78 protein-coding genes (1 of these 78 running past the window's edge) are annotated in these 103,474 nt (G+C 73.1%); 46 read left to right on the forward strand and 32 right to left on the reverse strand.

The window, feature by feature from the left end; genetic code table 11:
* Positions 1-2,446 carry the 3' portion of a helix-turn-helix transcriptional regulator gene (locus ABJI51_RS02980; RefSeq protein WP_348947350.1) on the forward strand. The gene continues 182 nt to the left of window position 1, outside the view, so only the last 2,446 of its 2,628 coding nucleotides appear in the window; its start codon lies beyond the left edge, outside the window; its stop codon occupies positions 2,444-2,446.
* 75 nt (positions 2,447-2,521) lie between these two features.
* Here ABJI51_RS02980 and ABJI51_RS02985 read toward each other — a convergent pair whose 3' ends face one another.
* Genes ABJI51_RS02985 through ABJI51_RS02995 form a run of 3 tightly spaced genes read right to left on the reverse strand, consistent with a single transcriptional unit; the run spans position 2,522 to position 4,460 of the window.
* Positions 2,522-2,725 carry a hypothetical protein gene (locus ABJI51_RS02985; RefSeq protein WP_348947351.1) on the reverse strand — a complete coding sequence of 68 codons (204 nt, stop codon included), beginning with the start codon at positions 2,723-2,725 and terminating at the stop codon, positions 2,522-2,524.
* Positions 2,726-2,736: 11 nt separating this feature from the next.
* Positions 2,737-3,528: an ABC transporter permease gene (locus tag ABJI51_RS02990; RefSeq protein WP_348947352.1), complete on the reverse strand. Its 792-nt coding sequence runs from the start codon at positions 3,526-3,528 to the stop codon at positions 2,737-2,739.
* The gene (locus tag ABJI51_RS02995) at positions 3,525-4,460 is read right to left on the reverse strand and encodes an ATP-binding cassette domain-containing protein (RefSeq protein ID WP_348947353.1); all 936 of its coding nucleotides are present in this window, start codon (positions 4,458-4,460) and stop codon (positions 3,525-3,527) included. Before ABJI51_RS02995 ends, ABJI51_RS02990 begins: the two co-directional genes overlap by 4 nt.
* Before the next feature lie 139 nt (positions 4,461-4,599).
* On the opposite strand from ABJI51_RS02995, the gene ABJI51_RS03000 reads away from it, so the two are divergent.
* The 9 genes from ABJI51_RS03000 to ABJI51_RS03040 all read left to right on the forward strand — a co-directional run bounded on the left by ABJI51_RS03000 (position 4,600) and on the right by ABJI51_RS03040 (position 21,884).
* Positions 4,600-7,086: a condensation domain-containing protein gene (locus ABJI51_RS03000; protein ID WP_348947354.1), complete on the forward strand. Its 2,487-nt coding sequence runs from the start codon at positions 4,600-4,602 to the stop codon at positions 7,084-7,086.
* On the forward strand, positions 7,083-17,057 hold the full coding sequence (locus ABJI51_RS03005; protein ID WP_348947355.1) for a non-ribosomal peptide synthetase: 9,975 nt from the start codon (positions 7,083-7,085) through the stop codon (positions 17,055-17,057). The genes ABJI51_RS03000 and ABJI51_RS03005 overlap by 4 nt, the downstream gene beginning before the upstream one ends.
* The gene (locus tag ABJI51_RS03010; protein WP_206794700.1) at positions 17,057-17,266 is read left to right on the forward strand and encodes an MbtH family protein; all 210 of its coding nucleotides are present in this window, start codon (positions 17,057-17,059) and stop codon (positions 17,264-17,266) included. Before ABJI51_RS03005 ends, ABJI51_RS03010 begins: the two co-directional genes overlap by 1 nt.
* Before the next feature lie 10 nt (positions 17,267-17,276).
* Positions 17,277-17,528 carry an acyl carrier protein gene (locus ABJI51_RS03015; RefSeq protein WP_348947356.1) on the forward strand — a complete coding sequence of 84 codons (252 nt, stop codon included), beginning with the start codon at positions 17,277-17,279 and terminating at the stop codon, positions 17,526-17,528.
* Positions 17,528-18,751: a beta-ketoacyl-[acyl-carrier-protein] synthase family protein gene (locus ABJI51_RS03020; protein ID WP_348947357.1), complete on the forward strand. Its 1,224-nt coding sequence runs from the start codon at positions 17,528-17,530 to the stop codon at positions 18,749-18,751. The genes ABJI51_RS03015 and ABJI51_RS03020 overlap by 1 nt, the downstream gene beginning before the upstream one ends.
* On the forward strand, positions 18,748-19,707 hold the full coding sequence (locus ABJI51_RS03025; protein WP_348947358.1) for a beta-ketoacyl synthase N-terminal-like domain-containing protein: 960 nt from the start codon (positions 18,748-18,750) through the stop codon (positions 19,705-19,707). Before ABJI51_RS03020 ends, ABJI51_RS03025 begins: the two co-directional genes overlap by 4 nt.
* A complete protein-coding gene (gene fabG / locus ABJI51_RS03030) occupies positions 19,704-20,438 on the forward strand; it encodes a 3-oxoacyl-[acyl-carrier-protein] reductase (RefSeq protein ID WP_348947359.1) in 735 nt (244 codons plus the stop codon). Before ABJI51_RS03025 ends, fabG begins: the two co-directional genes overlap by 4 nt.
* Before the next feature lie 155 nt (positions 20,439-20,593).
* A complete protein-coding gene (locus ABJI51_RS03035) occupies positions 20,594-21,181 on the forward strand; it encodes a PAS domain-containing protein (protein WP_348947360.1) in 588 nt (195 codons plus the stop codon).
* 109 nt (positions 21,182-21,290) lie between these two features.
* The gene (locus ABJI51_RS03040) at positions 21,291-21,884 is read left to right on the forward strand and encodes a PAS domain-containing protein (RefSeq protein WP_348947361.1); all 594 of its coding nucleotides are present in this window, start codon (positions 21,291-21,293) and stop codon (positions 21,882-21,884) included.
* 196 nt (positions 21,885-22,080) lie between these two features.
* Here the strand turns inward: ABJI51_RS03040 and ABJI51_RS03045 are convergent, their stop codons facing one another.
* Positions 22,081-23,724, reverse strand: a complete 1,644-nt coding sequence (locus ABJI51_RS03045; RefSeq protein ID WP_348947362.1) for a glycoside hydrolase family 13 protein — start codon at positions 23,722-23,724, stop codon at positions 22,081-22,083.
* 129 nt (positions 23,725-23,853) lie between these two features.
* Here ABJI51_RS03045 and ABJI51_RS03050 point away from each other — a divergent pair, with 129 nt between their 5' ends.
* The 4 genes from ABJI51_RS03050 (at position 23,854) to ABJI51_RS03065 (ending at position 26,339) form a co-directional block, all read left to right on the forward strand.
* Positions 23,854-25,146: an ABC transporter substrate-binding protein gene (locus ABJI51_RS03050; RefSeq protein ID WP_348947363.1), complete on the forward strand. Its 1,293-nt coding sequence runs from the start codon at positions 23,854-23,856 to the stop codon at positions 25,144-25,146.
* A 68-nt stretch (positions 25,147-25,214) separates the two neighbouring features.
* Positions 25,215-25,499, forward strand: coding sequence for a hypothetical protein (locus ABJI51_RS03055; protein ID WP_348947364.1), 285 nt, complete (start codon positions 25,215-25,217; stop codon positions 25,497-25,499).
* A 247-nt stretch (positions 25,500-25,746) separates the two neighbouring features.
* Positions 25,747-26,022 (forward strand): hypothetical protein, encoded by a 276-nt coding sequence (locus tag ABJI51_RS03060; RefSeq protein ID WP_348947365.1) that lies wholly within the window; start codon positions 25,747-25,749, stop codon positions 26,020-26,022.
* Between the two features lie 41 nt (positions 26,023-26,063).
* The gene (locus ABJI51_RS03065; protein WP_348947366.1) at positions 26,064-26,339 is read left to right on the forward strand and encodes a hypothetical protein; all 276 of its coding nucleotides are present in this window, start codon (positions 26,064-26,066) and stop codon (positions 26,337-26,339) included.
* Between the two features lie 139 nt (positions 26,340-26,478).
* On the opposite strand, the gene ABJI51_RS03070 is transcribed toward ABJI51_RS03065, so the two are convergent.
* On the reverse strand, positions 26,479-26,760 hold the full coding sequence (locus ABJI51_RS03070) for a hypothetical protein (protein ID WP_348947367.1): 282 nt from the start codon (positions 26,758-26,760) through the stop codon (positions 26,479-26,481).
* Positions 26,761-26,931: 171 nt separating this feature from the next.
* Here ABJI51_RS03070 and ABJI51_RS03075 point away from each other — a divergent pair, with 171 nt between their 5' ends.
* A complete protein-coding gene (locus ABJI51_RS03075) occupies positions 26,932-27,489 on the forward strand; it encodes a hypothetical protein (protein WP_348947368.1) in 558 nt (185 codons plus the stop codon).
* A gap of 67 nt (positions 27,490-27,556) precedes the next feature.
* Here the strand turns inward: ABJI51_RS03075 and ABJI51_RS03080 are convergent, their stop codons facing one another.
* Together ABJI51_RS03080 and ABJI51_RS03085 are read right to left on the reverse strand one after the other, a co-directional pair.
* A complete protein-coding gene (locus tag ABJI51_RS03080) occupies positions 27,557-27,910 on the reverse strand; it encodes a hypothetical protein (protein WP_348947369.1) in 354 nt (117 codons plus the stop codon).
* 157 nt (positions 27,911-28,067) lie between these two features.
* The gene (locus ABJI51_RS03085) at positions 28,068-28,409 is read right to left on the reverse strand and encodes a winged helix-turn-helix domain-containing protein (RefSeq protein ID WP_348947370.1); all 342 of its coding nucleotides are present in this window, start codon (positions 28,407-28,409) and stop codon (positions 28,068-28,070) included.
* A 394-nt stretch (positions 28,410-28,803) separates the two neighbouring features.
* Between ABJI51_RS03085 and ABJI51_RS03090 the strand changes: the two genes are divergently transcribed.
* The gene (locus tag ABJI51_RS03090) at positions 28,804-29,889 is read left to right on the forward strand and encodes a PucR family transcriptional regulator (RefSeq protein WP_348947371.1); all 1,086 of its coding nucleotides are present in this window, start codon (positions 28,804-28,806) and stop codon (positions 29,887-29,889) included.
* Between the two features lie 3 nt (positions 29,890-29,892).
* Here ABJI51_RS03090 and ABJI51_RS03095 read toward each other — a convergent pair whose 3' ends face one another.
* The 4 genes from ABJI51_RS03095 to ABJI51_RS03110 form a co-directional block, all read right to left on the reverse strand.
* The gene (locus tag ABJI51_RS03095) at positions 29,893-31,290 is read right to left on the reverse strand and encodes an amino acid permease (RefSeq protein WP_348947372.1); all 1,398 of its coding nucleotides are present in this window, start codon (positions 31,288-31,290) and stop codon (positions 29,893-29,895) included.
* 249 nt (positions 31,291-31,539) lie between these two features.
* Positions 31,540-33,705, reverse strand: coding sequence for a SulP family inorganic anion transporter (locus ABJI51_RS03100; RefSeq protein WP_348947373.1), 2,166 nt, complete (start codon positions 33,703-33,705; stop codon positions 31,540-31,542).
* Between the two features lie 93 nt (positions 33,706-33,798).
* Positions 33,799-34,833 (reverse strand): 2,3-diaminopropionate biosynthesis protein SbnB, encoded by a 1,035-nt coding sequence (gene sbnB / locus ABJI51_RS03105; protein WP_348947374.1) that lies wholly within the window; start codon positions 34,831-34,833, stop codon positions 33,799-33,801.
* 118 nt (positions 34,834-34,951) lie between these two features.
* Complete coding sequence (locus ABJI51_RS03110; protein ID WP_348947375.1) at positions 34,952-36,043, reverse strand: PucR family transcriptional regulator; 1,092 nt, start codon at positions 36,041-36,043, stop codon at positions 34,952-34,954.
* 189 nt (positions 36,044-36,232) lie between these two features.
* Between ABJI51_RS03110 and ABJI51_RS03115 the strand changes: the two genes are divergently transcribed.
* Positions 36,233-37,195 carry an aldo/keto reductase gene (locus tag ABJI51_RS03115; protein ID WP_348947376.1) on the forward strand — a complete coding sequence of 321 codons (963 nt, stop codon included), beginning with the start codon at positions 36,233-36,235 and terminating at the stop codon, positions 37,193-37,195.
* 17 nt (positions 37,196-37,212) lie between these two features.
* Complete coding sequence (locus ABJI51_RS03120) at positions 37,213-38,694, forward strand: gluconokinase (protein ID WP_348947377.1); 1,482 nt, start codon at positions 37,213-37,215, stop codon at positions 38,692-38,694.
* 109 nt (positions 38,695-38,803) lie between these two features.
* On the opposite strand, the gene ABJI51_RS03125 is transcribed toward ABJI51_RS03120, so the two are convergent.
* On the reverse strand, positions 38,804-40,243 hold the full coding sequence (locus tag ABJI51_RS03125; protein ID WP_348947378.1) for a sensor histidine kinase: 1,440 nt from the start codon (positions 40,241-40,243) through the stop codon (positions 38,804-38,806).
* A gap of 289 nt (positions 40,244-40,532) precedes the next feature.
* Between ABJI51_RS03125 and ABJI51_RS03130 the strand changes: the two genes are divergently transcribed.
* Both ABJI51_RS03130 and ABJI51_RS03135 read left to right on the forward strand, forming a co-directional pair.
* Entirely contained in the window at positions 40,533-40,802 is a 270-nt protein-coding gene (locus ABJI51_RS03130) for a hypothetical protein (protein ID WP_348947379.1), read from the forward strand.
* A 61-nt stretch (positions 40,803-40,863) separates the two neighbouring features.
* A complete protein-coding gene (locus ABJI51_RS03135; protein ID WP_348947380.1) occupies positions 40,864-41,130 on the forward strand; it encodes a hypothetical protein in 267 nt (88 codons plus the stop codon).
* 75 nt (positions 41,131-41,205) lie between these two features.
* On the opposite strand, the gene ABJI51_RS03140 is transcribed toward ABJI51_RS03135, so the two are convergent.
* Together ABJI51_RS03140 and ABJI51_RS03145 are read right to left on the reverse strand one after the other, a co-directional pair.
* A complete protein-coding gene (locus tag ABJI51_RS03140; RefSeq protein WP_348947381.1) occupies positions 41,206-41,889 on the reverse strand; it encodes a response regulator transcription factor in 684 nt (227 codons plus the stop codon).
* Between the two features lie 216 nt (positions 41,890-42,105).
* Positions 42,106-43,257: a PucR family transcriptional regulator gene (locus ABJI51_RS03145; protein ID WP_348947382.1), complete on the reverse strand. Its 1,152-nt coding sequence runs from the start codon at positions 43,255-43,257 to the stop codon at positions 42,106-42,108.
* Positions 43,258-43,776: 519 nt separating this feature from the next.
* On the opposite strand from ABJI51_RS03145, the gene ABJI51_RS03150 reads away from it, so the two are divergent.
* From ABJI51_RS03150 to ABJI51_RS03195, 10 genes are all read left to right on the forward strand, one after another.
* The gene (locus tag ABJI51_RS03150; RefSeq protein ID WP_348947383.1) at positions 43,777-44,907 is read left to right on the forward strand and encodes a helix-turn-helix domain-containing protein; all 1,131 of its coding nucleotides are present in this window, start codon (positions 43,777-43,779) and stop codon (positions 44,905-44,907) included.
* 10 nt (positions 44,908-44,917) lie between these two features.
* A complete protein-coding gene (locus ABJI51_RS03155) occupies positions 44,918-46,351 on the forward strand; it encodes a sensor histidine kinase (protein WP_348947384.1) in 1,434 nt (477 codons plus the stop codon).
* Positions 46,352-46,378: 27 nt separating this feature from the next.
* Entirely contained in the window at positions 46,379-47,482 is a 1,104-nt protein-coding gene (locus ABJI51_RS03160; protein ID WP_348947385.1) for a class I SAM-dependent methyltransferase, read from the forward strand.
* A 30-nt stretch (positions 47,483-47,512) separates the two neighbouring features.
* A complete protein-coding gene (locus ABJI51_RS03165) occupies positions 47,513-55,534 on the forward strand; it encodes an SDR family NAD(P)-dependent oxidoreductase (protein WP_348947386.1) in 8,022 nt (2,673 codons plus the stop codon).
* A 1-nt stretch (position 55,535) separates the two neighbouring features.
* A complete protein-coding gene (locus tag ABJI51_RS03170) occupies positions 55,536-56,207 on the forward strand; it encodes a hypothetical protein (RefSeq protein WP_348947387.1) in 672 nt (223 codons plus the stop codon).
* Positions 56,204-57,706 carry an ABC transporter substrate-binding protein gene (locus ABJI51_RS03175; protein WP_348947388.1) on the forward strand — a complete coding sequence of 501 codons (1,503 nt, stop codon included), beginning with the start codon at positions 56,204-56,206 and terminating at the stop codon, positions 57,704-57,706. Before ABJI51_RS03170 ends, ABJI51_RS03175 begins: the two co-directional genes overlap by 4 nt.
* Positions 57,691-58,590 (forward strand): ABC transporter permease, encoded by a 900-nt coding sequence (locus ABJI51_RS03180; protein ID WP_348947389.1) that lies wholly within the window; start codon positions 57,691-57,693, stop codon positions 58,588-58,590. The genes ABJI51_RS03175 and ABJI51_RS03180 overlap by 16 nt, the downstream gene beginning before the upstream one ends.
* 235 nt (positions 58,591-58,825) lie before the next feature.
* Complete coding sequence (locus tag ABJI51_RS03185) at positions 58,826-60,829, forward strand: ATP-binding cassette domain-containing protein (RefSeq protein WP_348947390.1); 2,004 nt, start codon at positions 58,826-58,828, stop codon at positions 60,827-60,829.
* Complete coding sequence (locus ABJI51_RS03190; RefSeq protein ID WP_348947391.1) at positions 60,826-61,803, forward strand: 3-oxoacyl-[acyl-carrier-protein] synthase III C-terminal domain-containing protein; 978 nt, start codon at positions 60,826-60,828, stop codon at positions 61,801-61,803. The genes ABJI51_RS03185 and ABJI51_RS03190 overlap by 4 nt, the downstream gene beginning before the upstream one ends.
* Before the next feature lie 120 nt (positions 61,804-61,923).
* Positions 61,924-62,235, forward strand: a complete 312-nt coding sequence (locus tag ABJI51_RS03195; RefSeq protein ID WP_348947392.1) for a hypothetical protein — start codon at positions 61,924-61,926, stop codon at positions 62,233-62,235.
* A gap of 320 nt (positions 62,236-62,555) precedes the next feature.
* Here ABJI51_RS03195 and ABJI51_RS03200 read toward each other — a convergent pair whose 3' ends face one another.
* The 4 genes from ABJI51_RS03200 to ABJI51_RS03215 all read right to left on the reverse strand — a co-directional run bounded on the left by ABJI51_RS03200 (position 62,556) and on the right by ABJI51_RS03215 (position 67,363).
* Complete coding sequence (locus ABJI51_RS03200) at positions 62,556-62,861, reverse strand: hypothetical protein (protein WP_348947393.1); 306 nt, start codon at positions 62,859-62,861, stop codon at positions 62,556-62,558.
* Positions 62,862-62,999: 138 nt separating this feature from the next.
* Positions 63,000-63,929: an NAD(P)/FAD-dependent oxidoreductase gene (locus ABJI51_RS03205; RefSeq protein WP_348947394.1), complete on the reverse strand. Its 930-nt coding sequence runs from the start codon at positions 63,927-63,929 to the stop codon at positions 63,000-63,002.
* Complete coding sequence (locus ABJI51_RS03210; protein WP_348947395.1) at positions 63,930-65,642, reverse strand: ABC transporter ATP-binding protein; 1,713 nt, start codon at positions 65,640-65,642, stop codon at positions 63,930-63,932.
* Complete coding sequence (locus ABJI51_RS03215) at positions 65,639-67,363, reverse strand: ABC transporter ATP-binding protein (protein WP_348947396.1); 1,725 nt, start codon at positions 67,361-67,363, stop codon at positions 65,639-65,641. The genes ABJI51_RS03210 and ABJI51_RS03215 overlap by 4 nt, the downstream gene beginning before the upstream one ends.
* A gap of 91 nt (positions 67,364-67,454) precedes the next feature.
* On the opposite strand from ABJI51_RS03215, the gene ABJI51_RS03220 reads away from it, so the two are divergent.
* Both ABJI51_RS03220 and sbnA read left to right on the forward strand, forming a co-directional pair.
* Positions 67,455-72,710, forward strand: a complete 5,256-nt coding sequence (locus tag ABJI51_RS03220) for an amino acid adenylation domain-containing protein (RefSeq protein ID WP_348947397.1) — start codon at positions 67,455-67,457, stop codon at positions 72,708-72,710.
* Between the two features lie 169 nt (positions 72,711-72,879).
* Positions 72,880-73,821: a 2,3-diaminopropionate biosynthesis protein SbnA gene (sbnA, locus tag ABJI51_RS03225; RefSeq protein ID WP_348947398.1), complete on the forward strand. Its 942-nt coding sequence runs from the start codon at positions 72,880-72,882 to the stop codon at positions 73,819-73,821.
* Between the two features lie 136 nt (positions 73,822-73,957).
* On the opposite strand, the gene ABJI51_RS03230 is transcribed toward sbnA, so the two are convergent.
* Positions 73,958-75,223, reverse strand: coding sequence for a M16 family metallopeptidase (locus ABJI51_RS03230; RefSeq protein WP_348947399.1), 1,266 nt, complete (start codon positions 75,221-75,223; stop codon positions 73,958-73,960).
* Between the two features lie 82 nt (positions 75,224-75,305).
* The gene (locus ABJI51_RS03235; RefSeq protein WP_348947400.1) at positions 75,306-76,613 is read right to left on the reverse strand and encodes a M16 family metallopeptidase; all 1,308 of its coding nucleotides are present in this window, start codon (positions 76,611-76,613) and stop codon (positions 75,306-75,308) included.
* 188 nt (positions 76,614-76,801) lie between these two features.
* On the opposite strand from ABJI51_RS03235, the gene ABJI51_RS03240 reads away from it, so the two are divergent.
* The 6 genes from ABJI51_RS03240 to ABJI51_RS03265 all read left to right on the forward strand — a co-directional run bounded on the left by ABJI51_RS03240 (position 76,802) and on the right by ABJI51_RS03265 (position 82,021).
* Positions 76,802-77,662, forward strand: coding sequence for an HTTM domain-containing protein (locus ABJI51_RS03240; RefSeq protein WP_348947401.1), 861 nt, complete (start codon positions 76,802-76,804; stop codon positions 77,660-77,662).
* A 9-nt stretch (positions 77,663-77,671) separates the two neighbouring features.
* Positions 77,672-79,432, forward strand: a complete 1,761-nt coding sequence (locus tag ABJI51_RS03245; protein WP_348947402.1) for an ABC transporter ATP-binding protein — start codon at positions 77,672-77,674, stop codon at positions 79,430-79,432.
* Positions 79,429-80,457, forward strand: a complete 1,029-nt coding sequence (locus ABJI51_RS03250; RefSeq protein WP_348947403.1) for an alpha/beta fold hydrolase — start codon at positions 79,429-79,431, stop codon at positions 80,455-80,457. Before ABJI51_RS03245 ends, ABJI51_RS03250 begins: the two co-directional genes overlap by 4 nt.
* On the forward strand, positions 80,454-81,005 hold the full coding sequence (locus ABJI51_RS03255) for a hypothetical protein (RefSeq protein WP_348947404.1): 552 nt from the start codon (positions 80,454-80,456) through the stop codon (positions 81,003-81,005). The genes ABJI51_RS03250 and ABJI51_RS03255 overlap by 4 nt, the downstream gene beginning before the upstream one ends.
* Before the next feature lie 2 nt (positions 81,006-81,007).
* A complete protein-coding gene (locus tag ABJI51_RS03260) occupies positions 81,008-81,661 on the forward strand; it encodes a response regulator transcription factor (protein WP_348947405.1) in 654 nt (217 codons plus the stop codon).
* A gap of 81 nt (positions 81,662-81,742) precedes the next feature.
* The gene (locus tag ABJI51_RS03265; protein WP_348947406.1) at positions 81,743-82,021 is read left to right on the forward strand and encodes a hypothetical protein; all 279 of its coding nucleotides are present in this window, start codon (positions 81,743-81,745) and stop codon (positions 82,019-82,021) included.
* A 363-nt stretch (positions 82,022-82,384) separates the two neighbouring features.
* Here the strand turns inward: ABJI51_RS03265 and ABJI51_RS03270 are convergent, their stop codons facing one another.
* Positions 82,385-83,815, reverse strand: coding sequence for a phytoene desaturase family protein (locus ABJI51_RS03270; protein ID WP_348947407.1), 1,431 nt, complete (start codon positions 83,813-83,815; stop codon positions 82,385-82,387).
* Between the two features lie 209 nt (positions 83,816-84,024).
* Between ABJI51_RS03270 and ABJI51_RS03275 the strand changes: the two genes are divergently transcribed.
* Complete coding sequence (locus ABJI51_RS03275; protein WP_348947408.1) at positions 84,025-84,186, forward strand: hypothetical protein; 162 nt, start codon at positions 84,025-84,027, stop codon at positions 84,184-84,186.
* 84 nt (positions 84,187-84,270) lie between these two features.
* Here the strand turns inward: ABJI51_RS03275 and ABJI51_RS03280 are convergent, their stop codons facing one another.
* From ABJI51_RS03280 to ABJI51_RS03300, 5 genes are all read right to left on the reverse strand, one after another.
* The gene (locus tag ABJI51_RS03280) at positions 84,271-84,546 is read right to left on the reverse strand and encodes a hypothetical protein (RefSeq protein ID WP_348947409.1); all 276 of its coding nucleotides are present in this window, start codon (positions 84,544-84,546) and stop codon (positions 84,271-84,273) included.
* 108 nt (positions 84,547-84,654) lie between these two features.
* Positions 84,655-86,241, reverse strand: coding sequence for a histidine phosphatase family protein (locus tag ABJI51_RS03285; protein ID WP_348947410.1), 1,587 nt, complete (start codon positions 86,239-86,241; stop codon positions 84,655-84,657).
* 118 nt (positions 86,242-86,359) lie between these two features.
* Complete coding sequence (locus ABJI51_RS03290; protein ID WP_348947411.1) at positions 86,360-87,439, reverse strand: PucR family transcriptional regulator; 1,080 nt, start codon at positions 87,437-87,439, stop codon at positions 86,360-86,362.
* Positions 87,440-87,655: 216 nt separating this feature from the next.
* Positions 87,656-88,663 carry a LacI family DNA-binding transcriptional regulator gene (locus ABJI51_RS03295; RefSeq protein WP_348947412.1) on the reverse strand — a complete coding sequence of 336 codons (1,008 nt, stop codon included), beginning with the start codon at positions 88,661-88,663 and terminating at the stop codon, positions 87,656-87,658.
* Between the two features lie 190 nt (positions 88,664-88,853).
* The gene (locus tag ABJI51_RS03300) at positions 88,854-89,102 is read right to left on the reverse strand and encodes a hypothetical protein (protein WP_348947413.1); all 249 of its coding nucleotides are present in this window, start codon (positions 89,100-89,102) and stop codon (positions 88,854-88,856) included.
* A gap of 353 nt (positions 89,103-89,455) precedes the next feature.
* On the opposite strand from ABJI51_RS03300, the gene ABJI51_RS03305 reads away from it, so the two are divergent.
* The 5 genes from ABJI51_RS03305 to ABJI51_RS03325 all read left to right on the forward strand — a co-directional run bounded on the left by ABJI51_RS03305 (position 89,456) and on the right by ABJI51_RS03325 (position 92,421).
* The gene (locus ABJI51_RS03305) at positions 89,456-89,764 is read left to right on the forward strand and encodes a hypothetical protein (protein WP_348947414.1); all 309 of its coding nucleotides are present in this window, start codon (positions 89,456-89,458) and stop codon (positions 89,762-89,764) included.
* Positions 89,765-89,804: 40 nt separating this feature from the next.
* Positions 89,805-90,104: a hypothetical protein gene (locus tag ABJI51_RS03310; RefSeq protein ID WP_348947415.1), complete on the forward strand. Its 300-nt coding sequence runs from the start codon at positions 89,805-89,807 to the stop codon at positions 90,102-90,104.
* A 193-nt stretch (positions 90,105-90,297) separates the two neighbouring features.
* Positions 90,298-91,701, forward strand: coding sequence for an amino acid permease (locus ABJI51_RS03315; RefSeq protein WP_348947416.1), 1,404 nt, complete (start codon positions 90,298-90,300; stop codon positions 91,699-91,701).
* A 130-nt stretch (positions 91,702-91,831) separates the two neighbouring features.
* Positions 91,832-92,089 (forward strand): hypothetical protein, encoded by a 258-nt coding sequence (locus tag ABJI51_RS03320; protein ID WP_348947417.1) that lies wholly within the window; start codon positions 91,832-91,834, stop codon positions 92,087-92,089.
* A 50-nt stretch (positions 92,090-92,139) separates the two neighbouring features.
* The gene (locus ABJI51_RS03325) at positions 92,140-92,421 is read left to right on the forward strand and encodes a hypothetical protein (RefSeq protein WP_348947418.1); all 282 of its coding nucleotides are present in this window, start codon (positions 92,140-92,142) and stop codon (positions 92,419-92,421) included.
* 62 nt (positions 92,422-92,483) lie between these two features.
* Here ABJI51_RS03325 and ABJI51_RS03330 read toward each other — a convergent pair whose 3' ends face one another.
* From ABJI51_RS03330 to ABJI51_RS03355, 6 genes are read right to left on the reverse strand one after another with little or no spacing between them, the layout of a single operon-like run.
* Entirely contained in the window at positions 92,484-93,683 is a 1,200-nt protein-coding gene (locus ABJI51_RS03330) for a glycoside hydrolase family 5 protein (RefSeq protein WP_348947419.1), read from the reverse strand.
* Between the two features lie 14 nt (positions 93,684-93,697).
* On the reverse strand, positions 93,698-95,608 hold the full coding sequence (locus ABJI51_RS03335; RefSeq protein WP_348947420.1) for a DUF2264 domain-containing protein: 1,911 nt from the start codon (positions 95,606-95,608) through the stop codon (positions 93,698-93,700).
* On the reverse strand, positions 95,605-96,618 hold the full coding sequence (locus ABJI51_RS03340; RefSeq protein ID WP_348947421.1) for a hydroxyacid dehydrogenase: 1,014 nt from the start codon (positions 96,616-96,618) through the stop codon (positions 95,605-95,607). The genes ABJI51_RS03335 and ABJI51_RS03340 overlap by 4 nt, the downstream gene beginning before the upstream one ends.
* Positions 96,615-97,424 carry a carbohydrate ABC transporter permease gene (locus ABJI51_RS03345; protein ID WP_348947667.1) on the reverse strand — a complete coding sequence of 270 codons (810 nt, stop codon included), beginning with the start codon at positions 97,422-97,424 and terminating at the stop codon, positions 96,615-96,617. The genes ABJI51_RS03340 and ABJI51_RS03345 overlap by 4 nt, the downstream gene beginning before the upstream one ends.
* Before the next feature lie 41 nt (positions 97,425-97,465).
* Positions 97,466-98,398, reverse strand: a complete 933-nt coding sequence (locus ABJI51_RS03350; RefSeq protein WP_348947422.1) for a carbohydrate ABC transporter permease — start codon at positions 98,396-98,398, stop codon at positions 97,466-97,468.
* On the reverse strand, positions 98,398-99,714 hold the full coding sequence (locus ABJI51_RS03355; protein ID WP_348947423.1) for an ABC transporter substrate-binding protein: 1,317 nt from the start codon (positions 99,712-99,714) through the stop codon (positions 98,398-98,400). The genes ABJI51_RS03350 and ABJI51_RS03355 overlap by 1 nt, the downstream gene beginning before the upstream one ends.
* Before the next feature lie 106 nt (positions 99,715-99,820).
* On the opposite strand from ABJI51_RS03355, the gene ABJI51_RS03360 reads away from it, so the two are divergent.
* Entirely contained in the window at positions 99,821-101,647 is a 1,827-nt protein-coding gene (locus ABJI51_RS03360; protein WP_348947424.1) for a heparinase II/III family protein, read from the forward strand.
* Positions 101,647-102,753, forward strand: coding sequence for a substrate-binding domain-containing protein (locus ABJI51_RS03365; protein ID WP_348947425.1), 1,107 nt, complete (start codon positions 101,647-101,649; stop codon positions 102,751-102,753). Before ABJI51_RS03360 ends, ABJI51_RS03365 begins: the two co-directional genes overlap by 1 nt.
* Positions 102,754-103,474 lie beyond the last annotated feature (721 nt).

Genomic DNA, 103,474 nt, shown 5'->3' on the forward strand with positions numbered 1-103,474 from the left:
TTCCGCCGCGCCCGCGGAAAGCGACGAATTCGGGATTCCGGCCGTGCTGGCCGCCTTCCGCGAGGAATTCGGGACGCGCTGCGACACCCGGCTGGCGGAGGTCGATCGGCTTTCCCGCGTCGAAGACATCGAATGTTCATCTTCCGGTTCCGCTTTGTTCACCGAATTGACGCGGTTGTTCGGCGCGCTCCGGCAGAGCGGGCCGTCGGCCGTGGTCTTCGACGACCTGCACGCCGTGCCGAACCCCGGGTTCACGATCGCGGCCGCGCGCTACGCGGGCTGCACCGTGCTCGCGGCCGGGCGCGAAGACGAGGTCGTCGAACCGACGCTGCTGAGCGCGCTCGCCGACCAGGTCGTCGACCTGCGGCCGCTGACCGACGGCGAGATCGACGAGCTGATCGCCGCCCGCGGCCCGGTCGACCCGGCCGTCGCGCCGGCCGTGCGGCAGGCACTCGGTTCCCTGAGCGGCAATCCGGGAGCCGTGCTGGCCGTCTGGGACGCGCTCGAACGGGACGGCAGGCTGGTCCCGGTGCGGGGCGTGCGGTGCCTGGCCGACCCGGGCGCGCCGATTGCGCTGCCGTCCGGGCACGGTCTCGTGCGCCGGGTGGCCGGGCTGCCGCAGCCTGCTCCGGAACTGGTCGCGCTCGCCGGTTCCGCCGGGACGGTCCGGGTCGACGACCTGCTCGCCCTCGCCGGAGCCGTCGGCTGGGAGTCCGCCGCCTGCGGCCGGGCCGCCGACCTGCTCGTCGCCGACGGCGTGCTGGGCTGCGACGAGCGTGGCGAGCTGTTCGTCCCCAGCCCCGCCCTGGCCGCCGCGGTGCTGGACGCCGTGGGGGACCAGCGGGTGCGCGTGCTCCACGCGCGGGTGGCGGCGCACCTGCTGCGCGAGCCGGGGCAGTCCGCGACGGCCGCCGACCACGCCGCGCTGGCCGGCCCCGAACTGCAGGGCGGCCCGGAGGTCGTCGCCCGGTTGTGCCGCGAAGCCGCCCGCGTCCTGCCGGCCGCGCCCGCGTCGGCGGCCCGCTGGTACCGCGCCGCGCTGGCGCACTGCGCGGCCCACGACCCCGGCCGCGTGCCGGAGCTGACGCGGTCGCTGCTGCGGCTGCTGGTCCGGATCGGCCGCTACGACTGGCTGCGCGAGGTCGTCGCCGAGGCGGTCGCCACCGGGGTGCCGGACGGGCACGAGTACGACGTCGCGGTGGCGGCGTCGCTGGCGGCGCTGCACACGGGTGTCCCGGTCCCCGCGGTGGTGACCGCGCGGCTGGCCGTCGACCCGGCGGCCCGCCCGCCGCTGGAGTTCACCGGCCGGTGGTTCGACGGCCGCGAGGCGATCACCCTCGACGGGTTCGTGGCCACCTTCGGCGCCTTCCGGCTCGGCGACGCACCGGACGCCGCGTCCGTGCGCGACCAGCTCGAAATCTGGGCGGGCCGGCACGACCTGGTCGCCCTGTTCGGTTTCCTGTACGGCGACGAGTACGGCGCGCCCGAGGACGGCCCGCTCGCGCTGTACCACCGGATCATCACCGGCTACCACCGCGGGGAGTGGGCCGAGGTGCTCTCGGCGAGCCGCGCGCTGGAACTGAGCGGGCGGCCGAGCACGCCCGTGCACTGCCACGCGCGCCTGCTGGCCGCGGAAATCCAGTCGTGCGAAGGGGATTCCCGGCGCGCGGCCGACTGGCTGGCCGACGTCGGCGAATGCCCGTTCCCGGCGATGGCGAGCTGGGCCGAAACCGGCCTGATGTGGCGCAGCGGCCGGCTGGACGAGGCGATCGAAGCGGGCTGGCGCGGTTACGAACGGGCGGCGGAGGCGGCCGAACGCGGCTACCCCGTCGGGATGCACTGGCTGCTCGTGCGGCTGGCGATGCTGGAGGCCGAGGCGGGCCACACGGACAAGCTCGCCGAGCTGCGGACGCTGGCCCGCAGGTGGTACCGCCGCTACGGCGGCCGCCGGCTGCAGATGGCCGAGCTGATGGTCACCGGGCTGGCCGAGCGCGACCTGGCCAGCGCCCGCACGGCGGTCGAAGTGGTGCGCAGCCACGACAACCAGAGCGAGCTGATGCGCGCCTGCCTGATCGCCTCGTTCATCGCCGACGAGCCGCGGCCCTGGCTGCACGAGGCCTACGACATCGCCCGCCGTCTCGGTGGCGACCTGCTGCGCATGAACATCAAGGCGAGGATGCGCGAACGCGGCGTGACCCCGCCCCGCCGTCACCTCGCCTCGGACGACCTGTCCCCGGCGGAGCTGCGGATCACCGCCCTGATCCGCCAGGGCCTGACCAACCGCCAGATCGCGGGCGCGCTGCGGATCAGCGAGAAGACGGTGGAGAGCCACCTGACCCGGCTGTTCGCGAAGACCGGCTGCCGCTCGCGGCTCGACCTGGCCACCGCGAGCATCGAGGGCAGGCTCACCGTGTCCGGTTTGGACCGGAGCGGAACCGCCGGATGACATGAACGACTCTTTCCTGTCATCGGATGACAGGAAAGAGTCGTTCATGACGTCGCTTGACCGGGATCCCGCGGCTCAGCCGGCCTGGATGCGGGTCCCGAGCAGCTCCCCGACCGACAGCGGCGCGGTGCCCGGAACCGGCTGCACCGCCCGGCTCGCGAGGGCGCCGCCGTGGGCGAAGAACTGGTCGCAGATCGCCGCGACCGGCTGTTCCGGGCGGCCCAGTGCCAGCGGCTCCGGCGTGGCGGCAGTGTTCACAGTGGACTCGACAGCGTTCATTTCTCTTCTCCTCAAGGGGTTTTTTCCGAAACCGACCGGAAGGCCCGCCACGACGCCGTGATCACGACGGCCAGCAGGACCGCGATCGACACCAGGGCGATCGGGATCGCGTGGACGACGGCGACGCTGTTCCCGGTGTCGGCCACCGGGTTGCCCCACAGGCGGCGGCACGCCGCCGACACCGTGCTCACCGGGCTCCACGACGCGATCGCGTGCAGCCAGCCCGGCAGGCCGTCGGGCGGGACGAACGCCGTCGACAGGAACGAGCCCACCACCAGCACCAGGCCGGACAGCGGGCCCACCGTGCCCACCTTGCGGAACCACAGCCCGGCCAGGATGCCCGTCCAGGACATCAGGAACGCCAGCGCGAGCAGCAGCCCGAAGCCGGCCAGGCCGGGCAGCAGTCCCGTGTGGATCCGCCAGCCCAGCAGCCCGCCGACCGCCAGCGCGATCACCATCCCCACCGCCATCAGCAGCAGGTCGCACAGCGACTGCGCGAGCAGCACCGGGATCCGGCCGATCGGCAGGGAACGGAACCGGTCGACGAGCCCGCCGGTGAGGTCGTCGGCCACCGCGATCGCGCTCGTGCCGAAGCCGGCCAGCGCCACCTGGGCGGCGACGCCCGCCATCATGAAGTCGGTGAAGCTCGCGCCGCCGGGCATGGTGATGGTCTTGTCGAGCAGGTAGCCCATCACGATCACCATCGTCACCGGGGTGAGCGTGACGGCCAGTACCTCGCCCGGCGAGCGGCGCAGCCGCAGCAGCCGCCGCCCGGTGAGCGCGGCCGTTTCGGTGAGGATCATGCGGCTTTCTCCTTGCCGGTGAGTGCCAGGAACACGTCGTCGAGTGACGGGCGGCGGACGGCGAAGTCGGCGACGGCCAGCCCGGCGCGGCTGAGCGCGGCCGCCGCCGCGGCGACCGTGGCCATGCCGTCGTCGAGGGGCAGGGAAAGCCGTCCCGCCGCGCGGTCGACGTCGGTCGCCGCGGGCCCGAGGGCCGCCGCCGCGGCCGCCACGTCGGCCGGATCCGCCAGCACCACGCCCAGCCATTCGCCACCGACCTTCCGCTTCAGCTCGTCCGGGGTGCCGTCGGCGACGACGCTGCCGGAGTCCAGTACCGCGATCCGGTCGGCGAGCTGGTCGGCCTCCTCCAGGTACTGCGTGGTGAGGACCACGGTGATGCCGGTGCGGACCTGCTCGCGGACCTCGGTCCACAGCAGCTGCCTGCTGGCCGGGTCCAGCCCGGCGCTCGGCTCGTCGAGGAACAGCACCGCGGGCCGGGTGACCAGGCAGCACGCCAGGTCGAGCCGGCGGCGCATGCCGCCCGAGTAGGTGCCCGCCGGGCGGTCCGCGGCGGCGGCGAGGCCGAACCGGTCCAGCAGCTCGGCGGCCCGCGTGCGGGCGCCCCGCGTGCCCAGCCGCAGCAGCCTGCCCAGCAGCACGAGGTTCTCCCGGCCGGTGAGCTGGCCGTCGACCGCGGCGTACTGGCCGGCGAGCGCGATCCGCCGCCGCACCTCCTGCGGCTCGCGGGCGACGTCGAACCCGGCGACCCGCGCGGTTCCGCCGCCGGGCGCGAGCAACGTCGCGAGGATGCGGACGGTGGTGGTCTTGCCTGCCCCGTTGTGGCCCAGCAGGCCCAGCACGGTCCCGGCGGGCACGTGCAGGTCGACGCCGCGCAGGGCCTCGTGGCCGGGAAAACGCTTGCGCAGCTCGTGGGTCTCGACGACTGCGTCCACTTCGGACCCCTTTCTCGGCGGTGACCCGCCGATCCTCACCGGTCCGGGACTGGCATGGCGCCAACTCCGCTTTTGCGGTTTGCCAGTCGCGGGCTGCCGATACTGGCGGCCCCCGACCGTCCCCGGAGAGGAGCACCCGATGCCCGAAACCGCGCTACCGCTGACTGCCGCCCAGTCGGAGCTGTGGCAGCGGTGCGTCCGCGAGCCGGGCAATGCGGTGTACAACCTCGGCGGCGTCTACGACATCCGCGGTCCGCTCGACGCCGGGCGGTGGATTTCCGCGGTGCGGCAGGCGGTCCGGGAAGCCGAGACCCTGCACGTGCGGTTCACGCGCGGGGACGACGGCGAAACCCAGCAGGTCATCGTCGCCGAAGAGGCCGAGGTCACCCTGCTCGACCTGAGCCGCGAAGCGGCCGAAGCGTGGATGCAGGCCGACGTCCGCAAGCCCTTCGACCTCACCGCGACGCTGCTGCCCCGGTTCGCGCTGATCCGGATCGCCCCCGGGCACCATCTCGGTTACGTGTGCGTGCACCACGTCGTGTCCGACGGCTTCAGCCAGATCCTGCTGTTCCGGCGCATCACCGAGATCTACGACGGCGGACAGGCGGCCGCCGAAGGAGCGCCGCCGCCGCTGCGCGTGCTCGTCGAGGACGACGTGGCCTACCAGGCCGATCCCGCCCGGCACGGCGACGACCGGGACATGTGGGCGGGCCGGTTCTCCCGGACGTTCGCGCCGACCACGCTGTCGAGCCGCCCGTTCGCGCCCGCGACCGACTTCGCCCGCGAGTCCGCGGTGGTGCCCGCCGAGGTCACGCGGAAGCTCGAGAAGATCGCCTGGGAGACCCGGGTGGCCCTGCCCGAACTGCTCATCGCCGCGGCGGCGGCGTACGTCCAGCGGATGGCAGGCACCCCGGACGTCCTGGTGAACCTGCTGACCACCGCGCGCAAGGGCGCGCTGATGCGGTCGGTGCCCGGCATGGTGGCGAACTCGGTACCGGTGCCGGTGACGGTCCGGCCCGGGATGACCCGCGGCGAGCTGGTCGCCGAGGCGGCCGTGGAGATCAAGCAGAGCGTGCGCCACCAGCGTTACCGCGGACGGCGGGTGCGACGGCACATGGGACTGGACGGCGATCCGCGCCCGTTCGGCCCGACCGTGAACATCCTGCGCGTCGGCGAGGAACGCCTCTTCGGCGGCTGTAGCGCGACCGTGCACGACCTGTCCACCGGCCAGGTCGACGACCTCGAGTTCGTCATCGGCGAGACCCCGGACGGCAGCCTGCCGCTCACCGTCCTCGGCAACCCCGCGCTGTACCGCCGGGACGAGCTGGCCGCGCATGCGGCGCGGCTGGTGGCCTTCCTCACCGACTTCGCCGGGCTGGACCCGGACGTGCCGCTGGCCCGCATCGACGTCGAGCGGGCGACCGGCCATCCGGCCGGGCCGCGCCGCGAGACGAACAGTCTCGACGAGCTGCTCGACCGCATCGACGACCTCGCCACCGCAGCGCCGGAGACCCCCGCCGTGACCGACGACGACGGCACGTGGACCTACGGGCAGCTGCGCGACTTCGCGGCGGCGGTGAGTTCCGGGCTGGTGGCCGCGGGCCTGCGCCCGGGCGGTGCGGCCGGGATCTTCGCCGGTCCCGGCCGGGAGTTCCTCGGCGCGGTCCTCGGCATCTGGAGCGCGGGCGGGACGTACGTGCCGGACGCCGGTCTGCTCGACCGCTGCGGCGCCCGCTGGCTGGTGACCACCGATGACCTGCGCGAGCGGGCCGCCGCGCTCGCCCCCGGCCTGCGCGTGGTGACCGGATGCGGGGCCACGAGCGAGTTTCCCGCGGTGTCCCGCAACGCCGGAGCCGCGGCCTGCGTGCTCGTCCCGCCGGGCCGCCCCCGCGGCGTCGTCGTCGGCGACGCCGGACTGGTGAACCAGCTGTGGGCCAAGGTCGAGGACCTCGATCTGTCCGCTGTGGACAGTGTGCTGCAGAACGCGCCGCTGCCGTCGGCCGCCGCGGTGTGGCAGCTGTTCGCCCCGCTCCTGGCCGGCGGCCGGGTCCGGATCGCCACGCCGAGGGCGGGCACGGAGGCGTTGTTCCGCCTGGCGGCCGCGGAAGGGCTGTCGGTGGTCGAGGCGGCACCGTCCGAACTGCGTGCGGCACTGGACGCCTTCGACGGCGAGCTGCCCGCACTGCGCCGGATCGTGGTCACCGGGGCGGTCCCGCCGGACCTGCGCGACCGCTGGCTCGCCCGGTTCCCGCACACCGACCTGGTCCACGCCCACGGCGCACCGGAGTGCTCCGGCGACGTCACGCACGCCCCGCTCACCGCCGTCCCGGGGCCCACGCCCGAGCCGATCCGCAACACCGAGCTGTACGTGCTCGGGCCGGAGCTGCGGCCGGTCCCGTCCGGGGTGGCGGGCGAGCTGTACGTCGGCGGCACCGGCGTGGCCCGCGGATACACCGACGGGCCCGGTGCCACCGCCGCGCGGTTCGTCGCCAATCCCTTCGGCCCGCCCGGGTCGCGGATGTTCCGCACCGGCGACCGCGTGTGCCGGACCGCTGGACCCGAATTCCCCGACCGTCCCCTGACCTCGATCTCCGCCGCCGGAACCGCACGGGAGGAAACGCCGTGACAACCCAGGGACTGCAGGACGTCCTCCCGCTGACGCCGCTGCAGGAAGGGCTGTTGTACCACGCCGCGCTCAGCGGCGGCGGTACCGATGTCTACCACGTCCAGCTCGTCGTCGACCTCGACGGCGACCTCGATCCCGAAGCGCTGCGCGCGGCCGGGCAGGCACTGCTGGACCGGCATGCGCCGCTGCGGGCGTGCTTCCGGCGCCGCCGGTCCGGCGAGCCGGTGCAGGTGATTCCCGCGCGGGCGCGGCTGCCGTGGCGGGAGGCCGACCTGCGCGGCCGTCCCGAAAGCGAGGCGGTGGCGCTCGTCGACGAGGAGCGCGTCCGCCCGTTCGACGTCGAAACCCCGCCGCTGCTGCGGTTCCTGCTGATCCGGCTGGGCGAGACGCACTACCGGTTCGTCGCGACCAACCACCACGTCGTCACCGACGGCTGGTCGATGCCGCTGATCCTGCGCGACCTCTTCGCGCTCTACGCCGGCGAGGCGCTCCCGCCGGTGCCGGACCACCGCGAGTACCTCAGATGGCTGCGCGGCCAGGACCGCGCCGCCGCCGAGCGGGCCTGGCGGGAGGCGCTCGACGGCCTCGCCGAGCCGACGCTGGTCGCCGGGCCCGGGCAGCCGCGCGAGCCGAAGCTGCCCGAAGCACTGGCCGTCGACGTGCCCGCGCAGCTCACCGCGGACCTCACCGCCTGGGCGCGGGCCGGGGGCATGACGCTCAACACCGTCCTGCAGGGCTGCTGGGCGATCGTGCTCGGCGGGCTCACCGGCCGCTCCGACGTCGTGTTCGGCGCGGTCAGCGCCGGGCGGCCGCCGGAGGTCGCGGGCATCGAGGACATGGTCGGGCTGTTCATCAACACCCTGCCCGTCCGCGTCCGGCTCGACCCGGCCGCCACCCTCGCCGAGACCCTCGGACGGCTGCAGCACGAGCAGTTCGGCCTGCTGCCGCACCAGCATCTCGCGCTCTGGGAGGTCCAGCAGCAGGCCGGGCTCGGCGAGCTGTTCGACACGGCGTTCGTGTTCGAGAGCTACCCGCTCGCCGACGGCTTCGACGACGAGCGCGCCGGGCTGCGCGTGCGCGGCGCCGAAGCCCGGGACGCCACGCACTACGCGCTGAGCCTGACCGTCGTGCCGGACCCGCAGCTGCAGCTGCGCCTGGAGTACCGCGACGACGTCCTCGACGCCGACACCGCGCGCCGCGCCGCCGACGGGCTCCTGGCTCTCCTGCAGACCGTGGTCGCCGCACCGGATCGCCTGCTGGGCCGGATTTCCCCGTTCCCCGCGGTGGACCTCGCCGCGGGACGCGGGCCGCGGCACGAACCGGGCCTGCCGGTCGCGGACCTGGTCGAGGCGCAGGCGGCACGCACGCCGGACGCCGTGGCCGTCGAACACGACGGCGTCGCGCTGACCTACCGGGAGCTGAACGCGCGGGCCAACCGGCTGGCGCACCGGCTGATCGCGGCGGGTGCCGGGCCCGAGCAGGTGGTCGCCGTCCTGCTGCCGCCGTCGGCGGACCTGGTCGTCGCGGCCCTGGCCGTCCTGAAGGCGGGCGCGGCCTACTTCCCGGTCGACCCCGAATACCCGGCCGAGCGCATTGCCGCGCTGATCGCCGACACCGAACCGGTCGTCGTGCTGCGTGACGCCGCGGGCGACGGGCCGGACACCGATCCGCCGCGCGAGGTGCACCCCGGACACCCCGCGTACGTGATCACCACGTCCGGCTCGACCGGCCGCCCCAAGGGCGTCGTGGTGCCGGTGCGTGCGCTGGCCAACGCGATCGCCGACGTCGTGCGCACCTGCGGGCACGCGCCGGGGGACCGGGTGCTGGGCGTCGCCGCGCCGACGTTCGACATCTCGCTCGAAGAGCTGTTCGCGCCGCTGACCGCGGGTGCCACGCTGGTCGTCGCCGGCCGCGACACCGTCCGCGACCCGGTCGCGCTGACCCGGCTGATCCGCGACGCCCGGATCACGCTGATGGACGCCGGCCCCGCGCTGTGGCACTACGTCCTGGAGGAGGACGCGGCCGCGGTCGCCGGGCTGCGGGCCATCGTCGGCGGCGAGGCGCTCGGGGCGGAGCTGGCCAACCGGCTGCGGGCGGCGACCCGCGGGGTCGTCAACTTCTACGGCCCCACCGAAACCGCCATCAACGCCACCGGTTTCCCGCTGGCCGGGCCCGTCGAGGACGCGCCGCCGATCGGGCGGCCGGTCGCCAACACCGACGCCTACGTCCTCGACGCCGCGCTGCGGCCGGTGCCGCCCGGCGTCACCGGCGAGCTGTACCTCGCCGGTGTCCAGGTCGCGCGTGGCTACCTGCGCCGTCCGGGGCTCACCGCCGAGCGGTTCGTCGCCGATCCCTTCGGCCCGCCCGGGACGCGGATGTACCGCACCGGCGACCGGGTCCGCTGGACCGGCGGGCAGCTGGAGTTCCGCGGCCGCGCCGACGACCAGGTCAAGATCCGCGGCTTCCGGATCGAGCCCGGCGAGGTCGAGGCCGTGCTCGGCGCGCACGAGGGCGTCACCGGCGCGCTCGTGCTCGCCCGCGACGACGACGGCGACCGCCGCCTGGTCGCCTACCTGACCGGCACGGCCGACGCGGACGACCTCCGCACGTGGGCCGCCGCGCGGCTGCCCGAGCACTGCGTGCCGTCGGCGTTCGTCGTCCTGGACGCGTTCCCGCTGACCGCCCACGGCAAGGTCGACCGCCGTGCCCTGCCCGCGCCGGACTACTCCGGCACCCGGGACCAGCGCCCGCGGACCTCCCTGGAGCAGATCCTCTGCACGCTGGTCGCGGAGGTGCTCAAGGTGCCGTCGGTCGGCACCGGGGACAACTTCTTCCACCTCGGCGGGCACTCGGTGCTCGCCACCCGCCTGGCCGGGCGGATCCGCTCGGTGCTGGGGACCGACCTGGGCGTCCGGGCGATCTTCGAGGCCCCGACCGTGGCCGAGCTGGCCGACCGGCTCGCCGGCGAGTCCGGGGCCCGGCCCCCGCTGGTCCCGATGCCGCGGCCGGGCAACGAACTTCCGCTGTCCTACGTGCAGGAACGCTTCTGGTTCATCGACCGGATCGCCGGGACCGACGGTTCACTGGAGATGCCGCCGCTGGCGATCCGGCTGCACGGCGAGCTGGACGTCGAGGCGTTCTCCGCCGCGCTGGGCGACGTCGTCACGCGGCACGAGTCGCTGCGCACGCTGTACCCGGTCGTCGACGGCGAACCGCGGCAGCGGATCCTGGACGTCGCCGAAGCCCGCGAACTGGCCCGTGTGGACGTCCGCGGGCCGGGGGAGATCGCGTCGGTGAACCGGCGGTTCGACACGACCACCGAACTGCCGGTGCGTGCGGTGCTGTTCCGGGAATCCGCCGACGAGTCGCTGTTCGTCCTGATCCTGCACCAGATCGCCGTCGACGGCTGGTCACTGGTCCCGCTGGCCCGCGACTTCGCCGACGCCTACAACGCCCGCCGCGCCGGACACGCTCCGAAGTGGACGGACCTGAAGGTGCAGTACGCGGACTACGCGTTGTGGCAGCACTCGATCCTCGGTGCGGAGTCCGATCCGGACAGTGGCATCTCGCGTCAGCTGGCGTACTGGAAGTCCGCTTTGGACGGCCTGCCGGAGGAGCTGACCCTGCCGGTGGACCGGCCGCGCCCGGCGCTGCCGTCCTACCGCGGCCTCGGCCACGACTTCGAGATCGACGCGGCGATCCACCGCACGCTCACCGACGTCTGCCGCCAGACCGGCACGACAGCGTTCATGGTCGTGCAGGCCGCGCTCGCGGTGCTGCTGGGCAAGCTCGGCGCGGGCACGGACATCCCGCTCGGCACCGCCGTGGCCGGGCGCACCGACGAGGCGCTGGACGACGTCATCGGCAACTTCGTCAACGTCCTCGTGCTGCGCACCGACCTCGGCGGCGACCCGACGTTCCGCGAGCTGCTGAACCGGGTCCGGCGCACCGACCTGGCGGCGTTCAGCCACCAGGACGTGCCGTTCCAGCGGGTCGTCGACGCGCTCAACCCGGTGCGCTCGCCCGCGCGGCACCCGCTGTTCCAGGTGATGCTCGAGTTCGAGAACCTCGACGAAGCGCGCTTCGAGTTCGACGGGCTGCGGGCCGGGCTGGAGCACCAGGCGCTCGAGGCCATGGACTACGACCTCATGTTCATCATGCGGGAGCGGCACGACGCCGACGGCGCGCCCGCGGGCATCCGGTCCTTCCTGGAGGTCGCCGCCGACCTGTTCGACGCCGAAACCGGCCGGGCGATCGCCCGGCGGCTCGTGCGCCTGCTCGGCGAGCTGGCCGCGGCGCCGGACCGGCCGATCAGCACGTTCTCGGTGCTCGACCCGGCCGAGCGCGACCTGGTGCTGACGACGTGGAACGACACCGCGCGCGCCGGGGAGTTCGTGGCCGTGCCCGAGCGGGTCCGGGAACTCGCCCGGACGGCGCCGGACGCCGAGGCCGTCGCCGACGACGACGGCGCGTGGACCTACCGCGAGCTGTGGGCGTTCGCCTCGGGCGTGGCCGCCACGCTGCCCGGCCGGGGCATCGTCGCCGGGATCCTCGGCGACCCCGGCCGCGAGTTCACCGGCTCGGTGCTCGGTGTCTGGGCCGCGGGCGGCGCGTACGTGCCGGTCGACCCGCAGGCGCCGATCGAGCGGATCGCCGGGATGCTCACCGACGCGGGCGCGCAGGTGCTGCTGGCCCCGGCGGGCTCCGGCGCGCGGGCGGAGGAGATCGCCGCGGCCGTGCCCGGCCTGCGCGTGCTCACCGAGCGGGTGTCCACTGTGGACTTCACGCCGGTGCCGCGGCACCCCGACGACGCCGCGTACGTGCTGTTCACCTCCGGCTCGACCGGGCGGCCCAAGGGCGTCGTCGTGGCCGACGGCGGCATGGTGAACCACCTGCTGGCCAAGATCGAGGACCTGGACCTGACCGCGGCCGACACCGTCCTGCAGAACGCCCCGCTGACGTTCGACATCTCGGTGTGGCAGATGTTCTCCGCGCTGCTGGCCGGCGGCGCGGTGCGCGTGGTGGGCGCCGACCTGCGCGCGGATCCGCGGCGGCTGTTCGACGTCGTCGACGCCGACGGCGTCACCGTGGTCGAGGTGGTCCCGTCGCTGCTGCGCACCGCGCTCGACGAGTGGGACCCGCGCGTGACGCTGTCGGGCGTCCGCTGGCTGATGGTGACCGGCGAGGCGTTCCCGCCCGACCTGCGCGACCGCTGGCTCGCCCGGTTCCCGGACATCGGCCTGGTCAATGCCTATGGCCCCACCGAGTGCTCGGACGACGTCACGCACGCCGTCCTCGGGCCGGGCGGCGCCGTCCCGATCGGACGGCCGGTGCGCAACACCCGGCTCTACGTCCTCGGCCCGGAGCTGCGGCCGGTCCCGCCGGGCGTGGTCGGCGAGCTGTACGTCGGCGGCACGGGTGTCGCGCGGGGTTACGCCGGACGCCCCGGGGACACCGCGGAACGGTTCGTCGCGAACCCGTTCGGCGCGCCCGGGTCCCGGATGTACCGCACCGGCGACCGCGTCCGCTGGAACCGCGACGGCGAGCTGGAGTACTTCGGCCGCGCCGACGACCAGGTCAAGGTCCGCGGCGTGCGCATCGAACTCGGCGAGGTCGAGGCCGCGCTGCACGCGCTGGACGGCGTCCGCGCCGCCGCCGCGGCGGTCCGGCCCGACCCCGCGGGCCAGCCGTCCCTGGTCGGCTACGTCGTGCCGTCCGGCGACTTCGACGCCGCCGCGGCGCGGACGGCGCTGGCGGGCAAGCTCCCGGCGGCGCTGGTGCCCGCGGTCCTGGTCGCGCTGCCGGAGCTGCCGGTCGACGGGAACGGCAAGATCGCCCGGCGGGCACTGCCCGAGCCGGAGTGGCCGGTGGCCGTCCGGACCGGCGGCGAGCCGAAGACGCCGCGTGAGGAAATCCTCTGTGGACTGTTCGCCGACGTGCTCGGGCAGCCTTCGGTCGGGACCGGGGACAGCTTCTTCGACCTCGGCGGCCACTCGCTGCTGGCCACCCGCCTGACCGGCCGGGTGCGCGCGGTCTTCGGCGTCGAGCTGCCGGTCTCGGCGGTGTTCGAGGCCCCGACCGTCGCCGGGCTCGCCCGCGCGATCGCGGCCGCGGCCGCCCCGGCCCGCCCGCCGCTGCGGGCGGGGGAGCGGCCCGCGCGGATCCCGCTGTCGTTCGCCCAGCAGCGGCTGTGGTTCCTCGACCAGCTCGGCGACGGTGGTTCCGCCTACCACATCCCGACCGCGGTGCGGCTGACCGGCGACGTCGACGCCGAGGCGGTGCGGGCCGCGCTCGCGGACGTCGTGACCCGCCACGAGAGCCTGCGCACGGTCTTCCCGGAGCAGGACGGCCTGCCGTACCAGCACATCCTCGACCCGGCGGAAGCCGTGGCCCGGCTGCGGTTCGACGTCGCCGGTACGGTCGCCGTCGAGGAGTTCGCGCAGGAGCCGTTCGACCTCGCCACCGACCTGCCGCTGCGGGCCCGGCTGTTCGCTCCGGGCGGCGGCGAGTACGTCCTGGCCCTGGTGCTGCACCACATCGCCGGCGACGCGTGGTCGTTCGGCCCGCTCACCGCCGACCTCACCGCGGCCTACCGCGCCCGTGCGGCCGGAACGGCTCCGGAGTGGACCGAGCTGCCCGTGCAGTACGCCGACTTCGCCGTCTGGCAACGGGAAAGCCTCGGCGAGGAGTCCGATCCGGACAGTGCGGTCAGCACCCAGCTCGCCTTCTGGCGGCAGACCCTCGACGGCGCCCCGGACGAGCTGGCGCTGCCGTTCGACCGTCCGCGCCCGCCCGCGCTGTCCCTGCGCGGCGACCGTGTCCCGCTGGAAGTGGACGCCGGAACGCACCGGGGGCTGGCCGAGCTGGCCCGCCGCACCGGGACGACGGTCTTCATGGCCGTGCAGACGGCGCTGGCGGTGACCCTGGCCAAACTCGGCGCGGACACGGACATCCCCATCGGCACCGCGGTCGCCGGCCGCACCGACCGGGCGCTGGAGGACCTCGTCGGGTTCTTCGTCAACACCCTGGTCCTGCGCACGGACGTCTCGGGCGAAGTGTCCTTCGAGGACCTGCTGGCCCGCGTCCGTGAGACCGACCTGGCCGCGTTCGCGCACCAGGACGTGCCGTTCGAGCTGGTCGTCGACGCGCTCAACCCGGCGCGGTCCCTGGCGCGCAACCCGCTGTTCCAGGTCATGCTGGTGGCCCGGAACGTGCCGGAGGCGGCCGACGAGCCCACCGGGCTGCACGCGGTAGTGGACACTGTGGACACCGACACCGCGAAGTTCGACCTGCTCCTGGACTACGCCGAACAGCACGCCGCGGGCGCGCCGGCCGGGCTCGCCGGGTCGCTGGAGTACAGCACCGACCTGTTCGACCGCGAAACCGCCGAGCGGATCACCGGCTGGCTGACCCGGGTCCTGCGGGCCGCCGTCGCCGACCCGGGGCGCCCGGTCGGCGCGCTGGAGCTGACCGGCGCCGCCGAACGCGAGCAGGTCGTGACGGGATGGAACGCCACCGCGCACCCGGTCCCGGCCGTCACCGTGCCGGAGCTGGTCCGTGCCCAGACCGCCGCGACGCCCGAGGCGATCGCCGCGGCCGACGAGCACGAGCAGGTCACCTACCGGGAGCTGGACATCCGGGTGGACCGGCTCGCGCACGCGCTGGCGAGCCGCGGGGCCGGGCCCGAACGCGTGGTGGCGATCGCGCTGCCGCGCTCGGTGGACCTGGTCGTCGCGCTGCTGGCGGTCCTGCGCACCGGCGCGGCCTTCCTGCCGATCGACCCGGACTACCCGGCCGAGCGCGTCGCCCACCTGCTCGGCGACGCCCGGCCGGTGTTCGTCCTCGACGACGTCCGGCTCGACGGCGAGGCACCCTTCCCCGGCCCGGTCTCCGGCGACGGCGCGGCGTACGTGATGTACACCTCGGGCTCGACCGGCAAGCCGAAGGGCGTCGTCGTCTCGCACGCGGCACTGGCCAACCGGCTGCTGTGGATGCGGGACACCTTCGGGCGGCCGGAGCGGGTGCTGCAGAAGACGTCCTGCGGGTTCGACGTGGCACTGTGGGAGTTCTTCTGGCCGCTGGTCTCCGGCGGGACGCTGGTCCTCGCCCGGCCCGACGGGCACCGCGACCCGCGCTACCTCGCCGACGTCATCCGGCGCCACGGCGTCACCGACGTCCACTTCGTCCCGTCGATGCTGCGCGAGTTCCTGCCCGAGGCCACCGGCCTGCCCGGGCTGCGTCGCGTGTTCTGCAGTGGCGAGGCCCTGACTCCGGCCCTGCGCGAGCGGGTCCACGCGACCCTGGACGTCGAGCTGCACAACCTCTACGGCCCGACCGAAACCACGATCGAGGTGACCGCGTGGACGTCTCCGCCGGGCCCGGCCGCGACCGTCCCCATCGGACGTCCACTGTGGAACACCCAGGCCTACGTCCTGGACCGCTGGCTGCGGCCGGTGCCACCCGGAGTGGCCGGCGAGCTGTACCTCGCGGGCACCCAGCTGGCCCGCGGCTACCAGGGCCAGCCCGGCCTGTCCGCCGAGCGGTTCGTGGCGAACCCGTTCGGGGAGCCCGGTTCCCGGATGTACCGCTCGGGCGACCGCGCCCGCTGGAACCACGACGGCGAGATCGAATACCTCGGCCGTGTCGACCACCAGGTCAAGGTACGCGGCGTGCGTGTCGAACCGGGGGAGATCGAGGCCGTGCTGCGGGGCCACGACGGCGTCTCGGACGTGGTCGTGCTGCCGTGCCCGCTCCCCGCGGGCGACCACCAGCTCGTCGCCTACGTCATCGGGGACGCCGACGCCGACGCGCTGCGGGCGCATGCGGCCGAGCGGCTGCCGCAGTACATGGTGCCCTCGGCCTTCGTGCCGCTGACGGCGTTCCCGGTGACGGCCAGCGGGAAACTCGACCGGGCCGCCCTGCCCGCACCGCACGTGTCCGGCAGCGGCCGCGAGCCGCGCACCGAGCGGGAACGCGCGTTGTGCGCGCTGTTCGCCGAAGTCCTCGACGTGCCGTCGGTCGGCGTCGACGACGACTTCTTCCACCTCGGCGGGCACTCGCTCACCGCGACCCGGCTGGTCAGCCGGATCCGCGCCACGCTGGGTGCCGACCTCGGCGTCCGCGCCCTGTTCGAACGGCCGACACCCGCCGGGCTGGCCGAACGCCTCGGCCACGCCGAGACCCGGGAAAGCGCGTTCGCCCCGGTGCTGCCGCTGCGCACCGGCGGCGATCTGCCGCCGCTGTTCTGCGTGCACCCGGTGGGCGCGCTGAGCTGGTCCTACATCGGCCTGGTGCCGCACCTGGACCCGCGGCGGCCGGTCTACGGCCTGCAGGCCCGCGGCCTGGCCGCCGACGAGCCGCTGCCCGCGTCGCTGGAGGCGATGGCCGCCGACTACCTCGGCCGCATCCGCGAGATCCAGCCGTCCGGGCCCTACCACCTGCTGGGCTGGTCGTTCGGCGGGCTCGTCGCCCATCACGTCGCGACGCTGCTGCGGGAGCAGGGCGAGGAAGTCGCGCTGCTGGCCAGCCTGGACAGCCGTCCCCCCGGCCACGACGACGAAGTGCCGGGGGAGCAGGAGATCTATTCGACCATTTTGGACGCCGTCGGTGTCGCGGCGGACGGCCGCGAGCTGACCGCGGCCGTGGTGGCCGAGCTGGTCGCGGGTTCCGGCCTGGCGTCGGAGTTCGGCGAGGAACACCTGCGGCGCCTGGTCGCGGTGTGGCGCAACAACCACGAGCTGATGCGGAAGTTCGTGCCCGGCCACTATTCCGGGCGGCTGCTGCACTTCGCCGCCGCGGACGCCGACGGCGACCCGGCGGAGGCCTGGGGGCCGTACGTCGGCGCGGTCGACGTCCACGCGGCCGGCGCCGCGCACGCCGACCTGACCCGGCCGGGACCGCTGCGGCACATTGGCGAAATTCTCGACACCGCACTGGTTGACTGTGCCCACGACGCCCGAGAGGAGCAGTGATGAGCAACCCGTTCGACGACGCCGACGGCACGTTCCACGTGCTGGTCAACGACGAGAACCAGCACTCCCTGTGGCCCGCGTTCGCCGAGGTGCCCGCGGGCTGGACGGTGGTCCTGCGCGACGCGACCCGCGAGGCGGCGCTGGCCTACGTCGAGGAGAACTGGACCGACATGCGGCCGGCCAGCCTGGTCCGCGCCATGGGTGAATAGGAGTCCCGTCATGACCGACGTGAAGGTCGAACTCTACGACGAGCTGCGCGACCTCGTCTGCGACGTGTTCGAACTCGAGCCGGAGGAGGTCACCGGCACCAGCTCGTTCGTCGACGACCTCGGGGTCGACTCGCTGTCGCTGATCGAGCTGGTGTCCCAGTGCGAGAAGCGCTACCGCATCCGGATCGCCGAGTCGCAGCTGAAGACCATGCTCACGCTCGACGGCGTCTACCGCGTCGTCACCGAGGCGGAAGCGATCTGATGAGCCGCCGGGTGGTGGTGACCGGGCTCGGCGTGGTGTCGAGCATCGGCATCGGCCGGGCCGAGTTCGCCGAGGCGCTGCGGGCAGGCCGCAGCGGGGCGCGGCCGATCGGCGTCTTCGACACCGAGGGGTTCGAGCACACGATGGGCTGCGAGGTCGCGGGATTCGACCCGCGGCCCTGGATCCGCCGCGTCGACCCCGAAGAACTGGGCCGGGCGAGCCGGTTCGCCGTCGCGGCGTCCCGGATGGCCGTCGAGGACGCCGGGCTCACCGAAGACGAGCTGCGGACCCGGCGTGGCATGGTCTGCGTCGGCACCACCGACGGCGAGGCCCACGACCTGGACGCGCTGACCGAGCTGGAACTCGCCCACGGCCCGGCGGCGCTGGACCCGGTGCGGGTCCGGCGCTCGACGGCCACCCGCCTGTCCGCCACGGTCGCCCACGACCTCGCCCTGTCCGATGTGGAGGCCGTGACGGTGGCCACCGCCTGCTCGGCCGGGAACTACGCCATCGGCGCCGGCTTCGACGCCGTCCGCGCGGGCGAGGCCGAGTTCGCCCTCGTCGGCGGCGCGGATGCCATGTGCCGCAAGACGTTCGCCGGGTTCTACCGGCTCGGCACGGTCGCCCCGGACTGCTGCCGCCCGTTCGACGTCGACCGCAAGGGCATCCTCACCGGCGAGGGGGCCGGGGTGCTGGTGCTGGAGACCGCGGAGTCCGCGCTGCGCCGCGGTGCCCCGATCTACGCCGAAGTGCTCGGGTACGCCCTCAACTGCGATGCCCTGCACCCCGTCGCGCCCGACCGCGCGAGCATCAAGGAGTGCATCGAACTGGCCCTGCGCGACGCCCGCGTCGGGCCGGACGAGGTGGACCTGATCTCCGCGCACGGCACCGGCACGCCCGCGAACGACGTCACCGAGACGGGCGCGATCAGGGACGTGTACGGGGAAAAGCCGCCGCCGACGGTGTCGTTCAAGTCGATGCTCGGGCACGCGATGGGGGCCGCGAGCGCGCTGGCGGCGATCGCCTGCGGGCTGGGCATCACCCACCGGTTCATCCCGCCGACCATCAACCACCGCGTGACCGACCCGGAGTGCGGGATCGACTGCGTGCCCAACCACGCGGTCGACGCCGAGCTGAAGGTCGTGCAGAACACCGGACTGGCCTTCGGTGGCAACAACGCCGTCGTCGTGCTCGGCCGGTTCGACGAGGAGGTGGCCCGGTGAACCCGGTCATCACGGCGTGGACGGCGGTTTCGCCGTACGGCATCGACCGCGAGTCCTTCGTGGACGGCCTGCGCGGCGGGCAGGCGGCGGCCGTGTCCGGCGGCGCGGTCCACAAGACCGCGCTGGTTCCCGGCTTCGACATCCGGGAACTGCTGGGCCGCAAGGGAACCCGGGCGATGGACCGGGTCACCGGGCTCGCCGTGTGGGCGGTCGGGCAGCTGGCCGCCGAGCGGCCCGCGGCCCGCGGCGACCGCGCGGGGCTGGTGCTCGGCACGATGGGCAGCCTGGACAGCACGATGGAGGTGAGCCGCTCGACCTTCGTCGAGGCCAAGCCGTACTTCATCGACCCGAGCCGGATGCCGTACTCGATCATGAACGCCGCCGCCGGGCAGTGTGCGATCTGGCACGACCTGACCGGCCCGAACGTGACACTCGCGGGTGGCCGGGCGGCCGGTCTTTCGGCGCTGGCCTACGCCGTCCGCCTGATGCGGGCCGGGCGGGCGTCGAGCGTGCTCGCCGGGGCCGCCGAGGAGTACTCGGACGCCCGCTCCTGGATCGAATCCCACAGTGGTGTCGACGGCGTGCTTGGTGAGGGCTGCGTGATGCTGCGCATCGAGCCCGCGGGGGAGCAGTCGCCGCTGGCCGAAATCCTCGCCGTGCACTCCCGGATCGCGCCGCCGGGCGCGGTAACGGAGACCGCTCGGTCCTGTGTGGACGGCGCGCTCGCCACGACCGGACTGTCCACTGAGGACGTCACGACGGAGTCGTGGTCCGGCGTGCCGGGCCGCACCGAGCCGGTGTCGGAACTGATCGGCGACACCGGCGCGGCGACGGCGATGTTCCAGGTCGCCGGGGTGCTGGCGACCGGGCAGCCGGGAGACGTCGCCGTCGTCGGCTCGGTCGACCGCGACGGCGCGGTGGTGTGCGCGGTATTGCGGCTGGGAGGCCAGAAATGAGCGGGGTGGCGCTGGTCAGCGGCGGTTCGCGCGGCATCGGCCGGGCAGTCGCCACCCGCCTGGCCCGGGACGGCTTCGACGTCAGTTTCTGTTACCGCGCCGACGAAGACGCCGCACGCGAGGTCGAGAAGGACCTTGCCGAGCTGGGCGTGCAGGTGCTGGCCGAGCGCGTCGACGTCGCCGATGCCGAAGCGGTCCGGGCGTGGATCGCGCGCACCGAGCGGGAACTGGGCCCGGTCACGGCCGCGGTGACGTCCGCGGGCATCACCCGCGACCAGCCGCTGGTGCGGATGCCGGACGAGGACTGGAAAGCCGTCCTCGAAACCAACCTGGACGGCGTCTACCACGTGTGCCGCTCGGTGGTGTTCGGGATGATGAAACGCAAGGCGGGCACGGTGATCGCGATCAGCTCGATCGCCGGCGTGCACGGCAGCGCCGGCCAGACCAACTACAGCGCGTCGAAGGCGGGCACGATCGGGTTCTGCAAGGCGCTGGCCAAGGAGGTCGGGCGCTACGGCGTGCGCGTCAACGTGGTGGCGCCCGGGTTCATCGACACCGACATGGTCGCGGTGCTCGACGAGCGGACCCGCGAGCGCGCGCTGGCCGAGGTCCCGCTCCGGCGGTTCGGCACCCCCGGCGACGTCGCCGACCTGGTCGGCTTCCTGGCCTCCGAGCAGGCGGGGTACATCACCGGCTCGGTGCTGCACGTCGACGGCGGGCTCATCCGGTGACCGGGGAGCCGGACCCGCTCCGCTTTTGGCGGAAGCGCCGTCCGGCCGGAGCTGAATTGGCTTCGCATCCGCCGCGTCCGGCGCCGTTCCTGCCTAACGTGAGCGACGCGGCTCCACACAATGATGGAGCCACGGGCCACGGGACGGTGATCGGTATGGCTGAGGCGGCCCTGCGCCGGGGAAAGCGGCTCCCGGAGAGCGCGGAGCCGGGGACCGGCATGGTCGAACTGGACGGCGACCTGGTCGTCCGGCAGGTGAACGGCGCCTTCGCGCAGTTGTTCGGCACGACGCCGGACGACGTGATCGGCACGCCGTTCCCGGACTGGTTCCTGCCGGCGGTCCGGCAGACGCTCCGGCGCGAGCTGGCGGAGCTGGCCGCGGGTCGCCGCGACGGCTTCGACGAGCGGCTGGCCTGCCCCGGCCCGTTCTTCGCCGACGTGACCGCCCGCCCCCTCCCGGACGGCGGCCTGGTGCTGCTGGTCCGCCCGGCCGAGCCGGCCCCCGTGCGGCTGGGCGACCTGGACGCCCAGATCCTGGAGGGACTGGCGGCGGGGGAGCCGACGGTCCGGATCGCGATGCGCCTGTACCTGAGCCGCCAGGCGGTGGACTACCGCATCGGCGCGATGCTGCGGAAGCTGGAGGCCCCGAGCCGCGCGGCGCTGGTGTCGAAGGCGTACGCCTGCGGCGTCCTCTGCCCGTCGCAGTGGCCGCCGCGGGTGGCGCCGCACGCCCGCGAGAACTGACCCCGGCCGTGTCTCCGCACCGTCCCGCGGCCGCTCCCGTGAATCGCGGGTACCGCGCCACCGGCCCGGATTGTTGAATTTCCTCATCCGAGCGCTAGGGGTGGGTGACATGGGTGAACCGAGGACCTGGCACGTCGCGTCCGTCGACGGGAACTTCCGGGTGATGACGGCGGAAAGCGGTTTCTGCGCGCTGTTCGGGGTGTCCGGATTCGAGCTGCGGCACCGGTCGCTCCTCGACTACCTGCACCCCGACTTCGCCGAAGGACCGCGGCGCGCCCTGACCGCACTGGCGGCCGGGGACCGGCGCGAAGCGGCCGAGCACGTCGTGCTCGCCGTCCCCGGCGGGACGGCCGTCTCCGCCGAACTGACCGCGCTGCGGGGCCCGCGGCGGATCGTGGTGGCCGTCCGGCGGGACGTCGGCCGGGCGCAGCGGGCCCGGCAGACGCTGCTGTCCCCGCTGGAGGCACTGGTCCTGGAGGGACTGGCGGCGGGCGTCCCGACGACCGAGCTGGCCCAGCGCGCCCACCTGAGCCGCCAGGGGGTCGAGTACCACGTCGGCGCGCTGGTCCGCCGGTTCGGCGTCCCCAACCGGACGGCACTGGTGGCCAAGGCCCACGCGGCCGGGATGTACACCGCCGACGTCTGGCCGCCGCGCGTGGACCCGCGCGTGCTGGAAACGACCCGCCGGGCCGTCGGTTCGTGAGAAACCGCACGACCCGGCACCCAAGGCACGCTGAAAGGGACGTTCCTGACGTCTGGCGCGACGAAAGTCCCTTTCGCTGCACCACATGAGACGAAAGCGCCTTTCAGCCCACCCGGGACTCGTGAGTGAGAAACAGGGTTAGAACACTGTTTCTCACTCACGACAAGCCGCGGCAGACCCCGCAAACCGGCGCCGGTCACGCCCCGGCGGCCACCAGCCAGACCGCGGAATCTCCCGGCACGGCACCGGGGTCCCCGCTGCCCAGCACGATCTCGCCCCATTCCGCGGGCGGCGTGAAGACCGCGGTCCCGGTGTTGACCACGCACACCAGCGCACCCCGGCGGAACGCCAGCACGGCGTCATTCCCGGTCTCGAGCCACTCCACCGGGCCCGGTTCGCCCAGGCCCCGCTCGCGGCGGGTCCGGATCGCGCGCCGGTACAGGTGCAGTGTCGACGTGTCGTCCTTCTCCTGGACGTCCGCGGCGTACCGGTCGAACCACTCCGGCTGCGGCAGCCACGGCTCGCCCGCACTGAAGCCGAACGCCGGCGCGTCGGGCGACCACGGCAGCGGCACCCGGCAGCCGTCGCGGCCCTTCTCGCGGCCGCCCGTGCGGTGGAACACCGGGTCCTGGCGCGCGTCGTCCGGCAGGTCGAGGACCTCCGGGAGGCCGAGCTCCTCACCCTGGTACAGGAACACCGAACCGGGCAGGGCCAGCAGCAGGAGCAGCGCCGCACGGGCCCGGCGTTCGCCCAGCGCCACGTCGACCTCGCCGCGCGGGCGCATCAGCGCCGCGAACGCGTCGTTGCTCGGCGGGGCCGGCTCCGGGGCGACGATGCCGTAGCGGGTGACCGTCCGGTGCACGTCGTGGTTGGCCAGCGTCCACGCCGCCGGCGCGCCGTGCGCGGCCGTGCGGGCCACCGCGCGCTCGACGGCGCCGCGCAGCGCGCCCGCCTCCCACGGCTGGACGAGCAGGTCGAACGAGAACGCCTGGTGCAGCTCGTCCGGGCGCAGGTAGCGGTCGAGGTCGGCCGGGTCGGGGACCCAGACCTCGCCGACCAGCAGCAGGTCGCGCTCCGGGCCGTACCCCGCGGCGAGCGCGCGCCAGCGGCGGAAGACCTCGTGCACCTCCGGCTGGTTCCAGCTGTGGGCGTTGTAGCCGCCGCCCTCCCAGTCGCGCAGTGCCGCGTCCTTGACCAGCCCGTGGCAGACGTCGATGCGGAACCCGTCCACCCCGCGGTCGAACCAGAACCGCAGGACGTCCTCGAACTCGGCCGCCACCTCCGGGTGGCGCCAGTCGAAGTCGGGCTGCTCGCGGGCGAACAGGTGCAGGTACCACTGGCCGGGCGTGCCGTCGGGCTCGGTGACGCGGGTCCAGGCGGGCCCGCCGAAGACCGACTGCCAGTTGTTGGGCGGCTCGTCGCCCCGGCCGTCGCGGAAGAGGAACCGCGCGCGCTCGGGGGAGCCGGGCCCGGCGGCGAGGGCCGCGGTGAACCAGGGGTGCCGCTCCGAGCAGTGGTTCGGGACGAGGTCCATGAGCACGCGCAGCCCGCGCGCGTGCGCCTCGGCGACCAGGCGGTCGAACGTCCCCAGGTCGCCGTATTCGGGGTTGATCCCGCGGTAGTCGGCGATGTCGTACCCGTGGTCCGCCTGTGGCGAGGGGTAGCACGGGTTGAGCCAGACGGCGTCGGCGCCGAGCCCGGCGATGTGGTCGAGCCGCTCGATCACCCCGCCGAGGTCGCCGACGCCGTCGCCGTCGCTGTCGGCGAACGACCGGACGTAGAGCTGGTAGACGACCGCGTCGTCCCAGAACGAGCGCGCGCGAGAGGAGGTTCGGGCCACGGTCCGATCTTCGCACGCAGGCCCGTGAGCACGGGGTTGAGCTTTCTCCGCGGATCGCGCGTAGAGCGCGAAGGCGCCGCGGAGCGACAATACCCAGTCGCTGACTTTTCCCGGATCAACGGAGGCCTCATGTTCCCCCGACGCGGCCGGTCCGCCGCCGGTGCGATCCTGCTGGCGGGTGCGGCGCTGGCCGGCTGCTCCCAGGCCGGCGGCCTGACGGTCAACCTCTACCTCTCCCCGGAGGACCACCTCCAGACGGTGGTCGACAAGTGCACGGCGCAGGCGGCCGGGCGCTACCGGATCGTCTACAACAAGCTGCCGCGCGGCGCCGACGGCCAGCGCGAGCAGATGGCGCGGCGGCTGGCCGCACGCGACGACTCACTGGACGTCCTCGGCCTGGACGTCACCTGGATCCCGGAGTTCGCCGAAGCGGGCTGGATCGACCCGTGGACCGGGGCCGCCGAGGCCGAAGCGACCCAGGACGTGCTGCCCGGCCCGCTCGCCACCGCCCGCTGGAACGGACGGCTCTACGGGGCCACCAAGAACACCAACGTCCAGCTGCTCTGGTACGACGACCGGATCACGCCGTCGCCGCCGAAGACGTTCGACGAGCTGATGCGCACCGCGCAGGTCCTGAAGGCGGCGGGCAAGCCGCACGAGGTGCTGTTCACCGGGGCGCAGTACGAGGGCCTTGTCGTCTTCTACAACACGCTGGTCGCCTCGGCAGGCGGGCACATCCTGTCCGACGACGGCAAGTCGGTGGTCATGGACGAGGGCGCGATCCGCGCGCTGGAGCTGCTGAAGACGCTGACCACCGCCGGGATCACCGACCCTTCGCTGACCAACTCGAAGGAGGACGACATCCGGCAGGCGTTCCAGCGCGGCGACGGCGCGTTCGAGCTGAACTGGCCGTACGTCTACGCCTCCTACGGCCAGGAGAAGCCGCAGGACCTCGCGCACCTGAAGTGGGCGCGCTACCCGCAGGTCGTCCCCGGGACGCCCAGCCGCGTCACCATCGGCGGGTTCAACCTGGCGATCAGCACGTACTCCCAGCACAAGAAGGAAGCCTTCGAAGCGGCACTGTGCCTGCGCAGCGCGGCGAGCCAGAAGTACCAGGCCCTCGTCGACGGGATCCCGCCGAGCATCGCGTCGGTCTACGACGACCCCCGGCCGCTGGACCCGGCGAAACCGGCCGACGCGGCGAAGAACCCGACGATGGCCGACCAGTACCCGATGAAGGCCGACATCCGCGCCGCACTCGCCGACGCGGCGGTCCGGCCGCTCACCCCGGCCTACCAGAACCTCTCCACGGTGATCTCGAACGTCCTGTCGCCGCCGTCGGAGATCGATCCACGGGCGACGGCGGACAAGCTGCGCGAGGCGCTCACCGACGCCCTGAACTCCCGGGGGATCATTCCGTGAGCCGAGGGCCTGCGACCGTCCGGTCCGGACGGTCGCAGGCCCCGCCGGGCTCCCATGGGGCGCAGCACGTGCAGCAGCTGGGCGGCCGACATGCGGTCCGCGGTGGCCGGGCCGTCGCCCGCCGGGGAAGCGGGCTGGTCGAACCCGTGCCGGAAGACGTGCGCGGCGGCTCGCCAGGCATAGGTGAAGGCGGTGACGCCCACGTAGACGGTGTCGAACTCCGCGGCGCAGGCCAGCGGCAGGACGGCTTCGGGAACTTCGAGCGGTTCGAGCGCGCCGGAGGCGCGGGAGAAATGGGCGGCTGCGGCGGCTTCGGCAATAGTCATTGGACGGCCTCGATTTCGGTCGGTTGATCCACAGAATTTCCCGGTATCGGGATCGGTAACGCCATGATGGCGGCGGTCGCCGCCACGGCAACCGAATCCGCGGCTTGCGGCCGGAAGTCCCTTTCCTGCTGGAGACCGCGGCCCTGTCAACCCCGCCCGCCGGTCGAAGCCGGAATTCTCCGTCAATCGGTGGATGTCCGCTTTGGACGGCGCCGCTTATCGTGATTGCGGCCACGCGACGGCGGTGGCCGCGGTACCGAGCAGAGGAGCGGAAATGGAATTGAGCGAGTCCACGTGGGACCCGGCGGCCCACGGCATGGAACCACTTTCGTTCGGCACGGCTGCGGTGGAGCCGACCGCCTGTACCTGGGCGATCGTCGCCGCGACCGCGGTCGGGGCCGCGGTGGGGGCCGGCGTCGGCTGGGTCAACTGCCACTACCACGGCTGCGTCCAGGAAGTGGACGACCTGGAGGTCCCGAGTGCGCCGTCGGGTGTCCCGGTCGGTGAACTGCTGGGCCTGCGGCACGAAGCCGCGTCCCGCCGCAGCTGAAACCCCATTCCCGCAAAACCGAAACCACCATGGAGGAAATCATGAGCACCATTGCGCAGTACGACTTCGCCGAAACGCTCGCGCCGCTCGAGTTCGGTGGCCGTGAACTGACCGTGGCGTGCACCCCGGCGGCGGTCGACCTCGCGGCCGTCGGTCTGGGCGCGGCCGGTATCGGCTACTTCGCCGCCAAGGCGTTCTTCCACCGCGGGAACTTCGAGGAGACCGAAGGTCCCCTCGACAGTGGCGCCGCGCGGCACGACCTGCTGCCCGCTTCGGAACTGCTGTCGGTGCGGGCGGACGAGCTGACCCGCCGCTGATCCGGTTCCCCCAGGGCGGGCGCACGCTTGGTTCGTGCGCCCGCCCTCCCTTTTGCCGGTGACGACAAAAGCCGTGAATGGCCCTTTGCCGGACTTCAAGTCCGGCAAAGGGCCATTCACGGCTTTCCCGGGGGAGTCGTCAGCCCGCGATGGGCAGCACCGGCGTGGCGAGGACCCGGTGGCCTGCCTCGGTCACGACGGCGGGCACGAGGTGGCCCGCCGGGCCGGGACCGGCCGGGGCGATCAGGCCGAGCCGGCCGAGCAGCCGCGCCGTTCCCTGGTCGCAGCAGGGGATTCCGTCGACGTAGAGGTCGGGCTCGCAGCTGGCCGACAGCTGGGCGCGGCCGTCCCGGACGGCCTTGAGCATGTTCACGGCCCGGTGGGTCAGCTCGGTCGCCTGCGGGCGGGAATCGTGGCCCATGGTCTCCTCCCGGGTGCTCGGCGCAATGATCAGGAAAAGGTAAAACGCCGCGCGGTGGGTCACCATGCGCGGACCGCGAACGGGAATCCGCATGCGGCGGAAAGAACCACCACGGCCGCGCCGGCCGCGGGATATTCGGAAGGTCACGTCCACCAGGGAAAGGTTCTTCCGTTGCGTATCCGGGTCAAGAAGTCCGCGGCCGTGGCGACGGCCGCTCTCGCGCTCGCCGTCGCCGCACCGGGAACGGCGGACGCCACGCCGTTGCCGGGCTACGCGCACCGCACGGTGACGGCAGGCGGGTCCACTTTCGAGCTGAACCTGCTCGCGACGCCCACCGTCCTGCCTTCCAGTGGTGGCACGGTCGTCGTGGCCGGTGCCGGGTACAACCGGGCCCAGGGGATCTTCCTCGCGTTCTGCGCGATCCCGGACGCCGTGCGCCCCGGCGACCCCGCGACCTACACGACGCTGCCGACGCCGTGCCTGGGCGGCCGCGAGGCGAAGGACGGGTCCGCCCGCCGGATCACCGACACGGCCACCGGCACGCCGGGCATCACGCTGCCGTACGGCCCGGGCGGCTCGTTCGTCACGACCCTCACCATCCGCCCGCAGCTCGCCGACGGCGTCGAGTGCGACGCCGGAGTCCGCTGCGCGATCGTCACCCGCGCCGACTTCACCGCGACCGGCGACCGCTCTTACGACCAGTACATCCCGGTTTCGTTCCGGCGCTGAGGAAACGGCGGCGCGAAAAAGGGCCCGCGGAGACGAGTCTCCGCGGGCCCCTTCCGGCGGCCACGCCTCAGCTGAGGACGGTGATCACGTCCGCCTTGATCAGGCCGATCAGCGAGTTCAGGGTCGAGATGACGACCTTGACCTTGGCGTCCTTCTTGATGTCGCCGACGACCTTGGTCAGCGAGTCCCAGGTGAAGACGACCTTGCGGTTCGTGCCGTCGAGAACGACCGTGACGTACTTGCCGTCGACCGAGACGACCTTGCCGGTCAGGGTGACGCTGCCGACGCCGGGCAGGGTGACGCCGGCGGACGGGGCCGGCGTGGTGGCGCCCGCGGTGCCGGCGGCGCCGAGCAGCCCGGCGCAGACGAACGCGGTCGCGGCGATACCGGTCGTGATCTTGGTCAGAGTGCGCTTGTTCATTTCCACGCGGCCTTTCGGTCGGTTCGGATGGCGAGCGGACCGCCGTTCGGTTTCGCTCGTGCTGCGAAGATTAGGGAGTTCGCCGGGTCTGCTGTATCCGCGAATGCTGAAGAGGTGATCGTGAATTTCCCTTGGGCGCCCGGGAAAACGGGGTCGCTCACGCCGAGGGTGCCGTGCGCCCGGTGAGCCGGTAGCCGGAGCCGTGTGCCGTGCGGATGAGCACGCGGTGGCGGTCGCCGAGCTTGCGGCGCAGCCGCGCCACGTAGAACTGGACCTTCCGGCCGTTGTGCCCCGGGCCGCCGAGGGCCCGTTCGAGCAGCCAGTTCGGGCTGACGCGGTTCGCGTTGAGCATGAGCATCCGCAGCAGGCGGAACTCGGTCGGTGTCAGGTGGACGGTCTCGCCGCGATAGCGCACCTGGCCCGTCCGCAGGTTCAGTTCGAGGCCCTGGACGCGCAGGACCGGCTCCCGCGACGGAGTGCGCTCGATCACATCGGTCATGATTCCTCGAATGGGTGCGGGGGAATTCTTTCGGCGGAGAGTGTGTCCGACCCCGGCATTGCCGACAAGGGTGCTGGGACTGCGCATTCTGCTGAATTCCGCTTCGGGACATCCGGAGGCCGAACCCGAAGGAGTTTCACGTCGAGTGACCGGCCAGGGGGTGGTCCGGGCCGCAAAAAGTGGCCTCGACCTGCGAATCTGTCGATATGTCCGGTTTGCCCATCGTTGTTGAGGGATTCCCCTGTAAGCGTTGCTGTCAGCGGATCACTGTCGATACGCTCACCGTGTGTAACGGCTCCGGAAGCGAGTTTGGCCGAATGCGGAATAGCATGCGGATCGGTGCATGTGATTTCCCCGGAGCTGTCGAGAGGTGCCTAGACGGGTGGGAATGCGCATGACTGTGCTGGACGACCGGCCGGATCGCCGGATACGACCGGAAGACGATTTCCTGACCGATTCCGCGGAGCTGCTCGCCGTCGTCACCCCGGAGGATGCCCGGCCCGCGGCCGCGTCCCTGCTGGGTGAGGCCACCGGTGTCTACCGCCGGGTCCTCGCTGGCGACACCGCGGTCACGCCCGCCCAGCGCACCCGGGTCCGCATTGCCGGGCAGGCCTTCGCCGAGGCGGGCGCGACCGCCGACATGGCCGCCGACCTGCTCGGCAGGCTGGCCGCCCGGGTCGTCGACGCCGTCGCGCCGCACCGGCCGCACCAGGTGGCCTCGGTCGTCCAGGTCGCGCACCTGCTGGTCCGCGACCTGCTCGCCGGAGCTTCGCAGCGGCCCGGCGGCACGCCGTCGCGGGCCGCGCGGTGCGTCCTCGTCCACCGGCTCGTGCGCGGGGAGCGGCTCGCCCCGGAGGACGTCGCCGGGCTCGAAGAGGAGTACGTCGTGCTCGCGGCGCGGTTCCCGCAGCCGGTGCCGCACGAGAAGCTGGCGGCGCTGCTCGACGAACACCACGAAGACGGCATGCTCAGCGCCCCGGTCGGCGACGACGTGTTCGTGCTGGTGCCCCGCCGCCTCGAGCGGCGGATCACGCCGCTGCTCGGCGTCCTGGCCTGCCGGTTCGGTCAGCAGCCGTGGACAACGACCGTGCCCGCGCCCCGCGCCGGGCTCGCCGCGGCCTGCAAGGAGGCAGCCGACGTCCTCGGGCTCATCACGGCGACGGGACGGCCGGCCGGGCGCTACAGCCTCGACGACGTCCTGCTGGAGTACGCCGTGGTGCAGGACCCGGTGACGTCCAGCAGGCTGCTGGCGATGATCAGCCCGCTGGCGGGCAACGAGGTCCTGCACGGCACGCTCGCCACGCTGATCCGCACCGACTTCAACCGCACGGTCGCGGCCAGGGAGCTGTTCATCCACCGCTCCACTTTGGACTACCGGATCCGCCGCATCGAGGAGATCACCGGCCACAACCCGCTGACCAGCCGCGGCGCCCACATGCTCGCGGCCGCGATGGCCGTGCACGCGATCGCCGGTTCCTGACCGTCAGCCCGCCCGGCGGCGCGACACGATCCGCCAGCCGATGCCCAGTGCCAGCACCAGCACCGGGATCAGGCACACCGCGATCATGCTGCTGCCGCCGGAGAAGCCCATCAGGACCACGACCAGCCCGAGGAACCCGACGGTCGCCCAGGTGGTGTAGGGCGCTCCGGGCAGCCGGCACGACGGCCGCTCCAGCTCGCCGCGCAGGGCGCGGCGGCGCAGGCGTTCCTGGGCGATCATGATCATCGCCCAGGTGGTGACCACGCCGAGCGAGGAGATCTCCGTGGCGACGTCGAACGCGTCGTCGGGCACCACGATGTTGAGCACGACGCCGAACAGGCACACGCCGCAGGTCATGACGATCGCGCCGATCGGGATCCGGCGGCGGCTCATCCACCCGGCGAACTTCGGTGCCTCGCCGCGGTCGGCCAGCGCGCGCAGGATCCGGCCGGTGGAGTAGATCCCCGAGTTGGCCGACGACATCGCGGCGGTGAGCACGACGAGGTTCATCACGTCGCCGATCCAGGGCAGGCCGAGGCGGGAGAAGACGGTGACGAACGGGCTGACGCCCGCCTGGTAGTCCGACCACGGCATGAGCACGGCGAGCATCAGCACCGAGCCGACGTAGAAGACGGCGATGCGCCAGATGACGCTGTTGACCGCGCGCGGGATGGACTTGCGCGGCTCGGCGGCCTCGCCGGCGGCCACGCCGACCAGCTCGATGGCGGCGTAGGCGAACACCACGCTCTGCAGGGCCAGGAACGGCATCGCGAAGCCGTGCGGGAAGAACCCGCCGTGGTCGACCAGGTTCGCCACCGACGCGGGCGCCGAGCCGAGGTGCGCGCCGCCCAGCAGCAGGCCGGCGCCGACGACGAGGAAGACCACGATGGCCAGCACCTTGACGGTGGAGAACCAGAACTCCAGCTCGCCGAACAGCTTCACCGACACGAGGTTCACCGACAGCACCCCGGCCAGCGACAGCAGCGCGCCCGCCCAGACCGGCAGCCCGGGGAACCACCGCTGCAGGTAGTGCCCGATCGCGGTGGTCTCGGCAACGCAGACCATCGCCCAGTTGACCCAGTACATCCACCCCGTGACGAACCCGGCCCACGGCCCGATGAACTCGCGCGAGTAGGTGACGAAACTGCCGGCACTCGGCCGGTGCAGGACGAGCTCGGCCAGTGCCCGCATGACGAACATCGCCACGACCCCGCAGACCAGATAGGACAGCAGCAGCGCGGGCCCGGTGGCGGCGAGCTTGCCGCCCGCGCCGAGGAACAGGCCGACGCCGATCGCCCCGCCGATCCCGATCATCTGGATCTGCCGGTTCCCGAGGGTCTTGCGGTAGCCCTCGGAGTCGGTTTCCGGCGGGGTGGCGCCGGTCTTCACTGGAGATTTCATTTCCGTCCCTTGCACTGGGTTTCACGCACTTCCCGGAACGGGATTGTGAACTCGATCTCGGGGGAAACCGGTGCGGGAGACGGGATTTGCGCGATGTGCGGACCAGGAGTTCGCCGACCGACTGCGGCCGTGGCCGCGCTTGGCGCAGGTTTCTCCGCGGACGGCGAAACCGCGGGCTGAAAGGGACTTTCCTCGCAGCGGATGCGAGGAAAGTCCCTTTCGTGGCATCAGGTGAGACCAACGTCCCTTTCAGCCCGCCACCGGCGCGCCCACCGGGCGGAAGTCGCCGGTTTTCGCGGTGCACAGGTGGACCTGCGCCTGGCCGACGTCGAAGTACATTCCGGTCAGCTGCAGGGTTCCCGCCCGTTCCGCCTCGGCCACCAGCGGGTACTCCCGCAGGTGATCCAGCTGCTGCAGGACGTTCTGCAGGGCCAGCCGGTCGCCGTCGCGGTCCGGGCGCCGTCCGTCGAGCGTCACCGGGCCCGGACGGCGGGCGCTGGGCTCCGCGTGGGCCAGCCAGTCGGTCAGCGGGCCCGGCGGGGGCCCGGCGGCCAGCGCGGCCATCGCCCCGCACGACGAGTGCCCGCAGACCACGATCTCCGACACCCCGAGCACACCGACCGCGTACGCGACGGCGGCGTTCATCGACGGGTCGGCCTGTCCCGGCGGGACGAGGTTGCCGATGTTGCGGATGGTGAACAGGTCACCCGGCCCGCTGGTGGTGATCAGGTTCGGCACGATGCGCGAGTCGCCGCAGGTGATGAACAGCGTGCGCGGGCGCTGACCGTCGGCGAGGTCCGACAGCGTGCCGCGCAGCAGCGGTGCCGTGCGGCGCTGGAACTCCGCGGCGCCGCGCTGGGTCGGCTGGGCCGGGACGCCGCCCGCCTGCCAGTCGGACCAGGGCGCGAGCCAGCGGGGCACGAACCCGGTGCCCGCGCGGCGGCTGCGCGTCGGGCGGCCCTCCTTGCCGTTGGCGAACCACGGGTGGCCGATCTCGTCGACCTCGACCGTGCCGCCCGCCGATTCGTGCGCGTGCTGCCACGTCTGCAAGCTTTCGAAGGCCGCGTGGTCGAGGTAGTCGACGACCAGGTCGAGCCGCACGTCGGCGCCGGACGGGAGACCGGCGAGCACTTTGGACAGCCGGGGCACCGACAGGAACGTCAGGACGCCTTCGACGACGACGTGCCAGACCTCGCCGTCCCGCTCGACGTGGACACCGGACCACAGCGTGCGGCGCAGCATCAGCGCCAGCGAGAGCGCGATCCCGGCGAGGACGCCGGTGAGCAGGTCGAACACCACGACCCCGCCCAGGGTGAGCAGGTAGACCGGCAGGTCGCCGTGGGCCAGCACGGTCCGGATGTGCCCGGGGTTGACCAGCTTGACGCCGACGTGGACCAGCAGGCCGGCCAGCGCGGCGAGCGGGATGTCCTGGATCACCCCGGCGAGCGCGACGACGAACAGCAGCACCCAGACGCCGTGCAGCACCGCCGAAGCACGGGACTTGGCCCCGGCGGCGACGTTGGTGGAGCTGCGGACGATCACGCCGGTGACCGGCAGCCCGCCCAGCGCGCCGGACACCATGTTGGCCGCGCCTTGGCCGACCAGCTCGCGGTTCAGGTTGGCCCGCGCGCCGTTCTGCAGCCGGTCCACCGCGACCGCCGAGAGCAGGCTTTCCACCGACGCGATCACCGCGATGGTCAGCACCGCGACGACGAACGGGCCCCAGCCGCCGTGGGGCAGCTGCGGGGTGAAGCGCACGTCGAGCAGGTCCGCGGGCAGTTCCACCCGGGGCACCGTCAGTCCGAAGAGGACGGACACGACGGTGGCGACGGCGATGGCGGCCAGCGGGCCGGGAACCCGCCGCACGGCCTGCGGAAGCCGGGGCCACACCACCAGGATCGCGAGGACGAGCAGGCCGATCGCGGTGGCGGCGTCGTGGCGGCCGACGATCTGGCCGGGCAGCTCGGCGAGGTTCTCCAGCGCCGAGGACTGCGGTTTGCCGCCGAGGATGACGTGGACCTGCCCGAGCACGATCGTCACGCCGATGCCGGCGAGCATGCCGTGCACGATGGCGGGCGAGATCGCCAGCGCGGCGCGCGCGACCCGCGAGGCACCCAGCAGGATCTGCACCGCACCGGCGGCGACGGTGATGGCGCAGGTGACCGGCCAGCCGAAGGTGCCGATGGTCTCGGCCATCACGACGGTCAGCCCGGCGGCGGGCCCGGACACCTGCAGCACGGAACCCCCGAGCGCACCGGCGACGACACCCCCGGCCACGGCGGCGATCAGCCCGGCGACCACCGGGGCACCCGAAGCGAGCGCGATCCCGAGCGAAAGCGGGACGGCGACGAGGAAGACGACCAACGAGGCTGGCAGGTCGTGACGGAGCACGGCGAGTAGTCTCATGGTCACCATCCAAGCGAAGATCCGGGCGATTTGTCTTTGCCTGAGCGGATTTTCGCGAATTTCGGACGGAATCCCGCCGTGGTGCGGACCGTGGGCGCGGGCTCAGCCGTAGCGCGTCACGTCGGCGAAGAAGCCCGGGATCGGGGAGAGCGCGCCCTCGGCGGCGAGCCGGTCGTGGACGTGCCGTCCGACGGCCAGGTCGAGGATGCCGAGCCCGAACGGCGAGAACACCAGCGGGCGATCGGCGGGCGGGTGCACCTTGCCGGTCATGACGTCGAACAGCGTGCCGTGCACGAAATCCCGGTTCCCGGTGCGCTGTTCGGCCAGGTGCACGGAGGTGCCTGCCTTCAGGCAGTGCTCGACGTCGTCGACGATGTTGGTCGCGGCGAGCACGATCTCCGGCGCCAGGTCGCGCAGGGAAACGTGCAGCACCACGGGGTTGTGTGCGAACCACGACGGGTCCGTCACGTGCGGCGTGCCCGCCACCGTGGCGAACACGACGAGGTCCGACGACTTGATCAGCGACTCGGCACTGTCGTGACGGACGATCTCCGCCCGGCTGCCGGCGCGCGCGAGGTAACCCGAGAAGCCGTCGACGGACGCCGCCGAGAGGTCGTGCAGGGCGATTTCGGTGAAGTCCCAGCCGTTCGCCGTCAGGTAGGTGTGGATGTAGCGGGCGATCAGGCCGGTGCCGAAGAACCCGATCCGCGCCGGGCGCCCGCGTTCGCGGGTCAGCCAGTCCGCGGCCAGCGCGGCCGACGCGGCGGTGCGGGACGCGCTGATGACCGAAGCCTCCAGCATCGCGAACGGGTAGCCGGTGAGCTGGTCGTTGAGGATCAGCACGGCGGAGGCGCGCGGGATGCCCGCCTCGACGTTCTCCGGGAAACTGGCGATCCACTTCAGACCGTCCACACCGGACTCCCCGCCGAGCGACGCGGGCAGCGCGATGATGCGGGACGACGGCCGGTCCGGAAACCGCAGGAAGTACGACGGCGGGTTCACCGTGTCGCCGTCCCCGTGGATGCGGTAGGCCTGCTCGACCACGGCGGTGACGGCCCGCTCGTCCCCGTCCAGCACCCGGCGCACCTCGGTACCGGTGACGACGGAGAACGGCGGGATGGCACGCGTTCCTGGCAAGGTCGGTCCCTTTCTGATGGGTGGTCTGCCGCGGCTGGTCGTGAGTGGTAATGAGGGTTCTAACCCGAATTACCACTCACGAGCGCGGACCGGCGGCGGGGGCACGCGGGCCGGGGGGTCAGGCGGCGGAGCCGCGCAGCTCGGCCAGCCGGTGCATGGCCGACGCGGTGGCCAGCAGGCGCAGGCCCCGCACGGTGCACGGCGAGTGCCCGGTGAGCTGGCCGATGCGCTGGAGCCGGTAGTCGACCGTGCTGCGGTGGACGATCAGCCGCTCCGCGGCCTTGCCGCGGTTGCCGTCCTCGGCCAGCAGGACCTGCAGCGTCTCCCACAGCACCGGCTGGGCCAGCAGCGGCTGGATCACCTTGAGCAGCGCGTTGGACACCACCGGCTCGTGCGCCGCCGCGAACTCCAGCAGCACGTCGTCGAGGACGTGGACCGCAGGCGCGAACTCCAGCGACGTCGCCTCGGCGAGGATGTCGTCGGCCACCGACCGGCTCGCCGACAGGCTGCGGCTGCCCGGCCAGACCAGTGCCGCGCGCGCCGAGCCGCCGAGCGCGTCCAGCACCTTCTCGGTGCGCCGGACGGCGTCGTCCTTGTCCGGCGCGGGCAGCAGGACGTGCCCGCCGCCGTCGGCCAGCAGCGTCAGGGTGTCTTCGCCGGCGTGGGTGCGGAACGCCTCGTCCACGACGGCCGGGTCCAGCTCGGCCGTGGCCACCGCGATGACCGCGTAGGTCTCCTCCGGCGCCGGGACGGCCGCGCCGCTCAGCAGCAGCTCGGCCCGCTTGCGCCGGGTCGGCTCCTCGTGCTCGGGGGCCCCCGACCCGGCCTCGGCGAAGCCGCGGGTCAGCTCGACCAGGATCCGGGTGCCCAGCTCGCTGATCCGCTGGGCCGCCAGGCAGCGGGTGGCGGCGTCCCGCAGGTCCGGCCGGTTCAGCGCCTTGTCGACGAGGTCGGCGGTGAGTTTCTGCACCGCGTCCAGCAGCCGCTCGAGGCCGCGCCCGGACTCGGCCCACGCGTGGCCGACCCGGCGCGCCGCCGGCACGTCGAGCACGAAGCCGTCCGACAGCACGTCGGAGAACAGCGGGAGAACGTGCCGCACCACCGTCTTGCGCGGGGTCTGGACGTCCGCCCCGAAGCCCGCCGGCGTCGCGGGGTGGAACCGTCCCGCCGCCACGGGGGACGTCGTCTTGTCGGTACTCGTGGGAATCATCCGGCCTCACCCTTTTGTCGTCGCAGCCAGTAACACAACCGGTCCGGTCCGGTCATCCACCTGCCTGACCCGGTGACATCTTCACCAGATCGAGTGCCGAAGTAGCTCAGAGTTTCCTCAGATTCGGGTTTTCCCTCGTCAGTGCCCCGCCGTCGCACATTCCGCGGAAAGCGGTTCCGCGTTGTGCGGATGTCCCGGCCGGGACGGGCGTGGAAAACTCGGACGAGGCGCAGGAACGCTGGTCGTGCTCACCGGATTGGACGGGTTGCCGTGATCTGCCTGGGAACCATGAACTTCGGGACGACGCTCGACCGCGCCGCGGCGTTCGGCGTCCTCGACGCCTTCACCGGGCAGGGCGGCGAGCTCGTCGACACGGCGAACTGCTACGCCAGCTGGATCGGCACCGGCGACGAAAGCGAGCTGGTGATCGGGGCCTGGCACCGCGCCCGCGGCGCACGGGACCGGATCCGCCTGGCGACCAAGGTCGGCGCGCGCCCGGTACCCGGCGGCGGCCTGATGGACTGCGAGGGACTGGCGCCCGCCACGATCCGGTCCGCGGTCGAGGACAGCCTCCGCCGCCTGGACACCGACTACGTGGACGTCTGCTTCGCCCACCTCATGGACCCCGCCGTCCCGCTGGAGGACACCCTCGGCGCGTTCGAGGAGCTGGTCGCCGCGGGCAAGGTCCGCGAAATCGGGCTGAGCAACCAGGATCTGGACTCGCTGCGGCGGGCGGGCGGCCGGGTTTCGTGGCTCCAGCAGCGCTACAGCTACCTGCAGCCGATGCCGGGTGCGTCCTTCGCCCTGCAGAAGACGCTGACCCCGGAAATGGCCGCGTACGTGCGCGACACGCCCGGGCTGACCGTGCAGGGCTACTCGCCGCTGCTGTCCGGCGCCTACACCCGGCCCGACCGGGAGCTGTGGCCGCACTACCACCACCCGGGCACCGAGTCGCGGCTCGCCGCGCTGCGGAAGGTGGCCGGTGACGCCGGGGTGACCGAGAACCAGGTCGTGCTGGCCTGGATGCTCGCGTCCACGCCGCCGGTCCAGCCGGTGATCGGGGTGAGCACGCAAGCGCAGCTCGCCGACTGCCTCGCCGCGACCGAGCTGGTCCTCAGCGACGAGCACCTTCGCTGTCTCGAAGCCGCTTGACCGGGGACTGGGGCACGATGACGCGTTCGGGACACGGGGACGTGGTGCTGGGGGTCGACGTCGGTGCGGCGGTGATCACCGTCGCGGTCACCGGGGACGACCTGAGCCCGCGGGAAATCGTCGAATGGCCGCTGCCGCGGACGACGCCGCACGCGGTGGATCCGGTGCAGGACCCGTGGCTGGTGCTGGACACGGTGTCCTCGGCGATCCGCGAGGCGGCCGGGATCTGCGAGGTCTTCGGCAACGCCGTGCGCGGGCTTTCGCTCACCTCCGGCCTGCCGACGCTGCTGGCGCTGGACGCCGGGGGCCGCCCGCTCACCCCGGTGCTCAACGCCACCGACGGCCGGTCGGTCGGCACGACCCGCCGCATCGTCGCCGAACAGGGGTCCGAGCTGCACCGGCTGACCGGGGTGCCGCTGACGCCGGCGTCCCCGGTGGCCAAGCTGGCCTGGTTCGCCGGGCACGACCCGGACCTCTTCGGGAAGGCGGCGCGCTGGACCGGGCTGAAGGGCTTCCTGCTGTTCCAGCTCACCGGGCAGTTCGTGACCGACGTCTCGACGTCGTCGGCCGCGGGCTGGGTGGATTCGGCCACTTTGGACTGGGCACAGCCCGCGCTCGACGTCGCCGGCGTGCACCGCGAGCAGCTGCCGGCGCTGATGGACCCGACCTGTTCGCTGCGGCTGACGGCGGCGGGCGGCGAGCTGCTCGGCCTGCCGGCCGGCACCCCGGTGGTCATCGGCGCGTCCGGGGCGGCCACCGCCCAGTTCGGGGTGGGGGCGATGTCGCGGGGATGCGCGGCGCTGTCGATGGGGGCCGCGGCGGACCTGTGCGTGCTGGAGGACCGGCCGGTGGCGCCGAGCTCGGAACTGGTGTCCTGCCACGCGTTCGCCGACGGGCTGTGGATTTCGCGGGGCACGTTCAGCAACGGCGACGCGGTCGCCCGCTGGGCGGCGGAGTCGTTCGGCGGCGTTGACATCGATGTCCTGCTGGCCGAGGCGGAGCTGGTCCCGATCGGCGCGGAGGGCCTGATCGGCATCCCCCAGCCCGCGGCCGACGCGAGCGCATGGGGCAACCCGGACTTCCACGCGGCGCTGGTCGGCCTGCGCGTCGAGCACGGCAGGGCGGCGATGACCCGCGCGATGGCCGAGGGCGTGGCCCGCGAGCTGGCCACGGTCCGCGACGCGCTGGGAACGGAACCGATCACGCTGGTCCGCGCGAGCGGCTCGGCCCTGCGCTCGCCGTTGTGGGGTTCCCTGCTGGCGGCGGCGCTGGACGTGCCACTGGAGGTGGTCGGCACGGGCGAGGCCCCGGCACTGGGCGCGGCGCTGATGGCGTGGCGCGGTCTCGGGCTGCTGGGCTGCCTGTGCGAGCGCCCGGAGATCCGCCTGCCGGGCCGCCGGGTCCTGCCGGACCCCCTGGCGACGGCCCACTTCGCCGCAACGCGGCGGCTGGGGGAGCAGCTCACGCAGCTGCTGACCCAGCTCCGGTCGGCTTCGTGAGGCCGCGGTCCGGTTCGCCGGGAATCTCCGGGTCGGCTGAAAGGCGCTTTCGTCTCGTCCGGTGCAGTGAAAGGGACGTTCGTCGCGCCGGACGCCGGGAAAGCGCCGTTCAGCTCGCTTCCCGGCCGGCCGCGGAGGGGCTGGGGGTGTCCAGGACTTCCGGGGGCACCGGCATCGCGGGCAGGGCGACCCGGATCCAGCAGCCGCGGTCGGTGGGCATCACCTTGATCGTGCCGCCGTGGAGGTGGACCAGCTCGGCCACGATGCTCAGGCCGAGCCCGCTGCCCGCCGAGCGGTCCGGGTCCGCGCGGAAGAACCGTTCGAAGACGCGCTCGTGCAGCTCGGGCGGGATGCCGGGGCCGTCGTCGACGATGTCGAGGACGTGCTCGGTGCCCGTGGTGGCCAGCCACACCTCCGCCTTGGTGCCCGGCGGGGTGTGGGCGCGGATGTTGGCCAGCAGGTTGGTCACCGTCTGGCGGAGCCGGAACGCGTCGCCGACCACCAGGTACGGCCGGTGCGGGTCGATGTCGTGGCGCAGCTGCCATTCCGGGGCCGCCGCCTGCGCGTCGTGGACCGCGTCGATGCACAGCGGCCCGAGGTCCACCGGTTCCTCTTCGGACGGACGCCCGCGGTCCAGCTCGGCGAGCAGCAGCAGCTCGTCGATGAGCGCGGCCATCCGCTTCGTCTCGCCGCACACCCGGCGCATGGCCGCGTGGAACTCGTCCCGTTCGTCCAGCGCGCCGAGCTGCGCCAGCTGCGCGTAGCCGGAGATCGCCGCCAGCGGGGTGCGCAGCTCGTGCCCGGCCGAGGCGACGAACCGGCGCAGCCGGTCCTCGGCGCGCTCGCGCCGGGTGAACGAATCCTGCAGCCGGGACACCATGGTGTTGAACGACCGGGTGAGGCTGTAGGTCTCGTACGTCGAGTCGGCGACCTCGACCCGCTGGGACAGGTCGCCGTCCGCAATGGACTGTGCCGAGCCGACCACCGACTCCAGCGGCCGCAGCCAGCGTTTGCTCACCTGGAGCAGGAACAACGCCAGCACGGTCAGCACGAACACCACGATGAGGGACACCGCGACCACGATCCGGTGGGCGATCTGGTCGTAGTCCTCGGTGGACACCGCGCCCACGACGTAGTCGCCGTCCGGCAGCCGGGTGGCCGCGCCGAGGAAGGACGACCCCGGCAGCCGGACGACCGAGCGGTCCGCCGTCATGGCCTGCAGCAGCCCGGCAGGCGGGGGCGGCACCTTCGCCGGTTTCCCGCCCCAGAACTGTTTCAGCTCGCCGGACGGGCCGAGGACCATCGCCACCCATTCGCCCCGCGCGACCAGGGGCGGCGGCTGCCGGTAGGGCTCGGGGCTGGCCGCCAGCGCGTCGGTCAGCAGCCGCAGGTAGTTCGTGGTCTGGGAGGTCAGCCGCGAGTACATGAACGAATTGACGCCGATGATCGTGACCGCCAGCGCCGCGACCAGCCCGATCGAGGTCGCCGTCAGCACGGCCACGACGAGCTTGGTGCGCAGTGACCTCGGCGGCCGCTCGGAAGTCGTCACGGCAGGCCTTTCCATCCGGCGAGCGAATGAGCATCAGTGTAGGCGTTCACCCGATGGTGTGACATCATTCCGCATCGCGCGGACGGACTTCCGCGGCTCGCCGAAAGCGCCGGGCCGGTTCCTCGTTCCGCGAATCCGGCACCGTCGTTGTCCGGAGTTCCGTGGGAATAGGCATTCCGGTGGATGCCGTGTGCCGCGCCGCGGGGGTACTTTCTCGCTGTCGAGCAGGTGATATTGCTCGGCTGCTTCCCCGGAACAACCCCTTTTCGGCAGACCAAAGGTGAACCGAATGAACCAGATCGAGTCCTTCGCCAACTCCGGCGGGTCCCCCGAGCCGCTGGAGATGTCCCCACTGGGCGGCCCGGTGGTCCTCTGCACCCCTGCCTTCGCCGGCGCCTTCGTTGGCATCACGGTCAACTACGCGATCGACAAGGCGCTCGACTACTACGCCCGGCACCACGGTGGGAACTTCACCGTCGAGTGTGACGCCGAGGGCTTCGGCTGGGCCGGCCAGGTCTCGAGCGACGAACTGCTCGACGCGCTCGTCGCGCGGTTCTGACCGGTTCCGTTCCGGGAAGAGACCCCGTCAGGTAATGATGTTCGAGAAAATGGAGAGTGCAATGAACTCGGTCGAATCCTTCGCCAACACCGGCGCCGCCCTGCAGCCGCTGGAGATGGTGACCCAGGCCGCTCCGGTCTCCTGCTTCTGGGCCGCCTTCAACGGTGCCGGCGCGGCGTTCATCGCCAACTGGGCCGTCGAGAAGGCCGTCGACTACTACAAGGCCCACCACCAGGGCGGTCACCAGGACGGCGGCGAGGTTCCGTCGTTCGCGGGCGACGCGTCGGGCCTGTCGGGCGACGCGCTGCTGGCGCTGCGCGCGCTCTGAGCTTCGCCTGCCAGGAGACGGGCCCGGCCTGGCGCCGGGCCCGTCTTCGTTTCCGGCCTCGCGATCAGGCGGCGATCAGGCGGCGATGAGGTAGCCGAAGTTGCGCACCGTGCGGATCAGGTCGGAGCCGAGTTTCCGCCGCAGGTAGTAGACGTAGGTCTCGACCACGCCGAAGTCGCCGCGGAAGTCGTGGCCCCACACCGCGGACAGGATCTCCGCCTTGGACACCGCCTTGCCGGGGTTGGCCATCAGGTGGCACAGCAGGTCGAACTCGGTGGCCGACAGGCGGACCGGCACGCCGTCCTTCCACACTTCGCGGGACGCGCGGTCGAGTTCGAGCCGGCCGAGGTGCAGCCGGGTGCAGGCGGCCGGGTGCTGCGCGCCGCGGCGGCGCAGCACCTCCACGCGGGCGACGAGTTCCTTGATGTCGAACGGCTTGGCGACGTAGTCGTCACCGCCGAGGGTCAGCCCGTGCACCTTGTCGTCGGTGGACTGGCGGGCGCTGAGGAACATGACCGGCGCCGTGACGTCCGCCGCGCGCAGCCGCCGGTAGACCTCGAACCCGTCGAAGTCGGGCAGCATCACGTCGAGCAGCACGACGTCCGGGGCGGCGGCGGCCGCGGCGCGCAGCGCCTCCTGGCCGGTGCCCGCGGTGACGACGTCGTAGCCGAGGAACTGGAAGGTGGTGAACAGGATCGCGGCGATGCTCACCTCGTCGTCGGTGACGAGCAAACGTCCGCGCGGCGGTTCGGGAGTCACCGGATCATTAGACCAGCCCGGCACGGGACTCACTCCTTCGGCGATGTTCGCAGTGGCCGTTCGGAAATCGCGCGTTCATCCGGTGTTCATGATGGCTCCCGGAATGCGGGAAGCGCTTTCGGGAGTTGACATGAAAGTTCTTCGTAAACAACTGCTGAGCTGCTGACCGGATTCCGCAGAGCGCTTTGGCGGGAACTCTTTGCGCATTCCGCGCAGTCATCCCTCCACTGGGTGAGTGACCCGCCTCGGCCGGTTCGCCTGCGCCGCGACGGCGTGGGCGGTGAGTGCCGCGCTGAGGACGTTGATCCCGCGGACGCTGCCGGGGTGCAGGCCGGTCAGCTGCTCGATGCGCTGGATGCGGTAGTCGAGCGTGCTGCGGTGGATGATCAGCCGTTCCGCGGCCTGGCTGCGGTTGCCGTCGGTCGCGACCAGCACCTTGAGCGTCTCGAGGAGCGCGGGGTGCTGCAGCAGCGGCTCGATGATCCGGACCAGGTTGTCGCTCACCGTCGGTTCGCGGGCGACGGCGAACTCGACGAGCAGGTCGCCGAGCAGGTAGACGCCGGGCTCGTGGTCGGCCGCCAGCGCCAGGGACAGCACCTTGCTCGCTTCCTGGCGCCCCCACGCGATTTCCCCGCGTGGGCGCCAGGACGCCGACATCCACACGCGGCCGGGCAGGGCGGCGTGCACCTCCCGGGCCAGCTGCGCGGCCCGGGCCTCGTCGCCGGCAGGCAGCAGGGCGAAGCCGCCCGCCGGGGCGAGCGCGGTCAGTGCGCCGTCGCCTGCCACCTGCTCGAACGTGCCGATCATCGTGGCCGTGTCGAGCGGCTCGGCGCAGTGCACGGCGACCACGGCGTAGGCGGGGGCGAGGTCGTAGTCGTCGCCCGCGTCGGGGCGGACGCCCCGCAGCAGCTCCTGCGCGCGCTGGGACCGGCCCTTGGCGAGCGTGCCGCGCTGCTTGCGGGTGGTGGTGTGGTGCGCGCCGGCCAGCAGCTCGGCGACCAGCCTGCTGCCCACCGCCGACACCGCACGCGGCGAGACGGCCGGGTGCCCGGCGCCGCCGTTCAGCACGACCTGCAGCACCCGGGAGGTCAGCTCGCTGAGCACGCCCACGATCGGGGTGACGTCGTCGGTGGCCGCGGCGATCTCCGCGACGTTCGCGCGCAGCCGCGCGGCCGTCTCTTCGGTCCAGAGGTCGTCGCCGCGGGCGGCGGCCGCCATGAGCGGCACGACGGCCCGCAGCAGCCCGTGCAGGGCGGCGTCGAGCGGTTCCGGCACGTCACGCAGGATCGGCGCGATGTCCGCCCAGAGGCGGGCGGCGAGCTCGCTGGTGGCGGCGAGGCCCGGCGCGGGACGCAGCGTTGTGGTCATGGCATGACCCCCGGTTCTGACCTGTGAATTCGCGGATGGGAGCCCCGAATCTAGCGAGCCGCGATCCGCGGGGTAATCAGAGTCATCGGGAAAGGTTTCAGCGATTCGCGCAACAACCGCGTGTGCCGGAAAACCAGGGTGCGTTCGGGCAGCAAGTGTGCCCGGATTCACCCGAGTGGGCTCCTGTTCATTGAATCATTTTCGGCTTGGCCTGGTCCAGTCATCGGCGGACAGTTGTCCGTTCGTTGTCCGGTCCGCGCACCTTGACGTGTTCCTGGGGATGAACGAGCCCAACCCGGATGTTCCGGACACTTCGGCCGGTGCTCCGCGGTTCGCGGACGGCGTTCCGGCGAAGGGAGGACGGCGCCGGGCTCCGGTTGCGGCAAGCGGGTGTCCGCCAATTCACATCTTCGATTTCGTCGAAGAATGTTCCGGTGTCCGCGCAATGAACAGCCGATGTCGGACCGATAACGTGGTGGGGATTTCGAGCAGGCCGGTCCGTGCAGAAAGGCACCAGCGATGACCATCACGTCGATCCGCGCCGAGGCGGCCTTCGCGTCCGAAGGAACGTCCTGGGCGCGGACGGCCTTCCCGGCGGTGGCGGGACTGCCTGCCGAGCTGCGGGCGGAGGTCGCCGCGGCGATCGAGGAGCAGCCACGGGAGGCCCGTGCCGTCGTGCGGCGGCTGCTCGGCGTCACGGTCGCCGCGCTGACGTCGGGGGACCACCGGGCGTGGACGTCGGCGCGCGAGGTCGAGGAGACCGCCCGCGTCGGCAGCGCGCTGGCCGCGGCGGGGGCGCTGCTGGAGCCGCTGCTCGTGCTCATCGGCAGGCTCACCGCGTGGGCGGTCGAACGCACCGCGGGCGCCAGGCCGGGGTCTTCGGGCGTGCTCAAGGACGTCGTGCGCGTCGGGCACGCCGTGACGCGCAGCCTGGCCGGCGGCTTCCACCGGCACGCCCGGTCGCGCGCGGCGACACCGCTGGCCGGTGAGCAGCTCGCGGCGGCCCTGCTTGCGGGGCAGCACGCCCCGGGCGCGTCGGCCTCCTACCAGGTCCTCGCCGTGTGGGGTGGGTACGGCGGGCTCGACCGGCTGCCCACGCTGGGCGGCGTGGCCGTCGCGCGCGGGAACGTCGGGTTCGTCCTCGTCCCGGAGGCCGGGCCGGGCCGCGGCCCGGAACTGGCGGCGAAACTGCGGGCCGCGTTCCCTGGTGCCTGGGTGGCGCCGCACTGGGCGCGCACGGCCGAGGTGCCCGCCGCCGCGGCGACCGCCGGTGACGTCGTGGCGCTGGCCACCGGCTCGGGCGCGCCCGCGGGTGTGCACCGGCTGGAGGACTTCGCGGTCGAGTACGCGGTGCTGCGCCACCCTTCGATCGAGGCGGAGATGCGGCGGCTGATCGAGCCGGTGCTCGGCGGTCCCGGGCTCGCCGAGACGCTGCGCGCGTTCGTCCGCGCCGACGGCAACCGCACGCGCGCGGCCGCGGAGCTGATCGTGCACCGCAGCACCCTGGACTACCGCCTGAAGCGGATCGCCCAGCTGACCGGCTACGACCCGGTGAAGCCGGCGGGCATGCAGGTGCTCGCGATCGCGATGACGGCCGCGCAGGCGACGGCGGTCCGCGCCCAGTTCGCGGCCGTGGCGGGCACCCGGTGACCGGTCCGGCATGACCCGGGGCGGCACCCGCCCGTGGTCGCTGCGCCGCCGCCTGGTGCTCACCGGCGGGCTGATGGCGCTGGTCACGGTGCTCGCGATGAACCTGCTGGCGGTCGGCGGGTTCGTGATCTACCAGCAGCTGCGCAACCGCAGGCTGATCGACACGAACCGGCTGTACCAGGTCGCCCGGCTCGCCGGCGGCCACCAGGCGTCGCCGAACCTCGTCAACACCGACGAGGACGGCGTCGTCCTGGTCGTGCAGCCCGGCGGGGCGGTGCTCGACCGGCTCGGCGTGCACGCCGCGGCGTTCCCCGCGCCGGGTCCGGCGGTGCTGCGGGCGGCGGCCGAGGACGGGCGGTACCGGTTCTTCGGCTGGTTCTACGGTGTCGTCGACCGCGTGGAGGACGGCCGGTTCGTGATCACCGCCCGCGCGCTGGGCGGCCAGGTCGCGATCGCGGTCCGGATGGCGGGCGCGATGGCGGTACTCGACGTGGTGGTGTGCGTGCTGGCGATGGTGCTCGCGGCCTCGCTGTTCCGGCGGACGCTGCGCCCGCTGGAGTCGTTCGCCGGCACGGTGGCCAGGGTGACCGCGGGCGAGCCGGGCGGCCGGGTCGACCTGGCCGGGGTGCCCGCCGAGGTCCGCCAGCTCGGCACCGCGATGAACCGGATGCTCGCCCGGCTCGAAGCCTCCTTCGCCCGGCTGTCGGAGACCGACGACCGGTTGCGGCGGTTCGTTTCCGACGCCGGTCACGAGCTACGGACCCCGCTGACGGTGATCATCGGCTACGCCCAGCTGCTGCGCCTGGGCGTGCTCGCCGACCACGCGGCCCGCGAGCACGCGATGGTGGAGGTCGAGCGCGAAGCGCGGCGGCTGACCGCGCTGGCCGATCACCTCCTGCTGCTCGCCCGGATCGACGAAGGCCGCCCCGACAGCCCCGTGCCGGTCGAGCTGGACGTGCTGTGCCGCGACGTCGTCGAGACGGGCCGGGCGGCGTATCCGGACCACGGGATGGCCTACCGCTGCGAGGGCGAGCCGCCGGTGGTGTGCGGCGACGGGCCGTGGCTGCGGCAGGCGGTGTCGTGCCTGCTGGCCAACGTCGGCATGCACACCCCGGCCGGGACGCGCGCGGAGGTCGTGCTGCGCACCGAGGGCGGGGACGCGGTGCTCGACGTCGTCGACGACGGCCCGGGCATCGAGGAGGCGGACCGGCCACGGGTGTTCGAGCGGTTCTTCCGCTGCGACGAGGCCCGGCGGCGGCCACCGGACCAGCGCAGCGCCGGGCTGGGGCTGAGCATCGTGCAGTCGGTCGTGACGGCGTGCGACGGGACGGTCGAGGTCCGGCCGACCGAGCGCGGCACGTGGATCCGCGTCCGGCTGCCCCTGCTTCCCGGGCCTGCGTCCGCGGAACGCCGGGAGTCTTCCTCACCCCGTACATTGAAATGAAAATCATTGTCATCTAGGCTGGGACGCGTGATCTCGGGAAGCGGGCATGCGGCAGGCGAGCGCGCCGTCGCCGGTGCCGATCTGGACGGCCTCGCCGCGCTGGTGGACCGGCTCGACGCCGTGGCGTTGCTGGCGATCGTGTTCACCCTGGGCCGCCACGGCCTGACCGGGTCGCACGACCTCGGCGAGATCTACGCGGCCACGAAGGTCGCGCCCCGGCACCGGCGGATCGTCCGGCGGTGGCTGCGTGCGCTGGTCGCCGAAGGCCTCGCGGCCGAAGAGGACGGCCGGTACCGGCTGCTGCGCGAGGTCGGCGCCGCCGAGGTCGAGCAGGCCCGCGCGGAGCTGGACGCCGCCGCGCGCGGGCTCGAGCACGGGTCCGGGCTCGCCCGCTTCTTCCAGCTCACCGTGTCCTACCTGCCCGAGCTGCTGCGTGACGAGATCTCCCTGCAGTCGCTGCTGTTCGCCGACGGCGACCTCGACGTCGCCGACGACGTCTACCAGCGCAACGTGGCCAGCCGGTACGCCAACGCGGCCGCCGCCGCGGTGCTCGCCGACCTGGCGCGCCCCGGGCTGCGGGTGCTGGAGATCGGCGCGGGCGTCGGCGGCACGAGCGCGGTGGTGCTGCCCGCGCTCGCCCCGCACCGCCCGGACTACCTCTTCACCGACGTCTCGCGGTTCTTCCTCTCCTCGGCCAAGGACCGCTTCGCCGCATACGACTGGGTCCGCTACGGCCTCTTCGACGTCAACGGCGACTTCGCCGCCCAGGGTTACCTGCCGGAGTCGTTCGACGTCGTGCTCGCGGCGAACGTCCTGCACAACGCCCGGCACGCGGGCGAGGTCCTCGCCGGGCTGCGCAAGCTGCTCGCCCCGGGCGGCGCGCTGGTCTTCGTCGACACCACGGTCGAGCACCACCAGCTCATGACGTCCATGCAGTTCCTCATGTCGCCGCCGCCTGCCGACCCGGACGCAGACTTCACCGACTTCCGCCGCGGCACCGACCGCATCTTCCCGAGCCGCGAGGAATGGCTGGACTCCTTGCGCAGCGCGGGTTTCTCTCCCGCGTGCCTCCCGCCACCCGGGCACCCGCTCGGCCGGATCGGCCAGTACCTGTTCGTCGGACGCGTCTGACGTTCCCCCTCCGCTGCCAAGGAATGGTTGATGAGTGAACCCCTCGCCGTCGTCGGTTTCGCCTGCCGGTACCCCGGTGCACCCGACGCGGACGCCTTCTGGCGCCTGCTCGCCGAAGGCCGCGAAGCGCTGACCCGGTTCGACGACGCGGAACTCGCGGCGCGCGGGGTCCCGGAGTCGTTGCGGCGCAACCCGTCGTACCTCCCGGTCGGCGGCCTGATCGACGACCAGGACCGGTTCGACCCGGCCCCGTTCGGCCTGTCCGGCCCCGAGGCCGAGCTGCTCGACCCGCAGCAGCGCGTCTTCCTCGAAACCGCCTGGCACGCGCTGGAGCACGCCGGGCACGCGGGCGGGCGTGACGCGGGCGTGGTCGGCACCTTCGCCGGGGCCGCGCTGTCGGCCTACCTGGCCACCAACCTCGCGCACCGGTTCGACCCGCTCGGCGGCGCCGACCCGGCCGGCAGCCTCCAGCTGCACACCGGCAACGTCGCGGACTACCTGCCGCTGCGGACCGCGCACCGCTTCGGCTTCACCGGCCCGGCGATCGCGGTCGGCGCCACCTGCGCGACGTCGCTGGTCGCGGTGCACGTCGCCGCGCAGTCGCTGCTGGCGGGGGAGTGCGACACCGCGCTCGCCGGCGGCGTGTCACTGCGGGTGCCGCAGGGGCGCGGCTACCTCGCGGTGCCGGACGGGCCGTTCTCGGCCGACGGCGTGACGCGGCCGTACTCCGCCGACGCGCGCGGGACGGTGTTCACCCAGGGCGCGGGTGTGGTCGTGCTGCGGCGGCTGTCGGACGCGCTGGCGGCGGGCGACCACGTCCACGCCGTGCTGCTCGGCTCCGCCGTGGCCAACGACGGGGCGCGGCGGGCCGGGTTCACGGCGCCGTCCGCGGACGGCCAGGCCCGCACGATCGCCGAAGCCCTCGCGGTGGCCGGGGTCGACCCGGCCGAGGTGTCCTATGTGGAGGGACACGGCACCGGAACGGTGCTCGGCGACCCGATCGAGGTGCAGGCGCTGCGGCGGGTGTTCGGCCTGGCCCGCACGCCATGGTGCGGGCTCGGCTCGGTCAAGGGCAACATCGGGCACGCCGACTCCGCCGCGGGCATCGCCGGGTTCCTCAAGACCGTCCTCGCGCTGTCCCACCGCACGATCCCGGCGTCGCTGCACAGCCGTCCGGTGAACCCGGAGCTGGGGCTGGACGGCTCGCCGTTCCGCATCGTGGCCGAAACCGAGGAGTGGGCCGCCGACGGCCCGCGCCGCGCCGGGGTCAGCTCGTTCGGCATCGGCGGCACGAACTGCCACGTCGTGCTGGAACAGGCTCCCGCACCGAAACCGTCCACAAGGGACGATCGGGCGCAGCTGATCGTCGTGTCGGCGGCGACCGCCGACGCCTGCCGCGCGACGGCCCGACGGCTGGCCGACGACCTTCCCGGCGACCTCTCCGACGCTGCCCACACGCTCGCCGCCGGGCGCAAGGAATTCCCCGTTCGGGCCGCCGTCGCGGTCGCACCGGGCGAGGACGTCGCCGCGGCACTGCGGACCGCCCCGGTGGTCACCGCGGCGGCCCGCGCGCCCCGCATCGTGTTCGGCTTCCCCGGCGGCGGCGCGCAGTACGCCGGGATGGCCGCCGGGCTGTACCGCGACGAACCCGTGTTCGCCCGTGCCGTCGACGAGCTGGCCGCGTTCTTCCCGGCCGAGGCCCGGAACGTCCTGCTCGACCCGGCGCACCAGGGTGCGCGTGATCCGGGGCTCGGGCTGCCCGCGCTGTTCACCGCGTCGGTCGCGATGGCGCGGCTGCTGGAAAGCTGGGGCGTGCGGCCGGACGCCGTGCTGGGCCACAGTGTCGGCGAGTACGCCGCCGCGGTCGTCGCCGGTGTCCTGTCCACTTCGGACGCGGCCGCGCTGGTCGCCGAACGCTCGCGGCTGATGACCGGGCTTGCCGGCGGCGGCATGCTGGCCGTCCCGCTCGGCGAGGCCGAGGTGACCCGCCTGCTCGCCCGGCACCCCGGCCTGGACCTCGCCGCGGTCAACGCCGTCGACGCCTGCGCGGTGTCCGGCGCCCGCGAGGACGTCGAACGGCTGCACGAGGAACTCGCGGCCGAGGGCGTCCGGGCGCGGTGGGTCGGCGTGGACGTCGCCGCCCACTCCCGCCTCGTCGAACCGGCGATGCCCGCACTGCGCGCGGTGACCGCCCGGCTGTCGCCGCGTCCGGCACAGATCCCGCTAATCACGACGCTGACCGGCAGCGACCCGGCCGACCCCGAGCACTGGGTCCGGCACCTGCGCGGCACGGTCCGCTTCGCCGAGGCCCTCGACACCGCACTGGGCGAGGACGCCGTCCTCGTGCAGGCCGGGCCGGGCGGGATGCTCGCGTCCCTGGCCGCCCGCCGCGGACCCTCGGTCACGACGTTCCCGCGTCCGGACGAAGGCGGCGACGGCCGCGCCGCGGCGCTCGACGCCCTCGGTCGCTTGTGGACACTCGGCGCGGACGTCTCGCCCGCGGCCCCGCACCGGCCGGGACGGCGGCGGATTCCCTTGCCCGGGTATGCTTTCCAGCGCGAGCGGTACTGGGTCGAGCCCGCGCCGCGCGTCACGGACGAAGCGAGCCCGAGCGAGCCCCTGCAGCTGCCGGTGTGGCGGCAGCTCCCGCCGTTGCCCGCGGCCGCGCCGAGCGTGCGGGTCGTGGGCGAGGGCCCGTGGGCGGACGCGCTGCGGCGCGCTTCGGGCGACGGCGACCCGGTCGCGGTCGTCGTGGAGCCGCCGGGCGGCTCCGGCGACGAGATGCAGCGCCTGGCCGACGTCGTCCTCGCCTACCGGGACCTCGGCGACCTGCCGGTGCTGCAGCTGACCGTGCACGGCGAGGCGGTCGTCGGGACCGAGGACGTCGACCCGGTCGCCGCCGGGGTCCGCGGCCTGCCACGGGTGCTCGGGCAGGAGGCCGACGTCCGGTGGCGCACCCTCGACGTCTCCGGCGAACCGGACGCGCGGGCGGTGCTCGCCGAGGTCGCGGACCTCCTCGCCGGGGAGAACGCGCAGGAACTGGCGCTGCGCGGCGGAAAGCGCTGGGTGCGGCAGTGGGAGTCGTGGCGGCCCGGCCCGCTCGGTTCGTTGCCCGCGGAACCGGTCGTCGTCGTGACGGGCGGCCTCGGCAACGTCGGCCAGGCGCTGGCCAAGCGGCTGCTGGCCGACGGGCCCGCGCACGTCGTGCTGGCGTCGCGGAACCCGCGTCCGGTGCCCGGGGTGCAGGTCGAGGCGGTGGACGTCACCGACGCCGCCGCCGTGGCCGCACTGCTGCGCCGGGTCGTCGAGCAGCACGGGCGGATCGACCTGCTGGTGCACGCGCCGGTCGTCGTCGAGCTGGCGACATTGTCCGAAGTGGACGAAGAGACCGTGCGCCGGTCGCTGGCGCCCAAGGTCGCCGGGGTGGTCGCCCTGCGCGAGGCCGTCGAAGGCTTGCCGGTGCGGACGGTGCTGCTGATGTCCTCGGCGGCCGGGACGATCGGCGGGTTCGGGCTGGGCGCGTATGTCGCGGCAAGCCGGTTCGTGGACGGGTTCGCCCACGCAATGCAGGGATCGGCGGCCACGTGGCTGGCCGTGGACTGGGACCGCTGGCGCTTCGGCACGGCGGCCGAGCGCGAGTCGGCGGCCGAGCTGACGATGCGCCACGCCCTCGACGCCCCGGACGCGATCGCGGCCCTGCTGCGGCTCGCGGCGGCGGAGGCACCCCCGGCGCAGGTCGCGGTGTCGCCGTCGGAACTCAACAGCCGGTCGCGGGCACTGGCGGCCCGGACGGTCCGGGCGTCGGCGGGCGGCCCGTCGGTGGAGAACGCCGCCGAGCGGCTCGTCGCGCAGCTGTGGAGCGAGACGCTCGGCCGGGAGGTGACCAGCCGCGAGGACGACTTCTTCGCACTGGGCGGGCATTCGCTGCTGGCGACCCGGGTGCTGGCGCGGTTGCGGGACGAGCACGGGATCACGCTGCGCCTGCGCGACCTGCTGGCCCGGCCGACGGTGGCGGGGCTGGCGGAGCTGGTGGGGGAGGCACGGGCCGAAGAGGCCGCCGACGAGACTTCCGAAGTCGTCGCGCGTCCTTCTGGCGCTCCCTTCCCGCTGACCCGCGTCCAGCACGCCTACTGGGTCGGCCGGTCGGCGGGCTACGGCCTCGGCGAGGTCGCCTGCCACTTCTACCTCGAACACCAGGCCACCGGCCTCGACATCGACCGCTACGAGCGCGCCTGGAACCGCGTCATCGCGCGGCACGAGATGCTCCGCTCGGTCATCACCCCCGACGGCGAAAACCTCGTCCTGCCCGAGGTTCCCACCTACCGCGTTCCCGTCCACGACGTCACCGGGGAAGGCCTCGAAGAACTCCGCGAACGCCTCTCCCGCCGGGTGGCCGCCCCCGACCGCTGGCCGTTGATCGAAGCCCACGTCGCCCGGCTGCCCGACGGCGAACAGCGCGTCCTGCTCTCGGTCGACGTCCTGGTCTGCGACTCCGCCAGCTACCTCGTCGTCGACCGCGAGCTACGGGCCCTCTACGCTGATCCCGACGCCGACCTGCCCGCGCTGTCCACGACGTTCGCCGACTGCGTGGCCGCGCTCGAACACCGGCGGAACGGCCGGGAACACCGCCGCGCCGCGGAATACTGGCGGGCCCGTGAGCTGCCGCCCGCCCCGCCGCTGCCGGTGCGCGAAAGCACCGGGCGCCCGCGGTTCGGCCGCCGCCGGGCCGTCGTCGGGCGGGACCAGTGGACGCGGCTGAAGGACCGGGCCGCGGCCGCGGGGGTCACGCCGACCGCCGTGCTGCTCGCCGCCTACTCCGACGTGCTCGCCCAGTGGTCCGGCAGCGACCACTTCTGCCTGACGCTCACCGTCTTCGACCGGCCGGCGATCCACCCCGACGTCGACCGGATCGTCGGGGAGTTCTCGTCGCTGCTGCTGTTCGAAGCCGACCGGCGCGGGCGGTCCGGGTTCGCCGCGCGGGCCGCCGCCGCGCAGGCACGGCTGTTCGACGACCTCGACCACAGCGCGTTCTCCGGCCTGGAGGTGCTCGCCGAGCAGGCGCGCCGCACCGGGCGGCAGCGCAACGTCCCCGTCGTGTTCACCGGCATGCTCGGCCTGGACACCCTCGGCGGCGAACCGCACGACACCGAATGGCTCGGCCCGGTCGTGCACGGCGTCAGCCAGACCCCGCAGGTGTGGCTCGACCACCAGGCCTACGAACGCCACGGCGAGCTGATCCTCCAGTGGGACGTCGCCGAGACCTCCCTCGACGCCGCGGAAGCCGATCGCGCGTTCGCCGCCTACGTTGCCTGGCTGGAGAAGCTGGCCGACGCCGACTGGGCCACCGCGGAACCCGACGAGGGCGACCCCGTGCGGGACGCGCTCGCCGCGATCTGGGGCGAGCTGCTCGACCTCGACCCCGCGAGCATCGCGCCGGACACGTCGTTCCTCGCCGCGGGCGGGGACTCGCTGCTCGCCGTCCGGATGGCGTCGTTCCTGCGGCAGCGGCTCAACGTCGTGCTCGCGCCCGCCGAGATCCGGGCCGAGGCGACGCTGGCCGAGCTGGCCGCCGTCGTCCACGCCCGCTCGGCCGGTGGCCCGGCGCCGCGGGCGCTGGCGACCCGGGTCGGCCGCCGGCTCGACGCCGGTGCGCCGTTCGGGCTGCTTCCGTTGCAGCAGGCCTACTTCGTCGGCCAGCAGGGCGGCTGGGAGCTGTCCTACGACTCCGCGCACGTCTGCACCGACGTCGCCCTGTCCGAAGTGGACGCCGACCGGGCACCCGCCGCGCTCGCCGACGCACTGCGCCGCGTGGTGGCCCACCAGCCGATGCTGCGCGCGCGGATCCTGCCCGACGGCACCCAGCGCATCCAGCCGGACGCGGAGATCCGCCTCGACGTCGTCGACCTGCGCGACGGCGACGAAGGCGAAGTGCTGGCCATCCGCGAGCGGATGGGCACGCACGGGCCCGACCCGGTGACCGGGCCCGGCCTGGAAATGCGGCTGGTCCTGCTGCCCGGCGGCCGCGGGCGGCTGTTCACCTCGTTCAGCCTGCTGGTGATGGACGGCTGGTCGGCGGCGCTGTTCGAACGTGAGCTGCTGGCCTACGTCGCCGACCCGAACACGGTCCTGCCGCCGCTGCTCGTCGACTTCGGCGACTACGCGGCCGCGCTCGCCGAGATCCGCGAGGGCGAGGAGTGGGCCGCCGACCGTGACTGGTGGTGGCAGCGGCTGGACTCGCTGCCCGCCGCGCCCGAGGTGCCGTTGCGCGCTCGGCCGCGCGACGTCGCCGCCACGCTCATGGCGGCGCGGGAGTCGCGGTTGCCGTCGCCCGCCTGGGAGGCGCTGCGTGCCGAGTGCGCCCGCCGCGAGCTGACCCCGACGGCCGTCCTGCTCGCCGCCTACGCCGTCGCGCTGGCCGGTGCGGCCGGGCAGAGCCGGTTCCTGCTCAACAGCCTGCAGGCCAACCGGCTGCCGCTGCACCCGGACGTCGACCGGATGATCGGCGCGTTCTCCTCGACCGCGCTGCTCGGCATCGACCTCGGCGACGGCGGCGCGTTCACCGCACTGGCCCGCGGGGTGCAGGGCGAGCTGACGCAGTCGCTGGCGCACAACCTGATCAGCGGCGTCGAAGTCGCCCGGGAACTCGCCCGGCGGCGCGGCAGCACGCGGCCGGTGGCGCCGTTCGTCTTCCAGAGCACGCTGGGCATGGACACCGCCGTCGGCAGCGAGCGCCCGGAGACCGCCGGGCCGCTGGGCCGGGTCGACGCCGGCGACTACGCCCAGCACATCCGGACCCCGCAGGTGTACTTCGAGCTGCGGGTGTTCGAGCTGGTCGGCGAGCTGGTGCTCAACGTCGCCGTCGTCGAGGACCTGTTCGGCGCCGAGCTGGTCGACCGCGTGTTCGTCGACGTCCTGACCCGGGTGCGCGAGCTGGCCGCGGGCCGCGGCTGGGACGAGCACGTCGGCCTGTCCGGCACGGCCGCGGTTGCCACGGTCGAGGACCGCGGTGCCGCTCAGCCGGGTGCGCCGGCGGGGGAGACCGAGCAGGCGATCGCCCGGCTCTGGGCCGACCTGCTCGGGGTGTCCGAAGTGGACCGGTCGGACGACTTCTTCGCCCTGGGCGGGGATTCCCTGCTCGCCGTCCGGATGCTCGGCAGGCTGCCGGGGCCGTCGGTGCCGCCGCGGGAGTTCCTCGCCGACCCGACCGTCGCCGGGCTGGCCCGTGCCCTGCACGCGGACGACGCCGTCGCCGTCCCGCTCAAGCAGGGCACCGGCACACCGCTGTTCCTGCTGCACCCCTCCGGTGGTGACGTCCTCTGCTACACCGAGCTGACGCGGCGCCTCGACGCGCCCAACCCGGTGATCGCGCTGACCGACCCGGGCCTGGTCGACGGCGTCGGCCCGGAGGGCATCCCCGAGATGGTGCGGCGGTACCTGCGGGTCATCCGGGCTCATCAGCCGCACGGGCCGTACCTGCTCGGCGGCTGGTCGATGGGCGGGACGGTCGGCCACGAGGTCGCCTGCGCGCTGCGTGCCGAGGGCGAGGAAGTCGCGCTGCTGCTGATGATCGACGCCAACAGCCCGGAGCGGATCGTCGCGCTCGAAGGCCTCGACGCCGGGGAAAGCGAGGAGGAGACGCGGCTGCGCTACCTGCGCTCGGTCGAGTCGTTCCTCGGCTTCGACTACGGCGACGGGCTCGGCGCGGAAGCCCTGCGGCGGCGGCTGGAAGCCGACGGTCTCACCGTCGACGAAGAGCGGTTCGAGGTGTTCGCCCGCCACCTGCGCGGCCTCGCCGACCACCACGCGAGCGTGCTCGACGAGACCGTGCCCGTGCTGCTCCTGCGCGCGGGCGTGGTGTCCCCGCGCAACAGCCGGATCGGCATGGGCGTCGACGACTCCTTCGACGAACCCGATCTCGGCTGGCGGCCGCACGTCGCGGGCGAACTCACCGTCGAGGAGGTCGACGCCCACCACTACACGATCCTGCACGACCCCGCCGTGACCGTGGTCGCGGCCCGGATCTCCGCCGCGCTCGAGAAGACAGGACTCTGACTTGCTGCCCAACTGGCTCTACACCCAGAACCTCCTCCCGGTCGGGACCGCCGCGGACGCGGCGAACACGACCGTGCCCCGCGCGGAGGTGATCGAGCGGCTGCTGGCGAGCCCGCTCAACGGCGCGCTGCGCCGCGGCGGTGCCTGGGAACAGACCGGCCGCGCGCTGGCCGCGCTCGGCGCCGTGTGCCCGGAGACGGCGGTCGCGTTCGCCGGTCACCTGGCCGAGCAGTACCGCCGCACGCGGCTGGGCCTGCCGCTCCCGCCGGGCCTGCTGACCGGGACGCCCGAAACGGAGGCGGACGACCGGCCTGGCACGCAGCCCTACCTCGTGCAGGCGGCGCTGCTCGCGTCGGCGGCGGTCGGGATCGCCACGACCGCGGTGCGCGCGAAGCCCGACGGTGCCGCGGCCACCGCCGTGCTCACGGCGCAGGCGGGCATCCTGCGGGTGCTGAGCATGCTCGACGTCCTCGGCATGTCCGGAAAGGACACCGGCGGCACGGTGTCGGCGAGTTTCCACACCGTGGTCCGGGGTTCCGTGCGGCTGCTGGAAGCGGGCTGCCCGGACGTCCACGTCGTGACCGGCCACCCGGTGCTGCGCGACGAGCCGTGGCAGGACCGCGTCGAGCTGTCGCTGACCGGCGACTGGAGCGGGTTCGGGGGTGCGGCGTGAACCGGGAGCTTTCGCGGCGGGCCGCGCTCATCCTCGGCGGCGGGCTCGCGCTGGCCGCGTGCGGCAAGTCCGCCGGCACGCCGTCCGGGACGCCGTCGAGTGGCGGCACCCTGCGCTACGGCACGGTCGCCGCGGGCGGCGCCACCGCCGTCACCGACCCGCACGGCGCGCTGTTCAACGAATCCGACTGGGTCCGGATGGCCGCGCTCTACGACGTGCTGTGCGTGCCGGGCGAAAACGGCGAGGTGCTGCCGCGGCTGGCGACCGCGTGGAGTTCGTCGCCGGACGCCACCCGCTGGCGGTTCGAGCTGCGGGCCGACGCGGTGTTCACCGACGGCCGCCCGGTCCGCGTCCGTGACGTGCTGTACTCGCTGCGCCGGATCGCGGCGAAGGCGGCGGCCAACGGGGCCCGGCTCGGCACCGTCGACATCGGACGGTCCACAGGGGACGGAAATGTCCTGGAACTCGTGACGAGCCAGCCGGACGCCGAACTGCCGCGGACGCTGGCCGGGGTGACGTTCGTCGTCCCCGAGGGCACCGAGACGTTCGACAACCCGGTCGGCTCCGGCCCGTTCAAGCTGACGCGGGCCGACGCGCAGGGCATCGCCCTGGTGCGCAACGACCGTTGGTGGGGCGGCCGGACACCGCTCGACGGCCTGGAGATCCGCGGGTTCGCCGACCCGCAGGCCCTGTCGGTCGCGGTGGTGTCGGAGCTGATCGACGTCGCCGCGAACGTCAACCCGGCGACGGCCAAGACCGCCGAGCGCACCGGGCGGCTCACCGTCACCTCGCGTCCGGCCGCGCTGACGTATCCGCTGCTGATGCGGCTGGACAAGGCGCCGTTCGACCGGCCGGAGGTGCGCCAGGCGGTGAAGCTGGCGGTCGACCGGCAGGCGCTGGTCGACACGGTCCTGCTCGGCTACGGCGCGGTCGGCAACGACGCGCCGGGCCCGTCCGACCCGTCGTACCCGCGTGATCTGGCCGCCCCCGCGCGTGACGTCGCCAAGGCGCGTGCGCTGGCGGGCGGGCCGAGCGTCGTGCTGAACACGACCACGGCGTACCCGGGCATGGTGTCGACGGCCACCGCGGTGGCCGGCCAGCTGCGCGAGGCGGGGATCACCGTCGAGGTGCGCCAGCACCCGGCGGAGACGTACTGGACGCAGGTGTACACAGTGGAGCCGTTCTGCGTCGGGTACACCGCGGACCTGCCGTTCCCGGTGTGGGCGCGCCAGACGGCGCTGAGCACGTCCAGCTACAACGAAACCGGCTGGAAGGACCCGGCGACCGACCGCGGCTTCGCGGCCGCGATGGCGACCACCGACCCGGCCCGCCGCACCGAGCTGCTGCGCGGCATCCAGCGCCGGATGGCGGCCGAAGGCGGCTGGGTGGTGTGGGGCAGCGCGGCGTCGCTGACGGTCGCGGCGCCCTCGGTCCGCGGGCTGCCGACCGGGAGCGGGTTCGCGCGGATCTTCCTGGACGGCGTGTGGCTGCAACCCTGACCCGGGCGGTCGTCACGCTGGCCGCGGTGGTGACGGGCGTCTTCCTGCTCACGGCGTTGCTGCCGCAGGACGCGGCCCAGGTACTGGCCGGACGCCAGGCGGACCCGTCCCGGGTGGCGGCGCTGCGCGCGGAGCTGGGCCTGGACCGGCCACTGTGGACCCGCTTCTTCTCGTGGCTGGCCGGGTTGTCCCAGGGAGACCTCGGCCGGTCCACTATGGATGGACGACCGGTCGGCCCGGTGCTGGCCGAGCGGCTGGGGGCGAGCGCGCTGGTCGTCGTCCCGGCATGGGTGCTGGCGGTGGTCTGCGGAGTCCTGGTGGCCCTGGTGGTGGCGCGGCGGCCGGCGGGCTCGTCGGCCGTGGCGGCGGTTTCGGCACTGCCGGAGGTGGTGCTGGTGAGCGGGCTGGTACTGGTGTTCGCCACGGGCCTGGGCTGGCTGCCCGCGGTGTCGCTGCTCCCCGTGGGCGGCTCGGCCTGGGACGCACCGGAGGTCCTGGTGCTGCCGATCCTGGGCCTGGCGATCCCATCGGCGGCCTGGCTGGCCCGCGCGGTCCGCGGCCCGGCGGCGGACATCCTGGCCCGGCCGTTCGTGGTGGACGCCCAGCTGCGCGGAGTCTCCCCGGCCCGCGTGGCGCTCCGGCACGTGCTGCCCCACCTGGCAGGCCCGGTAGCCCAGGCAGCGGCGATCCTCGCCGGCGCGCTGCTGGCAGGGACGACGGTGGTCGAGTCCCTGCTGGCGTACCCCGGGTTGGGGCAGCTGCTGGCAACGGCGGTGGCGAGCCGCGACGTCCCGGTGGTCCAGGCGGTGGCCCTGGTCGACGCGGTGCTGGTCCTGGCGGCGGTTCTGGCCGCGGACGCGATCGCCAAGGCGGGAGCCCGGTGACCCTGCGCGCCGAACAGAGTGTCCTGAATGACTCATTCAGGACTTCCGGTGACCTGAATGAGTCATTCAGGACTCTTCCTCGCGCCGGAACAAGAGCCTGGCCGGCGGTCATGAACGAGTCATTCACGGGGGCGGATGACATGAACGAGTCGTTCACGTCACCGGATGACATGAACGAGTCGTTCACGTCACCGGACGACATGAACGAGTCGTTCATGTCACCGGCGGGCCCCCGATGAGGCGGTGGTGGCCCCTGGCCTGCCTGGGACTCTTCGCCGCCGCAGTCCTCGCCGGTGCCGCAGTCCCCGGGACCGCCGCCGTCACCGGGCTGCCGTGGACTCCGCCCGGGCCCGGCCATCCGCTCGGCACCGACGTCCTCGGCCGGGACGTCCTCACCCGGACCCTCGCGGGCGGCGCCGCCGTGCTCGGGCTCGCCCTTCCCGCCGGGCTGCTGACCACCGCGCTCGGCACCCTTGCCGGGCTGGCCGCCACCTCCCGGGGCGAACGGCTCCTGACGCGGCTCAGCGGTGGTGTGCTGATGCTGCCGTCGCTGCTGCTCGTGCTCATCGGCGCCGCCGTGCTGCCGTACTGGGCCGCCGTGCCGGTCGTCATGGTGCTGCTCGGCGTGCCGATGTCCGCCCGGGTCGTTCATGCCACCGCCCGGCCGCTGCGGCGCGCCGGGTTCGTCGAAGCCGCCGTGGCGCACGGGGAAAGTCCCGTGCGGGAGCTGCTGCCCGCCGTTGCCGGGACTGTGCTCGCCGATCTCGGCCTGCGGATCGTCACCGCGCTGCAGCTCGCCGTCGCGGTCACCGTGCTCGGCTTCGGGCCGCCGCCGCCCGCCGCGGACTGGGCGGCGATGCTGCGGGAGAACCTGCCCGGCGTCGACCTCAATCCCTGGTCCGTGCTAGCCCCGGCGGGCGCGCTCGCCGTGCTCGCCGTCGCCGTGACCCTCGCCCTCGACCTCGCCGGGCGCACCCCGGCACGCAAGCGCGAGATCGTCCACAAAGAACCGTCCACGGCAGACGGACTGGTGCTCGGAGGTACCTGGCGCGGCGGGGATCGGGTGCTGGAACTGGACGTCCACGTCCGCCCGGGCACGGTGCTCGGCGTGACCGGTGCGTCGGGCGCGGGCAAGACCAGCCTCCTGCGCCTGTTGCTCGGCGACCTGCCCCCGGCCACGACGTCGTGGCGCGGCTCGCTCGCCCACCGGGGCGTCGCCATCCGCCCGGGGACCGCACGGGCCCGGCGATGGCGGCGCGACCACGTCGGCTTCCTCGGGCAGGATCCGGCGCTGGACCCGTTGCGGCGCATCGGTTCCAGTGTCGCGGACGGCCTGCGGCGGCGCGACGCCCGGGCCGTGCGGGACCTGCTGGCCCGGCTCGGCCTGCCCGACGGCATCGCCCGCCGCTACCCGCACCAGATCTCCGGCGGCGAGGCGCAGCGGGTCGCGCTGGCCCGGGCCCTCGCGGCCGACCCGGACGTTCTCGTGCTCGACGAGCCGACCAGCGCACTGGACGGCGAGACCCTCGAACGCGTCACCGCCGCGCTGGCCGGGCGCACCGCCGTCGTGGTCAGCCACGACCGGGCCTGGCTCGCCCGGGTCGCCGACGACGTCCTCGACCTGGGGCAGCAGGTGCCGGACGGCGAACGCACGGTCGTCCGCACGGGCGCGCCGGTGTTCCGCGGCGACGGGCTGGAACTGAGCGAGGGCGAACTCGTCGTGCTGCTCGGGAAGTCCGGCGCGGGCAAGACGACACTGCTGCGCCGCCTCAGCCGCGGCGGCCTGGTCGAGCGGGACGGCTGGACCCGGCCGCGGCCCGGCGAGGTGGAACTGCTCCGGCAGGACGCGTTCGGCGCGCTGAACCCGGCCCGCACGCTGGCCGACGCCGTGGGCCGTCCGCTGCGGGTGCTGCACGGGGTCAAGCGGCCGCACGCGGAAGCCGTCCGGTTGCTCGCCGAGGTGGGCCTCGGCCCGGAGTTCGCGGCGCGGCGGCCGGGCGAATGCTCGGGCGGGCAGCGTCAGCGTGCCGCGCTCGCGCGCGCACTGGCCGCGCGTCCCCGCGTGCTGCTGGCCGACGAACCGACGTCCGCTTTGGACGCAGTCACCGCGAGTGCCGTGCTGGACGTCCTCGACCGCCGCCGCGCGCACGGCCTGGCGGTCCTGCTGGTGACCCACGACGAACGGCTCGCCGCGCGGGCCGACCGGGTACTGAAGATCGAAGAAGGGCAGCTGCGGTGAAGTTCGACGACGTCTGGATCCAGGGCACCGGCCGGTCCGCCGGCGAACCGCGGCCGGCGCCCGCGCACGTCACGGCGCACGCCGGGATCGTGTCGGTGGCGTGGTCCGCACTGCCCGGCCCGGAACTGGCGGTGCGGGCCGGACGGCAGGCGCTGGCCGCGGCCGGGCCGGGGGCGGTCGGGCCGCACCTGCACGGCGCGATGGCCTACACCGGACTGGACGTCTGGTCGGCGTCCTGCTGGGTCGCCGACCGGCTGCTGGCCGAAGCACCGGCGTTGTCGATGCAGTTTTCCGCACTGTGCAACACTTCCGCGGCCGGGATCGAGACGGCGGCGAGCCTGCTGACCGGACGTCCCGACTTCCCGCGCGTGCTGCTCACGGTGGGCGACCGGTTCCCCGAAAGCGCGATCGACCGGTTCGAGGTCGACCCGGAGATCGCCCTCGGCGACGCGGGCGCGGCGGCGGTCCTCGGCCGCGGAGGAGGACAGGCACGCGTGCTGTCCTGCGTGTCACGCACGGACCCGACGCTGGAAGGCCTCCAGCGCGGCGACGAGCCGCTGCGTGACCGCCCGGCCGACGGCCCGGCCGTGCTGCGCAAGCGAACCCGCCAGTTCTTCGCGGCGGGCACACGCACCCCGGCGTCGGTGGTGCAGGCGCACGTGGCGGGGGTGCGGGAGGTGGCGGAGACGGCGCTGGCGGAAGCCGGCACGAGCGTCGCCGACGCCCGCTGGGTCGTCCCGCCGTTCGTGGGGCGCAACGCGTTCGAGCACGGCTACGAGCGCCCGCTGGGCCTGGACCGCGACCGCACGCTCCTCGAGCTGGGCCTGCGGCTGGGCCACCTCGGCGGCAGCGACCACCTGTACGCGCTCGACCACCTGCTGCGCGAAGGCAAGGTGGCCTCCGGCGACCGGGTCGTGCTCATCGGCGTTGGGGGCGGATTCACGTTCACCTGCGTGGTGCTGGAAATCGCCTGAGGTCCGCAGGTTTCGCGGGCGGGTTTCTCCGAACGCGCCCGTATCTTGATGGATTCGCCGCACGCCGGCGGCGGATAACCTTCTGCCTGTCGAATTCCCGACAACCGCAAAGGAATAGTAATGAATGCTGTTGAGGCTGCCGCGACCCAGCTGTTCGCCGAGGGTGCGCCGGTCCCGTCGCTCGAGGTCATCAACCCCGAGGCGCCGGTGAGCTGCGCGACCTTCGACGTGTTCCGCGTGGGCTGGGCGGCGCTCCGTGCCGCGGAGGCGGCGACGAACCACGCCGAAGCCAACCGCGTGGCCGCGGCGCTGATGCGCCAGCACGGCTTCGGTGGCTACGACAACGTCGCCGACCTGCCCGCCCAGGGTGGCGTCTCGTTCGGTGACCAGTCGACCGCCGACCTGATCGCGCTCCGCACGCAGTTCGCCTGATCGGCACACCGCTCCCGGTCCGGGCGCCACACGTCATCGTGGGGCGCCCGGACTTTTTTGAGGGTTCAATAGCGCCGCGAGGATCCGGTTGGGTGGCCTGCCGTGACCTCTTGGTGGCGGCGGCCCGGCCATCCGGACCACCCGGACACCGGCGCCCCGGGTGGGCTGAAAGGCGCTTTCGTCTCATCTGGTGCAGCGAAAGGGACTTTCGTCGCAGCAGACGTCAGGAACGTCCCTTTCAGCACCTGCCGGGCGCACGAAAGAAGGCCGCCCGGTGGGGAGGGCTCCACCGGGCGGCCTTCGGACCCGCTCGCGGGTGTTCAGCAGTGCGCGGAACGCGCCGCGATCAGGGTGTCGACCGCCACGCTGCCCGACGGGGCGCAGGCCACGCCGCTGTCGGCCACCGCGTTGCCGCCGAAGCCGCGGACCAGGTCGACCGCGCGCTCGGCCCAGTGGGCCGCCGCGTGGTGCAGGCCCGCCATGCGCGCGAGCTGCGCGGTCAGCTCCGCGCCCTCGACAGTGGTGGCACAGCTGGTCGGCGAAACGCTGCGGAACAGGCCCAGCGGCTCCAGCACGCCGCCGTCGGCGGGCACCTGCTGGACAGCGGCGGTCTCGATTGCACTCATCACGGAATGGATTCCTTTGCGGTAACGGAACAATGCCTTTCGACGATAATCACCGAAACGCTGTTCCGGGCCGACTTTCCCGCGGGGACGGAAACCCCGTCCGTCCACTGAGGAGGGATCTCCACCGAACGGACGAAGTCAGCCGGGAATCGGCACGTCGACGCCGGCCCGGAACAGTTCCTGTTCCAGCCAGATTGCCGCTTTTGCCCCGTCCGCCGCGCCCGTGATCACAAATGGCGTCGGGCCCGGCAGGTCCGCCTGGCGGGCCGTGTCGCCCGCCGCGTACACGCCCGGGACCGTCGTCTGCTGCATCGGGTTGACGCGCACGCAGCCGTCCGGCAGCAGCTCGCAGCCCAGCCCGGCGGCCAGGTCCGTGTGCTGGCGCTGGGCGGGCCGGTGGAACACCGCCGACCGCCGCAGCGGCTCGCCCGCGGCGAACTCGATCGTGACGTCGCCGTCGGAGCCCGACAGCCGCGTCACCGCCTCCTCCCGGATCGGGATTCCCGCGCGCTCCAGCGCGTTCCGCAGTTCCGGGCCGACCTCCAGCGGGCCGTTCGCGCACAGGACCAGGTCCTTGGCGAACCGGTCGGCCAGGTACAGCGCCAGCATCGACTGCGAGAAGTCGCCGCCCAGTACCGCCAGCGGCCGGTCCGCCGCCTCGAACCCGTGGCAGAACGGGCAGTGGTAGAGCCCGTTGCCGAACAGCGCCGGGACGCCTTCGATCTCCGGCAGCGCGTCGACCTGCCCGGTCGCCAGGATCACCCGGCGGGCCCGCGCGGTGGTGCCGTCGGCGAACTCCGCCGTGAAGTCGTCGATCGCGCCGCGCAGCGCCGTGATCAGCCCGTCGCGGACCTCCACGGTCGCGTACTCCGCGATTTCCGCCCGGCCGATCCGGCGCAGTGCGGCGGGCGAAAAGCCGTCACGGGACAGGAACATGTGCATTTCGGACGCCGGGGCGTTGCGGGGCCTGCCGCTGTCGACCAGCAGCGCGCGGCGGCGCTGCCGCCCCAGTGTCTGCGCCGCGTTGAGGCCGGCGGGACCACCGCCGACGACCAGCACCTCGAACATTCAGTCTCCTTCGGTTTTCCCGGCGGCGGGGATCCGCCAGCCGCGGGCGTGCTCGCGCAGGGCGCAGAATTCGGCGTACCGGCCACCCAGACGCAGCAGCTCGTCGTGGCGCCCACGTTCGGTGATGCGGCCGCCGTCGAGCACGAGGATCTGGTCGGCCGCGCGCGCCGTGGCCGTCCGGTGGGTGACGACCAGCAGCGTGCGCTCGCCACGCAGCTCGTCGAGGGCCTGGGTGACGGCCTGCTCGGCGGCCGCGTCCAGGGCCGCGGTCGGCTCGTCGAGCAGCACGATCGGCGCGTCCTTCAGCAGGGCACGGGCAATCGAAACACGTTGCCGTTCCCCGCCGGACAGCTGCGTGCCGCCCTCGCCGACGCGCATCCGGGTCACCAGCGCGCCGATGCCCGCGCGCTCGGCGGCCGCGCGAACCTCCCGGTCGGTCGCGTCCGGACGGCCGAAGCGGATGTTGTCGGCGACCGTCCCGGCGAACAGGAACGTGTTCTGGGAGACCAGGGCGATCCGCCGCAGGAGGTCCTCGCCGCGCAGTTCGCGCACGTCGGCCCCGCCGACGCGGACCGTGCCGCCGTCGACATCGAAGAACCGCGGCACCAGCCGCAGGATCGTGCTCTTGCCCGCCCCGGACGGGCCGACGAGCGCGGTCATCGTCCCGGCAGGCACGACGAATCCGACGTCTTCGAGCACCGGGGTGCCGTCGTAGCCGAACCGCACGCCGTCGAACTCGATGGACGGCGCGCCGAACGGCCGCGACACCGCGGGTTCGGGCAGCCGCGGCTCGGCCAGCACCCGCTCGACGCGGTCGAGCGCGCCCTCGGCCATCCGCACGGCCGCGCCGAGTTCGGCCGCGACGAGCATCGGCTCGGTGAACCGGACGGCCAGCACGAGCGCGACCACCGTCGTCGGTATGTCGACATCCCCGCCCAGCGCGGTGAACACCGCGACGAGCACCAGCGCGGTGAACGCGGCCTGCACGGTCACCACGAACACGGCCATGCCCGGCAGTGCCGTCTTCAGCAGCCGGCGCGCGGCGTTCCGGTGGGCGGCGAGGGCGTCGTCGAGCAGCCGCAGCCCCGGCCCGCCGAGCCCGAAGGCCCGCAGCACCGGCTGGTTGCGCGCGAACTCGACGACTCGCGCGGCGGCCTCGCCCGCGGCGGTGTTCGCGGCTTCGTCGGTCCGCCGGACCAGCCGCCCCGACCACCGGTAGGCCGCCACCGCCAGTGGTGCGGCGGCCAGCGCGGCGAGCCCGAGCCGCCAGTCGACGGCGAAGAGCGCGAGCGCCGCGGCCGCGGGGGTCACGACGGCGCCGATCAGCGGGTCCAGCAGGTGCGCCGGAACGCCCATGACGCTCATGACGTTCTGCGTCGCCAGCCGTCCCAGCGAGCCGACGCGGGCCGGGGTGAACCAGCCGAGCGGCAGCGTGACGACGTGGTCGCCGATCCGGCCGTGCAGGTGGGAAGACAGCGTGTACCCGGCGTGCCGGGCGGTGACGACGCCGCGGTGGTAGACGATCCCGCACACCGCGGTGGCCACGCCCGCCGCCACCAGCCACGGCCAGGCGTCACCCGGCGCACGCAGGATCGGCAGGAGGACTGCGAACACCGCGCCCTGCAGGGCCGCGGAGACGGCCAGCAGGACGGCGGCGCGGTTCAGCGGCCGCGCGTGCTCGGGGCCGAGGAGGGTGACCAGCCGCCGGATCATGCCGCGTACTCCCACATCCGCGCGTACCCGCCGCCGGCCGCGACGAGCTGGTCGTGCGTGCCGCGCTCGGTGATCCGGCCCTGGTCGAGCACGACGATCTGGTCGACCTCGGTCACCGTGGCGAGCCGGTGGGCGATGACCAGCGTGGTGCGGCCGGCCACGAGTGCCGACAGCGCGTCCTGGATCGCGGCCTCGGACTCCGGGTCGACCGACGCCGTCGCCTCGTCGAGGATCAGTACCGGGGTGTCGGCCAGCAGCGCCCGCGCGATCGACACGCGCTGCGCCTCGCCGGTGGAGAGCGTGACTTCTTCGCCGAGGACCGTGTCGTAGCCGCGGGGGAGGGCCAGCAGCCGGTCGTGGATGCGGGCCGCGCGCGCCGCCGCGTGGACGTCTTCCAGCGGCGCGTCCGGCCGCCCGAGCCGGATGTTGCCTGCCACGCTGGTCCGCAGCATCCGCACGTCCTGCAGCACGAACCCGATGTGCCGGTACAGCTGCGACACCGGCAGGTCGCGCAGGTCGGTCCCGTTGAGCCGGACCGCGCCGCCGGTGACGTCGTGGAAGCGCGCGGCGAGCGCGGCCACTGTGGACTTCCCGGAGCCGGACGGCCCGACCAGCGCGGTCACCGTGCCCGGTTCGAGGGTGAGGTCGATGCCGTGCAGCACTTCGGTTTCGCCGTCGTAGGAGAACCGCACCGCCGAGAACTCCAGCCGCGCGCCGCCGCCGGTGTCGACGGTGGCGGCACCGGTGTCCGGCAGCTCGGGGGTGGCCAGCAGCCCGGCGATGTCCGCGGCGGCCGCCTGCCCGGCGCGGGTGTCCTGGATGCTGTAGCCGACAGCCAGCAGCGGGCCGGACAGCCCGGCGCCGACGATCACGAACGGGATCGTGTCGGCGGGGGAGAACAGCACGCCTGCCAGCAGCAGGACGAACAGCGTGACCAGCGGCGACATCGCGAACTGGCTCCAGGCCATCGCGGGGGTGACCGAGCGGGCCCAGCCGGCGACGAACTCGCCGTAGCGCGCGGCGGCCTCGGTGAACCGCCGGTGCGCGCGGCCGGTCTGGCCGAACGCCTTGACCTCGGCGATGCCGTCGAAGAACTCCACGACGGCCGAGTCGAGCGCGGCCGTGGCGGCCTGGTACTCGCGCATGCGCGCGCCGACGTCCCGCATCGCCTTGCGGTGCAACGCCATCCCGGCGGCGATCGGGAGCACGGTCACCAGCGGCAGCCACGGGTCGAGCGTGGCCAGGTACGCCGCGGCGGCCAGTGGCGCGACGATCGCCGTGGTCAGGTCGAGCAGGGCGTGCGCGACGAGGTGGTGCAGCGCGCCGACGTCGTCGGACACCGCGCGCTTGACGCGGCCCGAGTCGTGCGCGGCGAACCAGCCCAGCGGCAGCCGGGTCAGGTGCCGGGCCAGCCGCCGCCGCAGCGACAGCTGCAGGTCGTTGTCGGCGAGGTGGGTCAACGTCGACGCCGCCACGAGCAGGACGGCGCGGACCGGCAGCGCCACCAGCGCGATGACCACCAGCGGCCACAGCGCGGACATCGGCGTCCCCGCGAGGAGACGGCGGCACAGCTCGGCCGCGGCGGCGAACGGCGTGATGCCCGCGATCGCGGCACCGGCCTGGCAGGCCAGCCCGGCGAGGAGCCGGCCACGGACGGGAGCGAGCAGGGCGCGCAGGGGTTTCACTTCCGGGTGTCCCGTCCTTCCGATGGGCTTGGTCACTCTCGCTCAGCGTAGTTGACAATGGTTATCGTTGTCGACAAGGTGGAGTGGCCGCTCGGGTGAGTGGTGTCCGCGAATTCGAGGAGCATCAGTGCAAGACGATCGCACGGCCGGGGCCGCAGTATTGCGTGAATGTGTCGCCGACCTCATCGGGGTGGCACCCGGGGAAGTCGATCTCTCCCTCAGGTTCGCCGAACTCGGCGTGGAATCCCTCGGTGCGCTGAAACTGCGCCGTGCGCTGGCGGCAAAATGCGGAACCGAGGTGCCGCTGACCGCGTTTCTCGGAGATGTCCCCGCCATTCGCGTACTCGAATTCCTGGGCGGGAGCGAGGCGTCCGCGCCGGTGCCGGAGGCCGCGCCGATGGTCCCGGTCCGGCCCGGCGAACCCGTGGTGCTGACGCCGGTTCAGGGCGCGTACTGGGCGGGCCGCGGCGGCGACTTCGCGCTCGGCGGGGTCGCCACGTTCTGGTACCACGAATACGACCGGCCCGACGCCGACGTCGACGCGCTGGAATCCGCGTTCGCCCGCCTGGTCGCCCACCACCCGATGCTGCGGACGACGGTCGGCCGCGACGGTTTCCAGCGCGAGAACGCCGAAGTCCCGCCATTCCGCATTGCGCGCACGGACCTGCGCGAAATGCGCACCGAGGATGCCGAGCGGGTGCTCGCGGAACTGCGCCACCGCCTTTCCCATCAGGTCAGGGCACCGCACGAATGGCCGCTGTTCGACATCCACGCGGCGCTGCTGCCCGGCGGTGGCGCCCGGGTGTTCGTCGGCTTCGACGTCCTGATCCTCGACTTCGCCAGCTGGCGGCTGCTGATGACCCAGTGGGGACGGCTGGTCGCCGACCCGGACGCGGCGCTGCCCGCGCCCCCGGCGGCGTTCCTCGACATCGTCCGCCACCGCGAGACCGACCCGGTCCACCAGGCACGCCGCGAGCGCGACCGGGCCTACTGGGCCGCCCGCGAGCTTCCGCCGGGTCCCCGGCTGCCGGTGGTGGAGCCGGACGGCGAGCCGCGGTTCCGCCGCCGCCAGTGCCGCCTCGACGCCACCCGCTGGGCGGCGCTGCGCGAGCGGGCCGCCGCGCACGGCCTGAGCCCGACGTCGGTGCTGCTCGCGGCCTTCGGGCTGGTGCTGCACCGGTGGGGCGCGACCGAGCCGTTCGCGCTCAACGCGACCCTGTTCGACCGGCCCGAGGACGTGCCCGGCGTGCACGAGCTGGTCGGCGACTTCACCACCACCGCACTCGTCGCGATGCCCGCCCCGGCGTCCTTTGTGGACTATGCGCGCGCGACGAACGAGACGCTGTGGGAGGCGATCGACCACCGTTCCTACACCGGCGTCGAGGTCCGGCGCGAGACCGGCCACGCGTACCCGGTGGTGTTCACCTCGGGGATCGGCATCGGCGACGGCACCGCCCCGGCGGGCTGGCTCGGCGAGGAGGTGTTCGGGGTTTCGCAGACGCCGCAGGTGCTGCTCGACCACCTGGTCTGGGAGGAGGACGGCGCCGTCCGCCTGGTCTGGGACGCCGTCGAGGCCGCGTTCGGCGACGGCTACCTCGACGGCCTGGTCAACGCCGAGTACACGCTGCTGACCCGCCTGGCGGAGGACGACGCGGCCTGGACCGCGCCCGACCTCGGCTGGGACCCGACGTTCGCCGCGCCGGAACCCCTGGACGTCACGCCGTTCGGCGACTGCGGTCCGCTGCTGGACGCGCCGGCGCGGCTCGCCGCGTCCCGCGTGCCGGAGGCCCCGGCGGTGATCACACCGGGCGAGGTCGTCTCGCACGGCGCGCTCGCCGGCCGCGCCGCGGCGCTGGCCGGATCGCTGGCCGCGGCCGGCGTGACGGCGGGCGGGCTGGTGCTGGTGGCGCTGCCGAAGTCGGCCGAGCAGATCGTCGCGGTGCTGGCCGTGCTGCGCTGCGGCGCCGGGTACGTCCCGGTCGACCCGGCGTGGCCCGCGGCACGCATCGAGGCGGTGTGCTCGCGGGCGGGGATCACGCACGCCATCGCCGCCGCGGACGTCGCGCTGCCTGCCGGTGTCACCGCGGTGGACACCGCCGGCGGCGACGTTCCCGAGGCGGCCGCCGATCCCGCGGACCTCGCCTACGTCATCTTCACGTCGGGCTCGACGGGCGTGCCGAAGGGCGTCGCGATCGAGCACCGGCAGGCACGCACGACGATCGACGACATCACCGACCGGTTCGGGATCACCGCCGCCGACCGCGTGCTGGCGCTGTCGGCGCTGAGCTTCGACCTGTCGGTGTACGACATCTTCGGCGTCCTCGGCGCGGGCGGGGCGATGGTGCTGCCCGAGCACGCCCGCCAGCGCGACCCGCAGCACTGGTGCGAGCTGATCGGCGAGCACGGCGTGACGGTGTGGAACACCGCGCCCGCGCTGCTGGAGATGGTCGTCGAGTACGCGGAATCCGACCCGCAGGCCGCGGCCCGGCTCGGCTCGCTGCGGCTGGCGATGCTCTCGGGCGACTGGATCCCGGTGAGCCTGCCGGACCGCCTGCGCGCGCTGGTGCCGGGCGCGCGGGTGATGAGCCTCGGCGGGGCGACGGAGGCGTCGATCTGGTCGATCACGTACCCGGTCGGCGAGGTCGACCCGGCGTGGCCGAGCATCCCGTACGGCAGGCCGCTGCGTGACCAGGGGTTCCACATCCTCGGCAAGGACGGCCTTCCGTGCCCGGTGGGCGAGCCGGGTGAGCTGTACATCGCGGGCGCGGGCGTGGCCCGCGGTTACATCGGCGACCCGGCGCAGACGGCCGAGCGCTTCGCGGTCCACCCGGTGCTGGGGGAGCGGCTGTACCGCACGGGCGACCTCGGGCGCTGGCGCACCGACGGGACGATCCAGTTCCTCGGCCGCACGGACCGCCAGGTGAAGATCCGCGGCCACCGCATCGAGCTGGGCGAGATCGAGTCGGCACTGGACCGCCTGCCGCAGGTCCGCCAGGCGGTCGCGGCGGCGGCGCCGGGCCCGGACGGACGTCCGCGGCTGGTGGCGTACGTGGTCCTGACCGAGCCGTGTACCGAGCGGTCCCTGGCGGAACGGCTGGGGGAGTCGGTGCCGGATTACATGGTGCCCACGCGGTTCGTGCTCCTGGACGCGATGCCGGTGACGGACAACGGCAAGGTGGACCACAAGGCCCTGCCGAACCCCTTCCGCCGCACCCCCGCTCCCGCTCCCGCGGCCCCGCCACTTTCACGTGAAAGTGACGTGGAGCCCGCTCCTCCGGGTCACTTTCACGTGAAAGTGGCGGATGGGGCGCTGGCCGAGAGCGTCCGGGGCATTCTCGGTGACGTCGACTTCGGTGACGGGCTGATCGCCGCCGGTGCCAGTTCCCTGGACGTCGTGCGGCTGGCCAACGCCATCGAAGACGCCACCGGGACCCGCCCGTCCTTCACCGACCTCGTCGCGTACCCGTCGATCGACGACCTCCTGCGTGCCCACACCGGGACGGCCGCACCCGTGGCCCCGGCCCCGGTCCCGGCCGACCTGCCCGACCCCGGCGGTCTCGTGCTGACCATGCGGCTCGAACGACCCGAGGACCGGTCGCTGGCCGACGCGCTCGTCGACGCCGGGCGGTGGCTGCGCGACCTGCACGACTGGGCGGACCACTCCGGTTACCGGCTCGAAGAGTCGATCCTGCCGGGCGGGCGGGACCTCGTGGAGGTCAAGCTGCGGGCCGGGGAGACCACGGCGCCGTTCCCGCTCACCGAAATGCAGCTGGCCTACCTCGTCGGCCGGGTGGACACCTGGCTCGGCGACGCCGTCGCGCCGCACTACTACACCGAGGTCGACGTCCTCGACCTCGACCCGGAGCGGCTCGAGGCGGCGCTGCGGACGGTCGTCGCACGGCATCCGATGTTGCGGGCCACCGTCACCCCCGACACCCTGCAGACCATTTCGGACACTCCGCCGCCGTGCCACGTCGAGGTTTTCGACCTGCGTGGCCGTCCCGGCGAGGCCGTGCGGATCCGGGAGGCGCGCTCGCACCGCGTCCTCGATCCCGCTTCCGGGCCACTCCTGCACGTCGCGGCGAGCCGGCTCGACGAGCGGACCTGGCGGGTCCACTTCGGACTCGACCTGCTGTTCTGCGACGCCCAGAGCGCCGTCGTCCTCGCCGACGAGCTGGTCACCGCCTACCACGACCCGGCCCGCCTGCCCGCGCCGCCGCGCGCGAGCTTCGCCCAGTGGGTCACCGGCCGCGGCGAAGTCCCGGAACGGTCGCGGGAGTACTGGCGGCGCGCGGCCGCCGAAATGGCCGACGGTCCCGCCCTGCCCGTGCGGGCCCCCGGCCCCGGGAAGGTCCGGTTCACCCGGCGGCACGCGGAAATCGACGCCGTCCGCTGGCAGGCCCTGTGCGCCAACGCCCGCCGCCACGGCGTCACGCCCACCGGCCTGCTGCTGGCGGCGCTCGCCGACACCCTGCACGCGGGCGGCGGCGGGGACCGGTTCACGCTCGTCGTGACGTCGTTCGACCGGCCCGCCGGCCACGAAGGCGTGATCGGCGACTACACCTCGACGGTGCTGCTGGACGTCGACCGCGCCGCCGGCAGCCACGCCGACCGCGCCCGGTCGCTGCAGCGGCGGCTCCTGGCCGACCTGGAACACGGGCAGGTGCACGGCAACGAGGTGCTGCGCGAGCTGGCGGCACTGCGCGGCGGGCAGGTCCTGCTGCCGGTGGTGTTCTCCAGCGGGCTCGGCAGCACGCGCACCGCGGACGGCGCGTCCGCCGACGCCTCGCGGCTGCTGTCCCGCTTCGGCCGCACGGAATACGCGATCAGCCAGACCCCGCACGTGGTGCTGGACTGCCAGGTGTTCGAGGCACAGGGCGCACTGCGGATCAACTGGGACGCGGTCGACGCGGCCTTCCCGGACGGCTACCTCGACGCCCTCTTCACCGCGTTCGTCGAGACGGCCGCGACGACGGCCTGGGACGAACCCGACCCGGCAGGCCTGGCGGACCGCGGCCTGGCCCGCGAAGGGATCGTCGCGGACCGCGGCGTCCCGCGGCAGCGGTCCGGCAGCGCGGACCCGGCGGTGGAGCAGCGGATCGCGCGGGTGCTGGGGCGGCTGCTCGGCGTCCCGGCCGAGGATCTGGACCCGCTGCGGACGTTCTTCGAGCTGGGCGCGACGTCGCTGACGCTGGTGCGGGCACACCGCGAGCTGTCGGCGGAACTGGACCGGCCGATCACCGTGCTGGACCTCTTCGCCAAGCCGAGCCTGCGCGAGCTGGCCGCCCACCTGGCACCGGGAACGCCGGAGCCGCAACCGGAAGACGACATCCTGGCGGCAGCGCGCTCCCGCGGCCGCGCAAGGCGGGTGGCGCGCCGCTGACCGGCCACGGAAGCCGCCGTCCGCGAAATCGCGGACGGGGGCTTCCGCATGCGGCCGGTGCGGAGCGGCGCCGCCGGACGGGTGATGCCGGGGAAGTCCGTTGTTCCGCGGAAATCACCTCGGCCGCTTGCGGATTACGCGGAGGCGGACGGCGTGACACGTTACCTGGGTGACCGTTATCCGTTCTCCTGCGGAATTCAACAGCGGCGACCTCTATGTCGATCTTCGCGACAGCGTGGGCGTCCCGCTGTTCCTCAAGTGCGAAGGTTTCAACTTCGCCCGGTCGATCAAGCTGAAGGCGGCGACCGAGATGGTCGAGGGCGCCGAGCGGCGGGGCGTGCTGCGGCCGGGGAGGACGATCGTGGAATCCTCCTCCGGCAACCTCGGCGTGGCGCTGAGCATGCTCGCGGCCAGCCGCGGGTACCGGTTCATCTGCGTCACCGACGCGCGGTGCACGCTGTCCAGCCGCCGGATGATGCAGGCGCTGGGGGCCGACGTGCACGTCATCACCAGGCCGCACGCGGAAGGCGGCTTCCTCGCCGCACGCATCGACCACGTGCGGCAGATCCTGGCGGCCGAACCCGACGCGGTCTGGCTGAACCAGTACAGCAACCCGGACAACAGCGGCGCACACTACCGCCGGACCGGACCGGAGATCCTGGCCGCGTTCCCCGGCCTCGAACTCCTCTTCGTGGGTGCCGGGACGACCGGGACGCTCATGGGCTGCGCCCGCTACCTGCGTGACCGGCAGCAGAACGCCGCGGTCGTCGCGATCGACGTCGCGGGCTCGGTGACCTTCGGGGGACCCGCGGGCGTCCGGATGATCCCCGGTCTCGGCACCGGGATCCGGCCCGAGCAGCTCGACGAGTCCCTGGTGGACGACGTCGTGATCGTCGAAGAGCGCGAAACGGTCGCGATGTGCCGCGAGCTTGCTTCGCGCGGGTTCGTCTTCGGCGGATCGACGGGCACGGTCGTCGCCGGGGCCCGCCGCTGGCTGGCCCGCCACCGCCCGGGTGAGGACGTCACCGCCGTGGCGATCGCCCCGGACCTGGGGGACAGCTACCTGGATTCGGTCTACAACGACGACTGGGTCGGCAAGCTGCCCGGCTGATCGAGGCAGACCCGGGCAGCAGGGCGCCCGCGGCCCGGGGTGGGCTGAAAGGCGCCTTCGTCTCAGCTGGCGCAGCGAAAGGGACTTTCGTCGCGTCAGACGCAAGGAAAGTCCCTTTCGGCACGCACCGGTGGGTTCAGCGCGCAGCCGGGTAAGCGCGCTTTTCGTCGCACAGCAACACGGTGACCGCCTTCTCCGGCGTCAGGTACTCGCGTGCCGCGGCCGTCACCTCGTCCGGGGTCACCGCGGCGAGGCGCGCGTCGTGGCCCGCGAGCCAGGCGACCGGCAGGCCGTGCAGGTCCAGCTCGCACAGGGTCGCCGCCAGGCCCGTCAACGTCGCCAGCCGCAGCCGGAGCGTGCCGACCGCGTAGCGGCGGGCTCGGTCCAGTTCCGGCGGGGTCACCGGGCGGTCCGTCATCCTCGTCAGCTCGGCGTGGACCTCCTCGACCGCCGCCGCGGTGTTCGCGGTCACCACGTCGAGGGACACCGTTGCCAGGTGGGCCTGCGCCACGTGCAGCAGGGTACTGCGCGGCGAGTACGAAAACCCCTTCTCCTCGCGGATGTTCTGCACCAGCCGGGACGAGAAGTACCCGCCGAACACCATTGCGGCCAGCGCCAGGGCGGGGTAGTCCGTGGCGTCGTAGCGGGGCGCGGGCATCGCCATCCGCAGCAGCGACTGCGGCAGGCCCGGCTCGTCCACAATGGACCGGCCGGGCACCCACGGGCCGGGCGGCCGCATCGGGACTTCCGGCCCCGGCCGCCACCCGCCCAGCGCGTGCTCGACGAGATCGGACGCCGCCACCGGGTCGAAGTCGCCCGCGAGGACCAGGCCGGCCCCCGACGGCCGGACGCGTTCGGCGTGCAGCGCCCGGACCGCGTCCCGGCTGGTCCGCCGGAAGTCCTCGGGCCGGGGGATCGGCAGGCCGTAGGGGTGGTCGCCGAACATCCGCGTGTTGAGCGCTTCGGCGACGTGATGGACCGGGCTCGCCAGGACGCCGATCGTGCCCTGGACCGCGGTGTCCACCGCGAGCCCGAACTCGTCGGCCGGGTAGGCGGGATCGGTGACGACTTCCCCCAGCAGCGCAAGGAAGTCCGGCAGCTGGTCGGCCAGGACGCTCCCGGCGACCCGCAGCCGATCCGCGTCGACGGCCGCCGAGAGGCCGCCGCCCATCGCCCGCGCCCGGTCCTGGACGCGGGAGGAGTCGGAAAGCGCGCCGGCGAGCAGGACCGCGGCGGCGGGATCGGCGTGCGCGAACGGAACGCTGAGGCAGACCTCGGCCAGCGGGGTGCTCGTCCGCCGCGTGGCCAGCACGCGCAGGCCGTTGCCCAGCGTGCGCTCGTGGACGGCCGGGACCCGCAGCGGGCCGGGAGTGGGGACGTCGAGCAGGTCGAAGGTGGTCATCGTGCCGCTCCCGGGTGGAGTTCGATGGTCGCCCGTCGCTGTGGCCGAGATATCGTCGCCGCGGCGTGGCGGTCGAAGGTGGTCATCGTGCCGCTCCCGGGTGCAGTTCGATGGTCGCCCGCCGCTGTGGTCGCAACATCGCCGCCGCGGCCTGGACGTCGGCGGCGGTCACCGTCCGGCTGAGCGGCCCCAGGTCGTTGAGCACCGAGGCGTCGCCGTGCTGGAGGGCGAACACCGCCAGGTGCCGGGCGCGGCCCGCGAGCCCGTCGAGCGTGCGGACCAGCTGGGCGCTGATCGTGCGGGTTGCCGCGGTCAGCTCGGCCGGTTCCGGCCCGGTCACGGCCAGCCGCTCGATCTCCTCGTCGACCGCCCGCAGGATCGCGTCCGTGCCCGGCCCGCCCGGGACCGGGCTCGCCGTCAGGACCAGGCACGTCGGGTCGCGGATGCCGAACACCTCGCCTGTCAGCCCGAGCCCGCAGTCCACTGAGGACACCCAGCGGTCGCGGCGGACCAGACGGCGCGTCAGCCTGCCCAGCGCACTGTCGGTGAGCAGCAGGCACAGCACGAGATACGCCAGGTAACCACGCAGGTCGGCCGCCGGGTCGGGGACGCGCCAGGCCGACGCGAACGCGGGCAGCGGCGCCAGTGCGTCCACATAGGAATCCCGGCGCTCCGCGGTGAGGTCCGGCTCGGTGATGACCGGCCGGGACGGCACCGGACGCGCCGGGATGTCCGAAAAGTACTTCTCGGCCAGCTCGATCCCGCGCTCGGCGGAGACGTCGCCCGCCAGGCAGAGCAGGGCGTTGCCGGGTGCGTAGTACCGCTCGAAGAACGCGTGCGCCTGCTCGGTCGTCGCGGTCCGCAGCTCGTCGATCGCGCCGTAGCCGTTGTGGGCGTTTTCGAAGCTGTCGAACACCAGCGGCGCCAGCTGCAGCCACGGGAAACCGCCGTAGGGCCGCGACAGGATCGCACCCGTGATCTCCTCGGCCACCACGTCGATCTGGTTGGCCAGGCTCGCCGCCGTGAGCGCGGGCGCCCGCATGCGGTCGGCTTCGAGGAACACCGCGTGCTCCAGGCCGGACGACGGGAGCACCTGGTAGTACTCGGTGTAGTCCAGGTGGGTCGTGCCGTTGAACACCCCGCCGCAGCTCTGCACGTAGTGCGCGTGCGCCCCGCGCGGCAGGTTCGCCGACCCCTGGAACATCAGGTGCTCGAAGAGGTGCGCGAATCCGCTGAACCCACGGGGCTCCGACCGGCTGCCGACGTCGTAGACGACCGTCGCGGCGACGACCTCGGCGTCGTGGTCGGGCGCGACGAGCACCCGCAGCCCGTTCGGCAGGACGTGCGGGGCGAGCTGGTAGCGCCGATCGGCGCGGATGGTCCTGTTCATGACGGTGCCACGCTAGCCGTCCGCGGCCGGTACCGGCGCAAGGTCATCACTTCGGCGGATGTGGCTTCCGTTTTTCACGGAACCGCGTCTCCACCGCATTGACGATGCCGATTCCCGCGTGTGAAAACGGGTTTCGCCGCCGGTGAAGGTCATCGGGCGGGGCGTACGGAACGACAACGGAGCGACGCATGGCACAGGCGGAACTCATCCCGGGTGACGGGATGCTCAGCGTCGACAAGGCGCTGCGCGAGACCGAGCTGCTCATTTCGGCGGGGATCATCGTCAGTTCGCTGGAGTCCCTGGTGCGGCCGAAGGACGTCGAGGACGACGGCCTGATCAGCTGGCGCATCGGGCGGACCCGGTCGAAGCGGATGGCCAAGGGCAAGACCGGCGAGTTCTTCGACAAGATCTTCACCAGCCCGGGCATCCAGGTGCTGACGTCCCTGCGGCTGACCGCCTCGACGCTGGTCGCCCTGCCCGGCACCAACCGCCAGACCAAGGCCGCGGCGATGACGTTCCTCGCCGTCACGAACGTCCTCATGCAACTGCGGAGCAACTACGGCGCCGACGGGTCCGACCACGTCAACCTCGTCGTCTGCGCCGCGGTGGCGGCCAGCAAGTTCTTCCCGAACGACGAGAAGGCCCGCAAGGCCTGCACCGCCTTCATCGCCGGCCAGTCGGTCGTCTCCTACTTCGCGGCCGGACTCGCCAAGGCGGTTTCGCCGTACTGGCGCGACGGGAGCGCGATGCAGGGCATCTTCCGGACCAAGACCTACGGCCAGAAGCACGTCGGCGAGCTGCTGAAGAAGCACCCGTGGCTGGCCCGGCTCGGCGGCTGGGGCGTGTGGGTCGGCGAGATGCTCTTCCCGCTGGTGCTGGTCGCGCCCAAGCCGATCGCCGCCGGCCTGCTCGGCACCGGCGTCTCCTTCCACGCCGGCAACGCCGCCTTCATGGGCCTCAACCGGTTCCTGTGGGCGTTCAGCGCCACCTACCCGAGCGTGGTCCACCACTCGAAGCACTTGTCCAAGCGCATCACCGCGGGACAGTAGGGAATCGGCGTGTCCACTGAGAAGAAGGCGTCCGCCACGCGGACCGTGCTGCGCCTGCTGGCCCCGTACCGGGGACAGCTCGGGCTCGCCGGGATCGTCGGCCTGGCCAGCGCGATCCTGTCGCTGATCCAGCCGATGATCGTCGGCGACGTCGTCGGCGCGCTGACCGGGAAGGCCGTCGCGACCGGATCGCTGGTCCTGCTCGCGTCGCTGTTCCTCGGCGACATGGTGCTGCGGCTGATCGAGATGTACCTGCTCGGCCGCTGCGGCGCGAACATGGTCCTCGACACACGCAGCTCGGTCGTGCGCCGGCTGCTGCGCGCCCCGCTGAAGTCCCACCTTGACCGCCAGCGCGGCGACCTGTTCGTCGGCGCGGTCGCCGACACCGACCTGCTGCGCGGCTCGCTGACCATGGGCCTGATGAACATCGCCGCGAGCATCGTGCTCGTGGTCGGCGGCATCGCGCTGATGACGGTCATCGACCCGCTGCTCACCCTGGTGACGGTCGCGTGCCTCGGCGTCGCGGCCGTGGGCAGCGTCGCCGTCGCCCGCCAGGTGCGCAAGGCCATGACGGCGAACCGCGACGCGGTCGGCCGCTTCGGCGCCGCGCTGCAGCGGGCGCTGGTCGCGATCGGCACGGTGAAGGTGAGCCGGGCCGAGGACCGCGAGGCCGAGCTGGTGCTCGCCCACGCCGTCGACGCCACCAAGGCCGACATGCGCGGGGTGCGGCTGCAGGCCGCGATGACCCCGCTGATCAACCTCGGCATCCACGGCTCGTTCGCCGTCGTCTTCACCTTCGGCGCGGCGCGGATCGCCAGCGGCGCACTCGACACCGCCGGCTTCGCCGCCTACCTGCTCTACCTGTTCTACATGCTGACCCCGCTGATCACGCTGTTCACCAGCTTCGCGCAGATCCAGCTCGGCGTGGCCGCGGCGCAGCGCGTCGAGGGCCTGCTCGACCTGCCGGACGAGCGTCGCGAGCGCGTTGTCACCGAGCCCGCCTTCGCCTCGTCGGTCCTGGAGTACGACTCGGTGTCCTTCGGGTACGCCGAGGACCGGCCGGTCCTCAAGGACGTGTCCTTCGCCGCGCTGGAGCGCGGGCTGACCGCGGTCGTCGGCCCGTCCGGCACCGGCAAGACCACGCTCTTCTCGCTCGCCGCGGGACTGTGGCAGCCGCAGGCAGGCCGGATCCGCCTCGGCGGGGTCGACCTGGCGTCGGTGGACCTGGAGACGCTGCGCGGCCGGATCGGTTACGTGGAACAGGACGCCCCGGTCGTCGACGGCACGATCCGGGAAAACCTGCTCTACGCCAACCCGTCGGCGACCGAGGAGCAGATCCGGCGCGCGGTCGAGCTGGCCCACCTCACCGACTGGGTCGACGGCCTCGAAGAGGGGCTGGAGACGAAGGTCGGCGAGTCCGGCGCGGCGATCTCCGGCGGCCAGCGCCAGCGGATCGCGATCGCCCGGATGCTGCTGCTCGAACCCGACGTCCTGCTGCTGGACGAGGCAACGTCCCAATTGGACGCCGAGGCGGAACTGGCGCTGCGCAAGGCGGTGGCCGAGGTGGCCCGCGACCGCGCGGTCGTCGCCGTCGCGCACCGGCTGTCCACTGTGGTCGAAGCCGACCGGATCGTCGTGCTCGACGGCGGCCGGGTCCGCGCGGTCGGCGACCACCAGTCGCTGCTGGCGGGCGACGACCTCTACCAGCGGCTGGTGGCGACGCAGCTGCTGCCCGAAGCCACCGTCCTCACCGCAGGGAGGAACTCGTGAACCGACTGGCGCTGAAGTGCGGCCTCACCGCGGCCGCCGGCGTGCTGACCGCCGTGCCGTTCGCGGCAGGCGCGGTCTACCAGAGCGTGCTGACCCGCCGCGACGAGCGGGAACTGCCCGGCCTCGGCGAACTCGTCGACGTCGACGGCCGCCGGGTGCACGTCCGCCGCATGGGCGAGCCCGCCGACGGTCCCACCGTCGTCTTCGAAAGCGGCCTGTCCTCGCCGCTGGAGATGTGGAGCTGGGTGCAGGCCGCGGTGGCCGAGGCCGCCCCGACGATCTCCTACGACCGGGCGGGCATCGGGCGCAGCGACGCCGGTCCGCAGCCGCGCACCGCCGCGCGGATCCGCGGCGAGTTCGAACGGCTGCTGGAGGTGCTCGACGTCCGCGGCCCGCTGGTCCTGGTCGGCCACTCCTACGGCGGCATGCTGCTGCGGGCCTTCGCCCAGGAGCACCCGGACCGCGTCGCCGGGGTCGTGCTGGTCGACGCGGCCCACCCCGAGCAGCTCGAACGCTCGGCCCGGCAGCGCCTCGGCCTGCCGCTGATGCGGGCGAGCGTGCGCAGCAGCCGGTTCTGGTCCCGCTTCGGCCGCAACCGGCTGCGCGGGGTCGGCGACGACTCCCAGCTGACCGGACTGGCCGAGCTGGAGCTGAAGACGACCGTCGCGCGCATGATGACCACCCGCAACTGGGCCGCGTCGGAAGCGGAGATCGAGGCGTGGCTCGCCCACGTCGTCGACGAGATCCGCACGACCACCCTGCCCGCCGGCGTCCCGCTCTTCGTCGTGACGGCGGAGGAAACCGAGAAGGCCGACCCGGTGCACGGCGAGCTGCAGCGCGAGCTGGCGGCACTGTCGCCGGTGTCGGTGCAGCAGACCGTCCCCGGGGCCAGCCACCTCGGAATGCTGTGCTCGGCCGGGCCCGCCAAGAGCGTCGCCGCGGCCGTGCTTGAAGTCGTCGACGCGGCCCGCACGGGCCGGGCCGTCAAACCCGTCGAATTCGAACCACCGGGAGACCAGCCGTGAGCACCTCACCCCGCACCCTCGCCGCACTCGGCGCCCGCTACGCCCTCTACGGCGTCCTCGGCAGCTGGCTCGTCGCCACCACGCTCAGCCAGGACCCCAGCCGGAAGTTCGACAAGATCCGCAAGCTGGACCCGACCGGCTCGCTCATCCCGGACTGGCGGTTCTTCGCGCCCCGGCCCGGCATGCACGACTACCACCTGCTCATCCGCGACGAGCTGCCCGAGGGCGAGGTCACGCCGTGGAAGGAGTACTGCCAGGTCGAGGAACGCAAGTGGCAGCACTTCTTCTGGTACCCGGGCCGCCGGGCGGAGAAGGTTGTCACCGACGCGGTGTCGGGCCTGATCCAGATGCAGCCGGACCTGAAGGACCGCAAGGAGGACGTCCAGGTCTCCGTGCCGTACCTGACGCTGCTCAACTACGCGACCCACCAGGTGCCCCACCACCCGGAGGCCAAGCGGGTGCAGTTCCTGATCGCGACGTCGGCGGGGTACGACGAGTCGGAGGAGCCGATGATGCTCTTCCTGTCGAACCCGCACCCGCTGGCCTGACCATGGCCGCCGGCGATGGCGTCACGGTGCTCGTGACGGGTTCGTTCAGCGTTTCGGCGGACAACATCCGCTGGCTGCGGGCCAACGCACCGGAGATCACCTCGGTGGAGCTGGTACTGGACACGGGCCAGCTCTGCACCCGGGCGAGCGCCGCCGGCCGGGCCGTGGGGATCGTCGACGCGTCGACGCCCGAGCTGCCCGCCCTCGCCGAGCGGTTCGGCTCGGTCGCCGCGGGCGGCATCCTCGCGGTCACGGCCAACCCGGCCGAGGAGCACGTCGTCGGGCTCTTCGCGCGGGGCGTCATGGGGGTCACCCTCACCTCCAGCCCCGCCGAAGAGCTCGTCACGGCGATCCGCGGAGTGGCGTCGGGCCACTGGTTCGCCCCGCCCCGCTACCTGGCCGCGGTGGCCGAGACGGTGGTCCGCAACCCCCGCGGGCCCCGGGCCCAGAAGCTGCGCGAGCTGCTGACCGACCGCGAGCTGGACGTCCTGCTCCTGCTCGCGGCGGGCAGCGCCAACCAGGAGATCGCCGACAAGCTCGGCATCTCGGTGACGACGGTCCGCAGCCACGTGCTGAGCATCCTGCGCAAGCTGAACGTCCCCAACCGCACGGTGGCGGCGATCTGCGCCTACCGGTCCGGGCTGGTGGGGGTCTGATCGTCTCCACACATCGGTGGATGCCCGTGGGTCGTAGTGTGCCGTACTTTCCTTCCACTGCAAAGAAACCAGGAGGCTCTCGTGAACAGTGTCGAAACCGCGGCGAACGCCCTGACCGCGGATGGCCTCCCCGTCCCCGCGGGCGGATTCACGGAACGGGAGCTGCCGGTCTCGTGCACCCCGGCCGCCATCGACCTGGCCGGAGTCGGCCTCGCGGCGGCCGGTCTGGGGTACATGGCCATGAAGGGCTTCTACCACCAGCACCGGGGCGGCCACTTCACCGACGGTCCCGACGGTGTGCGGTTCCCGGAGGGTCGTGCGGCTTCGGCTGACGAGCTGATCCGGTACCGCGCGGGCTGACCGGGAGTCGCCGGAGCGCCCCAAGGCGGCCTTCGATGCGTTGAACGCACCGAAGGCCACCTTGGGGCGCTTTGCACTGCGGGCGTGGTAACTCCCCGACGGCGCAGGACACCTGCCCGTGCCGAGCACGATCCGGCTCACGGCTGGGGCCGGAGCCCAAGCACCCCAAGGTGGCCTTCCGCGCACTGAACGCCAGACGCGACGCGAGCTGGAAGCCGGGCCCGCGCGCCACTCTGGGGGGCGCACTGGCGCGCGGGCCCGGCAAGGGGGCCGGCCACCCGGGAAGTGGGCACCGGGCCCCGGCCATGCAAGAAGCGTAGGCCGCCGCCGGGCTGGGGGACACCGGCGTTCGTCGGAAACCCTTCAGGCCGAACGCGGAAGCCGCCGAAGGTACCGCAGGGCGCGGGCCGCCGCGTTGGCTCCGCACATTCCGTGTGCGCCCGCTCCGGGCGGCGTGGCCGCCGAACACAGGTACATTCCCGGCACCCCGGTGTCGTACGGGGTCAGCGTCGTGCGGGGGCCGAACACCAGCTGGCGGACCGTCGTCGCGCCCGTGATCACGTCGCCGCCCACGTAGTTGGGGTTGTACACCGCCATCTGCGTTGCCGAGCGGACCGCCGTGCCCACGATCCGGTCGCGGAAGCCCGGGGCGAACCGCTCGATCTGGGCGATGATCGCCTCCGTCGCGTCGCCGGGGTAGGCGTGCGGTACGTGTGCGTATGTCCACACGGGATGGACGTTGCCCGCCGAGCGGCCCGGGTCGGCCAGGTACTGCTGTCCCACCAGGACGAACGGGCGGTCCGGCAGGCGGCCCGCGTGGATTTCGCGTTCGGTGGCCGCCAGTTCCGCGTACGTCCCTCCCAAATGGACGGTCCCGGCCCTGCCGACGTCCGGGTTGGCCCACGGGACACCGCCGTCCACGGCGAAGTCCACTTTGAACGCTCCGGGGCCGTGGCGGTACCGGCGGTAGGCCCGGGCGATCCGGGACGGCAGGCGGTCGCCGAGGATGTCCGCGACCGCGCCGGGAGCCAGGTCGAACAGCGTGACGTCCGCCGGGGGCAGCTGCGCCGCCGTCGTGATCCGGACGCTCGTCTCGATGCGGCCGCCGAGGTCGGTCAGCAGCTTCGCCAGCGCCGTCGTGATCGAGCCCGACCCGCCGACCGCGACCGGCCAGCCGTGGCGGTGCCCGGCCGTGATGATGCCGAGGCCGATCGCCGACGTCATCGGGTGGTGCAGCGGGCGGAAGGCGTGCGCGGCGATCCCGCCGAACAGCGCCCGCGCCCGGTCGGTGGCGAACAGCCGCGCGAAGACCGAGCCCGGCAGGGCCGCGGGCAGCCCGAACCGGGCCAGCGTCAGCGGGTGCTTCGGCAGCCGCAGCAGCGGGCCCATGATGTCCTCGGCCAGCACGTCGAACCGGGCCGCGGGGCGGGCGAACGCGCGCCGCCAGCGGGCGCCGTCGGGGCCCAGCGCGGCCTCGGTGTCCTCGATCGACCGGTGCAGCAGTGCCGCGTCGCCGCCGTCGAGCGGGTGCGCGCAGTCGATCTCCGGCCACGCCCAGGACAGCCCGTACCGGTCGAGGCCCAGCCCGGCGAGGAACGCCGAGCCGACGGCCATCGGGTGGAACGCCGAGCAGTCGTCGTGCAGCAGGCCCGGCAGGATCGCCTCGGACGACCGGGCGCCGCCGCCGATCCGCCCGGCCGCTTCGAGCACGGTGACGTCGACGCCCTCGCGGGCCAGTGCGACGGCGGCGGCGAGCCCGTTCGGGCCGCCGCCGACCACGATGGCGGTGCTCATGTCTGCTCCCGGTCGCCGCGGATCACGGACCTCCAGTTTCGGCGAACCGGGGGCGCCGGGAGGCGGAAAGCCGCCGGATCCGGAAGCGGGTTCCGCGAACTGCGGACACGCGCGGGCGAGTCGTGAGGGATTTCCCTGACCGGGCCCACCGGCACCGCGTGAAGTGGTGTCATGAACGGATCACACCGGCCGGGGAAGGAGTGGCGCGCATGGGTACCGCAGCGCAGGTGGTCGTGGTGACCGTGGCGGTCCTGGTGGTACTGGCCCGCCTGGCGGCCGCGCTGTGCCAGGCCCGCACCGACGGCCGGATCGCGGCCCGCCGCGCCCGCGAGGACACCGCCGGTTCCCCGGGAGCACTCGCGCGCCGCTGACCCCGTTTCGTGAAGGCCACCTTGAGGAACTTGCTGGCGAGAGTGGACAGTCAAGGGACGGTCCTTCACGAACTTCGGCCGGGTTCAAGCCAGCAGGTCGATGAGCTGAGCCGAGGTCAGGCCGGTGCCGGGGCTGGTCGCCGTGAGGGCGGGACGGCCGGGGTGGAAGCCGATGTCGCGAGTGGCGGTGGCGTGCCGGCCGCCTGCCGTGGCGGCCCGCTGTGCTGCCCGCGCGATCCACGCGAAGCCCAGCGCGGCACCTTCCGCCACGTCGACCGTGCAGGCGACCACGGGGCTCGCGTCGACCAGCGTCAGCCGCTCGAGTTCGGCGTTCGCGGCGAAAGCCTCCACTTTGTTCATGTTCGTCTCCGATTTGCGTTGGTTCCCGATCCGTGGCCGATGGGCCACGGCACAAGGGAAACATCCGGCGGGAACCCGCGCATCAACCGGATGAACGAGCAGTTCGGCTCAGCGGATTCCCTGCAACTGCGGAGCACGGACACCCATCGCCGCGCGCAGGCGGCGCCGGTAGCGGCGGACGAACACGAACTCGTCCACCGGCATTGCCGCGAAGAAGCCGAACGCGGCGACCGGGGCCAGCACCGCCGCGCCGGTGCCGAGCAGGCCGGAGAACGCGAACCACAGGAAGATGTTGGGCGTGCACTGCGTGATGAACAGGTCGCGGGCCTCACCCGCCGGCAGGGCGCGTTTCCTCAGGTACACCACCGCGATCGTGCGCAGCGCGAGCAGCGTCGCCCCGACGATCACCGCCGCCGTCAGCAGGTCGCCCGCGCGCAGGCCCGTCGCGGGCGTCAGCGCGAACGTCGCGACGGCGGCCAGCGGCACGAGCGCCGCGCCGCCGACCCAGTTCCAGTTCGTGCTCAGCTGCCCGGCCCGGATCGGGCTGTGGCGGCGCAGCACCTGCGCGGCGACCGCGGGCAGCACCATCGCACCGGCCAGCACCGCGAAGTAGCCCGTCACCGCGGCGCCGAGGCCGGGCAGCCGGTGCGGGAACCACACGGCCGCCAGCACCACCACCGGCAGGACCAGCGTCGCCGTCACCGTCTGCCGGACCGAGGTGAAGTAGTCGCCGCCCCACAGCAGCGACAGCGCCGGGGTCAGCAACGCCGGTGGCAGCAGCAGGAACACGCCGAGCGCCGACGCCGGTGTCCCCGCGAACGCCCACGCCAGTGCCAGCCCGGCGCCCGCGCGCAGGCACGTCAGCGGCAACGCGGTCCGGATGCTCGCCCCGAACCCCCGGAACACGCCGGAGTGGAGCCGGAGCATGCCGAAGAACGTGCTCACGCCCAGCAGCGCGACGAGCGCGGTGGTGAACACCGCGGGCGGGACCGGGACCCGCAGCGCCAGCTGCGCGCCCGCTCCGGCCGCCGCGCCGCCCGCGACCAGGACCGGCAGCCGGATCTCGACGATCTCGCCGAAGTCGTGCACCGCCGACGTCTTCGCCGCGTGGCCCGCGATCCGCCGCAGGTCCTTTTCGGACACCGGGCGCGCGTTGGGCACCTTCAGGTCGTGGTAGTCCTCTTCGGCAAGGCCGGCCACCACGACCGCGAACATCTCGACGACGTACTTGTGCGCCACCACCAGGACGTTCCGCCCGGCCCGCGACCGGGGCAGCAGGACCTGCTCGTAGTACTGCCGGACGCGGTCGTGCAGCGCGTGCCAGGATTCGCCGCCGGGCGGGCAGCCGGTGCTGCTGTGGAAGTACTCGGTGTAGGCGCGGAAGCCGACACTCTTCTTGACGAGGCTTTTGTTCTGCGCGGTGAACACGCCGAAGTCGCGTTCGACGAGCGCGTCCGATTCGACGAAGGGCAGGTCCCCGCCGAGTGCGTCCGCGATGATCCGCGCGGTGTGTTTCGCCCGGTCCAGCGGGGAAACGTGCACTTCGTCGAACCGCAGGCCCAGCGCGGCGACGCGGTCGCCCGCCTGCCGCGCCTGCCGGACGCCCAGCTCGGTGAGCGGGGTGTTCTGCCTGCCTGCGAACAGGTTCTGCTCGTTGGCGAGTGACTCGCCGTGCCGGACGAAATAGATCGCCATCCGTGCCTGCTTCCGGAAGATGAACGGAAAGGGGGCCCGGTCCGCGATGACCGGCCTGGTCATCCTCAGGCGCGGCGCGGCCGGAATCCATCCGCATCGTCCGAAAGCGGAATCGAATTCAGGAAGCGGTTTCCTCCAGCGGCAGCGGTGGCGGCGGCGAGGTCGCCGCCGCGTGCGCGGTGAGCGCGGTGCTGAGCACGTGCAGCTGCCGCACCGACGTCGGGTCGTAGCCGGTCAGCTGCTCGATCCGCTGCAGCCGGTAGTCCAGGGTGCTGCGGTGGATGATCAGCTCGGCCGCGGCCTTGGAACGGTTGCCGTCGGCGGCCAGCAGCGCGCGCAGCGTCTCCAGCAGGACCGCGTTGCGCGTGATGGGCTCGATCTTGGTGACGAGCAGGTCGGCCACCGACGGCTGGGTCAGCACCGCGTACTCCACCAGCACGTCCCCGAGCAGGTAGCACCCCGGTGGCCGCCGCGCCGCCAGCGCCGACGCGACGATGTCCGCGGCTTCGGCCCGTCCTGCGGGCACCCGGCCCGCCTTCTGCCACGAGACCCCGGCCCAGGTCGGTTCCGGCAGGGACGCCTGGATGCGCGTGCACCGGTTCAGCCCGGTTTCCTCGTCGCCGGCGGGGACGAGGACGTAGCCGCCGTGCTCGCACAGGACGCTCAGCACACCGTTGTCCGGATCGTCCAGGACGGCCGGATCGAGCGGGGTCGCCGACACCGTGCGGAACGCCATCACGGCGTAGGCCTGGGCGAAGCGGCCCTGGTCGGTCGGCGCCTCGCCCTTGAGCAGCAGCATCGCGTCGTCGTGGGCCGCCGACCGCGAAGGGTCCGCGGTGAGCGCGGTTTCCTGGTAGCCGCGCAGCAGTTCGCGCAGGAAGCGGTTGCACGTCTCGGTCAGCGCGCGGAGCTGGCCCGTGGTCGTGCCGGGCGTGGCCGCGCGGACGGCCACCGTCTCTTCCCCGGCCCGGCCCAGCAGTTCGAGGACCTGGTCCAGCGGCCAGCCGTCGGTGGCGCAGCTGTGGCCCATGGTGCGGGCCGCGGCGATCTCCCGCGCGTCCCAGCCGCCTTCGCCGTCGTCGCACAGCAGTGCGATGGCCATGGTCACCAGGTCGTGCGCCTTCTTGCGCTGGGCAGGCGGCACCCGCTCGACGTCGCCGAGCAGCCGGGTCCGGATTTCGGTGTGGAGGCCGTTCACCTGATTGCACTTTGCGCGGACATCGAACGTGGAGCCCCTTCCGGGTCACGGTGTGCTCATTCGTGGTGGGCGATCACCGCCGTCGATGCAGTGTAAGCGTTGCACCGCGGCAATCGGGCCGTCGTCCGCGGAATTCGGGGACCGGACCGGCGGACCGCGGACGGCTTCCGAAAAACGCGGAAAGCCGCCGCCGGTTTTCGGCCGGATGCCGGATTCTCAGTTCAGCGAGGCCGCCGGTCCGGTGCTGCCCCGGCGGATCAGCTCGGTGGGGAGCACGACGTCGGCGGGCGGGGCCTCGCGCTGCAGCTGGTCGAGCAGGAGCCTGGCCGCCTGTTCCCCCTGGGCGAAGACCGGCTGCGCGATCGTCGAAAGATCGAGGGCGGCCGCCAGCTCGTGGTCGTCGAAGCCGATGACCGACATCCCGGCGGGGACGTCGATGCGGGCCCGGTGCAGTGCCCGGAGTGCCCCGAACGCCATCTCGTCGGACATCGCGAACACCGCGCTCGGCGGGTTCTTCTGCGCGAGCAGGCGCTGCATCGCGGCCTCGCCGTCGGACGCGGTGAAGCACCCGGCGGCCTCGAGGGCGCGGTCCGGCTCGATCCCGGCCTCGGCCAGTGCCCGCAGGTAGCCGTGGCGGCGCAGCCCCGGCGTGGTGAACCCGTGCGGCGGCGGGTCGGTTTCGCCGATCAGGCCGATCCGGCGGTGCCCCAGCTCGGTCAGGTGCCGCACCGCCGCGGTCGCCGCGGCCGGGTCGTCGATGCGGACGGAGGAGATGCCTTCGGCGGTGCTGCCGACGATGACCACGGGCACCCGCAGGGCACGCAGCGCGTCGGCTTCCCACGGCGTCAGCGGCAGGCACAGGACGAGGACCGCGTCGACCCGCCGCCGCACCGGCATCCGCCCGAAGAACCGGGCCCGGCTCGGCGCGTCAGGCACGCCGTACACGACGAGGTCCAGCCCGGCTTCACGCAGCACGGTCTCCGCGCCGGCGATCACGGTGCCGAAGAACCACCGCGAGACGAACGGGACGACGATCCCGACGGAGTTGGTGCGGCCCGAGGCGAGGCTGGAAGCGTTGAACGGGATGACGTAGTCGAGTTCGGCGGCCGCGCGTTCGACCCGGGCTCTGGTCTCCGCGGTGACCGAGGGCAGCCCGCGCAGGGCCCGGGAAGCAGTGGCCGTGGATACCTGCGCCTGCCTGGCGACGTCACGGATCGAGGGCATGCGTACCTCCTCCGAGCGCACGGTACCCGGTGGCGGGACGTGACACGCCGGAAGACGCGAATTCCGCGGAATGCGGACCGGATCCAGTGAGGTAAAGACTGCTTTACCCGTGTTTGATGAGCCGATTAATTCCTGGAACGCAGAAAACCGGGCCGGTTCGTCACCGGCCCGGTTTTCGCGTGTGCGGGGTTCAGGAGACGCGCTGGGCGCGGGTCTCGAGCAGCTCCTCCAGGGAGAAGTCCGCGGCGCCGAAGTCGACCGGCGTGTCGTTCTCGTGCAGCACGCCGTCGCTGCCGCCGGTCAGGTTGACCCAGGCGTCGACGGCCTTGTGCGCGAACGCGTGGAACCAGGCCTTGTCGGTGTGCGGAAGTCCCAGCTCGAGCGGGGCGATCTCCTCGAGCGACGGAACGCGGGCTTCGATGGTGGCTGACGTGCTCACGGTACCTCCATAAGGGATGAGTGGCTGAAGCTGTGCGGCGAAGGTTAGTGAGCGGTCCCATTGCCCCACATCCACCGAATGACGGAGAATATCCCCGGCTTGCGGATCGGGCTCGGCGGGACTGCGCGTTTCGCTGAGCCACCGCCGCGATTTTCTGGCCCGGACGGTAATGCGAAACCGGGTGACACAAGGCACATGTCCTACGTGGTGAACAGTTCTTGAACTCGCTTGGCCGCGCTGTCTGCGCCGTGTCATCGTGACGAAGGCGGCCGGTGGACGAATGAAATGTCCGCCGCCCGCCACGAATGGAATACGACTCCTCGAACACGATTGTTTTCCAAGAAGGGGAAACCATGTCCGTGGCCACACCGTCCCGGGTCGTCACCATGGCCAACGGCACCGATTTCGGCGCCACCTCGAGCTACCTCACTTCCGCGGTCGCGCCGACGCTGTGCGAAACCGCCGTTCTCGTCGCCGCGGTCGGCGCCGGCGCCGCGGTCGCGGCCTGCGCGGGCTACGTCGCGAACGCCTGGGCCAACAACTTCGGGCACCACCGCGGGCGCTACCAGGACCGCGAAGACCTCGAGGCGCTGCGCGGCACGGCCGTCGCGGGCGCGTCGCTGACCGAGCTGGTCGAAGCGCGCACCGAAGGCCTCGGCTGACCCGCTCGTCGATTCCGCTGTTTTACGGAGAGGACAGAAAATGAATTCGGCAGAATCCCGCGTTGCCCTCGCTGCCGGTCAGGAGAACCTCGGCACCGTCGGCGGTTTTCTGGACGTGCGGGCGACCGCGCCGGTTTCCTGCTACGCCGCCGCGGCGGCGACGGTGGCGGCGGGTGTCGTCGCGGCTTTCGCCACCGGTGCGGCGCTCGCCGCGGCCGCTCATCATTTCGGTGGTCACCACCATTTCGATTCCGCGGACGTCCACGGTGGATCGCCGGTCGACGGCGGTTCGGTGGAAAGCCTGATCGGTACCCGGATCGGCGCGCTTTCGGCCGCCTGACGCACATCGGATACCGCTGACCGCACACCTGTGTGCCGTCAGCGGTATCCGCATTTCCCGAAGGTTTGCCTCCGGAGCCGGCACTGCCGCCGGATGCCGGAAGAACTTCCGGGGTTCGCGCAGTGAACGGCTCCCGGTCCCGCCCCTAGCGTGATGACGCTCTCTTACCACCTACGAGAACAGGGGAAACCCGATGGCGCCACCGAGGGAAGACGGGCCGGGGCTGTCCCGGACACTGGGGTCCCGGCACCTGTCCATGATCGCCGTCGGCGGGGTGATCGGCGCCGGCTTGTTCGTCGGCTCCGGACAGGCGATCGCCGACGCCGGGCCCGCGGTGCTGGTCACCTACGCGCTCGCCGGCGTGCTGGTCATCCTGGTCATGCGGATGCTGGGGGAGATGGCCACCGCCGACCCGCGGACGGGCTCCTTCTCCGCCTACGCCGAGGAGGGCATCGGCCGGTGGGCCGGCTTCTCGGTGGGCTGGCTGTACTGGTGGTTCTGGGTGACCACGATCGGCGTCGAGGCCACCGCCGGTGCGGCCATCGTGCACCGCTGGATGCCGTTCCTGCCCCAGTGGGCGTGGGTGCTCGTGCTGATGGCGGTGCTCACGCTGACCAACCTGTTCTCGGTGAAGTCCTACGGTGAGTTCGAGTTCTGGTTCGCCTCCATCAAGGTCGCCGCGATCGTCGTCTTCGTCCTGCTCGGCCTCGCGGCCGTGCTGGGCGTGCTGCCCGGCGTCGAGGCGCCGGGCCTGCGCAACCTCACCGGGCACGGCGGCTTCGCCCCGAACGGCTACGGGCCGGTGTTCTCCGCGATCTTCGTGGTCGTGTTCTCGTTCTTCGGAGCCGAGATCGCGACGATCGCCGCGTCGGAATCGCCGGACCCGGTGGGTGCCGCGCGCAAGGCGGTGCGCTCGATCATGTGGCGCATCCTGGTGTTCTATCTGGGTTCGATCGCGGTCGTGGTGACGCTGCTGCCGTATGACGACGCCAGTGTCGGCAAGAGCCCGTACGTCGCCGTGCTCGACCTGATCGGCCTGCCGGCCGCGGGCACCGTGATGGACGTGATCGTGCTGACCGCCGTCCTGTCCTGCCTGAACTCGGGCCTGTACACCGCGTCCCGCATGGCGTTCTCGCTGTCCGGCCGCGGCGACGCACCCCGCGCGTGGCAGCGCATCTCCGCCGGCGGCGTCCCGCGGGCGGCGGTGCTGGCCTCGACGGTCGTCGGCTTCGCGACGGTGGTGCTGAACTACTTCGTGCCGGAGCAGGTGTTCAGCTTCCTGCTCAACACCTCCGGCGCGCTGGCGGTGTTCATCTGGCTCGCCATCTCGGTCACGCAGCTGCGGATGCGCCGCCGCCTGGCCGCCGCGCACCCCGGCGGCCTGCCACTGCGGATGTGGGGCTTCCCGTACCTGACCTGGGTGGCGATCCTGGCAATGGCGGCGTTGCTGATCGCGATGTTCTTCGACCCCGCCGGACGGCCGCAGCTGCTGGCCAGCCTCGCGCTCACCGTGGTCGTGGTGGTCGTCGGCATCACCCGGCAAGTGCGGGCGAAGCAGGCGAAATCGGAAGAAACCGACCCGGCACCCATTCCGTGAATGGCGGAGAACGTTTCGCGAATCGTCAATCGCGATTTCATTGTTTCGGTGGATGTCGGCACCGAGGTGTCGATCTAGTGTGTAGATCGTGAACGATTTCGCCACTGCTGAAACAGCTGTCGCCCGTTTCATGACGAACACGCCGCTGCAGGCCGGCCCGCTCGAGGTCGTCACCTCGGAGGACCCCACCACCTGCTGCATCAACCTCCTGCGCGCGCTCGCCGCCGCCGAGGACGCGACCCAGACGGCGCGGGCGGCGAACCTGGCGGACCAGGCGTACCGCCGGGCCTTCGGCACCGGCTACCACCCCGGGGTGCCGGCCGTCGAGGTCGCCTCGCCGGGTGACATGTCCGCCCGGCAGCTGATCGACGCGATGACCAACCGCTGACCACCGGGGCTTTCCCGGCTGGTTTCGAAGCAGAAAAGGAAGTAGTTTCGTTGTCCCGCATTGAAGAATTCGTGAACGTCCAGGCCCCGATCGCGACGCTGGAGGTGCCGTCGGCCGGCCAGCCGATCGGCTGCACCCTCGACGCGGCGTTCCACGCGGCCCGTGCCGCGTTCAACGCGACGAAGGCCGTCGACTACGAGGTGGCGGCCAAGTTCGCGCGCGAAGTCGTCCACCACGGCGGCTTCACGACCGCCGACCGGAACCTCTCCGCGGCCATCCGCGACGACCTGTCGAGCGAGCAGCTGCTGGCGGTCCGCAGCGACCTGGTCTGAGTAACCGGCGAAGCCGCACCGGGGCATCCCCTCGGTGCGGCTTCTTCGTGCGAGGCGCCGGATCAGCGGGCGGGACGCTCGATGGCCCGCAGGGTCTCCATCAGCTCGTCGTTCGCGTAGCCGTTCCACTGCGGGTTGAGCAGGCCGAAGGTCTCGACCGTGCCGCGGACCCGGTTGTAGCCCGCCGACTGGGTGCCGTTGATCGGCCACCACGCCCAGTCGAGGTCGGCCTTCGCCAGGTACCGCGCCATCGTGAACGGGTACGTCAGGCGGTCGGACGTACACAGTGTCCCGTCGGACTTCGGCTGCGTGCAGCCACCCCATTCGCTCACGTACACCGGGGCCACGTACGGCTTGGCCGGGTCGCGGACGTACTCCCACCGGGATACGACGTTCGCCTCGAATGTCGCGTCGTCGGCCAGCTGGCCTGCCGAGTGCGACCACGAGTAGTCGTGGACCGCGTACACCAGGCGGTTCGGCACCGACAGCCGGACCGGGGCCGTCGGGACGCCCTTGAGGTCGTACTGGTAGTTCAACCCGCTGGTGATGATCAGCAGCTTCGGGTTCACCGCCAGCACCGCGTCGCCGCCGCGCTCGGACGCCGCCCGCCAGTCGGTCGCCGGGTTGCCGTCGCCCCACGTCGGCCTGAGGCCCTGGCTGGGGTCCGGGCGGATCTCGTTGCGCAGCTCCGCCGCCACCACCTGCGGGCGGTCGCGGTAGCGGGCGGCCATGAACCGCCAGTCCGCCAGCCACGCCGATTCCGGGTATGCCGGCGTGTGCCACAGCCCGTCGCCGTGGGCTTCGTCGCAGCACCAGTCGCCGCGGCTGCGGTGGTTGTCGAGGATCACCATCAGGCCGTGCCTGCCGAGCGCGTCGATGACATCGTCCAGAATGGACAGTGCGCGTTTCCCGCGCAGCCGCGGGTTCGCGGTCAGGTACTCGTCGGCGACGACCGGATTGGACTCCACCAGCTCGTTGGACCACGGCAGCCGCACGGAGTTGAACCCGCCCTGGCGGATCAGGCGCGCCAGCTTGTCCAGCGGCTGCTTGTCCAGGCCGCCGACGACGAACTCGGCGGACTCCGCGCCGAACCAGTTGACGCTGGCCAGCTTGACGCGGTGACCGCGCTGGTCGACGACCCACTGCGCGCTGGTCTTCAGCGGCAGGGCGACGCCGGGGACGTGCGCTTCGGCCGGCGCGGGCAGGCTCAGCATCGGCAGCAGCGCGAGCGCGGCCAGGACGGCGGTTCTCAAGCGGGACAAGGGGGACCTCCAGGTCATGGGGCAGGCAAGGCGACTTCGGCGGTGACGCCGTCGGGCCACGTCAGCGTGACGCTCCGGCCGTCCGTCAGCGTCACGGACGGATCGGGCTCGTCGGGACCACCGCGGTCCAGGACGACGACGGCGGCGAACACGGCACCCGCCTCGGGCGGCTCGCCGGTGGCCAGGAACGGAATCGCGGTCCACTCGCCCAGGGGCGAAACCCCGGCTTCGACGGCCACATCGGCAATGGGGAAACCCCGCAGGGACCGCAGGACCGACCGCAGCTCGGGCGTCCGCGCGCAGGCCGCGTCGGTCTCCGGCGGTGCCGAATCCGTCACCGGCCAGCCGGTCAGCCGCAGGGACGTCACCGGGCCCTCGACGCGGTCGACCCGCACCAGCCGGACCTCGACGCCGCCGCGGACCACCGACGCCACGGTCAGCACCGGCCCGGCCACCACCGGACCGCTGCGGCCGGACCCGTGGTCGGGCGAGTCGTCGCCGGACGTGTCGATCCAGCGGACCTGCCCCTGGGACGCCGCCGCCAGCACGCCACCCGGCAGTTCCGTTGCGTAGCACGTCGTGAACCCGGCCCGGTGGCTCGCCCGGCCGTCCGCGTCCAGCGCGGCCACCGTGTTGTCGGGCACGGAACCGAGCGGGGGCATCGTGGCCGTCGAGTAGCCGAGCCGGGCGTAGAGCGGCGCGTCACCGCGCGGGTCGCCGGGCCGCGCGTGGTCCGTCCCGTGGTTGACGACCAGGGCGATGCCGTCGCGACGCCGTCCCGAGACCAGCCAGCCGGGTGCGGTCACGACGCGGGCGACGTCGCCGGTCTCCAGCGGCAGCGGCTCCTCGACGTCCGTCCACACGGGATGGTTCGCCGGCAGCGCCAAGCCGAGCAGGCCTTTCGCCGCCCAGTACGGTGAACCCGGCCCGGAGTACGCCTGGCGCATCGCGGGCCAGGCGTGGTGCCAGCCGAGGGTCAGCAGGCCGTCGGGGGCACCGCGGTCGGCGAAGTGCCGTACCATCCCGCCCGCCACCCGCCGGGTCAGCCCCGGGGACAGCCGGGACGTCCCGGTGAACGCGCCGACCCAGAACGGGGCCGCCGCGGCGAACCGGTAGGTCAGGCTGCGGCCCTGCAGCAGCGGCGACCCGTCGGTGCCGACCAGCCGGACGGCGTCGTCGAGGTAGTCCCGCAGGTCCGCGGCCCACTGGTGGCGCAGCGAACCCGGGCACAGGCTGCCGGTGACGTCGAACAAGTGCGTCCACAGCAACGGATACAGGTGCAGTGCCCAGCCCGTGTAGTGGTCGTACGCCCGCTCGTCGCCGTCGCTGAGCCAGCCGCCGGGCCGCCGCAGCGACGCGTGCACGGCGAGGTCCTCCTCGATGTCCGCCGCCGACCACGGGCCGCCCGCCTCGCGCAGGAACGACTCGACGACGATCCGGAACCACACCCAGTTGATCGGCGGATACGGCTGCCCGATCACCGTCGCGAGCCAGGCGACGACCCGCTCGCGGACGGCGTCGTCCAGCCGGTCCCACAGCCAGGGCCGGGTCAGCTGCAGCACCAGCGCGATCGACGCGGCCTCCACTTTGGACTGACCGAGTTCGCCGGGCCGCGGCCACGCCTCGGGCGAAGCCGGATCGGTGCCGGCGGCGAGCCCGCGCGCGTAGCGCTCCAGCAGGCCGCCGTCGGACGCGCCGCCTTCCCCGGCCACCCGGAAACCGGCGATGAGGAACGTCCGGGCGAACCCCTCCAGGCCGTCGGACGCGCGGCCGTTGCGGCTGGCCGGGCCGGGCAGGTCGATCCGGGCGCCCGACGGCGAGCGGTAGCGGTCCACCGCCGCGAGCAGGCCGTCCGCGTACGCCGTCCAGTGCCCGCGGGTCCAGCCGGTGTACGGCGAGAGCCGCCGGTCCTCGACGGCGGTCATGCCTGCACGGTCAGGGTCTGGCGGGTCACCGGGGCCCGGGGCGGGAGACCGGCGGCGTAGCGTTCCAGCTCGCCCAGCGCCTCGGCGCTCATCCGGCGGGTCTCCGAGCCCAGCGAGCCCGCGATGTGCGGCGTGAGCACGACGTTCGGCAGGGTGTAGAGCGGGGAGCCGGCAGGCAGCGGCTCCGGCTCGGTGACGTCGAGGACCGCGTGCAGGCCGTCGGCGACACAGGCGTGTTCCAGGGCCGCGGTGTCCACGAGCGCGCCCCGCGCGGTGTTGATCAGCACCGCGCCCGGCGGCAGCGCGGCCAGTTCCGCGGCACCGATCATGTGCCGGGTCTCCGGCAGCGACGGCGCGTGCAGGCTCAGCACGTCCGCCTGCGGCAGCGCTTCGGCCAGCGTGGCGGGTTCGGCGCCGGAGGCCAGGATCTCGTCGGGGTCGACGACCGGGTCGACGACGAGGACCCTGGCCAGGTCCAGCAGCCGCAGCAGCGCGGCGACCCGGCGGCCGACGCGGGAGAACCCGACGAGCACGACCGTGCGGTCGCGGCCGGACAGCTCGCCCCGCCCGTCGCGGTACCCCCAGTCCTCGCGGAACTTCCGCGCGTCGGCGGCCAGGAACGGCACCTTCTTGAACGCCCAGAGGATCGCGCCCAGCGTGTACTGGGCCACCGGTTCGGCGTTGGCGTCGGCGGCGGTGGTGACCAGCAGGCCCCGGTCGAACACCGCCGCGCCGACGTGGTCGCGGACGCTGCCCGCGGCGTGCAGCACGGCCCGCAGGCGCGGCGCGCCCCGCAGGACCGTCTCGTCGAGCGGGGGACAGCCCCACGACGTGATCAGCACCTCCGCCTCCGCCAGCCGCGCCCGCGCCGGCGCCGAAGTCAGCTCGTCGGTGCACAGCGGCTCGCCCACGCGGGCCGCGGCCCGCAACCGGGCCAGTTCCGCGTCGCCGAACTGCAGCCGGAAGGTGTCGTACCCCATCACCAGCAGGGTTTCCGGACGGCGGGTCATTTGACGCTGCCCGCCGCCAGCCCGGACCGCCATTGCCGGTGCAGCAGGACGAACGCGACCACCAGCGGCAGCACGGCCAGCAGCGAGCCGGTGATCACGAGCGGGTTGTACTGGGGGAACTGGGTCACGCGGGTGCTCCACTGGTAGAGGCCGAGGCTCATCGGGAACAGCTTCGGGTCGGTGAGCATCACGAGCGGGAGGAAGAAGTTGTTCCAGATGCCCACGAACTGGAAGAGGAAGACGGTCACCAGGCCGGGCCGCATCATCGGCAGCCCGATGGTGAAGAACGTCCGCAGCTCGCCCGCGCCGTCGGTGCGCGCGGCTTCGAGGACCTCGCCGGGCACCGCGGCCTCGGCGTAGACGCGGGCGAGGTAGACGCCGAACGGGTTGGTGAGCAACGGGATGAACACCGCCCAGAACGTGCCGACCACGTGCAGCTGGGTGGCCAGCAGGTACAGCGGCAGGGCCAGCGCGGTGGTCGGCACGAGGACCCCGGCCAGCGTCACCGCGAACAGCAGGCGGCGGCCGGGGAAGTCGAGCTTGGCGATCGCGTACCCGCAGGCCGCGCAGATGAACGAGCCGAGCACCGCGCCGAGGCCCGCGTACAGCAGCGAATTGCGGATCCAGGCGAGGAAGACGCCGTTCTCCTGGGTGAACAACGCACTGAGGTTGGCGCCGAGGTTGAACTGCCCGAACTCGAACGCGCCGGTGGTGGAGAAGTCGCCGACGGACTTGGTGGCCGAGGTGACCAGCCAGACCAGCGGCAGGACCGCGTACAGGGCGGCCAGTACCAGCAGGACGTGCACGACGGTGCGCGACGTCCACCGCGAACCTGCGGGGGAGAGGGTCACCGGGACCTCCGGGCGGACAGGCGCATGACCAGCGCCGAGAGCAGGGCGGAAACGAGGGCCAGCAGGACGGACGCGGCGGCGGCGCGCCCGTAGTCGTTGGCGATGAACGCGGCTTCGTACACATACAGGCTCGGGGACCAGGTGCTCGTCACCGAGCCGGTGAACCCGCGCAGCACCAGCGGTTCGGTGAACAGCTGCAGGGAGCCGATGACGGTGAACACCAGCGCGACGAACATCGTCGGCCGGATCATCGGGACCTTGACCGACCACGCCGTCCGGATCCCGCCCGCCCCGTCGGCGCGGGCGGCTTCGAGGACGTCGCGCGGCACGGCCTGCAGCGCGGTGTAGAAGATGATCATGTTGTAGCCGACCCACTGCCAGGTCGCGATGTTGACGATCGAGGGCAGGATGCCGGTCTTGCCCAGCGGGTCGATCGGCAGCAGCGCGGTGAGCCCGGAGTTCGGGCTGTAGAGGTAGGCCCAGATCAGGCCGGTGATCACCGTCGGCACCGCGTAGGGCAGGAAGACCGACAGCGACCACAGCCGCTTGAGCCGCACGACGGCGGAGTCGATCAGCAGGGCCAGCAGCAGCGCCAGGCCCAGCATGATCGGGATGTGCACCAGCACGAACAGCGCCACGTTGCCGAGGCTGGCGTGGAATGCGCTGTCGGTGAGGACGTCGGCGTAGTTGCCGAACGCGATGAACGCCTGTGTCGGGCCCGAGAACCCCAAGCCGGACAGGCGATCGGTGAAGAGGCTGAGGTAGAGCGCGTAGCCGATGGGGACCAGCACCGTCGCGGTCAGCAGGATCGCGAACGGGGCCGCCAGCACCAGGCCGGCGCGGCCGCGCCCGCGGCGGTCCCGCGCCGGGACACCGCGGCTCGCCGGGGCCGGCACGCTCGCGGCGCGTTCGGGAGTGAGGACGGTCATCACGCTTTCCCTTCCAGCACGGTCAGTCCGCGCTCGCGCAGCGCGGCGACGGCGTCGGCCTGCGTCTGCCGGACGGCGGCGGCCAGCGTCGTGCCGCCGGTCTTCACCCCGCTCATGCGGTCGACGACGGTGGAGAAGATCCGCAGGGCGTTGGGCCCCCACGTCCAGCCGGGGACGCGGCGGGCGGCCTCGTCGAGCACGTCGTACACCGGGGCACCGAGGAAGTACCCGCCCTTGTAGGCCTTCCGGGCGACGTCGCGGCTGGCCAGATACGCGGGGAACGGCGTGGTGAACGTCGTGCCGAGCTTCGCCACGGCGGGGTCGGTGCTCAGCCAGCGCAGGAACTTCACGGCCGCGTCCGGCACCTTGCTCTCGGCGGAGACGGCGAACGCGCTGCCGCCCTGGACGCCGTTGGCCGGGACGCCGTTCCAGGTCGGCATCGTGGTGACCGCCCACCGGTTCTTGTCCTGCGGGATCGACTTCACCAGCGAGCCGACGCTCCAGGACGCGCCGAGCAGGCCCCACAGCCGTCCGGTGTGCATGGCGCCGATCCAGTCCTGGTCGCCGGTCGGGGCGGTGGCGACCAGTCCGTCGCGGATCATGCCCTGCCAGTAGTCCGCGGTACGCAGGGTGCCCTCACCGCTGATGTCCACCCGCCACGAGCCGTTGTCGACCCGCCACCACGGATCGCCTGCCTGCCAGCACATCCCGGCGAAGAAGGAGCCGTCGTTGAGCGGGAACGTCGTCACGCGTGCCGCCGGGTCGGCCTGCCTCACCGCCTGCGCGGCGGTGCGGAACTCCGCCCACGTGCGCGGGACCCCGATGCCGTGCTTGTCGAACAGATCCTTGCGGTAGTAGAGCACCATCGGCGCCAGGTCCATCGGGACGGCCCAGGTGCGCCCGCCGGGCCGGACGCCTTCCCAGGCCGCGGGGGAGTAGCCGGGCTCGAGGTCGGCCAGGTCATCGGTGAGGTCGCGCAGGCCGCCCGTGGTGAGCAGCTGTGGCAGGCCCTGGTACTCGGCGTGCAGGACGTCCGGCGCGTTGTGGGCGCGCAGGGCGTTGGTCTGCTGGGCGTAGCCGCCCTTGAGGCCGGACGCGATCACGTTCAGCTCCACCGAGATGTCCGGGTGCGTGGCGTTGAACGCGGCCACGTACTTGTCCATGCCGGTGAGCCACGACCAGATGCGCACGCGGGTGGCACCGGAGGCCGTCGTCGTCGACGTGCCGCAGCCGCCGAGCAGTCCGCCGGCGGCCACCGCGGCCGTCGCGGACAGGAACGTCCGGCGGGTCAGTCCCGCCGATCCCCGAAGCGTCATTGCTCCTCCGTCGAAGTGATGCCTGCCACTGTCAGCTGTGCCATAGTTCGAGTCAACAATTGTGGTCACGAACGATCACGAACGATCAGATCCGAAAGAGGCGGCAATGGTGCTGCGCGAGCGGCTGGGTGCGCTGTTCGACGAACGGACGACGGCGCTGCCCGCTCCGGTGCTGGTCCCGGACGTGCGCGACCGGGCCGTCTGGGACGCCGTGGACGGCGACGCGCTGGTCGCCGAAGCCGCCGCGCTGCTGCCGCACCCGGCACCGGTGCTGACCGCGACGGCGTGGGCCCGGACGTTCCGCGACGGCGTGCGGACCGACTACGAAGACGCGGCCCGTGCCCTGCGCGAGCGCGTCACGCTGCTCGTGCTGGCCGCGGTGCTCACCGGCGAACGGCCGCCGGGGGAAGTGCCGTTCCTCGACGGCGCGATCGACGGGCTGACCGCACTGGCCGAGACGACCACCTGGTGCTGGGCGCCGCACGACCGGCACACGGCCGGGCGCGGCGAGGTCGTGGCCGATCCCGGCGACCCGTTCCTGGACCTCGGCGCGGCCGAGGTCGCGGCCCTGCTGGCCTGGGCCGACCACGTCCTCGGCCCGCACCTGGACCTGCGGGCTCCGGGATTGCGCCGCCGCCTGCGGCGCGAGGTCGAGATCCGCGTCCTGACGCCGTTCGAGCGGATCCGCGACTGGCACTGGCTCGGCCTGGACGGCGACGCGCACAACTGGAACCCGTGGATCCACAGCGCCGTCCTCACCGCCGCGCTCCTGCTCGTGACCGACGACGAACGGCGCCTGCGGCTGGTCCGGCTGGTGGCCGAGGGGCTCGAGCACTACGTCGCGGTCCTGCCCGACGACGGCGGCATCGACGAGGGCGTCGCCTACTGGTGGCACGGCGCCTGCCGGCTGCTGGAGTGCCTCGACCTGCTGGCCGACGCGACCGGCGGCGACGCGCGCGACCTGCCCGTGCTGGCCCCGCTGATCCGCTTCCCGCACCGGATGCACCTGGGCGGCGACGCCTACGTCAACGCCGGGGACGCCCCGGCCCGGCTGCCCGCGGACCAGCCGTGGCACGTGCTGCACCGCTGGGGCGCCCGGCTGTCCGATGTGGACGTCCGCGCGCACGCGGCGGCCCGGGGCGGCGGGCGCGTGTGGCCGTCGGCCGGGCTGGGCCGGGCACTGACCGGCCTGCTCGACGAGAGCTGGCGGAAGGCCGAACCGGGCGGCACCTGGCTCGCCCGCGAGGAATGGCTGCCGCGGGTGCAGGTGCTCGTGGCCCGCGAAACCGCGGGCACGTCCCGCGGGCTGACCGTGGCGGTCAAGGCCGGGCACAACGGGGAACGGCACAACCACCTCGACGTGGGCTCCTACTGGGTCGCGGTCGACGGCGAGCCGGTGGTGGCCGACGCCGGCCAGCCGACGTACACCGCGGCCAGCTTCGGCCCGGACCGGTACCGGGCCTGGCCGTTGCGCAGCGAATGGCACAACGTACCGGAGCCGGGGTGCCCGCAGGAGCCGGGCGAGGCCCGCGGCGCCCGCCACGTCCAGGTGAACCTGACGGCGGAAACCGCGTCGTGGTCGGCGGACCTCGCGGGTGCCTATCCGGGCCTGGCCCGCTGGGTCCGGTCGGTGCGGCTGGTCCGCGGTCCCGGCGCGCACGTCCTGGTCGAGGACGACGACACCGTCCGGCCGGTCCGGCTGCGGCACGTCCTGGCGGGCGAGGTGGAAGTGAGCGACGGCGAGGCGTTCGTGTCACTCGGCGGACGGCGGGTCCTGCGGCTGAGCTGGGATCCCCGGCACACCACGGCGGAACTCGAGCGGCGGCCGCTGGACGACCCGCTGCTGCGGGCGTCCTGGGGCGGGCACCTCAGCCGGCTCACCCTGGTGGTGCACGACGGCCCGGCGCGGGTCCGGCTGGAGCAGGTCCGGTGATGCTCGCCTCGGAACGCCACCAGCTGATCCTGTCCCTGGTCCGCGAGCACGGCGCGATCCGGCTCGCCGAGCTGGTCGAGCGGCTGGGCGTCACCGCGGTCACCGTGCGCCGGGACGTCACCGAGCTGGCCGACCGCGGGCTGCTGACGCGGGTGCACGGCGGTGTCACGCTGACCCGGCCGCGTGGCGGCCACCCGGAACCCGGGCGCGTCGCGTCGCCGTTCGGGCCGCCCATGCCCGGCGCGCTGGTCGGCATGGTCGCGCCGTCGGTGGAGTACTACTGGCCGACGGTCGTCCAAGGTGCCCAGTCCACAGTGGCCGCCGCGGGCGGGCGGCTCGTGCTGCGCGCGTCCAGCTACGACGCGGCGGAGGACCGCCGCCAGATCACCAAGCTCCTCGAACGCGGGGTGCAGACCCTGCTGGTCGCGCCGGCCACCACCGGCCGCGGCGCGCTGGACCTGCTGCGCTGGCTGGGCTCGCTGAGCGTCCCGGTGGTCCTCGTCGAGCGCCTGCCGCCGCCGGAGCTGCCCACCCTGGCACTGGACGCGGCCACGACGGCACACGCACTCGGCGCGGGCCTGGCCGTCCGTCACCTGGTTTCCCTCGGCCACCGCGGGGTCGGGCTGATGGCGTCGCGGTCCAGCCCGCACACCCCGGCCGTGCGCACCGGCTGGCGCGAGGCGGTCGCGTCGCTGGGCCTGGAACCCCGGGCGGCGCTGGACCTCGACATCCCCGCCTACGGCTCGCCGGGCTGGGCGGCCGAGTACGACGCCCTGCTCGACCGCTGCCGCCGGGCGGGGGTCCGTGCCCTGCTGGTGCACGCCGACCGCGAGGCCATCGGCCTGATCGAGCGGGCCCGCGACGGCGGCATCGCGGTGCCGGGCGAGCTGGCGGTGGTCTCCTACGACGACGAGGTCGCGGCGGCGTCGGACCCGCCGCTGACGGCGGTGTGCCCGCAGAAGCACCGGCTCGGCGCGGTGGCGGCGGAACTGGCGCTGGCCCGCCTGGCCGAGACGGCCGAGCGCCCGGTCCACCGCCTCCAGCTGTGGCCGACGCTCGTGGTGCGGGAATCCTGCGGGGGCGCGCCGGAGCGCGCGCAACCGTGAAATCGTCGAATTCGAGCCGGTTTCCTCCGGAATACGGCCCGTTCACGAATCCGGTTGTGTCGAACCGGTAACGACCCGGTCGCGATCTTGGTCATTTACAAGATGTGGATCACCTCCTACTCTCCGCGGAATGGGACATGCGATTGTTCGCATGTGGGGACAGTGAGGTGACTCGATGACGCGTCCGGCGGGTGTTCCGCGCCAGCAGATTTCGGTTCAGGAATTGATTCAGCGGGTACGCGCGGAGAATTCCCCGCCGTCTCCGGCGGCGGGAACCGGGCAGTGGGACCGGGGCGTGCCGGGGAAACCGCGGCCGCGTGCCGACGCTCTCACGTGGTGGCTGGCCGCCGCCGCGGTGCTGGTGACGGTGCTGAGCGTGTTCGCGCTGGTGTCGTTCGTGGCCTAGGGTCCGTATCGAAGTGGGGAATGGCCTGGAATCACCGAGGCCGAGTGCGGGAAGGGGCGCGGTGGGGCGGCCTGCTGCGGCGATCCGCCTGGGTCGGGGGTCAGGTGAACTGAAAGGCGCTTTCCTGGCATCGGATGCGAGGAAAGTCCCTTTCGCCGCACCAGGTGAGACGGAAGTCCCCTTCAGCCCACCCGCACGCACCCTGCGGGTGCGCAGCCCGGCCGGGTCGCCGGGGGCCGCCGCGGCGAGAGGGTCGTGAGTGAGAAACAGGGGGTGAACACCCTTTCTCACGCCCCACAACCCCCGGCCGACCAC

The organism is Amycolatopsis melonis (assembly GCF_040064235.1).
GTDB classification, from domain to species: Bacteria; Actinomycetota; Actinomycetes; order Mycobacteriales; family Pseudonocardiaceae; genus Amycolatopsis; species Amycolatopsis melonis.

What these genes read in the sequence shown, in the direction of transcription:
- ABJI51_RS02985 (WP_348947351.1), bottom strand. Translation starts at nt 2,725, where the DNA reads ATGAACGCTGTCGAGTCCACTGTGAACACTGCCGCCACGCCGGAGCCG.
- ABJI51_RS02990 (WP_348947352.1), bottom strand. Translation starts at nt 3,528, where the DNA reads ATGATCCTCACCGAAACGGCCGCGCTCACCGGGCGGCGGCTGCTGCGG.
- ABJI51_RS03000 (WP_348947354.1), top strand. Translation starts at nt 4,600, where the DNA reads ATGCCCGAAACCGCGCTACCGCTGACTGCCGCCCAGTCGGAGCTGTGG.
- ABJI51_RS03010 (WP_206794700.1), top strand. Translation starts at nt 17,057, where the DNA reads ATGAGCAACCCGTTCGACGACGCCGACGGCACGTTCCACGTGCTGGTC.
- ABJI51_RS03015 (WP_348947356.1), top strand. Translation starts at nt 17,277, where the DNA reads ATGACCGACGTGAAGGTCGAACTCTACGACGAGCTGCGCGACCTCGTC.
- ABJI51_RS03020 (WP_348947357.1), top strand. Translation starts at nt 17,528, where the DNA reads ATGAGCCGCCGGGTGGTGGTGACCGGGCTCGGCGTGGTGTCGAGCATC.
- fabG (WP_348947359.1), top strand. Translation starts at nt 19,704, where the DNA reads ATGAGCGGGGTGGCGCTGGTCAGCGGCGGTTCGCGCGGCATCGGCCGG.
- ABJI51_RS03035 (WP_348947360.1), top strand. Translation starts at nt 20,594, where the DNA reads ATGGCTGAGGCGGCCCTGCGCCGGGGAAAGCGGCTCCCGGAGAGCGCG.
- ABJI51_RS03040 (WP_348947361.1), top strand. Translation starts at nt 21,291, where the DNA reads ATGGGTGAACCGAGGACCTGGCACGTCGCGTCCGTCGACGGGAACTTC.
- ABJI51_RS03050 (WP_348947363.1), top strand. Translation starts at nt 23,854, where the DNA reads ATGTTCCCCCGACGCGGCCGGTCCGCCGCCGGTGCGATCCTGCTGGCG.
- ABJI51_RS03060 (WP_348947365.1), top strand. Translation starts at nt 25,747, where the DNA reads ATGGAATTGAGCGAGTCCACGTGGGACCCGGCGGCCCACGGCATGGAA.
- ABJI51_RS03065 (WP_348947366.1), top strand. Translation starts at nt 26,064, where the DNA reads ATGAGCACCATTGCGCAGTACGACTTCGCCGAAACGCTCGCGCCGCTC.
- ABJI51_RS03070 (WP_348947367.1), bottom strand. Translation starts at nt 26,760, where the DNA reads ATGGGCCACGATTCCCGCCCGCAGGCGACCGAGCTGACCCACCGGGCC.
- ABJI51_RS03080 (WP_348947369.1), bottom strand. Translation starts at nt 27,910, where the DNA reads ATGAACAAGCGCACTCTGACCAAGATCACGACCGGTATCGCCGCGACC.
- ABJI51_RS03085 (WP_348947370.1), bottom strand. Translation starts at nt 28,409, where the DNA reads ATGACCGATGTGATCGAGCGCACTCCGTCGCGGGAGCCGGTCCTGCGC.
- ABJI51_RS03090 (WP_348947371.1), top strand. Translation starts at nt 28,804, where the DNA reads ATGACTGTGCTGGACGACCGGCCGGATCGCCGGATACGACCGGAAGAC.
- ABJI51_RS03095 (WP_348947372.1), bottom strand. Translation starts at nt 31,290, where the DNA reads ATGAAATCTCCAGTGAAGACCGGCGCCACCCCGCCGGAAACCGACTCC.
- ABJI51_RS03100 (WP_348947373.1), bottom strand. Translation starts at nt 33,705, where the DNA reads ATGGTGACCATGAGACTACTCGCCGTGCTCCGTCACGACCTGCCAGCC.
- ABJI51_RS03110 (WP_348947375.1), bottom strand. Translation starts at nt 36,043, where the DNA reads ATGATTCCCACGAGTACCGACAAGACGACGTCCCCCGTGGCGGCGGGA.
- ABJI51_RS03115 (WP_348947376.1), top strand. Translation starts at nt 36,233, where the DNA reads ATGTCCCGGCCGGGACGGGCGTGGAAAACTCGGACGAGGCGCAGGAAC.
- ABJI51_RS03120 (WP_348947377.1), top strand. Translation starts at nt 37,213, where the DNA reads ATGACGCGTTCGGGACACGGGGACGTGGTGCTGGGGGTCGACGTCGGT.
- ABJI51_RS03130 (WP_348947379.1), top strand. Translation starts at nt 40,533, where the DNA reads ATGAACCAGATCGAGTCCTTCGCCAACTCCGGCGGGTCCCCCGAGCCG.
- ABJI51_RS03135 (WP_348947380.1), top strand. Translation starts at nt 40,864, where the DNA reads ATGAACTCGGTCGAATCCTTCGCCAACACCGGCGCCGCCCTGCAGCCG.
- ABJI51_RS03145 (WP_348947382.1), bottom strand. Translation starts at nt 43,257, where the DNA reads ATGACCACAACGCTGCGTCCCGCGCCGGGCCTCGCCGCCACCAGCGAG.
- ABJI51_RS03150 (WP_348947383.1), top strand. Translation starts at nt 43,777, where the DNA reads ATGACCATCACGTCGATCCGCGCCGAGGCGGCCTTCGCGTCCGAAGGA.
- ABJI51_RS03155 (WP_348947384.1), top strand. Translation starts at nt 44,918, where the DNA reads ATGACCCGGGGCGGCACCCGCCCGTGGTCGCTGCGCCGCCGCCTGGTG.
- ABJI51_RS03165 (WP_348947386.1), top strand. Translation starts at nt 47,513, where the DNA reads ATGAGTGAACCCCTCGCCGTCGTCGGTTTCGCCTGCCGGTACCCCGGT.
- ABJI51_RS03185 (WP_348947390.1), top strand. Translation starts at nt 58,826, where the DNA reads ATGAGGCGGTGGTGGCCCCTGGCCTGCCTGGGACTCTTCGCCGCCGCA.
- ABJI51_RS03195 (WP_348947392.1), top strand. Translation starts at nt 61,924, where the DNA reads ATGAATGCTGTTGAGGCTGCCGCGACCCAGCTGTTCGCCGAGGGTGCG.
- ABJI51_RS03200 (WP_348947393.1), bottom strand. Translation starts at nt 62,861, where the DNA reads ATGAGTGCAATCGAGACCGCCGCTGTCCAGCAGGTGCCCGCCGACGGC.
- ABJI51_RS03205 (WP_348947394.1), bottom strand. Translation starts at nt 63,929, where the DNA reads ATGTTCGAGGTGCTGGTCGTCGGCGGTGGTCCCGCCGGCCTCAACGCG.
- ABJI51_RS03210 (WP_348947395.1), bottom strand. Translation starts at nt 65,642, where the DNA reads ATGATCCGGCGGCTGGTCACCCTCCTCGGCCCCGAGCACGCGCGGCCG.
- ABJI51_RS03230 (WP_348947399.1), bottom strand. Translation starts at nt 75,223, where the DNA reads ATGACCACCTTCGACCTGCTCGACGTCCCCACTCCCGGCCCGCTGCGG.
- ABJI51_RS03235 (WP_348947400.1), bottom strand. Translation starts at nt 76,613, where the DNA reads ATGAACAGGACCATCCGCGCCGATCGGCGCTACCAGCTCGCCCCGCAC.
- ABJI51_RS03240 (WP_348947401.1), top strand. Translation starts at nt 76,802, where the DNA reads ATGGCACAGGCGGAACTCATCCCGGGTGACGGGATGCTCAGCGTCGAC.
- ABJI51_RS03260 (WP_348947405.1), top strand. Translation starts at nt 81,008, where the DNA reads ATGGCCGCCGGCGATGGCGTCACGGTGCTCGTGACGGGTTCGTTCAGC.
- ABJI51_RS03270 (WP_348947407.1), bottom strand. Translation starts at nt 83,815, where the DNA reads ATGAGCACCGCCATCGTGGTCGGCGGCGGCCCGAACGGGCTCGCCGCC.
- ABJI51_RS03275 (WP_348947408.1), top strand. Translation starts at nt 84,025, where the DNA reads ATGGGTACCGCAGCGCAGGTGGTCGTGGTGACCGTGGCGGTCCTGGTG.
- ABJI51_RS03280 (WP_348947409.1), bottom strand. Translation starts at nt 84,546, where the DNA reads ATGAACAAAGTGGAGGCTTTCGCCGCGAACGCCGAACTCGAGCGGCTG.
- ABJI51_RS03285 (WP_348947410.1), bottom strand. Translation starts at nt 86,241, where the DNA reads ATGGCGATCTATTTCGTCCGGCACGGCGAGTCACTCGCCAACGAGCAG.
- ABJI51_RS03295 (WP_348947412.1), bottom strand. Translation starts at nt 88,663, where the DNA reads ATGCCCTCGATCCGTGACGTCGCCAGGCAGGCGCAGGTATCCACGGCC.
- ABJI51_RS03305 (WP_348947414.1), top strand. Translation starts at nt 89,456, where the DNA reads ATGTCCGTGGCCACACCGTCCCGGGTCGTCACCATGGCCAACGGCACC.
- ABJI51_RS03310 (WP_348947415.1), top strand. Translation starts at nt 89,805, where the DNA reads ATGAATTCGGCAGAATCCCGCGTTGCCCTCGCTGCCGGTCAGGAGAAC.
- ABJI51_RS03315 (WP_348947416.1), top strand. Translation starts at nt 90,298, where the DNA reads ATGGCGCCACCGAGGGAAGACGGGCCGGGGCTGTCCCGGACACTGGGG.
- ABJI51_RS03320 (WP_348947417.1), top strand. Translation starts at nt 91,832, where the DNA reads ATGACGAACACGCCGCTGCAGGCCGGCCCGCTCGAGGTCGTCACCTCG.
- ABJI51_RS03335 (WP_348947420.1), bottom strand. Translation starts at nt 95,608, where the DNA reads ATGACCGCCGTCGAGGACCGGCGGCTCTCGCCGTACACCGGCTGGACC.
- ABJI51_RS03340 (WP_348947421.1), bottom strand. Translation starts at nt 96,618, where the DNA reads ATGACCCGCCGTCCGGAAACCCTGCTGGTGATGGGGTACGACACCTTC.
- ABJI51_RS03350 (WP_348947422.1), bottom strand. Translation starts at nt 98,398, where the DNA reads ATGACCGTCCTCACTCCCGAACGCGCCGCGAGCGTGCCGGCCCCGGCG.
- ABJI51_RS03355 (WP_348947423.1), bottom strand. Translation starts at nt 99,714, where the DNA reads ATGACGCTTCGGGGATCGGCGGGACTGACCCGCCGGACGTTCCTGTCC.
- ABJI51_RS03360 (WP_348947424.1), top strand. Translation starts at nt 99,821, where the DNA reads ATGGTGCTGCGCGAGCGGCTGGGTGCGCTGTTCGACGAACGGACGACG.
- ABJI51_RS03365 (WP_348947425.1), top strand. Translation starts at nt 101,647, where the DNA reads ATGCTCGCCTCGGAACGCCACCAGCTGATCCTGTCCCTGGTCCGCGAG.